The organism is Acinetobacter sp. 1566109, from assembly GCF_000582255.1.
Classification (GTDB): Bacteria; Pseudomonadota; Gammaproteobacteria; order Pseudomonadales; family Moraxellaceae; genus Acinetobacter; species Acinetobacter nosocomialis.
On sequence record NZ_JEYB01000014.1, the window covers coordinates 1 to 81,578 of the forward strand.

85 protein-coding genes, 1 tRNA gene and 1 pseudogene are annotated in these 81,578 nt (G+C 36.6%); 41 read left to right on the forward strand and 46 right to left on the reverse strand.

The window, feature by feature from the left end; all coding sequences use genetic code 11:
• Nucleotides 1-242, forward strand: a 242-nt coding sequence (locus J582_RS12135; protein ID WP_032047935.1) for a LysO family transporter, incomplete at its 5' end; no start/stop codon positions are given.
• On the opposite strand, the gene pyrF is transcribed toward J582_RS12135, so the two are convergent.
• The 28 genes from pyrF to J582_RS12270 form a co-directional block, all read right to left on the reverse strand.
• The gene (gene pyrF / locus J582_RS12140; protein WP_006580789.1) at nt 239-937 is read right to left on the reverse strand and encodes an orotidine-5'-phosphate decarboxylase; all 699 of its coding nucleotides are present in this window, start codon (nt 935-937) and stop codon (nt 239-241) included. The two genes, J582_RS12135 and pyrF, sit on opposite strands and share 4 nt — an antisense overlap.
• 168 nt (nt 938-1,105) lie before the next feature.
• Nucleotides 1,106-1,471: a lipopolysaccharide assembly protein LapA domain-containing protein gene (locus tag J582_RS12145; RefSeq protein ID WP_002049904.1), complete on the reverse strand. Its 366-nt coding sequence runs from the start codon at nt 1,469-1,471 to the stop codon at nt 1,106-1,108.
• 24 nt (nt 1,472-1,495) lie between these two features.
• Nucleotides 1,496-1,798 carry an integration host factor subunit beta gene (locus tag J582_RS12150; RefSeq protein ID WP_002050043.1) on the reverse strand — a complete coding sequence of 101 codons (303 nt, stop codon included), beginning with the start codon at nt 1,796-1,798 and terminating at the stop codon, nt 1,496-1,498.
• A 156-nt stretch (nt 1,799-1,954) separates the two neighbouring features.
• Nucleotides 1,955-3,628, reverse strand: a complete 1,674-nt coding sequence (gene rpsA, locus J582_RS12155; protein WP_002050239.1) for a 30S ribosomal protein S1 — start codon at nt 3,626-3,628, stop codon at nt 1,955-1,957.
• Nucleotides 3,629-3,732: 104 nt separating this feature from the next.
• A complete protein-coding gene (cmk, locus tag J582_RS12160; RefSeq protein ID WP_002049899.1) occupies nt 3,733-4,419 on the reverse strand; it encodes a (d)CMP kinase in 687 nt (228 codons plus the stop codon).
• A gap of 10 nt (nt 4,420-4,429) precedes the next feature.
• Nucleotides 4,430-4,870, reverse strand: a complete 441-nt coding sequence (locus tag J582_RS12165; protein ID WP_032047936.1) for an SRPBCC family protein — start codon at nt 4,868-4,870, stop codon at nt 4,430-4,432.
• A 69-nt stretch (nt 4,871-4,939) separates the two neighbouring features.
• On the reverse strand, nt 4,940-5,443 hold the full coding sequence (tadA, locus tag J582_RS12170; protein WP_032047937.1) for a tRNA adenosine(34) deaminase TadA: 504 nt from the start codon (nt 5,441-5,443) through the stop codon (nt 4,940-4,942).
• A 6-nt stretch (nt 5,444-5,449) separates the two neighbouring features.
• Nucleotides 5,450-6,574: an enoyl-CoA hydratase/isomerase family protein gene (locus J582_RS12175; protein WP_081405531.1), complete on the reverse strand. Its 1,125-nt coding sequence runs from the start codon at nt 6,572-6,574 to the stop codon at nt 5,450-5,452.
• Nucleotides 6,571-7,284 carry a uracil-DNA glycosylase gene (gene ung, locus J582_RS12180; protein ID WP_002049829.1) on the reverse strand — a complete coding sequence of 238 codons (714 nt, stop codon included), beginning with the start codon at nt 7,282-7,284 and terminating at the stop codon, nt 6,571-6,573. The genes J582_RS12175 and ung overlap by 4 nt, the downstream gene beginning before the upstream one ends.
• 50 nt (nt 7,285-7,334) lie before the next feature.
• Entirely contained in the window at nt 7,335-7,931 is a 597-nt protein-coding gene (locus tag J582_RS12185) for a 6-pyruvoyl trahydropterin synthase family protein (RefSeq protein WP_004887474.1), read from the reverse strand.
• Nucleotides 7,932-8,160: 229 nt separating this feature from the next.
• The gene (gspK, locus tag J582_RS12190) at nt 8,161-9,120 is read right to left on the reverse strand and encodes a type II secretion system minor pseudopilin GspK (protein WP_004709110.1); all 960 of its coding nucleotides are present in this window, start codon (nt 9,118-9,120) and stop codon (nt 8,161-8,163) included.
• Complete coding sequence (gene gspJ, locus J582_RS0104620) at nt 9,120-9,989, reverse strand: type II secretion system minor pseudopilin GspJ (protein WP_032047939.1); 870 nt, start codon at nt 9,987-9,989, stop codon at nt 9,120-9,122. Before gspJ ends, gspK begins: the two co-directional genes overlap by 1 nt.
• Nucleotides 9,989-10,369, reverse strand: coding sequence for a type II secretion system minor pseudopilin GspI (gspI, locus tag J582_RS12195; protein WP_016804844.1), 381 nt, complete (start codon nt 10,367-10,369; stop codon nt 9,989-9,991). Before gspI ends, gspJ begins: the two co-directional genes overlap by 1 nt.
• Complete coding sequence (locus J582_RS12200; protein ID WP_050049513.1) at nt 10,359-10,910, reverse strand: type II secretion system protein; 552 nt, start codon at nt 10,908-10,910, stop codon at nt 10,359-10,361. The genes gspI and J582_RS12200 overlap by 11 nt, the downstream gene beginning before the upstream one ends.
• A 9-nt stretch (nt 10,911-10,919) precedes the next feature.
• Complete coding sequence (locus tag J582_RS12205) at nt 10,920-11,528, reverse strand: TetR/AcrR family transcriptional regulator (protein ID WP_000375838.1); 609 nt, start codon at nt 11,526-11,528, stop codon at nt 10,920-10,922.
• A gap of 37 nt (nt 11,529-11,565) precedes the next feature.
• Complete coding sequence (locus tag J582_RS12210) at nt 11,566-12,339, reverse strand: TatD family hydrolase (protein ID WP_004709116.1); 774 nt, start codon at nt 12,337-12,339, stop codon at nt 11,566-11,568.
• 17 nt (nt 12,340-12,356) lie between these two features.
• The gene (locus tag J582_RS12215) at nt 12,357-12,698 is read right to left on the reverse strand and encodes a PilZ domain-containing protein (protein WP_001183024.1); all 342 of its coding nucleotides are present in this window, start codon (nt 12,696-12,698) and stop codon (nt 12,357-12,359) included.
• A 12-nt stretch (nt 12,699-12,710) separates the two neighbouring features.
• Nucleotides 12,711-13,691, reverse strand: a complete 981-nt coding sequence (locus J582_RS12220) for a DNA polymerase III subunit delta' (RefSeq protein ID WP_032047942.1) — start codon at nt 13,689-13,691, stop codon at nt 12,711-12,713.
• 11 nt (nt 13,692-13,702) lie between these two features.
• Nucleotides 13,703-14,464, reverse strand: coding sequence for a 3-deoxy-manno-octulosonate cytidylyltransferase (gene kdsB / locus J582_RS12225; protein ID WP_004887485.1), 762 nt, complete (start codon nt 14,462-14,464; stop codon nt 13,703-13,705).
• Nucleotides 14,465-14,473: 9 nt separating this feature from the next.
• Nucleotides 14,474-15,484 (reverse strand): tetraacyldisaccharide 4'-kinase, encoded by a 1,011-nt coding sequence (lpxK, locus tag J582_RS12230; protein ID WP_032047943.1) that lies wholly within the window; start codon nt 15,482-15,484, stop codon nt 14,474-14,476.
• A 2-nt stretch (nt 15,485-15,486) separates the two neighbouring features.
• A complete protein-coding gene (gene msbA, locus J582_RS12235; RefSeq protein WP_006580783.1) occupies nt 15,487-17,214 on the reverse strand; it encodes a lipid A export permease/ATP-binding protein MsbA in 1,728 nt (575 codons plus the stop codon).
• The gene (locus J582_RS12240; RefSeq protein WP_032047944.1) at nt 17,211-17,639 is read right to left on the reverse strand and encodes an ExbD/TolR family protein; all 429 of its coding nucleotides are present in this window, start codon (nt 17,637-17,639) and stop codon (nt 17,211-17,213) included. Before J582_RS12240 ends, msbA begins: the two co-directional genes overlap by 4 nt.
• A gap of 15 nt (nt 17,640-17,654) precedes the next feature.
• Nucleotides 17,655-18,290 carry a MotA/TolQ/ExbB proton channel family protein gene (locus tag J582_RS12245; RefSeq protein WP_004887494.1) on the reverse strand — a complete coding sequence of 212 codons (636 nt, stop codon included), beginning with the start codon at nt 18,288-18,290 and terminating at the stop codon, nt 17,655-17,657.
• Nucleotides 18,291-18,339: 49 nt separating this feature from the next.
• Complete coding sequence (locus tag J582_RS12250) at nt 18,340-19,227, reverse strand: ParB/RepB/Spo0J family partition protein (protein WP_032011236.1); 888 nt, start codon at nt 19,225-19,227, stop codon at nt 18,340-18,342.
• Complete coding sequence (locus J582_RS12255; RefSeq protein ID WP_032047946.1) at nt 19,224-20,006, reverse strand: ParA family protein; 783 nt, start codon at nt 20,004-20,006, stop codon at nt 19,224-19,226. The genes J582_RS12250 and J582_RS12255 overlap by 4 nt, the downstream gene beginning before the upstream one ends.
• Before the next feature lie 21 nt (nt 20,007-20,027).
• A complete protein-coding gene (rsmG, locus tag J582_RS12260; protein ID WP_002050181.1) occupies nt 20,028-20,660 on the reverse strand; it encodes a 16S rRNA (guanine(527)-N(7))-methyltransferase RsmG in 633 nt (210 codons plus the stop codon).
• Between the two features lie 87 nt (nt 20,661-20,747).
• Entirely contained in the window at nt 20,748-21,437 is a 690-nt protein-coding gene (gene murU / locus J582_RS12265) for an N-acetylmuramate alpha-1-phosphate uridylyltransferase MurU (RefSeq protein ID WP_004709133.1), read from the reverse strand.
• Nucleotides 21,437-22,450 (reverse strand): aminoglycoside phosphotransferase family protein, encoded by a 1,014-nt coding sequence (locus J582_RS12270; RefSeq protein WP_032047948.1) that lies wholly within the window; start codon nt 22,448-22,450, stop codon nt 21,437-21,439. The genes murU and J582_RS12270 overlap by 1 nt, the downstream gene beginning before the upstream one ends.
• Before the next feature lie 120 nt (nt 22,451-22,570).
• Here J582_RS12270 and J582_RS12275 point away from each other — a divergent pair, with 120 nt between their 5' ends.
• Together J582_RS12275 and J582_RS12280 are read left to right on the forward strand one after the other, a co-directional pair.
• The gene (locus J582_RS12275; RefSeq protein WP_032047949.1) at nt 22,571-25,015 is read left to right on the forward strand and encodes an LPS-assembly protein LptD; all 2,445 of its coding nucleotides are present in this window, start codon (nt 22,571-22,573) and stop codon (nt 25,013-25,015) included.
• Nucleotides 25,015-26,325 (forward strand): peptidylprolyl isomerase, encoded by a 1,311-nt coding sequence (locus J582_RS12280; protein ID WP_032047950.1) that lies wholly within the window; start codon nt 25,015-25,017, stop codon nt 26,323-26,325. Before J582_RS12275 ends, J582_RS12280 begins: the two co-directional genes overlap by 1 nt.
• A gap of 119 nt (nt 26,326-26,444) precedes the next feature.
• Here J582_RS12280 and fba read toward each other — a convergent pair whose 3' ends face one another.
• From fba to J582_RS12295, 3 genes are all read right to left on the reverse strand, one after another.
• Complete coding sequence (fba, locus tag J582_RS12285; RefSeq protein WP_002049840.1) at nt 26,445-27,482, reverse strand: class II fructose-bisphosphate aldolase; 1,038 nt, start codon at nt 27,480-27,482, stop codon at nt 26,445-26,447.
• 121 nt (nt 27,483-27,603) lie between these two features.
• Entirely contained in the window at nt 27,604-27,846 is a 243-nt protein-coding gene (locus J582_RS12290) for a hypothetical protein (protein ID WP_032047952.1), read from the reverse strand.
• Between the two features lie 121 nt (nt 27,847-27,967).
• The gene (locus tag J582_RS12295) at nt 27,968-29,155 is read right to left on the reverse strand and encodes a phosphoglycerate kinase (RefSeq protein WP_032047954.1); all 1,188 of its coding nucleotides are present in this window, start codon (nt 29,153-29,155) and stop codon (nt 27,968-27,970) included.
• A gap of 138 nt (nt 29,156-29,293) precedes the next feature.
• On the opposite strand from J582_RS12295, the gene J582_RS12300 reads away from it, so the two are divergent.
• The 14 genes from J582_RS12300 to putP all read left to right on the forward strand — a co-directional run bounded on the left by J582_RS12300 (nt 29,294) and on the right by putP (nt 42,936).
• On the forward strand, nt 29,294-29,677 hold the full coding sequence (locus tag J582_RS12300; protein ID WP_002050020.1) for a DUF2237 family protein: 384 nt from the start codon (nt 29,294-29,296) through the stop codon (nt 29,675-29,677).
• Nucleotides 29,677-30,270 (forward strand): Maf family protein, encoded by a 594-nt coding sequence (locus J582_RS12305; protein ID WP_004709142.1) that lies wholly within the window; start codon nt 29,677-29,679, stop codon nt 30,268-30,270. Before J582_RS12300 ends, J582_RS12305 begins: the two co-directional genes overlap by 1 nt.
• A gap of 30 nt (nt 30,271-30,300) precedes the next feature.
• A complete protein-coding gene (locus tag J582_RS12310; RefSeq protein WP_004709144.1) occupies nt 30,301-31,464 on the forward strand; it encodes a cupin domain-containing protein in 1,164 nt (387 codons plus the stop codon).
• 360 nt (nt 31,465-31,824) lie between these two features.
• The gene (locus J582_RS12315) at nt 31,825-32,391 is read left to right on the forward strand and encodes a TetR/AcrR family transcriptional regulator (protein WP_004709146.1); all 567 of its coding nucleotides are present in this window, start codon (nt 31,825-31,827) and stop codon (nt 32,389-32,391) included.
• Nucleotides 32,392-32,866: 475 nt separating this feature from the next.
• The gene (locus J582_RS12320) at nt 32,867-33,175 is read left to right on the forward strand and encodes an ArsR/SmtB family transcription factor (protein WP_002050127.1); all 309 of its coding nucleotides are present in this window, start codon (nt 32,867-32,869) and stop codon (nt 33,173-33,175) included.
• A 419-nt stretch (nt 33,176-33,594) separates the two neighbouring features.
• Complete coding sequence (gene sstT, locus J582_RS12325; RefSeq protein ID WP_032047956.1) at nt 33,595-34,797, forward strand: serine/threonine transporter SstT; 1,203 nt, start codon at nt 33,595-33,597, stop codon at nt 34,795-34,797.
• A 5-nt stretch (nt 34,798-34,802) separates the two neighbouring features.
• A complete protein-coding gene (locus J582_RS12330) occupies nt 34,803-35,483 on the forward strand; it encodes a YoaK family protein (RefSeq protein ID WP_017398260.1) in 681 nt (226 codons plus the stop codon).
• 3 nt (nt 35,484-35,486) lie between these two features.
• Entirely contained in the window at nt 35,487-36,023 is a 537-nt protein-coding gene (locus tag J582_RS12335) for a DUF2058 domain-containing protein (protein WP_002050144.1), read from the forward strand.
• 373 nt (nt 36,024-36,396) lie between these two features.
• The gene (locus J582_RS12340; RefSeq protein ID WP_032047957.1) at nt 36,397-38,244 is read left to right on the forward strand and encodes an ABC transporter ATP-binding protein; all 1,848 of its coding nucleotides are present in this window, start codon (nt 36,397-36,399) and stop codon (nt 38,242-38,244) included.
• Entirely contained in the window at nt 38,244-38,684 is a 441-nt protein-coding gene (locus tag J582_RS12345) for a MaoC family dehydratase (RefSeq protein ID WP_002050041.1), read from the forward strand. Before J582_RS12340 ends, J582_RS12345 begins: the two co-directional genes overlap by 1 nt.
• Before the next feature lie 108 nt (nt 38,685-38,792).
• Nucleotides 38,793-39,818 carry an AraC family transcriptional regulator gene (locus J582_RS12350; protein ID WP_032047959.1) on the forward strand — a complete coding sequence of 342 codons (1,026 nt, stop codon included), beginning with the start codon at nt 38,793-38,795 and terminating at the stop codon, nt 39,816-39,818.
• A gap of 38 nt (nt 39,819-39,856) precedes the next feature.
• Nucleotides 39,857-40,231, forward strand: coding sequence for a glycine cleavage system protein GcvH (gcvH, locus tag J582_RS12355; protein WP_002049861.1), 375 nt, complete (start codon nt 39,857-39,859; stop codon nt 40,229-40,231).
• Nucleotides 40,232-40,328: 97 nt separating this feature from the next.
• Nucleotides 40,329-41,036, forward strand: a complete 708-nt coding sequence (locus tag J582_RS12360) for an SIR2 family NAD-dependent protein deacylase (protein WP_080631628.1) — start codon at nt 40,329-40,331, stop codon at nt 41,034-41,036.
• A 409-nt stretch (nt 41,037-41,445) separates the two neighbouring features.
• Nucleotides 41,446-42,936, forward strand: coding sequence for a sodium/proline symporter PutP (putP, locus tag J582_RS12365; protein ID WP_004709158.1), 1,491 nt, complete (start codon nt 41,446-41,448; stop codon nt 42,934-42,936).
• A 35-nt stretch (nt 42,937-42,971) separates the two neighbouring features.
• Here the strand turns inward: putP and J582_RS12370 are convergent, their stop codons facing one another.
• Nucleotides 42,972-43,460, reverse strand: coding sequence for an Lrp/AsnC ligand binding domain-containing protein (locus J582_RS12370; RefSeq protein WP_001014235.1), 489 nt, complete (start codon nt 43,458-43,460; stop codon nt 42,972-42,974).
• Between the two features lie 124 nt (nt 43,461-43,584).
• On the opposite strand from J582_RS12370, the gene putA reads away from it, so the two are divergent.
• From putA to J582_RS12390, 4 genes are all read left to right on the forward strand, one after another.
• Nucleotides 43,585-47,337: a trifunctional transcriptional regulator/proline dehydrogenase/L-glutamate gamma-semialdehyde dehydrogenase gene (putA, locus tag J582_RS12375; protein ID WP_032047961.1), complete on the forward strand. Its 3,753-nt coding sequence runs from the start codon at nt 43,585-43,587 to the stop codon at nt 47,335-47,337.
• Between the two features lie 106 nt (nt 47,338-47,443).
• Entirely contained in the window at nt 47,444-47,917 is a 474-nt protein-coding gene (locus J582_RS12380) for a GrpB family protein (protein WP_004709162.1), read from the forward strand.
• Between the two features lie 106 nt (nt 47,918-48,023).
• On the forward strand, nt 48,024-49,109 hold the full coding sequence (gene trmA, locus J582_RS12385; RefSeq protein WP_032047962.1) for a tRNA (uridine(54)-C5)-methyltransferase TrmA: 1,086 nt from the start codon (nt 48,024-48,026) through the stop codon (nt 49,107-49,109).
• A gap of 248 nt (nt 49,110-49,357) precedes the next feature.
• On the forward strand, nt 49,358-49,588 hold the full coding sequence (locus J582_RS12390) for a hypothetical protein (RefSeq protein WP_002050077.1): 231 nt from the start codon (nt 49,358-49,360) through the stop codon (nt 49,586-49,588).
• 35 nt (nt 49,589-49,623) lie between these two features.
• Here J582_RS12390 and J582_RS12395 read toward each other — a convergent pair whose 3' ends face one another.
• A complete protein-coding gene (locus J582_RS12395) occupies nt 49,624-50,370 on the reverse strand; it encodes a phosphodiester glycosidase family protein (RefSeq protein WP_032047963.1) in 747 nt (248 codons plus the stop codon).
• Nucleotides 50,371-50,557: 187 nt separating this feature from the next.
• On the opposite strand from J582_RS12395, the gene J582_RS12400 reads away from it, so the two are divergent.
• Complete coding sequence (locus tag J582_RS12400; RefSeq protein WP_032047964.1) at nt 50,558-51,148, forward strand: lecithin retinol acyltransferase family protein; 591 nt, start codon at nt 50,558-50,560, stop codon at nt 51,146-51,148.
• 45 nt (nt 51,149-51,193) lie between these two features.
• Here the strand turns inward: J582_RS12400 and J582_RS12405 are convergent, their stop codons facing one another.
• Nucleotides 51,194-51,784 (reverse strand): YceI family protein, encoded by a 591-nt coding sequence (locus tag J582_RS12405; protein ID WP_002049792.1) that lies wholly within the window; start codon nt 51,782-51,784, stop codon nt 51,194-51,196.
• A gap of 214 nt (nt 51,785-51,998) precedes the next feature.
• Here J582_RS12405 and J582_RS12410 point away from each other — a divergent pair, with 214 nt between their 5' ends.
• Complete coding sequence (locus tag J582_RS12410) at nt 51,999-52,406, forward strand: OsmC family protein (protein WP_002049929.1); 408 nt, start codon at nt 51,999-52,001, stop codon at nt 52,404-52,406.
• Between the two features lie 57 nt (nt 52,407-52,463).
• Here J582_RS12410 and tkt read toward each other — a convergent pair whose 3' ends face one another.
• Nucleotides 52,464-54,452: a transketolase gene (tkt, locus tag J582_RS12415; RefSeq protein ID WP_002050084.1), complete on the reverse strand. Its 1,989-nt coding sequence runs from the start codon at nt 54,450-54,452 to the stop codon at nt 52,464-52,466.
• A 524-nt stretch (nt 54,453-54,976) separates the two neighbouring features.
• On the opposite strand from tkt, the gene metK reads away from it, so the two are divergent.
• On the forward strand, nt 54,977-56,143 hold the full coding sequence (gene metK / locus J582_RS12420; protein ID WP_002049844.1) for a methionine adenosyltransferase: 1,167 nt from the start codon (nt 54,977-54,979) through the stop codon (nt 56,141-56,143).
• 122 nt (nt 56,144-56,265) lie between these two features.
• Here metK and J582_RS27080 read toward each other — a convergent pair whose 3' ends face one another.
• Nucleotides 56,266-56,514 (reverse strand): hypothetical protein, encoded by a 249-nt coding sequence (locus tag J582_RS27080; protein WP_004702072.1) that lies wholly within the window; start codon nt 56,512-56,514, stop codon nt 56,266-56,268.
• A gap of 258 nt (nt 56,515-56,772) precedes the next feature.
• Between J582_RS27080 and J582_RS0104630 the strand changes: the two genes are divergently transcribed.
• Entirely contained in the window at nt 56,773-56,961 is a 189-nt protein-coding gene (locus J582_RS0104630; RefSeq protein ID WP_016805415.1) for a hypothetical protein, read from the forward strand.
• A gap of 72 nt (nt 56,962-57,033) precedes the next feature.
• On the opposite strand, the gene J582_RS12425 is transcribed toward J582_RS0104630, so the two are convergent.
• The 3 genes from J582_RS12425 to J582_RS12435 all read right to left on the reverse strand — a co-directional run bounded on the left by J582_RS12425 (nt 57,034) and on the right by J582_RS12435 (nt 59,142).
• The gene (locus J582_RS12425) at nt 57,034-57,594 is read right to left on the reverse strand and encodes an FxsA family protein (protein WP_002049974.1); all 561 of its coding nucleotides are present in this window, start codon (nt 57,592-57,594) and stop codon (nt 57,034-57,036) included.
• Between the two features lie 412 nt (nt 57,595-58,006).
• Complete coding sequence (locus tag J582_RS12430) at nt 58,007-58,552, reverse strand: GNAT family N-acetyltransferase (protein WP_032047965.1); 546 nt, start codon at nt 58,550-58,552, stop codon at nt 58,007-58,009.
• A complete protein-coding gene (locus J582_RS12435; protein WP_032047966.1) occupies nt 58,549-59,142 on the reverse strand; it encodes a helix-turn-helix domain-containing protein in 594 nt (197 codons plus the stop codon). Before J582_RS12435 ends, J582_RS12430 begins: the two co-directional genes overlap by 4 nt.
• A gap of 197 nt (nt 59,143-59,339) precedes the next feature.
• On the opposite strand from J582_RS12435, the gene ruvC reads away from it, so the two are divergent.
• Nucleotides 59,340-59,885, forward strand: coding sequence for a crossover junction endodeoxyribonuclease RuvC (ruvC, locus tag J582_RS12440; protein WP_031956053.1), 546 nt, complete (start codon nt 59,340-59,342; stop codon nt 59,883-59,885).
• 4 nt (nt 59,886-59,889) lie between these two features.
• On the opposite strand, the gene J582_RS12445 is transcribed toward ruvC, so the two are convergent.
• Nucleotides 59,890-61,353, reverse strand: coding sequence for a bifunctional ADP-dependent NAD(P)H-hydrate dehydratase/NAD(P)H-hydrate epimerase (locus J582_RS12445; RefSeq protein WP_032047967.1), 1,464 nt, complete (start codon nt 61,351-61,353; stop codon nt 59,890-59,892).
• Between the two features lie 29 nt (nt 61,354-61,382).
• On the opposite strand from J582_RS12445, the gene queG reads away from it, so the two are divergent.
• Together queG and bioB are read left to right on the forward strand one after the other, a co-directional pair.
• Nucleotides 61,383-62,483, forward strand: a complete 1,101-nt coding sequence (queG, locus tag J582_RS12450; protein WP_032047968.1) for a tRNA epoxyqueuosine(34) reductase QueG — start codon at nt 61,383-61,385, stop codon at nt 62,481-62,483.
• A gap of 87 nt (nt 62,484-62,570) precedes the next feature.
• Entirely contained in the window at nt 62,571-63,560 is a 990-nt protein-coding gene (gene bioB / locus J582_RS12455) for a biotin synthase BioB (protein ID WP_002049782.1), read from the forward strand.
• A gap of 46 nt (nt 63,561-63,606) precedes the next feature.
• On the opposite strand, the gene J582_RS12460 is transcribed toward bioB, so the two are convergent.
• Together J582_RS12460 and J582_RS12465 are read right to left on the reverse strand one after the other, a co-directional pair.
• On the reverse strand, nt 63,607-63,819 hold the full coding sequence (locus J582_RS12460; protein ID WP_002050123.1) for a hypothetical protein: 213 nt from the start codon (nt 63,817-63,819) through the stop codon (nt 63,607-63,609).
• A gap of 67 nt (nt 63,820-63,886) precedes the next feature.
• Nucleotides 63,887-64,237, reverse strand: a complete 351-nt coding sequence (locus tag J582_RS12465; RefSeq protein WP_002049957.1) for a hypothetical protein — start codon at nt 64,235-64,237, stop codon at nt 63,887-63,889.
• A 434-nt stretch (nt 64,238-64,671) separates the two neighbouring features.
• Between J582_RS12465 and J582_RS12470 the strand changes: the two genes are divergently transcribed.
• The 7 genes and pseudogenes from J582_RS12470 (at nt 64,672) to J582_RS12495 (ending at nt 72,231) form a co-directional block, all read left to right on the forward strand.
• Nucleotides 64,672-65,208 (forward strand): fimbrial protein, encoded by a 537-nt coding sequence (locus tag J582_RS12470; RefSeq protein WP_032047969.1) that lies wholly within the window; start codon nt 64,672-64,674, stop codon nt 65,206-65,208.
• A 70-nt stretch (nt 65,209-65,278) separates the two neighbouring features.
• Nucleotides 65,279-66,019 carry a molecular chaperone gene (locus J582_RS12475; protein WP_004709188.1) on the forward strand — a complete coding sequence of 247 codons (741 nt, stop codon included), beginning with the start codon at nt 65,279-65,281 and terminating at the stop codon, nt 66,017-66,019.
• 55 nt (nt 66,020-66,074) lie between these two features.
• Complete coding sequence (locus tag J582_RS12480; protein WP_032047970.1) at nt 66,075-68,612, forward strand: fimbria/pilus outer membrane usher protein; 2,538 nt, start codon at nt 66,075-66,077, stop codon at nt 68,610-68,612.
• The gene (locus J582_RS12485) at nt 68,609-69,628 is read left to right on the forward strand and encodes a fimbrial protein (protein ID WP_032047971.1); all 1,020 of its coding nucleotides are present in this window, start codon (nt 68,609-68,611) and stop codon (nt 69,626-69,628) included. The genes J582_RS12480 and J582_RS12485 overlap by 4 nt, the downstream gene beginning before the upstream one ends.
• A gap of 605 nt (nt 69,629-70,233) precedes the next feature.
• A pseudogene (locus tag J582_RS25940) lies at nt 70,234-70,413 on the forward strand (hypothetical protein).
• A gap of 86 nt (nt 70,414-70,499) precedes the next feature.
• Entirely contained in the window at nt 70,500-71,507 is a 1,008-nt protein-coding gene (locus J582_RS12490; RefSeq protein ID WP_032047972.1) for an AraC family transcriptional regulator, read from the forward strand.
• A 97-nt stretch (nt 71,508-71,604) separates the two neighbouring features.
• Nucleotides 71,605-72,231, forward strand: coding sequence for a hypothetical protein (locus tag J582_RS12495; protein WP_022574687.1), 627 nt, complete (start codon nt 71,605-71,607; stop codon nt 72,229-72,231).
• Nucleotides 72,232-72,270: 39 nt separating this feature from the next.
• On the opposite strand, the gene J582_RS12500 is transcribed toward J582_RS12495, so the two are convergent.
• Nucleotides 72,271-73,122, reverse strand: coding sequence for a LysR family transcriptional regulator (locus tag J582_RS12500; RefSeq protein WP_002050142.1), 852 nt, complete (start codon nt 73,120-73,122; stop codon nt 72,271-72,273).
• Between the two features lie 94 nt (nt 73,123-73,216).
• Here J582_RS12500 and J582_RS12505 point away from each other — a divergent pair, with 94 nt between their 5' ends.
• The 3 genes from J582_RS12505 to J582_RS12515 all read left to right on the forward strand — a co-directional run bounded on the left by J582_RS12505 (nt 73,217) and on the right by J582_RS12515 (nt 76,394).
• Nucleotides 73,217-74,149: a DMT family transporter gene (locus tag J582_RS12505; RefSeq protein WP_032047974.1), complete on the forward strand. Its 933-nt coding sequence runs from the start codon at nt 73,217-73,219 to the stop codon at nt 74,147-74,149.
• A gap of 114 nt (nt 74,150-74,263) precedes the next feature.
• On the forward strand, nt 74,264-74,728 hold the full coding sequence (locus J582_RS12510) for a hypothetical protein (RefSeq protein WP_002049801.1): 465 nt from the start codon (nt 74,264-74,266) through the stop codon (nt 74,726-74,728).
• 250 nt (nt 74,729-74,978) lie between these two features.
• Complete coding sequence (locus tag J582_RS12515; RefSeq protein WP_022574689.1) at nt 74,979-76,394, forward strand: purine-cytosine permease family protein; 1,416 nt, start codon at nt 74,979-74,981, stop codon at nt 76,392-76,394.
• A gap of 60 nt (nt 76,395-76,454) precedes the next feature.
• On the opposite strand, the gene J582_RS12520 is transcribed toward J582_RS12515, so the two are convergent.
• Nucleotides 76,455-76,892, reverse strand: coding sequence for a PACE efflux transporter (locus tag J582_RS12520; RefSeq protein WP_032047975.1), 438 nt, complete (start codon nt 76,890-76,892; stop codon nt 76,455-76,457).
• Nucleotides 76,893-76,981: 89 nt separating this feature from the next.
• Between J582_RS12520 and J582_RS12525 the strand changes: the two genes are divergently transcribed.
• Nucleotides 76,982-77,881 (forward strand): LysR family transcriptional regulator, encoded by a 900-nt coding sequence (locus J582_RS12525; RefSeq protein WP_022574690.1) that lies wholly within the window; start codon nt 76,982-76,984, stop codon nt 77,879-77,881.
• Between the two features lie 590 nt (nt 77,882-78,471).
• Here the strand turns inward: J582_RS12525 and J582_RS12530 are convergent.
• A complete protein-coding gene (locus J582_RS12530; protein WP_032047977.1) occupies nt 78,472-79,704 on the reverse strand; it encodes an integrase family protein in 1,233 nt (410 codons plus the stop codon).
• A 160-nt stretch (nt 79,705-79,864) separates the two neighbouring features.
• Between J582_RS12530 and J582_RS12535 the strand changes: the two genes are divergently transcribed.
• A tRNA-Ile gene (locus J582_RS12535) sits at nt 79,865-79,941 on the forward strand.
• A gap of 187 nt (nt 79,942-80,128) precedes the next feature.
• On the opposite strand, the gene J582_RS12540 is transcribed toward J582_RS12535, so the two are convergent.
• Nucleotides 80,129-80,992, reverse strand: a complete 864-nt coding sequence (locus J582_RS12540; protein ID WP_032047978.1) for a hypothetical protein — start codon at nt 80,990-80,992, stop codon at nt 80,129-80,131.
• Between the two features lie 277 nt (nt 80,993-81,269).
• Between J582_RS12540 and J582_RS12545 the strand changes: the two genes are divergently transcribed.
• Nucleotides 81,270-81,578 (forward strand): TetR/AcrR family transcriptional regulator (locus tag J582_RS12545; RefSeq protein WP_032047979.1); only part of this gene is annotated, 309 nt, incomplete at its 3' end.

Sequence of the window (81,578 nt, forward strand, 5' to 3'; positions counted from 1 at the left end):
TAGGTGGAATTGCCTTACTTACAGATCTATTTAGAGAAATAGTTGCAATTTTACTCATGTACACCATGGGATGGCGTTTTCCACGTCCAGCAATTTCAAGCGCTGGTGCTACCTCGATGGATGTAACATTAGCAATGGTAAAACAGTCATGTGGTACGCATTATGTACCACACGCCATGATGAGTGGCTTACTTCTAAGCCTACTCGCTCCACTTTTAATTACTGTGTTTTTAAACTTTTAAGCAATCGAAGCAAGAATTGACTTCAACATTTGAGTTGGGTCTTCTGCTTTAGTAATTGGACGACCAATAACTAAATGGGTAGAGCCATCAAGCATTGCTTGTTTTGGAGTCACAATACGTTTTTGGTCATCTGCATTACTACCTTCTGGACGTATTCCAGGGGTAACTAAAGAGAAATCTTGTCCAATTAATTCACGGAGAATTTTAGCTTCCTGAGCAGAACAAACTACACCATCTAAACCACTCTCTTTAGTCAGTTTAGCTAATCTTTTAACTTGCTCTACAGGTTCAATATCTAAACCAATATCTTTTAAGTCTTCACGACCCATTGAAGTTAAAACTGTTACAGCAATTAACTGAGTTTGATAATTACCAGCCTTTAAACGCTCTACACAGGTTTCCATCATTTTTCGACCACCTGATGCATGTACGTTCACCATCCACACACCTAAGTCTGCCGCAGCACATACAGCTTGAGCAGTTGTATTAGGAATATCATGAAATTTTAAATCTAAGAAAACTTCGAAATTTTCTTCTTGAAGTTTTTTTACAACAGATGGGCCTTCATGAGTAAAAAGCTCTTTACCTACTTTTACGCGGCATAATGTAGGATCAAGTTGTTCAACAATTTTTAAAGCGTCATATTGGCTTTTAGCATCCAACGCAACAATGATACTCAAGAGACTTTCTTCCATCATATAAAATCAGCGCTATTATAATAGACAAGTCAGCTACTAATAAAGAAAACTATGAAGACAAGTTTTTGAATAAAAAAATATTGATTTTAAATTTAATGAATGAGGAGAAATATAGGGAGGAAATACTACTCTCTATAACCAGATAAAGAGTAGTATTACGAATAATTATAAAGGAGTAGAGTTTTTATCTTGAGGATAAACATCTACTACAGTTTTTTCATGTCTTACATTTGCAGCTGCTTCTGCTGCTGCCAATTGAGCACTTTGAATTTGTTCTTTTCTCAAATGGTCAATATCTTTTCTAAGGCGTTTAATTTCCCAACCTTTTTGGAAAACTCGGAAAACTTGTACACCTAATAAAAGTCCAACTACAATTCCAAGCGCCAAGGTAAGCAACAATAATAAACCTAAACGCATTGCAGGAACTTGAGTAAATAATAAATCAACAGGAAGTTCTGTTGGGTTCTGCAAAACAAGTGCTAAAGAATAGCCAAATACAATAATGAGTAATGCAATTAGAATATAACGCATAGGCACCCCACTTATGAGTTTTATTTATTTTCCAGATTCATTCACTGCATCACGGAGTGCTTTACCTGGTTTAAAATGTGGAACAGCCTTCGCTGCAACATCTACTGACTTACCTGTTTTTGGGTTGCGACCAACTCTAGGTTCACGGTGGTGTAAAGCAAAGCTACCAAAACCACGGATTTCAATACGATTGTCAGTCGAAAGAGCTTCGATCATTTGATCAATCATGATTTTAACCGCTTCTTCCACCAATGGTTCAGCCAAGTGTGGATTTTTTAGCGCAATGCGTTCAATCAAATCAGACTTATTAAGAGCTTCAGTAGTCATCTACGACCTCGTTATTTATTACTACTCTAAGTCGTTTGATAATAACCTGTTTAAATACAAAACGGTAGCGCAGTATGTTGAATACTACGCTACCGTTTACAGTAATTTGTATAAAAAGTACAATTTCGTTACATGAAACTGTACTTTGTTAACTTATTACTTCATTTGTGCTTTGATCAAGTCACCAATAGTCTTAGGACCATTTTCTTGAGAAGCTGATGCTGTACGTAAGTTAGCTACTGCTTCTTTCTCTTCAGCTTCGTCTTTCGCTTTGATAGACAAGTTGATAGAGCGAGATTTACGATCAACGTTGATGATTTTAGCTTCAACTTCTTGACCAACTTCTAAGAATTTAGTTGCATCTTCAACGCGGTCACGGTTGATTTCAGAAGCTTTAAGAGTAGCTTCTACTTCGTCAGCTAACTTAACAGTTGCGCCACGAGCATCAACTGCAGTCACAGTACCTTTAACTAAAGCACCACGTTCGTTAGCAGCTAAGAAATCATTGAACGGATCGCTGTTCAATTGCTTGATACCAAGGCTGATACGGTTACCTTCAGCGTCTACAGACAAGATAACTGCTTCAACAGTGTCACCTTTCTTGTAACGACGGATAGCTTCTTCGCCTTGTTCGTTCCAAGAAATATCAGACAAGTGAACTAGACCGTCGATACCGCCATTTAAACCAATGAAGATACCAAAGTCAGTGATAGACTTGATTGTGCCTGAAACTTTTTCGCCTTTCTCATGAGACTTAGCAAACTCTTCCCATGGGTTAGCACGAGTTTGTTTGATACCAAGGCTGATACGACGACGTTCTTCGTCAACTTCAAGAACCATAACATCAACTTCGTCACCGATCTGAACAACTTTAGATGGGTGGATGTTTTTGTTAGTGTGGTCCATTTCAGAAACGTGTACTAAACCTTCAACGCCTTCAGCGATTTCAGCGAAACAACCGTAATCAGTTAAGTTAGTAACACGTGCTTTAACGATAGAACCTTTAGGGTAACGGCTCATGATCGCTAACCATGGATCTTCGCCTAATTGTTTAAGGCCTAAAGATACGCGGTTACGTTCACGGTCAAATTTAAGTACTTTAACAGTAACTTCTTGACCAACTTCAACAACTTCTGAAGGATGCTTGATACGCTTCCAAGCCATATCTGTGATATGAAGAAGACCATCAATACCGCCAAGATCAACGAATGCACCGTAATCAGTAAGGTTCTTGATAGTACCTGTAACTGTTTGACCTTCTTCAAGTTGAGCAAGTAATGCTTCACGGTCAGCAGAAGATTCAGCTTCCATAACAGCACGACGAGATACAACAACGTTGTTACGTTTAGCATCAAGTTTGATTACTTTAAACTCTAACTCTTTACCTTCAAGGTGAGTAGTGTCACGGATAGGACGAGTGTCAACTAATGAACCTGGTAAGAACGCACGAACAGGACCGATGTCAACAGTGAAACCGCCTTTAACTTTACCAGAGATAACACCAGTAACGATTTCGCCATCTTCAAAGATTTTTTCAAGTTTAGTCCAAGTTTCAGCACGTTTAGCTTTTTCACGTGATAAAACTGTTTGACCCATACCGTTGTCAAGAGCTTCAACAACTACGTCAACAGTGTCACCAACCTGAACTTCAAGTTCACGTTGTTCATTTAAAAATTCAGCACGGTCAACAATGCCTTCTGATTTAAGGCCAGTGTCAACAGTAACCCAGTCGCTATCGATGTTTACAACAACACCTTGGATGACTGCACCCTTTTCAACGTTGAGGTTTAATTCACTTTCTTCAAAGAGGGCTGCAAAAGATTCGGTCATGATATACCTGATAAAGTCAGCGGTCTTGGATCAGACAAGGCCGGTTTAGTTAAGTATCAACATAGTCTTTATAGACTGATCAAGCTATGCGTCAACTGATAATCTTAGTTGCTAATAGTACGGCTATTGACATAATCAACCATTAACTTAAATACTTGATCGATCGTTAATTCCGAACTATCAATGATATAAGCATCTGCGGCTGGCTTGAGAGGAGCTACTTCCCGCTCCATATCTCTTTTGTCACGCGCTTGTATATTAGCTAAAATGTCGTTTATTTTAGCATCTAGCCCCATGCCCTGCAACTGTTTTACTCTTCGCTCAGCACGAGACTCTGCCGAAGCTGTCAGGTAAATTTTTGCATTCGCTTCAGGGAAAATTGATGTTGCCATATCTCGGCCATCTGCCACTAAACCTGGAGTTTGCGCAAAGGCTCTTTGACGCTCAAAAAGTGCTTGTCTGAGCTCTGGTATTGCTGCAACTTTAGAAGCATATTCTCCAACTCGCTCTGTACGGATGGTTTGTGATACATCTTCTCCATCAAGGAAAACCAATGTTCCCTCTGCTGAAGTTTCAAACTTGATATTAAGCTGACGAGCATATTTCACACACTCATCTAAATGGCTATCTAATTTTTCTAACAAATCATGTTTATGTAATGACAACCCTAACAAACGATACAAAGCGCCAGAGTCAAGTAAATGAAATTGATAATAAGCAGCAAGTTTTGCCGCTAATGTTCCTTTACCCGAACCACTCGGACCATCAATAGTAATAATTTGAACTGTCATTGAACTCTCACTAAGAAGCAAATGCTTTAGCTAATCTCGAAAAGCCTAGTGTAATCGCTAGTTTTAGCTGTGCAAGAATTAATTTACTTACAACAGGAGCTTTTGCCGTTAATTCGATACGATAAGTAACCAAAGTAATATATGGAGTTATTTCAGAAAACTCGATACGACCTAAATGGTGCTTAACTAAGGGATTATCAATCAATTTATATTCAATACGCTTGTTTTCTTCGAGATGAGTGATTTCTTCTTTAAGCGGTTTAATCGCACCAAACCCCATACGACGAACAGAACCAACCCCATCGGGTCTTTCAGGATCTGCCGAGTCTTTCACACGTACAACTTGTAGTGGAGCAAATGCCTTGTTGTAAGTTGCATGTTTAGAAAGCAGGTTAAATACATCACTAAGAGGAGCATTAAATTCTTTTTGTATAGTAATTACATTACGCATGAAAGTTCCTTATTTAAATAAATCATGTCAATGAAACGGCGCTAGTTTGCCATAACCCTATGACATTTTTTAATCATTTAAGGACGTTTTTTGTTGCTTCTCTTGTTTCTTTTGTTCACGTCTTTGCTTAAAAAAAAGACTTAACTGTTGAGCACATTTTTCATGTAAACATCCATGCTCAAAAGTAAATTTATGGTTGTAATAACCATGTTCTAATAATTGACGTGTACTCACGAGTGAACCAGCTTTAGGCTCTACTGTCCCGAATACAACGTGTTTAATTCTTGCATGTACCAAAGCTCCCACACACATTGTGCATGGCTCAAGCGTAACGTATAAAGTCGCGTCTTCAGGTAAACGATAATTTTTTAATAATTCGCAAGCCGAACGAATAGCTTGAATTTCTGCATGCGCTGTAGGATCAGATAAACCAATTGGAGCATTGAAACCAGCTCCAATTAACTTATTTTGGCTTACAATTACAGCCCCAACAGGAATTTCCCCCTGCTCAGCTGCTAATTCAGCTTGCTCGTAAGCAAGCTGCATCCAATACTCATCACTAAATTTAGACATTATTTATTATGACACTACACCATACTGTCTAAGTAATGCATTCCAGCTATCAATAGTCGTAATTGGTGGGTCATCGGCCAAAATACCTCTTAATGTAAGATCTTCACATGCTTTCCACTCTGGCGATAAATCTTTATCGACTAAACGTGCACGCACACCTTCCACAAAGTCAGGGTGGCGAATTTTCCATTCAGAAATTTGCGCTTCCAAGTCAAAAACTTCGTCCCAAGAATGAACTTGTTTACCCCATTGCCATAACAACCAAGTAATCGCTGCTGTACTTGGCGAACCCTTTTGCAAGTTTTCACTGGCTTGACGCAACCAATCACTGCTTGCATCGCGTAAGCTTACAATCGCCTGATAGTCTTGTTCAAAACTTGAACCACGACAAACGCTATGGATAACGTCTAAAGAATTTTGCAATGGTCCTGCTGCAACCGGACGGTGCAAACTATTTAAAGTATCGTCAATCGCACGGAAATCACCTGCAGGATAGTGAGCCCAATTAATATTCAGTACTTTTTGCAGAACATTATCACGTTGTGCTTCGCAAATATGCGTCGCCCAACCAATGCTGTAGGCACCAGCGGCAGTCATGATAGAACCCGTCAAACCAGTAAATAAACCAATTTGCCCACGGTCAGCAAGGAAACGGCTTGCACCTACATCTGGGTATAAGCCAATATTAATTTCAGGCATTGCCAAACGTGAATATGGTGTAACTAAGCGGAAAGGTGCAGCCATAAACAAGCCTAAACCGCCGCCCATTACATAACCTTCGCCCCATACAACAACTGGTTTTGCATAATTATGCAAAAGTAAATCCAAAGCATATTCTTGCTGGAAAAACTTATTTGCTGTTTCTACTTCTTGATTAATGACCAGCTGACGTAATTTGCTTACATCTCCGCCTGCACAAAAAGCTTTTGGTGTTGTCGAGTCCAACCAAATTGCTTTCACTCGCTCATCATCACGGAAGTCTTCAAATACTCGTAATAAAGCCGTTACGATTGATTCATCTAAAGCATGTAATGATTTAGGGCGATTCAAACGTACTATACGCCAACCATTTTTCGCTTCTTCAACTACCAAATCCGGATGATAGCTATTTACATTGGGAGAGTTCATCATGCGTCCAATTGCCAGTCTATGGGCTCAATGCCATGTTGTTTCAAATATTGATTTGTTTTTGAAAACACTTTGCAACCAAAAAAACCACCACGATTAGCCGCAAGTGGTGATGGATGTGCAGCAGTTAAAACTAAGTGTTTTTCTCTATTTATACGTTGCCCTTTACGTTGTGCATAAGCACCCCATAAAATAAAAACAATGTGCTCGCGTTGTTCATTTAAGACATCAATTACTGCGTCAGTAAACTCTTCCCAACCTTGTTTTTGGTGTGATGTGGGCTGTCCTGCTTCTACAGTAAGTACACTGTTTAATAAAAGTACACCTTGCTCGGCCCATTTGGTTAAATCACCATGACGCGAAATTGGTACACCTAAATCTGTATTTAATTCATGAAAAATATTACGTAAAGATGGAGGTAATGCAACCCCTCTTTGTACAGAGAAACTTAAGCCATTTGCCTGATTCGGTCCATGATATGGATCTTGCCCTAAAATCACGACTTTTACATGATCTAAAGGTGTAATATTTAACGCATTAAAAATTTGTTTACTTGGTGGATATATTGTTTTTTGAGCCTGCTTCTGTTGAAACAGGAAGTCTCGCAAACTATCCATGTAAGGACTCAGCAAAAATGGAGTTAATGATCTTTTCCAGCTTTCTTCTAATTGAACTTTACTGAGTTTGTCTTGCTGTTGCTCAGTTAATTGCATTAATGTCATCCTAGATCAATTTTCATTTCTACAAACAAAAGGACGTTAACTTACACTTCTACTTGTAAGTTAACATATGGATTCTGAAACTTAATCCCTTGTTTTAAATTTTCATACATTTGTGGATCAGTCCATTCAGATTGAACTTGTTCTGAGAAAACAATACCTTCAAGGTTTAGTAGTCCCATTTGTTCATTTTGAATATCTTCAAGAAAACTTTGGGCATACCCTGTATCAGTTTCATGAACAATCACTGAATAAACTTCAACATCACCTTCCCCATTTTGGGTAATGGTTGATTTTAATACTTGCTGAGCTAGATAGAAGAAAATACGAGAAAATTGCTCGGCAGATGGAGACACTGGTAAAGAAATCCAACGTGCACTAAAAGTTTTACAAGCATCGATATATTGTGGATCATCTTTTTCCCAGAAACAAATCGCATGATCAAAACTATCAAAAAGGTCCTTAATCACACCTTTTAATAGTCCAAAATCATATACCATTTGTCCATGATCTAATTTCGAAGCTTTAAGTAATAACTCGACTTTATAACTGTGCCCATGAATCGATCGCTTACAACGATCTGATGTACAGTTACGTACTACATGTGCATTTTCAAACTTAAATAACTTACGAATTAACATGTGCCAAATCGATCATTCCTTCTAAGAACATTATTATAAAGCAAAAGATAAAAACTTCGCACCACTTTTCAAATAGAAACAATTAGCAAAAAGTATGATAAGAGATGTGAAGGAATTTTGAAGATATTGATTTTTACTTTAAATATTGTCTATACAGAAATATGACCTCATCCCTTTTATTAATAAGCTTCAAGTATTACAGAGTTAGGAAAAATATCAATAAATTTATTTAGTTAAATGGAGCCAAACTCCTTGAGTAGACATATACTTGCTTATCTTTTCGCATTAAGGCGCTAGTAAATTGGCGCTTTCTATTGTTTAGAACAACTTCAATTTGAGCTTGAAAGAAGTTAGATTTAACATCAATAAGACCACTTGCCTGCTTTTTCTTTTGACTATCAACCGCTGAAAAAGCACTCAATTGCCACAATTCATCAACATTTTGGAAGAACTTTAAATTTTGCTGTCGCGCCTGTAATTCTTTTTCGATCGCCCCAACATCTAGTTTTTCATCAATACTTGCTAAAACCAATGGTGAAGCAGTATTGATGTTTAATTTCGTATTTTCTGGTAAAGCAGAAATATATGGGGCGATCAAATCATATTTTTTCCCATCAAAGCCTCTAACTAGTTTTAACTCTTCAATACGGTGAAATTTAGTATTCGCAGCCATATAGCTAGGATCTAAGCCTTGATAATAACTACTTTCTGCTCCCATTGGTCCAGCTGGCTCATCATTTGGGTCTTGCCAATCAATCACAGCTTGACTTAGCTCAGCAGGTAAACCTACTCGTACAAGCAAACGTTCAAACCAACTTTTAGCATCTTCATTTACCATACCTTCCCCATTGGTCAAATTATTTAAGTTAAATTTCCCAGACTCATCAAGCAAACGCCCTGAGACAGAACCATCTTCTACCGGGAACGGTGGCATAGGTTGTGCCCATGTCTCTTTTAAATGATCTACTCCACCCGCATTATTTGCATCTTGAATTAATAACTCTGAAAAAAAAGCTTCTGCACTTTTTGCATAGAGCAAAGATTGATTTTGACGCATTAAATAAGCTGTATTTTCCATAGTATTATTTTGATGTTTGGCGATAGAAGCAGCTAAAATTGTAGCCAAGGCAACCATAATAAGTATTGTCAATAAAGCGACACCCTGTTGGTGCTTATAATTTTTAAACATTATGAGCCACCTTGTGGGGAAAGCGATAAATTACTTTGATTTAAGCTATAGATCCATTCATAACTTACTCCTGCTACAGTAAGTTGAATTTTTATTCCTTTCGGTAATTTTTTCAATTCGTTAGGCTTTGTTGGATCAATATTAACCTCAGGCCACTTTGTTATCTCTTGCGGAGTCAAAACCATAATCTGATATTGGTCAACCTGACTTAGCAAGGTACTCGATAAAGGTTGCTCATTATTCGAAGTATTCAAATTTGTATATTTAAGACGATATAATTTTTTTTGGTCTGCATCATAACGATATTCAATTCGTTCAAACGGTGATAAACCTAGTTTTAAAGGATCCGTTACGCCTGCTTTGCTAAAACGCAGAATTTGATTATCAATTTCTAAAGCTGGATGAAGTTGACCACCTTGATTTGCAGATAAAGGAATAATTTGCAGACTATCACGAAGAATTTGTTGATAAGCATCTTGTAACTCAAACAAATGCACTTCATGTTCAGCATTACGGTCACGAACTTTAAGCAAGTAATCGAAAATTTTCCACCCCAATAAAGATAAGACCGCAAAGATAGCAATCGCAACTAACAATTCAACCAACGTAAATCCTGAGCGAGGATTAACAAAGCGAAGCTTTGTCCAAGCGCAAGATGAAGAGCTATGCTCTGAATAGCCAGTCGACACACCACCTGATCGCGCCGCAAGACGAGAAACCATGTTTCGAGTGTGAGGCTCTCTAAAGCGAAGCTTTGTCTGAGCGTAAGACGAAGAGCTATGCCCAGAGTAGTCAGTCGGAATAACACCCGACTGAGCTCTAAGATGAGAAGCAATGCTTTGAATTCGAAAATTCTTATTTTTTATCATTATTTTGCTTTCACTGGATAATTAAAAAAGACCATATGAGTAATACCGTTTTGTACTTTTCCCTTATCCGGATCATATAAGCTAACTTGTACATTAATTTTTTGAACATTAGGGCTAACAGTTGATTCAGCTGATTTATCAATCTGCCAAGTCTCACCTTGAGAAGTTACTTGTTTACTTTGAGTGCCCTGCAACCACTCTTGATTAATTTCCATCATAGCAATTTCATTCATAGCTACAAATTGAGCTTTAGTTCTTAAAATGGCATTAGAAGTAGACTGAGTGTACTGCATTGCCACTTTAGTTAAAGCAACAGCTGCTACTGCAAAGATTGCCAAAGCAACCATAACTTCTAAGAGGGTAAAGCCTTTAGATTTCATTTATTTTACCCAAGTGATCTATTTGTATTTCTGAACCAATCGGTTTTTGCTCTAGATAAAATTGTATTTTAACGGTCTTGGCTTCTCCATTGCCAAACCAGATAAGCTGAGGTGTTTGTCCACCAACCAAATCGGTATTTTTAGCTTTAGAATAATTCTCGCCATCTAAAGGCTGTACTGAAAAAGACACATGCGCAGGAAGTTGTCGTGTTTTAAATTCAGTATATTTCTGCCAGCGATTTTTTAAGTCTTGTACTTGTAAAGTGCTTTGATCGTGATATTCGTATAATTCATAAGAAAATGGTGAGACATCTGTCTCACCATGAGTTTCTAAAGCTAATACACGTGATTGGTCTAGTGATTCTTTATTAATTTTCTGTAAATCGAGTAAAAATAACTCTCTTGCCTGCATTGCCTTTTTTTGGTCTATACCATCGATATTCAATACAACAAGTGAAGTCATAATTGTCATAATCACAATGACTACCATCACCTCTATGAGGGTAAAGCCTTTTTGTGATTGAAATGATTTCAATTTCATATTGACCTATTAAGCGTATTGTTCAACTGCTTGTTTCGGTAAGGCCAACGCCTGATCAATATAAGCTACTCTCAAAGTGTCTCTTGAACCCAAATAACGTTGGTAAAAACTTGAATTCAGAATTGCCGCAGCTCCATGAGTAAGGGACCAAATTGAAGCCAAGTAATCTCGCGTAGTCATATGACTCTGGATTGATTCTAAATAATGATCAGTCATACGAATAATAATACGTAAGCGCTGTTTTCTTACTTGATACAGTTCATTAAAAAGATGATGCACACCTTGTGCTGTAATCGAAAGCTTTTCTTCAATTTGATGGAACAAAACTGTTCGTTCCGGGTGGTGCAAATGATGCAACATAAAGAAAGCTAAATGCTCTGGAAAAGCTTTCTCAGTGTCTTGGACCATTTCGAGTAACATGCGCTCATTACGAATAATCAACAACATGTACAATTCATCTTTGCTTTGAAAATGTTTGTACAAAGTGCCTTTTGCCAAATCAAGCTCAGCAGCCAGCACATCAAGTGTCATTCCGGCTTCGCCATTTTCTAACAACAACTGTTCCGCAACTTGAAATATTAACGCTTCTCTTGCTCGGAACTGAGCTTGACGGTCCATCTTCACGCAATTACTCTCTTTGTATAGTTTCTATAAGTTAAATCGCTTTGAGTAAATTTTCGAAATTTTGCGAGGTGATTCTTGCAATTTCCTCAACCGATTTATCATATACCTCACTAAGTGCTTTCGCTACATAGGGTACGTATTTTGGTTCATTTGTTTTACCACGATATGGCACTGGAGCCAAATAAGGACTATCTGTTTCAATTAAAAGTCGATCTAAAGGCACTTGCTTGGCAACATCTCGTAAATCTTGAGCATTTTTAAATGAAACAATACCTGAAAAAGAAATATAGTACCCGCAATCTAATACAGCTTTTGCTGTTTCCCAGTCTTCAGTAAAACAGTGCAAAATACCATGCGTAGATTGTTCAGCCCGAATAATATCTACCGTATCATGTTTTGCTGAACGCGTATGAACAACTACTGGCTTTCTTACATTTTTAGAAGCTTGAATATGTCGAGCAAAACAAGCCTTTTGCTCATTAATAAAATCAGTGCTATGGTAATAATCTAGGCCTGTCTCACCTAAAGCCCACACTTTTTCTGATTGAGCTAACTCAGTCAGATACTCAGTCGTTGCTCGGGCCATGATATCTACATCCTCACAAGGATGCACACCAACGGTATACCCAACGTCTTCATGACGCTTTGCGATTTCAGCTAAAGCAATATGATCATCAAGGTCAACTGAAATTGCCATAAACTTAGAGACACCTTCTGCTCGTGCAGCAGCAAGGGCAAGATCTAAATCACCATTATAAGGTGTTAAATCTAACATTGTTAAATGACAATGGGTATCAACAAACACTGTTCTTTCCTATCTGCTTACATAGTATAACTTGGACGATCTAAAGACATACTACCAGCTAAAATCCGTTCAGCCTCAGCTTTATAGTAAATGCCTTTATCACCACTTAATTGGATTGCGAAGCCTTGAGGCTTAAAACCACTTTGCTTATGTGAAATCCACACTACTTTACCAGTTAAAGGGATTTTTTGTGATTGTTCTGGTAACGTAGCTAAAATAAAAATTTCTTGCCCCATCTTCACCTTTTGCTTCGATGGCACAAATAAGCCCCCACCTTGTACGTACCCCATATAGCTTGCTTGTAAGGTTGCTCTATCAGGAATATTGACCTGAATAATTCCACCCATTTGTGGTTGCATTATAATTTCCCCTTAAACGTTCATTAATTTTATAAAAAGTTGATCTATGATGAGTTGTGTTTGTACATTTTGTTCAACTAATCTTTTAGATTGCTGCAATTCCTCATAAAGACTGAATAAGCTCTCTAAATTATAGTTTTGCGCCAATTGATCGTACTGTAAATCTATATTTTTCTGTGGTTGATTGAGCTTGACACAAATTAAATCTCCTAACAAGTATTCAAGAAGCATCATAAAATCACTAAAGTTAAGCTCTTTTTGCCATTTAGCCGAATAAAATAAAGGCATGTTTTTTTGATTAACTACCTTAGTCCAGTCTTCTAAAAATGTTTGTCTTTTTGCAAACCAATCACTAGTTGCAATTTCGACTGCTTGCAAAGGCATATCATTAGAAAGACCTAACAATAATTCAGTTGGCACTGACGCAATTTCAGCCAAATGCTCATTTAGATAAGATGTTGCCTGCTCATATGAAATACGGTCTAAAGCAAAATGCTGTAAGCGACTTCGAATGGTAGCTGGCAATTTCAAATAGTGATCAGCCAACAAAATTAAAACAACACGCTCACCGGGTTCTTCTAAAGTTTTTAACAGTGCATTTGATGAAGCAAGATTTAAAGCTTCAGCTGGTTCAATAACAATAACACGCCATCCTTCACCAGTTTGCTGCACAAATGGCAATAGATCTCGAATTTTTTCTATTTTAATTTTTGCATTCTGTTTTTTATTTTCTTCATCAGTCGTGATATGAACATAGTTCGGGTGCGTGTCTGATTTTAACCATTGACAGCTACTACACTCACCACAAGCCCCCTGAGGCTGTTTATTTAAACAAAGGACCCATGCTAAAAAATGCTTGGCAAAAGCATGCTTACCACAACCTTGTTTACCATAAAATAATAAGCCATGCCCAATATTGGGAAAACGTGTTGTTAACGTTTCCCACATTGTCTGTTGCCACGGATAAACCTTAGAAGCTACATTCTGATTCATTAAATTAGTACTTACTCAAAAGACTCAACAGGCAAATTATTTAGACGGTCAAGATCGGCTTGGGTATCAACACCCGGCGGTAAATTTGCTTCTGCTACAGCAATAGCAATACGGTGCCCGTTTTCTAAAACACGTAATTGCTCAAGACTTTCCAACTTTTCAAGTTTACCCATGTCCCATGTAACATATTCTTGTAACAAGTTCACACGATAAGCATATAAACCTAAATGACGAAATGCTTGGGTATGTAAAGTTGGTTCAGCTTGTTTAGCACCATCTCGATCATAAGGAATAGTTGCACGACTAAAATATAAAGCTTCATTTTGATTAGACATAACCACTTTCACAATGCTATCACGCTGAAATTCATCCAATGCATGAATAGGCTCACATAATGTAGACATTGAGCAATTTGGTTTATCAACCAGAAGCTTGGCAACCTGTTGAACAAGTTGAGCTGGTAGTAAAGGCTCGTCACCTTGTACATTTACAATAATGTCATCAGCATTCCATCCTTTAATACGAGCAACTTCGCTTAAACGATCTGTCCCCGATGGATGGTCAGCACTTGTTAAAACCACATCAACACCCTCTGCACGGCATATTTCAGCAATACGCTCGTCGTCAGTTGCTACACATAAATCATCGAAGCCTTCAACTTTCTTTGCCTGATCTACGACACGCAAAATCATAGGACGATCATGAATAAGTAACAATGGCTTACCTGGCAAACGCGAACTTGAGAAGCGTGCTGGAATAACGATGTGTTTCATTTTTTCTTCCTAAGATATTTGAATATCAAGCTTTTGCAATTGCTGATTTAAAACCTGATAGCACTCTGCAGACAAAACTGCTTTAACAGGTACGACCCAAATAGGCCGTTTAAATTCTGGATACTTTTCAAGTAAAGGTAACAACTTAACCGCATCTTTTTCAGTCGTAATGATAGGCTGATCATCATTAAATACAAGGTCATCAATAACGTAATCATGATGATCACGAAAAGCATGCCCTTGAAATTGATTTACACCTAAACCTTTAAGTGTTTGGTAAAAGCGCTGAGGAAAACCAATACCCACTACTGCATGGTAATTATTTTGTGTATTGAATGATAATTCAACTGCTGAAGAAGAGTTCAATAAGTAAGGATGCCCCGCTTCTAGATGCATATGTATTGCTGTTGAAGGGGCAAATGTATGTTCGATTACTGTACCCGTTTTTAAACGTTCAGCAGGTTCACGCAAATAGCCTTCTGGTAATAACTTTCTATTTCCAAGTCCACGATTTTGATCAAGCACAATCCATTCTATTTGACGACCTAAAGCCCAGTGTTGTAATCCATCATCACTAATAATTAAATCTAGTTTTGTGGATGCTAATAATAACTCGATTGCAGCTTGTCTATTCGGTCCTACTGCCATAGGCACACCAGTTGACTGTACAATCAAAGCAGGCTCATCTCCTGCTTCAGCTGCCTGACTGGCCGATGTTACCAACATAGGAAAAGGACCAGCTCCACCATAACCGCGACTAATTACGCCTACTTTTACATTATGCTGTTTTAAGTAATTGACTAGTTCTATTAATAATGGAGTTTTGCCACTACCACCTACTGTAATATTGCCAATTACCATGACTGGTAGAGGTGCACTATAGGTTTTTTTTAAACCTGAATTATAAAAATAACGATTCAATAAAAACCCAGCACGATACAAACATGACAACGGACGCAAAACAATCAACCAACTTGATTGCTTATTCCATGCATTTTGTATCAGCTGGGCCAAAGACATGCTTAGTTGTCCTCAAAATTACGCTGATGTAATTGATAATAAGCACCATGCTTAGCAAGTAATTCTTGATGGGTGCCTTGCTCAACAATTTGTCCACGATCTAATACAACAATACGATCTGCATTTTCAATTGTAGATAAACGATGAGCAATCACAATCGTTGTACGGTCTTGCATCGCCTCATCAAATGCTTGCTGAATAAAATGTTCAGATTCATTATCAAGCGCACTTGTCGCTTCATCTAAAATAAGAATTGGTGCATTTTTCAAAATTGCACGAGCAATTGCTATACGTTGACGTTGACCACCAGATAAGTTTAGACCTTGTGCACCTAAAACAGTATCGTAACCATTTGGTAAGTTCATAATAAAGTCATGGGCGTAAGCAGCTTTTGCGGCTGCGATAACCTCTTCATCACTTGCATTATGTAACTGACCATAAGCGATGTTTTCACGTACAGTCCGGTTAAACAAAACAACTTGCTGATTAACCATTGCAATTTGTGTGCGCAAACTTGAAAGTTCTATATCACGTATTGGTAAGTCATCTAAATAAATTTGACCACTTGAGACTTCTTGAAAACGTACCAACATATTCACTAATGAAGTTTTACCAGCACCCGAGCGCCCTACCAATGCAACTGTCTCACCTGGGCGAATATTTAAAGAAAAGTCTTTAATCGCCTGAGTACCATCAGCATAGTTAAGCACGACATGGTCAAAACGAATTGCACCTTGCAATTGAGGTTTAAGTTGACCGGTATTTTCTTCTTCAGGTAAATCTAATAATTCGAAAACTGAATGTGCTGCCGCTAAACCACGCTGCAACTTTTCATTAATATCAGTTAAGTTTTTAACAGGTTTAGAAAGAAGTCCTGCTGCTGTAATATACGCAACAAACTCACCAGCACTGGTATTTCCTAAAATTTGTGGTCTTAAGGCTAACCATACAATAAGAGCCATTGCACAAGCCATTACAACTTGAACAACAGGACTATTTAGGTTTTGTACAATCACCATTTTTAAACCGCGTTTTAAGTTCTCTTCAGACGACTTATAAAAACGCTCTTGTTCTGAGTCTTCACCAGCGAAACTTTTAACAACTGCATTACCACTAATACTTTCTTGTACGACATGGTTAACATCGCCCATAGTGTCCTGAACTTGCAGTGAAAGTTTACGCATTCTTTTTGATGCTTTGCGCACCAAAACCCCAATAATAGGTAAGAACACCATAATACAAAGGGTCAGACGCCAATTTGTATAAAACAAATAACCTAGCAGCCCCAATGTAATCATACCATCACGAACAATGGTTTTTAATGATTCAGATGAAGCAGCTGTGAGTTGCTCAACGTTATACATAATTTTAGCTGTAATATGTCCCGAAGAGTTATCGAGATAATATTGAGCCGGCAGTCTTAAAAGCTTTGCATAAACTTCTTGGCGAATACTAAAAACTAAACTACGGGAGATAACAGCAGTATAGTAGCCGCCCATAAATAGGCCTAAGCCACGGAAAAATACTAATAAAATGATTAATAAAGGGAACCAATCCAGATCCGCTCTACTCGCATTTTGAATGGCATCAATAATAAATTTAATGAGCTTAGCAACAGAAACCTCTGTTGCTGAGTTCATACCGAATCCGATAAGAACTAATAAGGCCACGCCCCAATAAGGTTTTAAATAGGATATGAGACGCAAATAAACCTTAAAATCTTGATTCACTCAGAAAAACCTCTAGAAGGAACTTTGGTACTAATATTGATGTTAACAAAACCGAGTTGTCCTGCTACATCCATAACACGAATAACATCCTGATGAGACGCTTTTGCATCTGCAGCGATGATAAACATAAAATCACGGCGCTCTTGAGCAATTTGCTTAATTGCAGTGCTCAAATCAGCGACGTCCTTGGTAGACAATGCTTGACCATTGACAGCGTAATGACCGCTAGAGTCTACCACGACTTCAATTTTATGATCGTACTGTTTTGGTGGGACGCCTGGTGCATCTGGTAAAGTTAGATTGATGCGACTTGGCTGATTAAAAGTGGTAGATAACAATAAAAACACCAGAATGAACAATAAACAATCAATCATGGGCGTTAGATTGATATGAATGTCTTCAACTTGAGAACGTTTAAACTTCATATTGCTACCTACCCATCAACCAACACGGCGATGTTCTTGCACAACAGAAGAACGTTTATAAAACAATGATGCATGAAAGAGTGTAGATTGTTGCTCTAACTCCGCAATGTAATTTTGTACCACTCTCTGAAAATAACGATAAGAAATAAGTGCAGGAATTGCAATGAGCATTCCAACCGCTGTCGTGATCAAGGCCTTTGAAATACCAGGAATCATTAAGCTTGGACTACCTGCCGAACCAAAATCAATCACGAGAAAAGACTCAATAATCCCTACAACTGTTCCAAGTAATCCAAGCAAAGGTGCTATAGCACTTAAAGTTCCCAAGAAGTTAATATTTTTTTCTAAATAAGAAATTTCTTGAGAAGCCATTGCTTCCATTTGAGCCCGAGCAAATTGCTCTCCATGCTCCTGATGCTCAAAACCAGCTTTTAGAATATTTCCTAATGCTGTACTTGAGGCATCAGTATCTTGCTCCAAATTTGTGATGATATGAGAAATATCTGCACTACCATCACTCATCAGTGCTTTAGGCAAAACTTGTGAACGTCTCAAACGTATAAAACGTTCAATACTAATAGCGACCGTTAAAATTGAACACAAAATTAAAGGCAGCATTAACCAGCCGCCCGCTTTCACAAGTTCCCACATATTTTCTTCCCCAAGAATATAAATTAGAAATATATGACCTAACTTAGAATTAATCTGGCAAACAAATATTCAAAATACCATCTAACTCATCGAGTGAATGATAATGAATAACAAGTTTCCCTTTACCTTTCTGGTTATGATCAATTTTAACATTAGCACCAAAACGTTCCGATAATTTCTGAGTTAATTGCTCAATGTCTGGTGCAACAGGAGTTTTTTCCTTTTCCTGTTTAGGTTCGTTCCAATCACGTACTAATTGCTCAGTCTGACGAACGGATAATCCCTTTTCAATGACAATTTTAGCTACTTCAAGTTGCTCTTTACCTTTTAAAGTCAAGATGGCACGAGCATGGCCCATATCAAGCTGGCCTTGTTGCATAAATTCTTTAATGTCATCAGCCAAACTTAATAGACGCAACAAGTTACTGACCGTTGTTCTCGCCTTACCTACAGTATCGGCAATTTCCTGATGACTTAAACCAAATTCATCATGAAAACGTTGTAATGCCAAGGCTTGATCAATTGGATTTAAATCTTGACGCTGAATATTCTCAATAAGTGCTAAAGCTATTGCGACCTGATCATTTAAATCACGAACAATTGCTGGAATTTCAGTTAAACCGGCAATTTGTGCTGCACGCCAACGACGCTCACCTGCAATAATTTCGTAAGGATGAGCTTCATCATCTACAGGACGGATAACAATTGGTTGCATTACCCCATGTTTTTCAATAGAGGATGCCAATTCTTGTAATTCATGCTCATGAATAAAACGACGTGGCTGATATTCACCTCGCTTCAACAAATTCACATCAATTTGCTTTAACTGACCATGATCAAGTGCTTGAGCTTCTAATTGTAATTTTTCTTTTTGAATTGAACCAAGTAATGCATCTAAACCACGCCCTTTCGCCAATCCGCGTTTTTTGATGCTCATACTTTACTTCCTTTCTTTACCTTACTTTTCTTTAACATCTCAGCTGCAAGATTTAAGTATGCAACTGCACCCTTTGAACTCTTTTCAAAATAAATCACTGGCAAACCATGCGCTGGCGCTTCAGCCAAACGAACATTACGTGGAATCACAGTGTCATAGAGCTTCTTACCAAAATACTGTTCCAACTCATCTGATACATCGCGAGTTAAGGCATTACGTGCGTCGTACATCGTACGTAAAACACCGATAATTTCTAAATCAGGATTTAATGCTTTTTGAATACGATCGATTGTTTGGGTTAAATCAGCCAAACCTTCCAATGCATAGTACTCACATTGCATAGGAATGATTACACTATCTACGGCAGCCAAGGCATTTACCGTAATTAAACTTAAGCTAGGGGCACAGTCAACAATAATGTAGTCAAAAGAATTTCTAATTTCGTTCAGAGCATTCTTTAAAATGAACTCACGACCTTCTTGTTCGGTAATTGCCAGTTCAACACCTGAAAGCTCACGGTTTGAACCCAAAACTTTATATCCAACCTCTGCCTTTTGAATTGCAGTTTCAATTGGCACTTCACCCAATAACACATCAGTGATTGAGTAAAGTAGATCATTCTTTTGAATACCAGACCCCATCGTAGCATTACCTTGTGAATCTATATCAACAAGTAATACACGTTTTTTCAATACAGCAAGTGATGCTGCAAGATTTACTGCAGTCGTTGTTTTACCAACACCACCTTTTTGGTTTGCAATCGCAATAATTTGAGCCATGGTAACCCTAATACTTTTTATTTAAATTCGTTGAAGTAAAAGTAAATGACGTTGTTCATCAAGTCTTGGTACATGCAGTTCAATCACTTTACATGAAAATTCCTGCTTAAGCTCTTCCATTTCTTCAACTGGAATCAATCCTTTCATCGCAGCAATTATACTATGCTCATGTAAATATGGACGTGCAGCCTCAACAAAATCAGTTAAAGATGCAAATGCACGACTTGTGATCACATCAAATTGACCAAGCTCATCAATTGTATCTTGATTTTCAACACGCGTTTGCACAGCTACTACGTTTTTAAGCTTAAGGTCAGCAATAAACTGTTTCAAAAAACGAATTTTCTTACCATTTGAGTCAAGCAATACACAAGAGCGCTCTGGTTGACATAAAGCAATGATCATGCCTGGCATACCACCACCAGTACCAACATCAAGCAATCGACCTGGTGGTAAATCTTTCAAAATACTTAGGCTATCTAACAAATGCTTCACTAACATCTCTTTCGGATCACGAATCGCTGTTAGATTATAAGCTTTGTTCCAAAGTACCAAAGCATCTTGATACTTTAACAATAATGTCAAAGCTTCATCGCTAAGCGACAAACCTAGTTTTTGACTACCCTGTTGTAACTCTTGAAAAAATGGATGCATAAACAGATAACATCTAAGTAAAATTTAAAACAAAGTATACCCATTTATGCATCGTGGAACACTATTTAACGATTAGGGATTACGCAGTTAATCGTAGAAGCCTTCACGAATTTGCAAATCTAGCTCCATTAAACGTTCAGGCGTTCCCACATCTACCCATGCACCCTTAAGCTTTTCAGCAGATATTCTTTGATTCTGCATCGCTTGCTTCAACAATGGTGCTAACGGACGTTTACCAGGCTCCAATCCATCAAAGAGCTTAGGATTGATAACAGATACCCCACTAAAAGTGAGATTCTCGCCCTTCACATCTTGATCGAATGCAAAAGCACGTCCATCCAATAATGTAAAGTCGCCTTCAGGATGTTGTTTAGGATTATCAACCAAGACAAGATGAGCTAAATCATCATTTAGCTGAATATCGCGTAGCGCTTCAAAACCCATTGTGGTCCATACATCACCATTCACTAGAATAAATGGATCTGTTCCAAGCAGTGGCAAAGCATTAATAATTCCACCAGCTGTTTCCAGCCCTTCTTCTTCTCGCGTCCAACGGATGTCCACACCAAATTGAGAACCATCACCTAAGCTACTGATGAGCTTATCAGCCAACCAGGCAGAATTGATGACTATTTCAGTCACACCAATTTTCTTAAGCTTTTCGATATGCCACACAATAAGTGGCTTACCCCCCACCTCAAGCAGAGGCTTTGGTGTATATAGCGTAAGTGGACGCATACGATTGCCCAAGCCAGCAGCAAGAATCATTGCTTTCATTATGCTGCCACCTCATAGGGGCCATATTTTTCTATAAACTTAGGCATGACTGATTTACGAATAAACGTCATGAAGTCATCAAGCTCATGATAACCACGACTCTCTTCAAGTAAATACCACATGACTCGCGGCAAGTCTTTTAAATATCCAGACTTACCATCTCGCTCAAACAGACGAACAAAAATGCCCAAAATCTTGATATGACGTTGAATTGCCATTAAATCGGCATCACGTTTAAATTGCTCAAAAGTTCGGTTTTGTTTAGCAGATGCTGGTAAAAGCTCATAGAAAACTTTAAACCATTGATAAACACGCTCAGCATTCCACTGTACATATGCATCACGTGTAATCGAGATTAAATCATAAGTGTCGGCACCAATAACCGCATCTTGAAAGTCAATTACCCCCAATTCTTCTTCATTAGTAATTTTCATTAAATTACGACTATGAAAATCACGATGCACAATAACTTGCGGTTGAGCCAATGCAGCATTGGCTAAGAAATCAAATGCATCATCAATAGTTTTCTTTTGCTCAACTGTTGGATGAATCCCAAGTGATGGCAACATCCAATCGGTTAGCAGCTGCATTTCAGACATAAGCTTTTCATAAGAATAAGCTGGGAAATGATCAATACCATTAATTGATTGCAAATGAGTGAGCTGTTTAAAGCTTTGTTCGTAATATTGATCAACTGTTGCATCATTTAATAATGTAGACAACAGTACATCACCAAAATCTTCTAGCAATAGAAAACCTTGTGTTAAATCCTTTGCAACAATCTGAGGCACACGAACCCCATGACCTGCAAAAAACTCGTCAATGGTTACAAACGGAACACAGTCTTCTTTTTCAGGAGGCGCATCCATAAGCATATAAGTTTTATTTTGTAACTGGATGCGAGCATAACGGCGAAAGCTGGCATCCCCTGCTAAATAAGCGATCTGAAATTGATCATTTTCAAGAACAGATGTAAGCCATGTATGTATCAATTGTTCACGTTGTGTATTCATTTGCAATAAAATCTAAAACAAGCTGAGATTTTTGAAGGGTTAAGTGTAGCCACTTATAAACTTTTTCTCTATGATGCGACAATAATTAATTGTGAATTAGCATACTTGGTTAATGAGACAATGAAGCATCAGTTTAAATTTAATCCTTTAGCGACCGCTATTTTTACGCTCTTATGTGGCTCCATACAATCAAGTTATGCTGAGTCAGCTGGTGTTGTCTCCAACATAGACAATAATCAACTTAAGGCGAGTATTAAGGAAGCCTATCCTGGGCAGGAATTCTTTCAACAATATTATGTTGATAAATCTGCACCTGAAGCGCAGTTGCGCAATAATAAATATTTGAGTTCGGCATTTTGCCAAGGAACTTGGATTACACCGATTAATCCTGAAACTAAAGCATTAGATGCAGACAAGGCTACATCGGTTGTAACGGCGGATTATGGTCATTACAACCCTGCTGGCGATTCTGAGCTAGAAGGAAACGTAGTAATAGATCAAGAAGGTCGTACTGTACGTGCCGATAAAGTTACCATCGATAAAACTCAAACATTTGCTCATGCACAAGGTCGAGTGCAGTTAGCCCAAGGCGGCTTACTCTCTCAAAGTGATGAAATTAATTACAATTTAAAGACTCAAACTGGTGATTTAAATAATAGTTTTTATATTTCTGAACAGCAGCATGCACATGGTCACGCTGGAAAAATCGAAAGAACCTCTCCAAATGTAATGGTTCTTAACGATGCAAGCTATACCACTTGTCCACCAGGCCAAAAACCTGCTTGGAAAATTCAGGCTAATAAAATTGAGCTAAATCAGGGAACTGGTCGAGGCATCACTCGTAATGCAAAAATCTATGTTAAAGATGTACCAGTTATAGCAGTCCCATACTTTAACTTCCCAATTGATGACCGTCGAACTACGGGTATTCTTAACCCACAGTTTGGTTTTTCAGGTTTCTCAAATAGTGGTGGTGGCGGTGAACTTTCTGTTCCAATTTATTTAAATCTTGCGCCTAATTATGATGCAACGATTACTCCACGATATCTATCAGAACGTGGGGCCATGCTCAAAGGTGAATTTCGCTATTTAACGGATGGCTTCGGTGCAGGTGTAATATCAGGCGGCATTCTTCCATCTGATAAAGAATATAACGATAAAGACCGTAAAGATTTTAATTTCCTTCACAACTGGAATATTAACGATCAATGGTCGACTAATCTTGAATATCGTTATGCATCGGATAAAGATTATTTTGCGGATTTAGATCACAGTCCAAATACTAAAACCGATGTAAATCTACGAAGAGCTTGGGAACTGAACTATCAACATGGTATTCCGGGTTTAAAAGCTCAGCTTAAAGTTGAAGACTTCCAAACGCTAGATCCTTCAGTTAAGGATGTAAACAAACCTTATGCACGTTTACCACAGTTCTTATTAAATTATGTCACTGGTAACCCACAAGGATTGCAATACGAATTTAATAACGATACAGCATACTTTAAAAAATCAATTAATGACGGTTCTGCTCAGGAAAGTAGCGGCACCCGTATTTATAACCAGTTCGCAACACGTTATAACTATCGAACACCGGCAGTCTTTGTTATTCCTGAAGTTTCTGTACGCTCTATCCAAACATTCTATGATAAAGATACTCAGTTAAATAACCCTGGTGGCTCTGAAAATAAATCAGTCGTTGTACCTCAGTTTACTTTGGATAGTGGTTTAACTTTTGAACGCGAAGGTAAATACCTACAAACGATCACCCCTCGTGCATTTTATGCGTATGCGCCTTACAAGAACCAGGACGGTTATCCAAACTTTGACTCAACTTCAGCATCGGTTAATTACGATCAACTCTTTAACCCATACCGCTTTTATGGGCATGACCGCCTTGAAGACAACAATTTTTTATCACTAGGTGTAAGTTATAGTCTTTTTGACACGGTAGGTTTAGAACGTTTGCGTGCCAGTGTAGGACAAAGTTATTACTTTGAAGATCGACGCGTTACTCTAAACGAACCAGATGAGATTGATACCGAACGTAATACTGGTCCTGTCGTTAGCTTAACAAGCCAACTTAACCAGAACTTTACGATTGCAGCCAATTCGGCATGGATGTCAAATGGTGATAATGCCCAGAGAGACTTCCAAGTTTACTATACAGGCGATAAAGGCAACCTATATAACTTAGGTTACTTCTATCGCAAAGACATTGTTGGTCGTCAACACACTTACGATCAAGTTGTTGCATCGTTTATACAACCAATTAAAGACAACTGGCGTATTATGGGTCTTGTTCAATATGACATGGACAATGATGTGGCTCGTGAGCTGTTATTAGGTGTTAACTATGAATCATGTTGCTGGGGTATCTCAGTCTACGGTCGTTCTTACTATAACGACCTAGATGATCCAAAATCTCCTAATGTTAACGAGAAACGCGCGATTATGGCTGAAGTCACACTTAAAGGTTTAGGTGGTTTAAATAACAAACTTGCATCTATACTTGAAAATCGCGTTTTAGGTTTTAACAAAATTAATCAATCTTGGACACAACGTTAATGAAGGCAAAGCATCTTAAACAGTTTTTTAAAGCAACAACCCTTGCTGTATTAATATCTTCATCAATGCATAGTTTTGCCCAACCCACTGATGAAGTTGTGGCAATTGTGGACAATAGCGTAATTTTAAAAAGTGACCTTGAACAAGGAATGGCAGAAGCTACTCACGAGTTACAGGCACAAAAAAAAGAAGTACCACCTCAACAATACTTACAATTTCAAGTTTTAGACCAACTCATCTTGCGTCAAGCTCAACTTGAACAAGTAAAACGTTATGGTATTAAACCTGATGAGAAAAGCCTAAACGAGGCAGTACTTAAAGTAGCGAGTCAATCTGGCAGTAAAAGTTTAGAAGCATTTCAACAAAAATTAGATGCGATTGCTCCAGGAACGTATGAAAATTTACGTGGCCGTATTGCTGAAGATTTAGCAATTAATCGTCTACGCCAACAGCAAGTGATGTCACGTATTAAGATTAGCGACCAAGATGTTGACAATTTCTTAAAATCACCACAGGGTCAAGCTGCTCTCGGCAATCAGGCACATGTGATCCATATGCGAATTTCTGGAGACAATCCTCAAGAAGTTCAAAGTATAGCTAAAGAAGTTCGCTCAAAGTTGGCTCAAAGCAATGATTTAAATGCTCTCAAAAAACTTTCAACTGCGACAGTAAAAGTTGAAGGTGCAGACATGGGATTCCGTCCCCTTTCTGATATTCCGGCTGAACTCGCTGCCCGTATTACTCCCCTACAAGATGGTCAAACCACTGATCTAATTTCTGTACGAGATGGTGTACATGTTCTAAAACTCTTAGAACGCAAGCAAAATGAACAAAAAGCCTTAGTACCACAGTATCAAACACGCCATATTCTTATTCAGCCTTCCGAGGTAGTAAGTCCTGAAAATGCAAAACAAATCATTGATAGCATTTACAAGCGATTGAAGGTAGGTGAAGATTTTGCCACTCTTGCGGCAACTTATTCAAACGATACAGGTTCCGCGCGTGACGGTGGTAGTTTAGGCTGGGTTAATCCAGGAATGATGGTACCTGAGTTTGATAAAAAAATGCAGGAAATTCCTGTAGGTCAAATTAGTGAACCTTTCCAAACTCAATTTGGCTGGCATATTCTACAAGTGACAGACAAACGCGAAAAAGATATGACTCACGAATATCAAGAACGTATGGCACGTCAAATTTTAGGTGAACGTCAATTCAATACTGAAATTGATAGCTGGTTACGTGAAGTACGTGCAAATGCTTATGTAGAGATTAAAGATCCAAGTCTCGACAAAAAGAATCTGCAAAAGTAAGTTAATTTTTATTTAATTAAAACCTGTGTTTATCACAGGTTTTTTTATGGATAAGATTTAGATAATAAAAAACCGGTTATATAAATAACCGGTTTCCATAAATCAAACCCTATCGGGAATTATTTATAACGATCTACCATTTTCTCTAATGAAATTGGACGGATCTTGTCAGCATTACCTGCTGTACCAAAGGCTTCATAACGATCGATACAAATTTGTTTCATTGAATCGACAGTTTTAGCGAAGTACTTGCGTGGATCAAATTCAGCTGGATTCTCTGCCATGAAACGACGAATTGCACCTGTTGAAGCTAAGCGTAAGTCAGTATCAATATTGATTTTACGTACACCGTGTTTAATTGCTTCTACAAGCTGCTCAACCGGCACACCATAAGTCTCGCCGATATTGCCGCCAAACTCATTAATTACTTTTAACCATTCTTGTGGTACAGAGCTTGAACCGTGCATTACAAGATGAGTATTTGGCAACGCCGCATGAATTTCTTTAATGCGATCAATTGCTAGAATGTCACCTGTAGGTGGACGTGTAAATTTATAAGCACCATGTGAAGTACCTACAGCAATTGCTAAGGCATCAACATTTGTGTCAGCAACGAATTGCTTCGCTTCATCAACAGAAGTTAAAAGTTGAGAATGATCGAGTACACCTTCTGCACCAACACCATCCTCTTCTCCAGCCATACCTGTCTCAAGGCTACCTAAGCAACCGATTTCGCCTTCAACAGACACGCCACAAGCATGAGCCATTGCTACGACTTGACGAGTTACATCTACGTTGTAATCGTAAGTTGTAGGGGTTTTACCATCAGCACCTAATGAACCATCCATCATTACTGAGCTAAAACCAAGTTGAATAGAGCGTTGGCATACATCAGGGCTAGTACCATGGTCTTGGTGCATTACCACTGGAATGTGCGGCCACTCTTCGATTGCAGCCAAAATAAGATGGCGTAAGAATGGAGCGCCTGCATATTTGCGAGCTCCAGCTGATGCCTGAACAATTACAGGTGAATTGGTTGCATCTGCGGCAAGCATAATTGCACGCATTTGTTCTAAGTTATTTACGTTAAATGCTGGTACGCCGTAGTTATGTTCCGCAGCGTGATCCAAGAGCTGGCGCATTGAAATGAGTGCCATAATATCCTCCCAGGTAGTGCGGCTTATTCTACCTTGTCATTTATTTCAATTCAGCAACAAATCACAGTATTTCAAAAAAAATCCCTGCATTTGCAGGGACTTTTTAACAAAAAACAACAAATTAATGAGTTTCTGAAGCAGCCGACTTGCTAGACGCACTACCTTCAACCACATCTGTATTCTTTTCATCTAAAACTGGCTTATCAAGCGAATCAATTGTAGCTTGCTGTTCAGGAGTTACTTTATCAGAAACTCCTGTAGATGCTGCATCTTGTCCTGCTTTAGAAGACTCTTCTTTTTTCGCACAAGCAGTCAACATCACTGGAACAATTAATAAAGCAGCTAAGGTAAGTTTTAAATTCATCACTATTTTCCACAATTGGTGATTTAGTGCTCATTATTTTATTTCAGTAATATGACAATTTAATGACTTATCAATGAAAAAGGGGTTGAACCCAACCCCTTCTTATTTTTACATATATGTATTATGCACGTTCTAATAAAACAGCCACTGCTGGCAAAGTTTTACCTTCAACAAATTCAAGGAACGCACCACCACCAGTTGAAATATAACCAATTTGGTCAGCAACATTATATTTATCAATCGCAGCTAAAGTATCACCGCCACCAGCGATCGAGAATGCATCAGATTGAGCAACTGCAAGAGAAAGTGCCTTAGTACCTTCACCAAATTGATCAACTTCAAACACACCAACGGGACCATTCCAAAGAATCGTTTTTGATGTTGTTAAAATATTTGCAAATGCTTTAGCTGTTTCAGGACCAACATCTAAAATCATATCGTTTGCAGTTACATCCTCAACTTTTTTAACAACTGCTTGTGCAGCCGCCAAAGAACCCAAGAAATCTTCAAAGTTAATTTGAGATGCATCCGCTACAACAACATCTGTAGGAAGTGGAACGCTTACTTTAGCAGCAATTTGTTTTGCTGTTTCTACCAAGTCAGCTTCGTATAGAGATTTTCCAACGTTGTAACCAGCGGCCGCCAAGAAAGTATTTGCGATACCACCACCAACAATAAGTTGATCACAAATAGTAGACAATGAGTTTAAAACATCAAGTTTTGTTGAAACTTTAGAGCCAGCAACAATAGCAACCATTGGTTTTTCAGGTGTTTGCATTGCACGGCCAAGCGCATCTAATTCAGCAGCCAATAAAGGACCAGCAGCTGCAACTGGAGCAAAACGTGCTACGCCCTCAGTAGAAGCTTCTGCACGGTGAGCAGTACCGAATGCATCCATCACAAATACATCACATAAAGCAGCATACTTTTGTGCAAGCTCAGGATTATTTTTCTTTTCACCAGCGTTAAAACGAACATTTTCAAGCAAAACAACTTGTCCAGCCTGAACTTTTACACCATCAAGATAATCAGTAAATAATTTAACTTCTTGGCCTAATGCTTCAGTTAAATATGCTGCAACTGGTGCAAGTGATTGTTCAGGCTTTGGTTCACCTTCAACAGGACGACCTAAATGCGAAAATACCATTACAGCAGCGCCTTTTTCTAAAGCAGCTTTTATTGTTGGAAGTGCTGCACGTAAACGAGCATCGCTGGTAATCACACCATTTTTAACAGGAACGTTTAAATCTTCACGAATAAGTACACGTTTACCTGCTAAGTTAAGGTCAGTCATGCGCTGAAAATTCATGTAAAGCTCTCTTTATGATTTTAAAAACGCGCCAATTTTAAATGATTACATCAAAAAAGGTTAGTTTTTTTGCATAAAAGCTGTAGAAAGCCAAAGTTTTGATTATGATAGAGGTAGTAATTTAATATTTCATCGATTATGTCTATTCATCCCGATCCACAAATCAATCGTTTAAATGTTTTAGGTGAGCCTTTAGCGAGCTGTTGTTTTGATCCTATTACCGGATATTTTCGAAATGGTTTTTGCCATACGGCAGTAACAGATCTTGGGCAACACACTGTATGCGCTCAAATGACGTCTGACTTTTTAAATTTTTCGCAAAAAGTTGGCAACGATCTCATTACTCCTTTACCTGAAGCTGGCTTCCCTGGTCTACAGCCAGGTGACTTCTGGTGTATTTGTGTAACTCGTTGGGTAGAAGCATATCAAGCTGGTCAAGCTCCACCTGTCAAACTTCATGCCTGCCATCAAGCAGTATTAAGTTATGTCCCATTAGATGTATTAATGGAATACGCAGTGTAATGAAACACCCCCAAATTATTTTGGCATCGAGTAGTCAAACGCGTAAGGATTTGATGAATCGTTTGGGCATCGAATATATCTGTATTAGTCCAGATATTGATGAAAGTTCTCGTGGCGAGACTCATGCTGATGATTTAGCTAAAAGACTGGCTTTTACTAAAGCTCAGGTTATTGCTCAGAAAAATCCGGAAGCAATTGTAATTGGATCAGATCAGGTTGCATGGCGAGAACATGCACCTCATGATTTTATTGGCAAACCATTGACTATTGAAAATGCTAAAGCTCAGTTAAAAGCAAACTCAGCCAGAACAGTCTTTTTTAGTACAGCCTTAAGTGTTCAATGTCTTGAAAAAAACTTTGAACACACTCTAGTTGAACATTATCAAGTTAAATTTCGCAATTTAAGCGACTCAGAAATTGAAAGATATATCGATTTAGATCAGCCCCTTCATTGTGCTGGAAGCTTTAAGTGTGAAAGTCTTGGCATTAGTTTATTTGAGAAAATGATAGGCCAAGATCAAACCACCCTAATGGGCTTACCCATGATTCAGCTTTGTCAGATTTTAAGACAGCTTGAACTTCAAATTCCTTAATATTTATTAGTTTATTTATAGGTTATCTCCATGACAGAACCTTTAACCGTTTTAGGCGGCATTACTGCTGAACAGTTTTTATCAGAATACTGGCAGAAAAAACCATTACTTGTGCGTAACGCCATGCCTGAAATCATTGGCGTGTTAGAGCCAAATGATGTGAAAGAATTCGCTTTAGAAGATCATGTTAGCGCACGTCTTATTCGTCAAAAAGACAAAAATCCAAATGAGTGGCACGTAAAGTCTTCTCCTCTAACTAAAGGTGACTTTCAAAAATTACCAAAGCTATGGACACTGTTAGTACAAGCAGTTGATCATTACTCATTCGATTTAGCGGAATTATGGAAGAAATTTCCTTTTATTCCTCAATGGCGTCGTGATGACATTATGGTTTCTTATGCACCTAAAGGTGGCTCAGTTGGAAAACATTTTGACTTTTATGATGTATTTCTTGTTCAAGGACATGGTCACCGTCGTTGGCAATTAGGCCAAATGTGTGATGCAACCACTGAATTTGTTCCAAATCAACCATTAAAATTATTGCCAGACATAGATGTTCATTTTGACGAAGTTTTAGCTCCTGGTGACTTATTATATGTTCCACCTGGCTTAGCACATTATGGTGTTGCTGAAGATGATTGCTTAACTTTCTCGTTTGGTTTCCGTATGCCTAATATTTCAGGCATGATTGACAGAATTAGTGACCAATTTGCTACCGATGAATTGCTACAGAACCCAGTCATAGATATTGCCCGAAAGAGTATTTCTCAAGTTGGTGAAATTAATACAGAAGAATTAGCATATTTAAGAGGATTGGTTTTAGCTCAATTGCAAAATTCATCAGTACTTGATGCTGCCATCATGGCATATATGACTGAACCTAAATATCCAGATAATATTCCTGAACCAGACGAGATAGAAGTTGAAGACCTCAATGCTATTTTGACAGAAGGTTATGAATTATTGCTAGAACCAGCCTCTCGCCTACTTTATACAGAACAAAATGGAGTTTTAAAGTTTTGGGGCAATGGAGAAGATTTAACGATAGTGGAATCTTTTGCCACTCAACTCAAAACAATAGCAGATGGAGAAAGTATTCCATTTAATAACCAGCTAAGCAATGTAGAGATTTTAGAAAACATTGTTCAATTATTGAATGATTCAATTCTTATGTTATTGCCACCGGCAGAATAATATTGACTAAATAGGTTAAAAGGAGAAAATTCTAAAATTTCTCCTTTTTTCTTTTATAAATACATGTTTAAATATACCAATCTATAAATCTATTTTGCGGTTACATTTCTATGGTTTAAAATTATTTTCTAAATTAAAAAATTATCTAGTAAATACGTCTAATTAAGACATAGAAATTTTTTCAGCAAATATAAAATATATACCTAGAGCATTATGCTTTGCCCTTCTATTGTTTTTAAAAAACCTATTTTTTTCTATCAATAACAATCAATACAATGTAAAATTGTGCGTTCTTGCTTTTTATTTATACACTCGACCATTTAGGCTAAGAGCAAATTTTTTGTGTGAGGCTACTAAAATATGTCAAAAAAAGATGACATTATTACCACTGCATTAAGACTTTTTAACTCATATAGTTATAACTCTATAGGGGTTGATCGTATCATCAGTGAGTCTGGTGTAGCAAAAATGACATTTTACAAATACTTCCCTTCCAAAGAGAAACTAATTGAAGAGTGTTTATTACTAAGAAACTCACTTTTACAAAATTCTCTTACTGCTGCTATATCTAAACAAGACGAAAATGATCCATTAGCCCGTATTAAGGCAATCTTTTTATGGTATGCAGATTGGTTTAATAGCGAAGATTTTAATGGCTGTATGTTTCAAAAAGCCTTAGAAGAAGTATTAAAGCAATACCCTTCAACTCACCAACCTGCGACTTTATACAAAATATGGTTGACTCAGTTAATGCAGGATCTTCTTGTTCAACATGAAATTGAGGAATCTCGTCCTTTAGCATTACTGTTAGTCAATATTTTAGAAGGTATGACCATTCAAGCTCAGGTTGAGCACGGCTCAGTAAAAATTAATGACTACTGGAAACGTGTAGAGAAGCTTATTGAGTTTGAAAAAGTTGCACAGTAAAAAATAAAGCGTGATATTATTCTTCTTATATTGTTGAATCTTCTTCTTATTCATCACGCTGCGTCTGAAAGTCATTCTAGCCTAGAGTTAGACGTTTTTTTTGGACTATCATCCCAAACTAGAATATACAGACCTGTCTGTACAGAATCAATTATATTTTTAAAAAGTAAAAACTCAATCTTTTTTTATTACCCTTTCATAGATAAATCAGAATTAACTATAGATAAAACTTAAAATAAGATTTTTTTCCTTTGACTTTGTTTCATTTATACTTAACAATTACGCTTCTCACACAATGCAACACTTTTGACACAAAACAACTACAAATTATTGTTATACTTTAATAATGTTATATATTTATCAATTACACTTATAAACCTTTTCAACAAAAACAATTGGATTGATTAGTTTTGCTACATTCATTTTCTTAAGATCAATCTATACTATGCCGGCCATATTGATATAGGTATAAAGTATGAAAGATGGACTCCAAATTGAAGAAATGAAAAATGCGGCTGATTCAGTCGTAGGCACATTAAAGTCTTTAGCTAACCCTGACCGTTTATTAATTTTATGTCACTTAGCTCATGAGGAGTTAAATGTCTCTCAAATCGAAGAGAAAACCCAAATTACCCAACCCACTCTTTCACAACAATTGATGATGTTACGTAAAAGTGATGTCGTTTCAACACGTCGTGATGGCAAACAAATTTTCTATTCTATAAAGGATGACAAGATGCACTCAATTTTGAATACGCTTTATCAGTTATACTGTATAGAATAACTGCGCTGAATTTATAAAATTATAATAATATTAATGTATTCCTGAAATATGCGATTTTTCAACTTGGTAGCTGGTAATAAACCGAGCAAAGAGGATTGAAAATTCGCGTAGTTTTTCAAGTATCTAAAGCTATTGAAAACAACAATACACTCTCTTATTTCTTTCTGTCTCTCCCTCCACTATTTTTCAATAGGTTTTTAGACCCCACAGTTAATTTTTTATTGACTGTTATATAAGCAGAATATCTTTTTAATTAATTTAATAATTTAATTTTACTATTTTAAAAACAAATACTTAATATTACCTTTTTTTATTAATCTAATTACTAGATATAAAAAAGCTTAAGATTCACATCACTTAAGTATAAAATACTCCGCTTGTTCAACCTTTAGCCATGAATAGGTTAATAAGGCCTTTATATGCTTGAATTCTTTTCTCGATTAAGCTTAGTCACCAAAATTATTATCGCCATTATTTTAGGAATAGGTGTTGCACTATTATTTCCAACCGTTACACCTTACTTAAGCTTGTTTGGTGAGCTGTTCATTAAAGCATTGAAATCGGTTGCTCCTATTTTAGTTTTCGTACTGGTTCTCTCATCTATTGCTAACTTTCAGGTTGGCCATAGTGCAAATTTACGACCAGTCTTACTATTATATGTAGTGGGTATGCTATTAGCTGCGTTTAGTGCCGTTGTTGCGAGCTTGTCTTTTCCAAGTACTCTTTATCTTAATACTGTTTCACATAACAACCTACAAGCGCCTGGTAGCCTCGCTGATATATTAAAAAATTTGCTTTTAAGTTTTATTGCAAACCCTGTTCAAGCAATTAGTGAAGCGAACTTTATTGGCATTCTGGCATGGGCAATTGGTCTAGGTTTGGCAATGCGTCATAGTTCAGATACGACTAAACAAGTGATGCATGATATTTCACATGCTGTGAGTGCGATTATTCACAAAGTCATCGCATTTGCACCTGTAGGCATTTTCGGTTTAGTTGCAGTAACCTTTGCCGATGCTGGTTTAGCAACGCTTGAAAGTTATGCGCAATTATTAGCTGTTCTATTAGGAACAATGCTTTTTGTTGCTCTTGTAGTTAACCCAATTTTGGTAGGTTTAACAATTCGTGGCAATCCATACCCACTTGTTTTTAAATGCTTAAAAGAAAGTGGTATTACTGCATTCTTCACACGCAGCTCAGCAGCTAACATCCCAGTTAACCTTGATTTAGCTGAACGTTTAGGTGTTAATCCATCTACTGCAAGTGTTTCTATTCCTTTAGGTGCTACAGTTAATATGGCTGGAGCAGCTGTTACAATCACTGTGCTTACTTTAGCAACTGTGCATACATTGGGGATTCATGTTGATTTGGCAACTATGATTATTTTGTCAGTAGTCGCTACAGTTTCAGCATGTGGTGCGTCTGGTGTTGCCGGTGGTTCTTTACTTTTAATTCCAGTCGCTTGTAGTTTATTTGGTATTTCATCAGAAATTGCGATGCAAGTTGTTGCAGTTGGTATGATTATTAGTGTATTACAAGATTCAACCGAAACAGCTCTTAACTCATCAACTGATGTTTTATTTACTGCCGCTGTTGATATTCGCTCAAGACAAAACTCTTAGAGAACATGCCATTTCAACGTTTACCAAACTGGTTCCAAATTGGCGCCTTTTTACTGGCAATGAATGCCGGAATGATTAATGTATTAGGGTTAATCACCCTTTTACATCAATCGGTGTCGCATATGACAGGTAATGTCAGTATGTTAGCGATGAGTTTGGTAAACTGGCAGTTTGATCACGTCATATATTTGGTACTTGTTATACTATGTTATGTATGTGGATCATTTTATAGTGGTTTTATTTTAGGTAATAGCCATTTCAAATTAGGCCGTCGATATGGCCTCCCTTTAAGCTTAGTTGCCCTCTTTATTTTTCTTTGCTGGTTATTACTGCCTTATTTTCCCAAATATGGATTATTATGGGCTTGTGTCGCTATGGGTTTACAAAATGCCATGGTCAGCCATTATAAAGGGACCATTATTAGGACAACTCACTTATCGGGTGTCTTAACAGATCTTGGCCTTGCACTTGGTTACATAGCACGAGGTTTAAAAGTAGAAAACCGTCGTATTATTTTACATCTACTTATTTTTTCAGGTTTTCTTATTGGTGGTATAATTGCTGCTTCAGTTCACCCCTATTTAAAATTGCAATCATTTTTGCTACCAGCAATTTTAAGCTTAACACTCAGTATTTCGTATTGGGCTGTTTATTTTCATCGTTCTTCCTCTTCAGATTCGGATTAAGTCATGGTTAAAAATGCCTTACAAGCTCAGTTACTCAAAGCAGGTTTAGTTGACAATAAAAAAGCAAAAAAACTCACCAAACAAGCTCAGCATGAGCAGCGTACTGGTCAAAGCAATGAAGCAGAAATCAAAGCAAATATTGAAAAAGCTCAACAAGAAAAATTAGCAAAAGACCAAGCTTTAAATCTAGAAAAACAGCAACAACTTGAAGAAAAAGCATTAAAAGCTTCTATTATTCAAATGATTAAACAACACAAAATTGTAGATTTTGCTGGAGATGTGGCTTATCAATTTATTGATGAAAATAAAATTAAAAAGGTATATCTATCTCAACAAGTCTACAATGCCCTTGTTACAGGTAGTTTAGTAATTGCTAAAGATCAAGATCAATACGCTTATCTTCCAAAAGCTTTGGCCGAAAAAATTGATCAAAAAATGCAAGGCTTTATTTTAATTAATAATGCAGAGAAAAATGAACAAACTACTGACGAAGAAGATCCGTATGCAGCATATGTTATTCCAGATGACTTAATGTGGTAATTATTATGAGCCTTTATCAATTTTTAGATAAAGGCTCATGCTGCTTAGGCTAAATATCAGTATTTTATCATTTATTAAAAAAAATTATAAAAATTACATTCACATCAAATTCATTCACCACTTCATCTATTATTATCGATATAATGAATAAAACATTTTTTGTCTTTACCATGCCTTTTAGGCTTTTCCCGTTTCCAAATTTATATCTTGACTAAATCTTGTCAGTTTTAGTTAAAGATATACAACATAAACTTTGATGTGTATCCACACACTCAACAGATCAACATCTATATCGAGTTTGATCTAACTGACTTTATTGCAAATTAAATTGCGAAATTTTAATAAAGTAGCTGATGTATAAAGGTAGTCATTCATGCTGAAGTGGTTTGAAAAACTTGTAGATCCTTATCCAACCAAAGGCCTGGATGAGCCCTTACCAACTCTCTTTTTCCGATTTGTTTGGCAAGCTACTGAAGGTGTTCGTCCGTACTTATTATTACTCATTATATGTACAGCGGGTGCAGCCAGCTTTGAAGCTCTACTCTTTTCAAAAATTGGTCAACTTGTAGACTGGCTGAGTAACAGTCAACCAGAAAGCTTTTTAAGCCAACATGCTTCAAATATACTTATTCTTATTAGCGTTTTATTTGCTAATATTTTATTTGTTAATATTCAATCTATTATAAAACACCAAATTTTATATAGTACTTTTCCAATGCGCTTACGCTGGCGCTTCCACAACCTTTTATTAAAGCAAAGTCTAGACTTTTTCCATAATGATTTTGCCGGTCGCCTTTCAGCAAAAGTCATGCAAACAGCACTAGCTATCCGTGAATTTTGGATTATTTTGGGCGATATGTTGGCTTATGTCAGCATTTATTTTATTACCGTTAGTATCGTTCTTGGTGCAATTTCACCAACTTTACTCATTCCACTTATGGTTTGGTTGGGTTTATTCTTATTAAGCGCTTGGTTCTTTATTCCCCGTTTAAGCAAAGTATCACAGCAACAAGCTGATGCTCGTGCAGTAATGACTGGACGTGTAACAGATGCCTACACAAATATTCAAACGGTTAAATTATTTGCCCATGCTGGTCGTGAGAGCCAGTATGCAAAAGCTTCAATGAAAGAGTTTATGACAACTGTCTATGCACAAATGCGATTAGGTACTCTTTTTGAAGTCAGCATTAATTTACTTTCTGCTGTTTTATTTGTAGGCGTGATTGGAACAGCAGTCTGGCTATGGACACAAGGCCTAGCAGCACTAGGTGTAATTGCAGCAACGACCGCCATGATTTTAAAGCTTAATAGCATGGCTGAGTTTATGATGTGGCATATGTCAGCCTTATTTGAAAATGTGGGTACCATTCAAGATGGTATGCAAACTCTTGGTAAGAAAATCAATATTCAAGACAAACCAGATGCAAAACCACTTACAGTAAAGCAAGGTGAAATCGTATTTAAAGATGTTACCTTTGCCTATAACAATAAAAATGTCATCGATCACTTTAATTTACACATTAAAGCGGGCGAAAAGATTGGTATCGTTGGCCGTTCAGGTGCAGGAAAATCCACTCTCATCCAATTACTTTTACACTTCTACCATCTTAAAGAAGGTGCAATTTTAATTGATGGGCAAAATATTGAAGATGTTACACAAGATAGTTTGAGAGCGAATATTGCTTTAGTTACTCAAGATACTTCTCTACTCCATCGTTCAGTTGCTGAAAATATTAAATATGGTCGTCCGGATGCAACCGATCTGGACATGCAAAGTGCAGTGCATAAGGCAAAAGCAGCTGAATTTATTCCTCAACTTGTCGACTTAAAAGGCCGTTCTGGCTATGAAGCACAGGTTGGTGAGCGTGGTGTTAAACTTTCAGGCGGTCAGAGACAACGTATCGCTATTGCACGTGTCTTCTTAAAAGATGCACCAATTTTAATATTAGATGAAGCAACAAGTGCATTAGACTCGGAAGTTGAGGCAGCTATTCAGTCTAGTTTAAATGACCTGATGGTAGATAAAACAGTTATTGCAATTGCTCACCGTTTGTCTACCATTGCTCAAATGGACCGTTTAATTGTTCTTGATGAAGGTAGAATTGCAGAGCAAGGTACCCATGAAGAATTAATTGCTAAAAATGGTATATATGCACAATTATGGAAACGCCAAACTGGTGGCTTTCTTATTGAGCAAAAAGTAGTACAGGGTCAGGATTAATGCTTTATTTAGAAGATTTAAAAATTGGTGATCGTTTTATCAGTCGTGAATATGAAATTACACTAGATGAGATTAAACAATTTGCAAGCCACTACGACCCTCAGCCTTTCCATACAGATGAAGAATTAGCTAAAGAAGATCCAATCTTTAAAGGTATTGCTGCCAGTGGATGGCATACCTCGGCAATTACTATGCGCTTATGGACAGAATGTATGCCTATTCATGGGGGGCTCGTGGGTTCAGAGTCTAGTTTACGTTGGCCTCGCCCGACTCGACCTGGTGACCGTATACATGTTGAAGCTGAGATTTCAGCAATTACACCATCCAAAACAAAATTAGATCGTGGTATTGTAAGCTACGTTACGCAAGCTTTAAATCAACATGGAGATGTTTTACTTATTTCAACGACAAAAATCGTTGTCTTTAAAAAGAATATTTAACGAATCCTTGATATGATTGTCTAACAGTTTTTATAAACTCAAATTATATTTCATGACAAGATGTGTAAGAAATGCACGTAGAAAATTGATGAGAGCAACGGAACGCATATGAAAATTACCTCAGCTCGTCAAGATCAAGGTATTCCAGGAGTCTATGGCTTATTGCTATTAGATGTTGTTTCACGTTGGGGATACAACGATGAGACATTATTTGCCCCTTTTCATCTTACAAGTGAACAATTGGCTGACCCTGAATATCGTATTTCAACACCTGTAGCAAATGAACTGGTTAAACATGCCTTAAATCTCACTGGAGAAAGTACATTGGGTTACCATATTGGCACCCAAATGCGTATTTCAATTCATGGATTTATTGGCTACGCAATAATGACAGCAAAAGATATTACTGAAGCAATTGCTCTCGCTGCTCGTTTTATCCAGTTACGCTTACCTTTTTTACAACTCTATTTTTCTACGTTTGGCCCAAAAGCCACATTACAACAACAATGTGATATTGAGTTAGAACCACTTCGCACCGAAATTGTTTTAGGCTTAACCATTGGCATCATGACAATGGCAAAAGCCATGACAGGTATTGAAGATTTAGCGGGCGATGTCGACCTAGATTTTCCAGAACCAGCAGGCTTTGATAAATATAAGAGCAAACTAAGCAGTACTATTCGGTTTAATCAGCCTCATTTAATTTCTAGTTTTGATAAAAAATATTTAGGTCTTAAATTAATTAATTCAGATCCAATCGCCAGTCAAATTGCTATTAACCAATGTGAGGCTGAACTCTCTGCTTTAGGTGAACGCCGCCGTTTAGCAATGCGTGTACGTGATATTTTAAGTAATTCGGAACAACATTACTTAAGCATAGAAAATGTAGCAGAATACTTACACATGTCAGATCGCACATTAAAGCGACAGTTGGCAGCGGAAGGAACTTCATTTTCAACATTAGTAGATGAAGTCCGCTATCGTCATGCGACTTCTTTACTTTCACGTACAGATTATAGTCTTGAACAAATTGCGGATGAACTAGGTTATTCCGATGTCGCAAATTTCAGCCGAGCATTTAAACGCTGGAGTGGTCGTAGTCCTAGTAACTGGCGCAAAGACCCCTATTTATAATGTTATTAAAATATTGGACACAAGCTTAAGGAGATGTCATGAATCACCCTTCAGAATTGAAGTATGCACGTACACATGAGTGGGTAAAAATTGAAGGTGATCTTGTTATTACTGGGATTACCGACCATGCACAAGATGAGCTTGGAGACTTGGTCTATGTTGAAACTCCAGAAGTGGGCAGCCAAGTAACAGCTGGCGAACAAGCTGGAGTAGTTGAATCAGTTAAAACTGCTTCTGACATCCACGCTCCTGTTTCTGGTACAGTAGTGGAAGTAAATACAAACCTTGAAGATGATCCGGATTTTGTAAATGAAGATCCATACGGGAAAGGCTGGATTTATAAAATTAAGCCAGACAACATGGCAGACGTTGAAAAACTTTTAACAAATGAAGAATATGAAGCTGGCTTATAAAATTTAGCATTGCTTTCAATATTTGATAAAAACCAGTTTACTTTTAAACTGGTTTTTTTATATATGTATAAAATAGTTATAAAACTGGATGCGTAGGATCAATAACATGACAAGACTTGTTGTATTTTCTGGTGCAGGTATGAGTGCAGAAAGTGGAATTAGTACTTTTCGTGACAGTAATGGCCTATGGGAAAATTATGATATACAGCAAGTTGCTACTCCGGAAGCTTGGGATAAAGACCCTGCGTTAGTTCAACGGTTTTATAACGAACGCCGTAAAAATATTTTAGAAGCTCAGCCAAATGAAGCTCATCAATATATTGCTAAATTACAAAACCATTTCGATGTACAAGTCATTACACAAAATATTGATGATTTACATGAGCGTGCTGGTAGCCAGAATGTGTTGCATCTACATGGTAATATTCGATTAGCGAAAAGCTCTGGACCAAATGCCCAATATACAAATGAATTTTATGAAATTAATGGTTGGAAATTAGATCTAGAGCATGACCTTTGTCCAAATGGCTATCCACTTCGCCCTCATGTGGTTTGGTTTGGTGAAGCAGTTCCAGCATTTGAAGAAGCCATAAAGCAAGTGCATGAAGCAGATATTTTCATTGTTATTGGTTCAACCTTAAGTGTTTACCCTGTTGCTGCTTTAGTTCATGAAATTCCTAACTACACTGAAGCCTACTATATAGATCCCCAAGCAGATCATTCTCGTGTTCCATCTCAATATAAACTATTAAATATGACAGCCACAGAAGGTATGAAAGAGCTATTTCATCAATTGACGAGCTAATATTTCTTTCATTTTTATTGCAAATTTCACCTCTAAAGTTGTCTCTTCACATGAAATTGATGCGAAAACACTCAACTCATGTCAAATTTTTTCTTGAGACATATATTGTCATTGCTAATTTTGTAACCAAACATGCTGATCTATTTTCTAAATTTACTATTTTTATAATTTTCTAAACAATAAATGAATTATTTATACTACATAAACTATTGATTAAATTTAGTTTAATTTTAATTGTAATTAAAATTACATTTGTTTACATAAAAATATACAAAACACATCATAAAGATAACAGAGCAAAAAATTTCTTTTGTGGTTGAATCTCAACCTCTTGAAATGCCGTACAAGAAAACAGCGACCTGGATTAGGTTACAATCACGGATTATGGATATAAGGACACACATCCATTATGAGTTATTTTGATCCCACCCTCATCATGTTTATGGTGTACATCGTAGCAATGGTACTTATCGGCTTATTTGCCTACCGTGCTACAAGCGACTTCTCTGATTATATTCTTGGTGGTCGTAGTTTAGGCAGTTTCGTTACTGCATTATCCGCAGGCGCATCAGACATGAGTGGTTGGTTACTCATGGGCTTACCAGGAGCGATTTATCTTTCTGGTTTATCTGAAGCGTGGATTGCAATTGGTCTAATTATCGGTGCTTGGCTTAACTGGTTACTGGTTGCTGGTCGATTACGCGTTCATACTGAAATCCAAAATAATGCACTCACTCTGCCCGACTATTTTACAAGTCGATTTGATGACAAGAAAAAGATTCTTCGTATTTTCTCTGCCGTTATTATCTTGGTTTTCTTCGCAATTTACTGTGCCTCAGGTATGGTAGCTGGCGCTCGTTTATTTGAAAATTTATTTGGTATGTCATATACCACTGCAATCTGGTTAAGCGCTATTGCAACAATCAGTTATGTTTGTATTGGTGGATTTTTGGCAATTAGCTGGACTGATACTTTCCAAGCTGGCTTAATGATTTTTGCCCTTTTGCTCACCCCAATCGTAACTTACCTTGCAATTGGCGACACAACTCAGTTTGTAACGCTTATTGAAACTGCTCGACCACATGCATTTAACATTGTTTCAGATTTAAGTGTGGTGGCCGTTTTATCTTCAATGGCTTGGGGTTTAGGCTATTTTGGCCAACCGCATATTCTTGTACGTTTCATGGCTGCTGACTCTGTAAAATCAATTCCTGCTGCGCGCCGTATTGGCATGACTTGGATGATTTTATGTTTAGTTGGTGCAGTCGGTGCCGGTTTCTTTGGTATTGCGTATTTCCAGCAACATCCTGAACTTGCAGGTGTTGTAAGTAAAAACCCTGAAACTGTATTTATGGAATTGACTAAAATTTTATTCAATCCATGGATTGTCGGTATCATCCTAGCTGCTATTTTAGCTGCGGTTATGAGTACATTAAGCTGTCAACTGTTGGTATGTTCAAGTGCGCTAACTGAAGATTTGTACAAAGGCTTCATCCGTAAAAATGCTTCTCAAAAAGAGCTTGTATGGGTTGGCCGTATCATGGTACTTGCAATTGCTGTGCTGGCAATTGTGCTTGCTGGTAACCCTGACAGTAAAGTTCTTGGTCTTGTTGCTTATGCTTGGGCTGGTTTTGGTGCCGCATTTGGACCACTCATCATCTTGTCATTGTTCTGGAAACGTATGACTTTAGAAGGTGCTTTAGCAGGTATGATCGTAGGTGCAGTTGTTGTAATTGGTTGGAAAAATCTTTTCGCAAGCACTGGTGTTTACGAAATTATTCCTGGCTTTATCTGTGCATTTATCAGCATCATCGTAGTGAGCTTGATTAGCAAAACTCCAAATACTGATGTAACTGATCGCTTCGAACAAGCTGATAAACTCTATAAAGAAAGTGTATAAAAATGAATAAAATAAAAAGGGGCTCTGGCCCCTTTTTATTTATTTTTAGTTTTGATTTTAATTTTTGAACTATCTTTTACAACTTGCATCACAGGGTAGCTACGCGTTTCTTTCACACCTGGTAATTGCCATAGTACCTGTCCAGCAATACGTCTAAACTCTTCCATACTGCCACTTCGTAATTTAATTAAAAAATCAAATCCGCCACTAACCATATGGCATTCAACGATCTCTGGATAATGCACTACTGCGTCAATAAACTCATCTAAAACATTGGGTGTTGTTTTATCGAGTAACACTTCAACAAAAACCAAAAAATTTGCATTTAACTTAACTGGATTTAATTTAGCTTCATAACCCAAGATAAATTCATCCTTCGTCAGCTTCTGCACCCGGGCCATAACCGCAGTTGGAGATAGGTTTACAAGCTCAGCCAATCTACTGTTAGAAATACGCCCATCTGTTTGAAGAATATCCAAAATTTTTAAATCTGTACGATCAAGGCTTAATAAGGGGCCATTCATCTGAATTTTCCTCTAAAAAATGGGCAAAATATAGTGAGTTATTCGGTGTTTCTTCTGTAATGATAAATTATCTAAACCTCTCTACTCAAGATGAGTTTACGAGAGCTGGTTGGCGGAAATAGATATGAACACAATGGATACTTTTCATCAAATGGATAAATCTCACCAAGGCTATATCACCGAATTCAACGATAAAAGTGAGTTTGAACAACGCATTAATACAGCTTGGCGTCGTGCCGAACCTGAAGCTGTAGAAGAGCTATTACAAGCTGCTGCGGTATCTGATGATTTAGATCATAAAATTTATGATCTTGCATTTAACCTTGCCCATAATTTACGTGAACGTAAGACCTCTTCGGGTAAAGCGGGTATTGTTCAAGGGTTATTACAAGAGTTCTCTCTGTCTTCACAAGAAGGCGTGGCTTTGATGTGTCTTGCTGAAGCTTTGCTTCGTATACCAGACACAGCAACACGTGATTTGCTCATTCGCGATAAAATCAATCAAGGTAACTGGAAAGAACACGTTGGCCAAAGTAGCTTAATGTTTGTAAATGCTGCAGCATGGGGCCTCATGTTAACCGGTAAGCTTATGGAGACACCAAAGCAAACCAGTCTTTCAAGTGTACTTACTGGCCTTTTAGCCCGTAGTGGTCGTGGCATTATTCGTAAAGCAGTTGATGTAGCAATGCGTATGATGGGTGAACAGTTTGTAACTGGTGAAACCATCGAAGAAGCTGTCGACCACGCAAAAGTACTTGAAGATAAAGGTTTCCGCTATTCTTATGACATGTTAGGTGAAGCTGCCTTAACCAAACATGATGCTGAACGCTACTTTAACGATTACACACAAGCCATTCATGCAATTGGTAAAGCGTCTAATGGTAAAGGCGTTTATGATGGCCCTGGTATCTCAATTAAGCTTTCTGCTTTACATCCACGTTACCAACGTGCGCAAATTGAACGTGTTCACAAAGAACTCTACGGCAAAGTATTTGAGCTCGCTCGTTTAGCTAAACAGTACAACATTGGTTTAAATATCGATGCAGAAGAATCTGAACGTTTAGAAATTTCTCTTGAGTTACTTGAGCGTCTTTGTTTTGAGCCAGAACTTGAGAACTGGAAAGGTATTGGATTCGTTATTCAAGCTTACCAAAAACGCTGTTTCTTCGTAGTTGATTATATTATTGATCTTGCTAAACGCAGCCAAAAGCGTCTCATGATTCGCCTTGTAAAAGGTGCATATTGGGATAGCGAAATCAAGAAAGCGCAAATCGAAGGTATGGATGACTACCCTGTCTTCACACGTAAAGTGCATACAGATCTGTCTTATATTGCTTGTGCTAAAAAATTACTTGCAGCGCCTGAGTTCATCTATCCACAATTTGCGACTCACAATGCTCAAACACTAGCAACAATTTATCATTTAGCTGATCCAAGCAAGTATTATGCTGGTCAATATGAATTCCAATGCTTACATGGCATGGGTGAACCACTTTATGAACAAGTTGTTGGTCCACGTGAACAAAATAAATTAGGCGTGCCATGCCGTATTTATGCTCCGGTTGGTAACCACGAAACATTGTTAGCTTATTTAGTCCGTCGTTTACTTGAAAATGGTGCGAATACTTCATTTGTTAACCGTATTGCCGATAAAACACTTAAAGTTGAAGATCTTATCCAGTCTCCAATTTATGATATTCGTAATGCAGCTAAGCTTGAAGGTTCAGTTGGTTTAAAACATCCATCAATTCCACTACCTTTAGATATGTACGGAACGCTTCGTAAAAACTCTAAAGGTTATGACTTAGCAAATGACACCCCACTTGCAGCTTTAGATAGCACAGCTCAACAGTTACGTAACCGTATTTGGCAGAGCCATCCATTATTAGGAAATAGCGATTTATCGAAACAAGGTCATTCTATTGCAATTACAAACCCAGCACAAAATGATGAAATTGTTGGTTATGTACAAGAAGCTGATCTTAATGATGTAGAAATTGCACTTAATGCAGCTGAACAAATACAAATTGAGTGGGCAAATACACCTAAAGATCAACGCGCTCAATATTTAAAACGTGCAGCTGACCTTATGGAAAGCCGTATCCAAGAGTTAATGGTATTACTTTGCCGTGAAAGTGGTAAAACTTATGCGAATGCCATTGCAGAAGTTCGTGAGGCTGTAGATTTCTTACGTTACTATGCAACTCAGGTTGAAAATCTTCCTAACAATACAACCATTCAGCCACTTGGTACTGTACTTTGTATTAGCCCTTGGAACTTCCCTCTTGCGATTTTCTCTGGTCAAATTGCTGCAGCACTAGTTAGTGGTAACTGCGTTATTGCAAAACCTGCCGAGCAAACACCTTTAATCGCAGCTCAAGCAGTGCAAATTTTATGGGAAGCGGGTATTCCACATGGTGCTGTACAGTTATTACCAGGTCGTGGTGAAACAGTAGGTGCTCAGCTTAGCCAAGATCGACGCATTGATGGCATCATGTTTACCGGTTCAACTGAGGTTGCAAAAATTTTGCAGAAGACAGTTGCAAAACGTTTAGCTGCTAATGGTCAATCTATTCCTCTCATTGCAGAAACTGGTGGCCAGAATGCAATGATTGTGGACTCATCTGCATTAACTGAACAAGTTGTACTTGATGTTGTAAGTTCTGCATTTGATAGCGCAGGTCAACGTTGCTCTGCTTTACGTATTTTATGTGTACAAGAAGATAGTGCTGCAACCGTTATTAAAATGCTTAAAGGTGCAATGCAACAGTTAATTGTAGGCAACCCTGCTATTTTAAAAACTGACATTGGTCCAGTTATTGATGACGAAGCAAAACAGACGATTGACCAGCACATCCAAAAAATGAAGTCTAAGGGCTATCCAGTACATCAATTGATGTTTGGAGCGACAAGCCAAACTGAATTAGATAAAGGAACTTTTGTTGTACCAACAGCAATTGAGTTACCTAACCTCGATGACTTACAGCGTGAGGTTTTTGGTCCGGTTTTACATATCATTACCTATAAGTATGGTGAGCTTGAACAACTCATCTCACGCATTAATGCTAAAGGTTATGGCTTAACAATGGGTCTACATACTCGTATTGATGAAACCATCCAAACCGTAATTCAACATGCTGAAGTTGGTAACCTTTATATCAACCGTAATATTGTTGGGGCCGTTGTTGGCGTTCAACCATTCGGTGGTGAAGGTTTATCTGGTACAGGTCCTAAAGCGGGTGGCCCTCTTTACATGTATCGCTTAATGCAGGATTGTTCAAATAAAGTATTAGCAACTCCATTTGCGGTAAAAAATGAGCAAACCATTTTTGAAGGCTTTAACCGTGAGGTTTATCAAAGCTTACAAAACTGGGCGAAACAACATTTACCACAAGCAAGTCGTGAAATTGAACCATTTGGTGTAGGCAAGTTTTATGAGTTACAAGGCCCTACTGGGGAAAGTAACCAATATATTATTTTGCCGCGTCACCGTGTGCTTTCAATTGCCGACAATGAACAAAATCAATTACATCAATTGCTCGCAATTTTTGCAGTGGGTAGCCAAGCTGCTGTAATGCCAAATAGTCCATTGTTGGCAAAACATAAACAAACGTTGCCAAAAGATGTTCTTGATGCGATTACTACAGTTAAAAACATCACATCAGATAATTTTGATGCTGTTTTACACCATGGTAGTCGTGAAGAGGTTCTTTCTTTACAGCAAGAAATTGCTAGCCGCTCTGGCGCAATTGTTGGCATTACACATGTTGAATCAAACGAGTCGGTTACACTTGAACGTTTAGTGATTGAACGTGCAATTAGTGTGAATACAGCTGCTGCTGGTGGCAATGCAAGCTTAATGACTATGTCTGACTAACACATAAATTTATCTAAAAAGCCCAAATTTCAGTATTTGGGCTTTTTTGTTTAATCGAGTAATCTCTTTTTAAATATATAAATGTTATCGATTAGCGAATTTCATAATGATCTTTTTAGAACCAGAACAATATCAACAAAATTGTGTTCATCTTTTCAACTCATATAAAAAGAATATCTCCTCCCTTTTACCATTTGCCAAAATTGAACATATTGGTTCGTCTGCAATCCCAAATGCGATTTCAAAAGGTGATTTAGACATTTATATTGAAGTGATGTCTGATCAATTTGAATTCGCAATAGAACAATTAAAAACACTTAATTTTATAGAAAAACAAAATACCCTTAGGACACATGAGCTTTGCATGCTTGAATCAATGAACGATGATGAAGTTGCATTTCAAATTGTAGTAGCCGATTCAGTATTTACGTTTTTCTTAACATTTAGAAATAAGCTTATAGATTCACCGCTGTTGGTGCATGAATATAATCAATTAAAATTACAGTGTAGCCATTTAGATCCCGATCAATATAGAGCAATAAAATCAGATTTTATTAACCGCGTCTTAAATCATCTCTAATTTAAGTACCCTATTTCTTTATGAATATCTGACTAAAATTGGCTCCTGCAAGCTCGATTTTTTTGATACCATTCACTATTTGATTCTGTCTAAATTTTCTTTGTCTATGACCTCTTCTTATCGTCAACAACTTCAAGCTAAAATTGATCGCATTACTACTCAATTTTCTGAATTTACACCGCCTACATTAGAAGTGTTTGAATCACCTGAACAACATTTCCGTATGCGTGCTGAATTTCGGATCTGGCATACAGAAAATGATATGTTCTATGCCATGTTTGAACGCAATGATGAAGACAAGCAAAAAACAGTTGTCCGCATAGATGATTTTCCTATTGCAGACAAAAGCATTAACGATTTAATGCCTCGCCTTTTAGCAGAACTCAAAGCTGAGCCTTTACTTTCACAGCGTTTATTTGAAGTTGATTTTCTCGCAACACTTAGTGGAGAAATGCTAGTTACCCTGATTTATCACCGTAAGCTTAATCAGGAGTGGGAACAAGCAGCTAAAGCACTTGCTGAAAAACTAAATATTAAAATTATGGGCCGTAGCCGAGGTCAGAAAGTTGTTATTGGCGATGACTTTGTTGTAGAAGAATTTGAACTTTTAAACCGTACATTCAAATACAAACAAATTGAAAGCAGTTTTACTCAGCCGAATGCTCAAGTTTGCAAAAAAATGCTGCAATGGGCATGTGATGCAGCCGAGGGTTCGAAAAAGTATTTACTAGAACTTTATTGTGGTAACGGTAACTTTACCCTTCCATTATCACTAAAATTCGAATGCGTACTTGCTACCGAACTTGCTAAATCATCAGTTTATGCGGCTCAATGGAATATTGAACAAAACCAGATCGATAATATTCAGGTAGCACGCCTATCAGCTGAAGAGTTTACTCAAGCTTATCAAGGTGAGCGTGAGTTCCGTCGTCTGCAAGAAGCAAATATTGATATTCGAAGTTATAACTTTGATACCGTATTTGTAGACCCTCCGCGTGCAGGAATTGATGATGAAACTTTAAAACTTTTACAAGGTTTTGAGCGTATCATCTACATTTCATGTAATCCCGACACTTTATATGAAAATTTAAAAACGCTGACAAAAACTCATCGAGTGACTAAGTTTGCTTTATTTGATCAGTTCCCTTATACACATCATGTTGAGTCAGGTGTATTACTTGAGAAGATTTAAACAAAATTTTTCAATGTAACACTATTTTATAAGGAGATTAAATATCTCCTTATTTTTCAACACCTTTTAATTAAGTATTTAAATTTAAAAAAAATATCAAGTCATCTATTCGTCATAATTTCGTTTAACTCAACCATTACTATCGAAAATTCTCTAGTTCAACTGGTGGATTTATCACTTATAGAGACTTGTATTTTAATTTAATTTGGCTATATTTCGATCTATGTTAGGTTGTATATGAAGGCTCTATGAGTTTTTGGCAAAAGCTGTTCTTAGCAGATCAACAGCATAACGAGCATAAGAATCAAACTGCTTGTGTTGAAAATGACTGCTCATGTAAAACTAATGAACAACTTCTAAGTGCGCTTGCACAAGCAACAGATGAAGATGTCATTATGGGAATAAAAAAAGTTCTTATTTCCCGTGGGTATAGCCGTAAAGAGTTAAATGAACTCATTCAAAAACCATCTATTCATTAATTATAAAGCCAGTCATGTCCTGGCTTTTTTGTATTTTATTTGACTTCACAATTTGTGTGGCTGACTAAACCAATAATAGGTCCCATATAAAATTTTCTATCATTACGGTTATTCTTAGGCAAATACAAACTAGAGATAGAACCGTCAAGGTACAGAGCTTGCTCGACTTCAAGATTTTTTTGGAAGAACTGAGCAAAACTATAGAAATTCACTCTATTTTTAGATATCACAAAATACAATTTATTATTTTTTATACCTACCCCATTACGTATTTTCTTTGAATCGCTATTTGCTAGAAATAAGGGATTTATTTTGCCATTAATCAGCAACATAGGGCCAGATTGAGTTGCATATTCGGGTTGAAAAGCTTTTGCTTTATATTGTTCAGTTGTCAGTATAATAGCTTGTTTGTCATTCCATGCTAGAACTCCATTAGGCTGCAAAAAGAAGTTACCCCATCCATTATCTTCATTTAAAGGTTGGCTCTCTCGCCCATTTTCAATATATAGCCCAACTGGAGAGAAGCCAGAATGAAACATACCTGCATTCATTGCAAAAGTAAGCTGTTCGCATGATTTGAGTTGGCCTTGAATATTGTCGAAGCTTTTATAATATTGACTCGTTTTTGGATTTTGCAAAAATAAGCGCAATTGATTTAAATTTGAAATTTCAATGACTTCAAATTGATCATCGGTAGCATTTTGCATTTGGCTATACTCTTCTGCTAAAGCAGATTGCCCAAAGACCATAAAATTAATAATACACAGCATGAGTATTTTCATTAATGGCAAACCTCATATGTCATTTTCTGTTCATAGCAATACTTTATTAAATAAAATGCTTTGATGTGATATATACCCGAAAGGCGCTTATTCCACCTAAACAATACACTAGAGCACAACTATATTCGTTATAATAGTGAACAGCTTTTAATAAAAGTGATCAAAACTTTATTGGATCAGCGTGAAAATGCAACAAACAAATAAACGCTACCCTTTAGGGGCTCATCTTATTGTAAAACATCTCGGCTATAGCCATCATGGTATTTACTCTGGGAGAGGTCGAGTTATTCATTATTCAGGCCTAGCACATTTCATCAAAAAACGACCCATTGAAATTACTTCATTAGATGCCTTTTCTCATGGCAAAAAAATTCATGTGCGTTCTTATGATGCGCCACGCTACAAAGGAAAAGTGGTTGTTCGACGTATGCGCTCACGCATGCACGAAAACCATTATCATTTGATCATTAATAATTGTGAACATTTATGCAGTTGGGCCATCACTGGTATTGAAACTAGTACTCAAGTTGAGCGTATGATGCATCGCTTAACCACCATTGGTTACGTAAGTTCGATCATGAGTTATATGAATGGCATGATGCTGACCGTAGCAACCACCTGCTTTGCTCTTGTTCTTTATATTAAAAAGAAATTACGTGATCAGGCAAAAATGAAAGTGCCAACTTATCAATTTTTAAGAGAAAAAGCCGAAAAAAGAAATGTAGATCCTTCTCAACCCTTAGTTTTTATAGAACCCGATAAAAAAGAACCAATCTAATTAAAAAAGTCCTCATCATTGAGGACTTTTTAGAAAACTTACAACTTATTTTTTAGCTGCACTAGCTGCCGTTGCTTCAGTCGTAATGTTTACAGTGATTTTATCACCTACATTAGGCACATAGTTGCCTAGACCGAAATCAGAACGATTGAATGAAGTTGTCGCATTGAAACCAATCGCTGGAACTTTTGCCATTGGGTGTTCACCCTGTTTGTTTAAAACAGCATCAAGTACAACTGGCTTAGTGACACCTTTAACAGTTAGGTCACCAGTAATTTTGAAGTGTTTTTTATCTTTAGTTTCTACTTTCGTACTTTTGAAAGTGATATTTGGATATTTAGCTGCATTAAACCAAGCTTCTTGTTGGAATTCTTTATCTAAAGCAGGCACGTTTGTATTTACACTGCTTAAAGGAATTGTCACATTTACAGAAGAATTTGCTGGTTTAGCATTATCAACTTTAATTACACCTTGGATGTCCGAGAAGTTAGCGCTTGGGGTTGAAAAACCAAAGTGATTCCATGAGAAAACAGTCGCTGTATGTGTTGGGTCAATTTTATAATCCACTGGTGCAGCTAAAGTAACTGTACTTGCCAACGCTGCTGCTAAACCGAAGCTTAATGTTTTAAGATGCATTTTTCGTATCCTTTATTGATATAGTCGTTAGTGTATACATCAAGTAATTTAATTCACTATTCTTTATAAAACGATATGTTTCATCCATGCAACAATAAAAGCGTTACAGTTGTTATTCAAAACCCATATTATAAAGTATAGATATTTTTCTATCCGAAACCTTCAGATTTATTGGTTTTTACTTCGATTTTATTGATAAATAACAAGGTAAAACATGGCTAACACTGTTCAAGCCCAAAGCACTTCTACTCCGTACCGAGTAACACTTACCGATCCGTCAGGTCATCAATGGTTTGCAGACGAACCAACTGATAAAGGTGGACAAGATACAGCTCCAAATCCAGTTCAGCTTTTACTATCAGCTTTAGGCGCGTGCACTACAATTACACTAGAAATGTATGCAAATCACAAAGGAATTAAGCTTGAGCATGTACAAGTCGATTTAGCTTTAAATCCAAATGGTGATCCGGAAGCTGGTCAAAATAACATTGAACGTAAAATTACGCTAAAGGGTGAATTTACTGAAGATCAACATAAACGACTTTTAAAAGTTGCTGAAAGCTGCCCAATTCATAAGCTTTTAACTTCTAATATTTCAATTCAAACTGAGCTTAATATTTAAAAAATTTATAAAAAAAGCGCCCCAATCAGAGCGCTTTTTTTATACTACTTAATTAGATTAAGCAGTCAATTCTTTTACTGCAGCTACTACAGCTTCAGTTGTAATACCAAAGAATTGGAACAAGTCTTTCGCTGGTGCTGACTCACCATAAGTTGACATACCAATTACTTTGCCATCAAGACCAACAAACTTCCACCAGTAGTCAACATGAGCTGCTTCAACCGCAACACGTGCACGGATATGAGCTGGCAATACAGCTTCACGGTATGCAGCATCTTGTTTCATGAACTCTTCAGCACATGGCATTGAAACAACTCGAACACCTTCAAGCTGAGCATAAGCTTCCATTGCTAAAGAAACTTCAGAACCAGTAGCAATAATAATTGCTTTCAACTCGCCTTTCTCTTGAGCAAGAACATAACCACCTTTTGCTGCATTCTGAATTTGTTCTTCAGTACGCGTTTGGAATGGCAAGTTTTGACGAGAGAAAATAAGTGCTGTAGGGCCATCTTTACGCTCTAAAGCAGATTTCCATGCAATTGCTGTTTCAACAGTATCAGCAGGACGCCAAGTATTTAAGTTTGGTGTACCACGTAAAGAAGCAATTTGTTCAATTGGTTGGTGTGTTGGACCATCTTCACCTAAACCAATTGAGTCATGTGTATAAACATGAATTACACGTTGTTTCATCAATGCAGACATACGCACTGCGTTACGTGCATATTCCATAAACATTAAGAATGTTGCCACGTAAGGAATGAAACCGCCATGTAATGCAACACCATTTGCAATTGCAGTCATACCAAACTCACGTACACCATAGTAAACGTAGTTACCCGCTGGGTTTTCTTGAACACCTTGGCAACCTTTCCAAAGTGTTAAGTTAGAACCAGCCAAGTCCGCAGAACCACCTAATAATTCAGGTAATAAAGGACCAAATGCTTGTAATGTGTTTTGACTTGCTTTACGAGTTGCTACAGTTTCAGCTTTAGCATTTGTCTCACGAATAAACGCATCTGCTTGAGCTGAAAACTCTGCTGGTAAATCACCGTTAATACGACGAAGTAACTCAGCTGCTTCTGTAGGATATTTTGCTTGGTATTGAGCAAATACTTCATTCCAAGCTGCTTCAGCTTCATTACCTTTTGCTTTAGCATCCCATGCAGCATATACATCAGCAGGAATAACAAATGCTTCTTCAGTCCAACCTAAAGCTTCACGAGTTAAGGTAATTTCATCTTTACCTAATGGCGCACCGTGACAATCTTCTTTGCCTTGTTTGTTTGGAGAACCTAAACCAATAATTGTTTTACAAATAATAATCGTTGGTTTTTGAGTTTCAGCTTTAGCTTCAACTGTTGCTTGACGAATAGCATCAGCATCATGGCCATCTACACGAAGAACTTGCCAGCCATAAGCTTTAAAACGCTCTTCAGTATCATCACTAAACCAGCCTTCTACTTCACCATCAATCGAAATGCCGTTGTCATCATAATAAGCAATCAATTTACCAAGCTGTAAAGTACCTGCCAATGAACATACTTCGTGAGAAATACCTTCCATCAAACAGCCGTCACCCAAGAAACAATAAGTGAAGTGATCAACTACTTTTAAATCATCTTTATTGAATTGAGCAGCTAAAGTTTTTTCAGCCAATGCAAAACCAACGGCGTTTGCAATACCTTGACCTAAAGGACCAGTCGTTGTTTCAATCCCTGGTGCATAACCATATTCAGGGTGACCAGGAGTTTTTGAATGCAATTGACGGAATTGTTTTAAATCTTCAATTGAAAGATCATAACCTGTTAAATGAAGCAAAGCATATTGCAACATTGAACCATGACCATTTGACAAAACAAAACGGTCACGGTTTGCCCATTGTGGATTAGTTGGGTTGTGATTTAAAAACTCGCGCCAGACGACATCAGCAATATCTGCCATCCCCATTGGAGCACCTGGATGCCCTGAGTTTGCCTGTTGCACAGCATCCATTGCCAATACACGAATTGCGTTTGCAATACGACGTTCGTTTAAAGGGGTCGTCATAGATCAGAATCCAATTTTAATAGATTGATGAAAAGAAGATGATGAATAACCATTCAATGCCGCTATATTGTCTTAAAAAAACGCCTAGGGGTAAACCCCAACACGGTATATTTCTTTATTTTTAACCTTTTCTTGGTTACTCAAAAAACATTTAGATTCTTAAGCTGTGTAAAACAATACTATTTACGGGTACTTCTATCCTCAACAATTGTAGAGATATCCCGCTTTGATCAACATATAAAGTTATATTTATTCTCTTTAATTATAGTCTTTCGCTTCATAGTCTAAAATTTTTGGTTAATATTTAACAAAATCAAATGTTTAAAATTTAGACATTTTTTTAAATTTTTTATATAAAAATAATTAATTTTCATCTAGCTATATCAATTTCCCTGATACACTTATCAATTAAAACATAGTAGAAATGAAAGAAATTCATGCTTTTTAGTCAGTATGAACTGGTCCTCAAGCTCAAGTCGATGTAACATATTATGTCTTTTTGAAATAACCAAGATAGGACTTTCATGCGCGAGTACGCTGTTTTTACCTCGGAATCTGTAAGCGAAGGTCATCCCGATAAAATGGCCGACCAAATTAGCGACGCTATTTTGGATGCAATCTTAAAAGAAGACCCATACGCACGTGTTGCTTGTGAAACACTGGTAAAAACAGGCGCTGTTGTACTTGCAGGTGAAATCACAACAACTGCGAATATTGATGTAGAAGCTGTAGTTCGCCAAACTGTTAACGGTATCGGTTATCACCATTCAGATCTAGGCTTTGATGGATCAACTTGTGCCGTAATCAACATGATTGGTAAACAATCACCTGAGATTGCACAAGGTGTGGATCGCCAAAAACCTGAAGATCAAGGTGCTGGTGACCAAGGTTTAATGTTTGGTTATGCAAGTCGTGAAACTGATGTGCTTATGCCAGCTCCTATTTCTTATGCTCACCGTTTAATGGAGCGTCAAGCTGAGCTTCGTCGTTCAGGTGCATTACCATGGTTACGTCCTGATGCAAAAAGTCAGGTTACTTTTGCGTATGAAAATGGCAAGCCTGTACGTTTAGACGCAGTAGTACTTTCTACTCAACATGATCCTGAAATTACTCAAACTCAGCTTAAAGAAGCTGTAATTGAAGAAATTATCAAACCGATCATCCCTGCTGAAATGTTCCATGCAGCCACTAAATTCCATATTAACCCGACTGGTATGTTTGTTATCGGTGGCCCTGTAGGCGACTGTGGTTTAACAGGTCGTAAAATCATTGTTGATACTTATGGTGGTATGGCTCGTCACGGCGGGGGTGCATTCTCTGGTAAAGATCCATCTAAAGTAGACCGTTCAGCTGCATACGCTGGTCGTTATGTTGCTAAAAATATTGTTGCGGCTGGACTTGCTGACAAATGTGAAATTCAGGTGAGTTATGCAATTGGTGTTGCAGAACCAACTTCTATTTCAATCAATACTTTTGGTACTGCAAAAGTTTCTGATGAGTTAATTATCCAATTAGTACGTGAGCATTTTGATTTACGTCCATTTGGTATTACTCGTATGCTTAACTTGATTCAACCAATGTATAAACAGACAGCTGCTTACGGTCATTTTGGTCGTGAAGGTTCAGATTCTGCATTCACATGGGAAAAAACTGACAAAGTTGAAGTACTTAAAGATGCGGCGGGCCTTTAAGCCCTATATATTAAAAGCCCGCTTAATGCGGGCTTTTTTTATTATTTTTTATATTTTGTTAAAATTAAGCAATAAACTTTCCAACACACATTATTTAAAAGTATGTAGCAAATTAAGCACTACTACTGTTTCGTAGTTTTATCACCTTCATTTAGTACATCTAATAAAGTCGATTGAGTAGGTGTATCCTGATGATTTTGAATATAAATATGGACAACTTTGAATACAACAACTACTGCCAAACAAGCCATCACACAAAACATCCATAACCCATAAGGACTACGAATATGATGTGAACCACAATATGGACATGATTTGTCAGTTGATGCCACAACTTTGTCACAACACGCACAATGATATTGATATAGCATAGGTAACCCTCCTTCCCTCACTTCAACCGTTGTTGTTTTAATAGGTTTGCTACAATTTTTAATTTATACATCCTTTATATTTATCCTATGTGAAATGAAAAGAGAATTCAATCTGAATGAACAATGCGTTCATTTTTAAAAAATTTAGTTTATACAAGGAGATAAATTAAATATTATTTTTTCTGTACTATTTTTCTTATTTTGATATTTTGCTGAATTTGTTAAAATACATGAATAATTCATTTTCTAGGCCAATCCATGTCACACACCCAGCTCATTAATAAAGGTGGCTTTCGTGAAAGAGCCAATAGAAGCCGGAAGTATCAACAATCTGAAAACAAGCAGACAGCTCTACCTTCAAATAAGTATCAACCTCAGACGAAGTCAGAAGAAAATCCAACTGTAATAGCTCAAGATGGAATAGATAATGCTGATTGTTCAAATTAATAATCGATAGAATATTAAAAAAGGCCTAATCATTTAAGATTTAGGCCTTTTATTTTTTATATAAGGAATTAATCAATCCTTATTTTTATGTTCAATTTTCTTATGGTCTGGGGTAACTTCTCTCGCTTCGCCATCGATAATGCTGGAGTCACCACGGTATTGATTGCCACCTTGTGAGTTCTGCATATCCTGCATTTGACGCATTAAATCAGCAAATGGGTTTTGACCAGCACCTGCTCCGCCCATGCCACCCATCATTTTTTCCATCATTGCTTGCTGACGCTTTGCAAGTGTTCTCATTGCGATATTACGAAACGCAGTTTGCACGCCTGGAATTAGAATTAAAAGCGCTAACACATCAGATACCAGACCAGGCACCATCAATAAAAAACCTGCAAAAGCATATGCTAGTTTTTTAGTTACTGTCGGATCACTGCCTAATTGCCCGGTCATCTGCATTTGTTGTAATTGCGGCATAATACCAGCCGTACTTTTGCGAATAAGCGTAAGACCAATAAAGAAAGCAATAATGAACCAGAAAAACACATACCATCCACTGATGAACTGTGCTACGCCAATCCATACGGCAATTTCAACAATCGCGCCCAGAACCACAATAAGAAGTAAATTCATGTAAAACTTTATCTATCTCAAAAAGAAAATTCATAGCAGTTTTAGCTATCTAATCCATGAACCATTTTCAGTTGAAAATACGGATTAAAGAGCTTGTAGTGAAGCTTAGGCAATGTTTTCTTTTAACCTAAAAACATGGCTAAACCCAAATGCTGCAATACTATCAATAAGACTGATTTAAATTAATAAAATAGCCATACTTTATTATTAATGAGTGCTATAACAACTTTATCAAGTGTTTTTTCTACAAGATTGCAATTTTTTCATAAATTGAGCTCTTTTATTATATGAAATAAGTGTTTTTACATGAAAAGAGATTAGAACTATTAGGTATTTTATAAATCCATGCTATGACTCAGTTCAAATTTTCTTACTTTGAACTGAGCCGTTGTCTACCCAAAAATTCAATAATTTACCCATCCACTGGTTCAAATGGTGTATTTAAAATTAGCTGATAAAATGCAGCATCTAACCATTGTCCAAATTTAAAGCCTACCTGTTTAAAAGTACCTGCATGTGTGAAACCGAGTTTTTCGTGGAGCCCAATACTGGCTTGATTTGTCGCATCAATACAACCAATCAATACATGAATCTGAGCCTCTTGAGCCCGCTGAATTAACGCTTGCATTAAAACTTTACTTAAACCACAGCCCCGATGTTCATGATGAATATAGATACTATGCTCAACCGTATACTTATAAGCCGGAAAAGCTCTGAAAGCTCCCCAACTAGCAAATCCTAATAACTTACCTGACTCATCTACAGCCCCGATTACAGGAAAACTATTTCCGGTTTTTAACGAAAACCAAGTTTTCATTGAATCAAGCGAACGCGGTACATAGTCATACAATGCTGTAGAATTAACAATTGCCTCATTTAAAATCTCTAATATAGCTGCCGCATGTTCTGCTTCATTACAATCAATTAAACGAAAATTAGAATCGAGGGAATAGTTCATGAAGATTCCTTAAGAGCAGACACGAGTTGATTAGAGACGACTAAAATATAGCGAGCGACTTGTGATGAATTATTGCTATATATGACAGGTTGATCTAATTGCATAGCTAAGCAATCCCCTTCGCCCAATGCATAAGAGTTTTTGCCCAGTTGAATATCAATTTGCCCTTCAACTACCCAAAGTTGCTGTTGTACTACTTTAGAGCTTTCACTAATTTCATACGTAATTCGAGCATGAGGAGGGAATTCAATTTCAACAATTTGAAATGGTAGTTTTAAATTTGGTGGTGAGACAGTACGGCGAATATATCCAGTTTCCGGATCTTTCCATTCTGATTGTTGAGTACGCCGAACCATAGGTTGAGGTGATTGATTGTTTTGTGGAATATCAAATAGCTGAGTCAAAGGCACACCTAAACCATTTGCCAGCTTTTCAAGGACAACAGCTGTAGGACTCGCCTCACCTCTTTCAATTAATGAAATTGCAGAACGACTTACCTGACATCGAGTTGCAAGAACATCTAAGGTATATCCACGGGCTAGACGCAATTCACGTACTTGCTGCGCAATGCGTATATTTATATCTTCCATCTGCCGACAGACTTTAATTCCAAAATTATAGATAAGTATTCCACTAAAATAGAATTACATCAAATGATTTTAGAAAATATAATTTGGTTCAATAAAACCGAAAAATAACCATTCATCACAGCATTCTTTAAATTACTCATGCAGAACCGTTTTGGCTATGTAACAATACCCACTGAACTATTTATATAAGTCTTCACATGGCATTGATTATTGGTATTGACCCGGGTTCACGCTTAACAGGTTACGGAATCATTGAAAAAGATGGTAGTAAACTACGTTTTGTCGATGCTGGTACAATCCGAACAGAAACTCAAGAAATGCCAGAGCGCTTAAAGCGTATTTTCGCTGGCGTTGAGCGAATTGTGAAATTTCATGGCCCAACTGAAGCTGCGGTTGAACAAGTTTTTATGGCACAAAATCCGGACTCTGCTTTAAAACTAGGGCAAGCCCGAGGAGCTGCAATAGCCGCCTTAGTTAATTTAGATTTACAAGTTGCAGAATATACAGCCCGTCAAATAAAACAATCCGTAGTGGGTTATGGTGCTGCCGATAAAGAGCAAGTACAAATGATGGTCATGCGTTTACTCAACCTAACTATTAACCCTCAAGCCGATGCAGCCGATGCCCTTGCTGCTGCGATTTGCCATGCCCATGCTTCAGGAAGTATGAGTAAACTTTCTGTCTTGAATGCTTTAGGTGGTATGGCACGTGGACGCAGCCGTTCGAGTAGCCGTAGACGTTAAAGCTTTATTGATTATTTACTACTCGAGTAATTGCCTGATTCATTTCATAAGCTTGTAAACCACGTATTCCGTTTTTTGCCAGTTGGTCCCCTGCCTGAGCATGAAGAGTTACAATCTCATGTAATGCAATACCTTTGTGGAACTGGGCTTTTAAGCTTGCGATCATACCCGCTAATATGTCTCCCATGCCGCCAGTTCCCATACCAGCATTACCTTGGGTACAAATATATAACTTATTCTCTAAAATTAAGCTGCCCGCACCTTTCAGCACCCATTGAGCCGCATATTTTTGTTGCAACGCATAAATAGCAGCAATTCGGTCATTTTCAATTTTCGCTGTAGAACAATCCAATAAAGTAGCGGCTTCTCCGGGATGTGGAGTTGCATAAATATGTGCACCCAATTTTTTAGGTTGTTTGGCAAGAAACCATAGTGCATCTGCATCTAATACAACTTCCAAATGTGAGTCATGATTTAAATAATCGAACCACTGTTGATAGATTTGCTGTGCCCATTCATCACGCCCTAAGCCCATGCCAAAACATACTGCATCAACCTGAGATAAAATCTCTTTAATACTGTTTTCATCGAAATTATTAATGTCACGAAGCATAATATTAGGAGCTCTCGACAAAATAGCCTGATGATGGTTTCGGTGACAAACTACCGTAACTTTGCCTGCTCCTGCATGAAAGGCAGCTTCAGCAGCCATAATAACAGCCCCGCCCATTTGCTCATGACCACCTATCACCAAAACATGTCCATAACTTCCCTTATGACCAAAAGCCAAACGTTTAGGAAGTCTGATATGTGTTGGCGTCAAGTAAGCAAGAGGTTTCAGGTCTTGGTCTACTGGAATTAAATTAATTAAATGAATTTGCCCCGCATACTCTTTACCTTGGCCTGTAAATAATCCTGCTTTAAGCCCTAAAACAGTAAATGTATGATCAACCCTTACAGCACAAGGTAAGACTCGTCCTGTATTTGCATGTAAGCCACTTGGTATATCAATTGAAATTTTTAACCCAGCTTGCTCGTTAAACTGTTGAATAGAATGTTGCCAATAATCATTTAACTCTCGATTTAAACCAATCCCAAATAACGCATCAATATGACAATCAAATGTTCTGTGTACCTCAAAACCTTGATGTATTTGGACATGATTTGCCTTAGCAAAATGGGCAGCATGGTGTAAATCGGCTGACTCGCCCAATTCGGCCGCAAATATTTCAACATATAACCCTGCTTCCTTGAGATAACTTGCTATAAAGTAGCCATCACCAGCGTTATTACCTTGTCCACACCAAACAGCAATATTCTTAATATTTTGTTTTTGAAAAAGTACAATGAGTTGTTGAGTGATTGACCAAGCTGCTTGTTGCATTAAGCCTAATGATGAGTTTTGCGCAGCAAACCAACGTTGCTCCCATGCCTGGATATCTTGGCTATGGTAAACTACTGCCTGCATATTCTTATCCTCTTGCATTTTTCGGTTTTATGACATCTTCCAACACATCACGCATTGCAGTGCAACAAATTGATCCACATGAATTAAAAGCATGGATCAAAGCTCAAGCATTAGACTTGGGTTTTGCTGATTGTGTCATTGCAAAACCAGATGCTCAAGAGCAAATGCCACGTTTTTTAGAGTACCTTGAACGTGGTTATCATGCAGATATGACATACCTAGAAGAAAATTTGGAAAAGCGGGCTAATCCGACTCTATTAGTTCCCGGCACAAAAAGTATTATTTGCGTGCGTATGAATTATTTGGTGGAATCACCAAAGCCAAGATATGTACCTTTTGAACCCAACTCTGCGATTATCGCCCGTTATGCTCGTGGTCGTGATTACCATAAGGTGATGCGAGGCAGATTAAAAACATTAGCTACACGTATCCGTGAAAAAGTGGGAGATTTTGAATCTCGCCCTTTTGCAGACTCCGCGCCTATATTTGAGAAATCATTAGCTGAAAGTGCTGGAATGGGCTGGACAGGTAAACATACTTTGCTCATTCATAAAAAGTCAGGTTCTTTCTTTGTTTTAGGTGAACTATTTACATCACTCGACTTACCTTTTGATGAACCTGCAACATCTCACTGTGGTTCGTGTAGTGCGTGTATTGATATTTGCCCGACTCAAGCGATTGTCGAACCTTATATGTTAGATGCTAGACGCTGTATTGCTTATTTAACAATCGAATATAAGGGAATTATTGATGAAGAATTACGTGCAGGTATTGGTAACCGAATATTTGGTTGTGATGACTGTCAATTAATTTGCCCGTGGAATAGCTTTGCTAAGACAGCTTCTATTACTGACTTTAACCCTAGACATGGTTTAGATAATATTAGTCTGCTTGATATCTGGCAGTGGGATGAAGCTACTTTTTTAGCCAATACAGAAGGTAGTCCAATACGACGCACAGGTTATCAGTCATTTAAGCGCAATATTGCTATCGGTTTAGGCAATGCACCGTACTCAAAAGAAATTGTAGATCAGCTACACAAAGGCAAAAATTTACATGACGAAATCGTCAATGTGCATATTGATTGGGCAATTGAGCAGCAACTTAATCAACTTCAGCTATCAAATTAAAAAAATGATGTTTTTTGCCCTATAGCTTTAATACGAATTCTGTATGATTATGTACAGTGAATTAATGCCATCATCATGGATATGACAATGACTCTACGTAATGATTGGACTCGTGAAGAAATCCAAGCTCTATATGAACAACCTTTTTTGGATTTAGTTTTTAAGGCTCAGCAAGTACACCGTGAGCACTTCACTGCCAATACAATTCAGGTCAGCACCCTTTTATCGATTAAAACGGGTAAATGTCCTGAAGATTGCAAATATTGCTCTCAATCTGCACATTACGATTCAAAATTAGAAGCAGAAAAACGTATTGCTGTTGAAAAAGTAATTAGCGAAGCAAAAGCTGCAAAAGATTCAGGTTCATCTCGTTTTTGTATGGGTGCTGCTTGGCGTAACCCACATGAACGCGATATGCCATATGTTTTAGAAATGGTACGTGAAGTTAAAGCATTAGGTATGGAAACCTGTATGACATTAGGTATGCTTAACCAATCACAAGCAGAACGCCTAAAAGACGCTGGTTTAGATTATTACAACCATAACCTAGATACTTCTCGTGAGTACTATTCTCACATTATTAGCACACGTACTTTTGATGACCGTTTGAATACTTTGGATTATGTACGCCAAGCAGGTATGAAAGTATGTAGTGGTGGTATTGTTGGTTTGGGTGAAAGCCGTGAAGATCGAATCGGTTTATTACACGAGTTAGCAACCTTACCTATTCACCCAGAATCTGTGCCAATTAACATGCTTGTACCAATTGAAGGTACACCTCTAGCTGATGTTGAAAAACTAGATGTTATTGAATGGATCCGCACCATTGCGGTAGCACGTATTGTTATGCCGCATAGTTATATTCGTTTATCTGCTGGTCGTGAATCTTTAAGTGATTCAGATCAAGCTTTAGCATTTATGGCAGGTGCGAACTCACTGTTTTCGGGTGATAAATTGCTTACCACTCCAAATGCAGGTGAAGGTAAAGACCAAGCATTATTTAACAAACTTGGTTTAACTGCTGAAAAGCCAAAGCCAACTGTTTCTGATTTATCAGTAGATGCAATGAGTGCTTAACAGCACCAAGAATAAAAAAGCCCTGATCATTCAGGGCTTTTTTCATTCATACAGAAGTTACTAATATTCCATAAGTAGCATTCAGGAAAGTTCCAACTCGAATAATATCCCTACCTGCTGCATGTGTAACCGATAATTCTTGGCTCAATACATCAAACTGAAAAGATTCAAAAACATCTTGATGGTTTAAAAGCCATAGAATGGTATCTGAAATATTTTCATCTGCGATATAAGTCAAAGCTTTATAGTCTTTGCTCATGAATAACTCAAATAAAAAAAACCAAGCAAATTTTATCTGAGATATTCAAAGCTTAAAAGAAATTTCCTTAGGCCGCTTTAGGGTTCACTAATGAGTGACCTGACAATAAGCTATTTAACGCTTTAGGTGAAAACTCTAAAGAAAGTACATGGCTCTTTAAATTAATCGAGTGTCTACTAATCAATGGCAAAAGCCCTTCTTCAGTTTCTAAAACATACTCATCAACAATATTCAAAATACCTTCCAAATTCGTTGTGCTAGATGCTAAGTCATGACTAAAGACGTCATAAATTGTTTGTAAGTTAAACGTCGTGTTCTGTTCTGTAGGATGTTTAAGTAAATAGTCCTTTAAGAATAAGACTAATTTATGAGCAAAGAAAAAATAATTCGGTTTATAACTGTATTTCATGCTGTTCATGGAAACAAACTCCAGAAGATCTTTTATTGAATCACAACTAAAACACTAGGAATTAAACCTTAAAAAATTCTTAAAAAAATAATTATGTTTATATAAGATACACAAAATAAATTTATTAATAAAAACAACAAGTTAATCAAAAAATATATACATATTTCATAAAGAAAAACTTAACTCAATTAAATTCAATAACTTAAATTAAACTTATTATCAATTTATTTTAAATAAAATAAATTTATTATATTTTACCATATGGTATAAATTAAAATTATAAATCAATTATTCTTTAAAAAATAACCAAACAAAATACATAAAAATATAATGTAATTCTTGTTTTTTAATTTAAAGGTGCTATATTTCCATCGCGTTACTTGATCAGAATAAAAGCACTGAAAAGTAATTAATCTATATTTATAGGATATTTCGGGGAATTCATGAAAAAATTTATTTTTATAGCGGCAGCTTCACTTTTTAATATTACAACAGCACAAGCAGCTGATGGTACGATTACTATTAATGGCCTAGTAACTGATAATACTTGTACGATTGATACAGGTGATAAAAACCTTACAGTGAATTTACCAACAGTATCATCTCAATCTTTAAAAAATGTAGGGGATGTTGCTGGTCGTACACCTTTTCAAATTAATCTAACAAATTGTGCTTCTGCTGGAAAAGTTGCGACTTATTTTGAACCAGGAGCAACGGTTGATTTTAATACTGGACGTTTATTAAACCAAGCCACTTCTGGTGCAGCTGCTAATGTCAATATTCAACTATTAGGAAGCAATAACGCAGTAATTCCTGTACTTGCTAAAGGGGCTTCCGGTGCACAAGATAACTCTCAATGGGTAAATGTTTCTGCTGGTGGTAATGCGGATCTTAATTATTATGCTGAATATTATGCGACTGGTGTATCTACTGCGGGTAATGTAACTTCGCAAGTAAAATACACGATTATTTATCAATAATTTAAAGCCAGCTTCTATTATTAAATAGAAGCTCTATTTCATCTATTATTTATTATTGAGAATATGACTCATGCTTTTTCGTGGTCGTAAATTTTTTTGGGGAATGGCTTGCCTTCAAGCAGTACTTGCTAGTATAGGACATGCTGAAATAATACTGCATGGTACACGCGTAATATATCCATCGGATGCTCGAGAAGTCAGCTTACAACTAAGCAACAATGGTACAACACCCTCACTTGTTCAAGCTTGGATTGATGATGGAAATTCAAAATCGACTCCCGATGAGTCGAATGTACCCTTTATTATTACACCTCCTATTTCAAGAGTCGAACCCACTAAAGGCCAAACCTTACGAATTACTGCACTACCAAGTGCTTCTCAATTAAATCAAAATAAAGAAAGTATTTTTTGGCTTAACGTATTAGATATTCCACCAAAACCAGAAGGGAAAAAACAAGTAAATAATGAACCACTACCTAATAATTTTCTTCAATTAGCGATTCGATCACGAATTAAATTCTTTTATCGGCCAGCAAATTTAAAAGAAAATATTGATACATTTAGTGAAAAAATTCAGTGGGTAAAAAATGGGGAAACATTGCTTATTAAGAACCCTACTCCCTTCTACATTACAATGAGTTCAATTTTTCAAGAAGTAAATCATCAAAAAATAGATTTATTAAAACAAGGTTTAATGCTTTCTCCTTTTTCAGAAGACCAGATAAAACTTAAAAATAGCAATATAACGAATATGAGCTTTGTTTATATAAATGATTACGGCGGGCGAATTGAACAAACAATAAAGTTCTAAGCTTATTTACCTTTTTTGAAATTTAAACACCTATTTATGAATAGGCACAAAGACTATGTCAGAATGGTTCATACCCAGTACATGCTTTAAAAAGCGCACTAGTTATTATCTAGTATTAAGTATAGCGATTAATGTGCCATTAACTGTATATGCATCAGACAATATGAGTGGGAAAAATATACTAAAAGCTGACTTTGATACTAACTTTTTAGTAGGAAATGCACAGAAAATTGACATTGGTCGATTTAAATACGGCAACCCTATTTTACCTGGTGAATATAGTCTGGATGTATATATTAATGGCCAATGGCTAGGTAAACGAAAGTTTCTTTTTAAAACTACAAATTCGAATGAAAATGCAAAAACCTGTTTTACAGCAGATATGCTTTTAGAATATGGCGTTAAAACAGAAATTATTCATCGGGAAGCCAATAATTTACCTACCTGTAATGATCTAGAAAAATGGGTTAATGATGCTTTTTATCAATTTGATACCTCGCGTCTGAGACTTGATATTTCGATCCCTCAGGTTGCTTTGCAAAAAAATGCTCAAGGATACGTCGACCCACGTTTATGGGATCGGGGTATAAACGCTGCTTTTTTTGCATACAATGCTTCTGCATATCGTATTGTAAGTAATGACCATGAAACAAATCATGCTTTTATGGGTACAAACGTCGGGATAAATCTCTATGACTGGCAATTACGCCATAGTGGGCAATGGAAATGGCAAGATCATAACGAAATTCCAAAAAAGTCTTCTTTCTATACATCAAACAATACATATGCCCAAAAAGCATTTCCTAAGTTTAATAGTGTCGTTACTTTAGGTGATTACTTTACCAATAGTAATTTTTTTGATGCCTTACCTTATCGCGGAATTAACGTAGCAAGTGATGATCGCATGCTGCCTAACAGCATGCTTGGATATGCGCCACAAATTCGGGGTTATGCAAAGACTAATGCAAAAGTTGAAGTGCGCCAACAGGGAAATTTAATTTATCAAACTACTGTTACTCCTGGAAGTTTTGAAATTAATGATCTTTATCCGACAGGTTTTGGTGGTGAACTACAAGTTTCTATATACGAGACGAATGGAGAGATTCAAAAGTTCTCTATTCCCTATGCTTCTGTAGTAGAGATGCTTCGCCCAAAGATGAGTCGTTATTCTTTTACTCTAGGACAATTTAGAGATGCTAATATCAATTTAAATCCATGGCTAGTACAAGGTAAATATCAACGAGGCATTAATAACTATTTAACAAGTTATACTGGGTTTCAGGCAACCGAACACTACCAGTCTTTTCTGATAGGTAGCGCATTTGCAACTCCAATTGGTGCTATTGCAGTTGATGCAACTCAATCGAAAGCTAATTTTGATCAAAAACCAACACTAAAAGGGCAAAGTTACCGTTTAAGTTATAATCGACTATTTACGCCAACGAATACAAATTTAACTTTAGCAACCTACAGATACTCGACCGAAAATTATTTGAAATTAAGAGATTCAATTTTAATTCAAGATTTACAACAACGAAATATTGATAGTTTTTCTGTAGGAAAACAAAAAAGTGAATTTCAGATCACATTAAATCAAAGTCTTCCAAATCAATGGGGCAATTTTTATTTAGTGGGTTCATGGATTAATTACTGGAATCAGCCTAATCGCAATCAACAATTTCAATTTGGTTATAGTAATCAATTTAAAGATTTGACTTACAGCATTTCTGCAATTACTCATGAGCTTGATCTCGAAGATCAACAGACTAGTCACGAAACGCAGTATTTATTGTCTTTGTCTTTTCCACTCAAATTTAAGAAAAACACAATTAATTTTAATAGCTCTATTTCTGAAGATAGCAAAACTGTAGGTATGAGTGGTTATATCGGAAACCGCTTTGATTATGGCACGTCCGTTTCATACCTAGATCAAGGACAAAGCAGTGTAAATATTAATGGTACCTACCGTAGTAATTACACAACTATAGGTGCGTCATTTAGCCAATCCGATGCATATCAGCAGGAAATGATCAATTTAAATGGAAGTGTGGTTGCTCATTCTCAAGGGCTTTTATTTGGACCAGATCAAGTGCAAACCATGGTATTGGTCTATGCCCCCGAAGCCACAGGTGCCCGAGTCGGCAATACATCTGGACTAAACATTAATAAACATGGGTATGCTGTAATCCCTTATGTTACGCCCTATCGCTTAAATGACATTAGCCTTGACCCTCAAGGGATGCCATCAAATGTTGAACTTTCAGAAACAAGTCACCGTATTGCACCTTATGCAGGATCAATAACCAGAGTCAATTTCTCCACAAAAACGGGCTATGCACTTTTTATTAGTACTCAAACTCCTAATGGTGGTCACCTACCATTTGCTGCACAAGTGTTTAACCAGAATAACGAAGTAGTTGGAATGGTAGCCCAAGGTAGTCGTATTTATTTACGTACGCCCCTGTCTCATGATCATCTTTATGTGAAGTGGGGAGAAAGTAATACCGAAGAATGTCAACTTGAATATGACATTCAATCAAAAATCTCACAGGAAAAACAATCAATTATTATGACAGAGGCAATCTGCAAATGAAAAAAATACTGATTCAGAGTGGTTTATTAATCACTAATTTCTTTATTTACAACCAAGCAAATGCAAACTGTACTTTAAGTAAAGGTTTTACTACAGTTGATATTCCAATAACGATTGGCACCATTGTGGTTCGTCCAAATGATCCTGTAGGCACAGTTTTACAAAAGAATACTTTTACCATTTCACCCAATAATTCTACTGCAACGTGTAAACGCCCTGGTGACCAAATTATAGCGGCTCTACCTCTAAATTATCCAATTAGTCCAATAGGCAATAATGTTTACGCCACAAATATACCGGGTATAGGTATTCGAATTTACCGTGAGGCAACTGACTCTTCAAACTCTTCTGGTTATTACCCTTATAAGCTTACATTGACACCTCATACAGCATATACACTTTCGCCAGGCTATATTGTTTTGGAAGTGATTAAAACTGCTACCACTACTGGTTCTGGTGCATTAGTGGCTGGCCGTTATAGTACTTACTATGTAACAGGTCAACAAAATCGCCCCTTCTTAACGACTACAGTATTAGGTAGTTCACCTATTCTCATTGCATCATCATCTTGTGAAATTCAAAATGGCGTAGATACGGTTATTGAACTTCCGACTGTGACAAAATCAGGCTTTCGAGCTATCGGAACAACTCAAGGTGAGAAAAACTTTAACCTATCCATTCTTTGTAATGGTGGCGAGAATAACTCCGGTATACCTACAAGTAACACATTGAGTTTAAGCTTTGACTACAATTCCGATGCTGCAAACAGTCAGGTTATTAGTAATAGTGCTGCTGAATCAACTAAAGCGAACGGTGTTGGTGTAGAACTTCTATGGAATATGAATGGTACAAATAGTACGATTCAAAAAGGAAATAAACTAGGTATTGGTACTATAGGCTCCAACCAAACAGTTCAATATGATGTGCCATTAACTGCACGTTACTACCAAACTGCTGCCAATGTAACGGCGGGAGAAGTCAAAGCTAATGCCACCGTCACGATTCAATATGATTAGAGGCAATTTCATTCTTTCTGACTACTGAATCTTAAGAAGAGGTAGTTAGATACGTTGAAGAATAAAGTTATTTGACTAATTTTTAACTAATACTAAAAGAATCATTTTTTGATATAAATTATTTTTTAAATTTTACTAACAAATAAATTAAAAAAATGCTCATAAGCGAATAAAGCCAATGAGCATTAGTGATAACCACTTAACCTGAAATACAAATTGTGGGAAATAGATCACAATTTGCATGACTATAATTTCAAAATTTAGCTTAAATATCAAGTCTTTTTTTTAACAAAAGTTTGATAAAACTATTTAACCAGTTAATTTTAAACAAAAATTAATTAAAAATAAAATTTAGAATCCCTATTCTACAGACTTTCTAAAGAATTATCATTCGATTAATTAAGAAAATATGAATTTTATAGAGATTAATGTGCAGTAAAATTAAAAAGTCGTTTAGGTAGAATGTTTGAGTTAAAGCCCTAACTTCAAATTATGTAATTCTCTGAACTATAAAGCTTTACATAACCTATAAGAAAAAAAACATAAACAAATCGGGAAATATTCTTCAATTACAGCCTAAATCCCAGTTTTTATTACAAAACAGCATGCTTATTTTTTGGAAAATCTTTTGTATTTTATTATTAAGTTTAGGGGCTTTCGGAGTTGGTTTAGGTATTAGTCATTGAGATTTTTTCTTATTTTTTATTGGGATACTTTTTCTATTGTGTTTTTTTCTAGCCTTAAAGCAAGCGCGAGAAGATGCAGGGATTTTCCCAGATGAATAAACACTTTATTTAATCAATAATCTAGCAACAAAAACAAAAGAATGATTGAATATCTCAACCTAAATCTCAAGGATTAGCATTAAAGTATGTCTAAAAAGTCTTCGGATGCAGGCATCTTTTTATGGATGACATATCAAACCATGCAAAATATGGGGTTAGATGCTGCTTCAATTTTTGCTAGCGTTAATTTGCCCAATCAACCTCCTGATAAAAATATCCGACGTGATAATTCAACTCAAAATCGTTTTTGGACTGCAGCAGAAAAAATTAGCAACGATACAGATATTGGTTTACACGTAGGACACCAAATGCCTGCCTTTAGAGGATTAGTAATTGAATATCTATTCTTAAGTAGTCCTACATTTGGAGATGGCTTAAAAAGAGCATTAAAATATCAAGCCTTACTTACAGATGTTTTCAAACTCTCATTAACTGTTAAGGAAGATAAAGCAATTTTATCGGGCTTCGAACATCCTGTAAGACATTATTTAGAAGCTGCGATTGGAATTTTTATTAATTTCTTTGAGTATATAACTCATAATAATTTTAAACCCACAGAAATTCATCTGACTTACACAAAAGGCGCCTCAACTGAAAATTATGAAAAGACTTGGAAATGCCCAGTAATTTTAGGAAAACCCACTGGAGCTATCATTTTTCCTACTGCTTTATTAAAACAATCTTCACCTGCTGCTGAACCAGAATTATTGAAAGTTCATGAAAATATCGCAGAACAACAATTAGCTAATTTAGAAAAACATCAACTTATTTATACAATTGAACGTTTACTAAGTAATGGGCTTCTTGAGTCAGGTAAATTTGATCAAAAATATATTGCTGAACAGTTGAATCGGAATCCCCGCACCCTTCGAGCTGATTTACAGGCATTAAATACCAATTATGAACAAATTTTAAATCACTATAGAGAAAAGTTAGCTAGAAAATTACTTGCTCATACTCAAGAAAGTATTGATCAGATTGTTTATCTTACTGGGTTTTCTGAGCCTTCAGCATTTACTAGAGCTTTTAAACGTTGGACAGGCGAAACGCCTAGTGCTTATCGTCAACGTAAACAAAATAAATTCGAGAATTGATTTTTGAGGCAAAACGTTCACTGCCTGTTAAGTCAAAAGCAAATCTATTACTTCTTTTACAATGAGACAAATCAGGTTTAAGAAGTGATTATTTACTATGCTCGGCTTCCCAGTAGGTGTTTTTGTCGCAAATGGTTTGGAATGGTATTTTCATAAAGTATGGTTACATGAATTCCCAACGAAACATCGCAATAGCCCTTTTTTCACTCATATTGCTCATCATAAGCGTGCTCGCTTAAATCATTTTCATGATGAGGGATATGCACAATCAATGTTCAAAAATGCAGAAATTTATAATGAAAAAACTGCATTAATTGGTTTAGCTGGTGCAGCCACTATCTTTTTACCTGTAGCTCCTTTTTTTACTGCCGGATTATATTACGGGATATGGAACTACTGGCGAATACATGCTAAATCACATTTAGACCCCGAGTATGCTAAAAACCGTATACCGTGGCATTATGATCATCATATGACCAGCAATCAAAATGCTAACTGGTGTGTTACCCGGCCTTGGTTCGATTATATTATGGGAACTCGAGTCACGACGGAAGTCTCTAAAACCGAGACCAATCCTTTAGGAATGAAATTACCAGAATGGATTGAAAAGCCTGTAAATAAGGCTGCACATAAATTACTGAGTAAATCTTTTGCTAAAATTGATTTAAATTCACGTAAAGATCAGTCCGATTTAAATAAAGGAATAGAAGTTGCTTTAATATAATCGATTTAAAGATGCTGCTAAAAACCAGCAGCATCTGTCTTAAACTCTAAATGGTTCAAAACAATTCAAAAGAAAATCCATCACTACTCTTACCACGGGACTACTTCTTAGATCTTCATGGATGACCAACCAAATTTCAGCGCTCATCGGGTCATTATCTGGTAATTTTATCAAATTGCCTTGTTGGCCTAAAAAGTCAGGTAGTACAGCTAAACCTACTCCCCCACATGCAGCTCTCCATTGCAACTCAGGATGATTAGTAACCATGAGCGGGTCTTTATTATTCAATTTTTCTTTTAATTTTTGTTGTTTCTGTCCATGTACACCACCGACCTCCACACTAATCCACTCATAATTTTCTTGATTCGTTGAAGCCAAATAACTTGGAGTAGCATATATTCCAAAAGGGATTTCTCCGACTTTACGAGCAACTAAATATTCATCTTTAGGTCGCCCAAATCTTACGGCAATGTCAGCCTCTCTATGCTGCAAAGATACATAATGAACATCTCCAAGTACTCGTAGTTTTAATTGTGGATAATGACGATAAAACTTTCCGAGATGAGGCATGATTAGATGAGCAGCGGTTAACGGAGGCATACTAATAGAAACAGTCCCCGTAACCTCCTGCTGTCCAGCCAGAGCAAGCCTCTCAATAGAAAACGTCTCTTCCATCATACGTGCCACTACTTGGGCAAGCTGCTCGCCTTCAGATGTTAAAACGTAAGTGCGGGGTCTACGATCAACTAATTTTAATTTTAAGCTCTGTTCTAACTGAGCAATTCTTCTTGCAACAGTGGCATGGTCAACCCTTAACTTTCTTGCCGCAGCTGAAAGTGATTTTTCTTCAGAAAAAACTGAAAAATAATGTAAATTTTCCCAATCTATCATTGTGCAAATTTTCACATTAGAGATGAATTAATATGGAATTGTACACCTTTAAGTGATTACTCAGAATAGAGACATTCTTTTTCGGAGCCCTATCATGAATAAAACGGTGGTTTATGCCTACACAGGTGTTGTAATAACGATGCTTTTTTGGGGCTCAGCATTTAATGCGATGTCTTATATTATCCAATCGATGCCTCCTCTTTCGGCAGCAGCTGAGCGTTTTACGCTTGCAAGCCTTGCTCTATTTACTATTTTTGCGGCCATGGGAAAATTACGTTGGGCTACTTTTCAGCAGAATTTATTTATCTATCTTATTATTGGAATTATAGGGATTGCTGGTTTTAATATAGGTTGTTTCTATGGCTTGCAAACAACATCAGCAGTCAATGGTGCCTTAATCATGGCAACCACACCATTGATCACTCTACTGCTAGCAATTTTACTTGATGGAGAAAAATTAACACTTCCTAAATTTATCGGAGTTGTATTTGGTTTAAGTGGTGTGCTTTTCGTTATTAGCCATGGGCATATTTCCACGTTAATTCATTTAAAAATAGCAATTGGTGACTTTTATATCTTACTTGGTGGTATCAGTTTTTGTTTAGCCAATGTGTTATCACGCCGGTATGTAAAAAATGCTACGCCTCTAGAAACTACAACGTTCTCTATGCTGTTCGGTGCTTTGACTCTAATCATATTAAGTCTAATTTTCGAGCACCCATTTAAAGCAGTTGTTATGGCGCCTATTACTGCACACTTCGCTATGGGATACGTCATTATTTGCTCTACTATGATTGCTTATTTATTTTGGTTTAATGGCATTCAAAAACTAGGCGCAGGTAGAGCATCAATCTTTTTTAACTTTGTTCCAGTTTTTAGTATGTTAGTTGCAATGTTAGCTGGTCAAACACTTAATATCTGGCAAATTATAGGGACTGCTTTAGTTATGCTAGGCGTGCTAAGTAGTAGCGGCTTTATTCAAATTAAACGCCGTCCTGCACTTATAACCAAGCCTTGTACTAAATAGTGATCACACAAATTCATCTTAATTATTGCGTTGTAACAAACAATGTATGTTTCTTTAAAACTTAACAAATGGCTGCCATATATAGTTTTAAAAACACAACAAGGAGAAATTAAGATGAATTTGGATTTTACAACAATCGAAAAACAGGCCCAATTGCTCAAAGAAGAGCAAGAGAAATTAGAACAGAAAGATCATGATTTTCAGTTAGCTTTAGACAAGCACCGAGAAGCATTAAAAGACTTATTTAAAGAACTGTTTCACGATCGAGAAATTAAAACAGAAAAAGGAGGTCAATTTTGTGTCATATTTGGTGATTTTAAAATTTCTTTATTAATTGAAACAGCCAAATTTGAAAATGGTGTGCCCGTTAAATTAAACTCTGTGAACCCAATTATCGTTAAATTTAAGAAAGATAAACCAGTTGCCAAAGCTCAATTTTCCGATGCGACGCAATATCTAGATAGTGCATTTCAAACACCGCATTATCAGTACTACTATAAGCACGATGATAAAACCCAATTAGTTCAATTTTCGGAGTTACCCGTATTTTTTCAAGCCATTCTTGATGCTGAAGTCTAATTATCTGCCCTCATTAGAGGGCTTTTTTTATAGATTTTATTTACCACTCACTTTCTCATCTTTATAAAAACACTCACCTCACCAGTCTACTGTTCTCACCACATCTAAATTTATGAGTACAAAAAATTAAAGCAATGATTTACCGAAACCATTGCTTCTTTTTGAAATAGCTTGTATATACATGTTTATATTTGTTTGTACAAAATGGATTCTAATAAAAGAAAAGCTCTTAAAGGATAAGGAGAGTGTTATGGACTCATCAACTGGAACATCGAAAAGTGGGTTTGTTGAAAACCGAAGTATTGACTTTATTCCTGAAAATGAAAGGCATGGCAGTATATTCGCCCAATTTACACTTTGGTTTGGTGCCAATTTACAGATTACAGCTATTGTCACGGGTGCATTAGCTGTCGTATTAGGTGGTGATGTATTTTGGTCAATCATTGGCTTATTTATTGGACAATGCTTTGGTGCTGCTGTCATGGCTTTGCATGCAGCTCAGGGACCCAAACTTGGCCTTCCCCAAATGATTTCCAGTCGGGTTCAATTTGGAGTGTATGGTGCATGTATTCCCATTATTCTGGTTTGCCTGATGTATATTGGCTTTACCGCAACTGGTGAAGTACTCGCTGGTAAAGCAATTGCACACCTTGCACAAGTCAGTAATACAACAGGTATTTTAATCTATGCTTGTTTTATTATTTTATTTGCAACTATTGGCTATCGCTTAATTCACTGGGTAGGAAAAGTCGCAAGTGTCATAGGTTTAATAGCTTTTATTATTATCCTTACTCAAATTTTAGCTCTCTCGAATATTTCAGAATTGCTTGCTGTACGCCATTTTAGCTGGCCATCTTTTTTATTGGCAGTTTCTCTTTCTGCTTCTTGGCAAATTTCATTCGGACCTTATGTAGCAGATTATTCTCGTTATTTACCTACAAAGACCTCTTCAAATCGGGTGTTTTGGGCAGTTGGCCTTGGGTCTTTAGTCGGCTCACAAATTTCTATGACACTTGGTGTATTGATTGCTCAAGTATCAAATGGTGGTTTTGTCGGTAATGAAGTTCAGTATGTTGTAGGTATGAACCCAATCGCTCTTGTGATTACTTTCTTATATTTTAGTATTGCATTTGGAAAGGTCACTTTATCCACACTCAATGCTTATGGCAGTTTTATGTGTATAGCGACCATTTGGAACAGCTTTAAACCAACTGGACAGATTTCAAAACTGACCCGACTTGTTATTGTTCTTGCAATGGTTCTGATCTCGACATTTATTGCAGTTGTAGGTGAACACACCTTCTTAAGTGCATTCAAAGCTTTTATTTTATTTCTTCTGACATTTTTCATTCCTTGGAGTGCAATTAATTTAGTTGATTATTATTTTATTTCTAAAGAAGAATGTGATGTAGACGCACTATATGATCCAAATGGTAGATATGGGCGCTGGAACACCATTGGTATAGCTTGTTATTTTATTGGCATATTACTTCAACTGCCCTTTATCGATAGCAAATTTTACAAAGGCCAAATTGCCGAAATGTTAGGTGGAATTGATTTATCCTGGTTAGTTGGATTGTTATCGACTGCACTTTTATATTATATGCTGGCAAAAAGAGCCCAAACAAAGATTTCAAAAAATCTTGAGCTTGAACAAATCAAATAGTTTTGCAAGAGATATCAAAGTTAACTCAACAATACTTTGATATCTCTTTAAAATTTTCTTCTATTCTTGAACAGTATTTACCTGTGCAGAAGCAGGTAATCCGAATAATTTATCGAATGTCCAGTTAAATATAAATGTATAAATTGGAATGATAATAATAAAGACAACATCTAACCAAAATGCCGCAACAAGAGAAATATCCATCCACCATGCAATCAGCGGAATTAAGAACATCACTAAAGTGATTTGAAAACCGATCGCATGCGCGATTCTACGTTTAACAGTGCGTGACTTATTCTCTTGTCGTGCTTCCCATTTTTCGTAAAGAATGTTGTAAATAAAATTCCATGTTACCGCAATTGTCGTAATCATGACTGAGAGCGGTCCCGTGTGCTCTACACTATCTCCGGCCAAAAGAGCTAAACCTACTGATGAAATCACCATTCCAATAATTTCATATGAGGACACATAAACAATACGACGCTTTAAACCTTGCATAACCAATCATCTTTTCTTACTTCTTTTTATTTTAGTTTCAGTTAAAATCACATATAAAGTTAACAGCTTTCAGTTTCACTGATATCAAAATGAATTTTAATAGCGAAAATATAGAGCTTTTCTTAACTGTACTAGATACTGGTTCTTTCTCGGCAGCGGCACGTAAGTTAAATCGAGTACCCTCAGCTGTGAGCATGGCTGTTGCCAATATTGAGGCAGAACTTGGTTACCTTTTGTTTGAACGTACTCACCGTAAAGTCATTCCTACTTCAGCGGCTTTAGCATTAGAGCCCCAAGCACGTATTATTGCTGAGCAGCTTAGGTTATTAAGTACCCATGCCTATGAGCTTTCGCTAGGACTTGAAAGTAAATTAAAAATTGGTGTTGTTTCAGATGCAAATACCAATTTACTTTTTAAAGCGATAAAAAAACTGGCTGATAAATTTCCCTTACTTAATGTAGAGATTATTACAGCCCCCCAAGACGATATTCTAAATTTGCTCTATACAGAAAATATTAACCTTTGTCTGGCAGGTTCTGATCTCAATATAAAAATGCGTGAAAGCTTACAATTAGTGATGAATGAAACTCTAGTTGCCACAATTTCTGTTCACCATCCACTTTTAAAACAAAATGATAAGTTAATCTCTATTGAAGAATTAATTAATGTTCGACAAATTGTAGTTGCAAGTAGTGAATTAAACATACAGGATTCACGTTCAATTGTTGGAGCAATGTACTGGAAAACCAATAGTTTACAGACCGCGATTAATATGGTTGAGGCTGGTTTAGGATGGGGAAATTTTCCTTTATCTTTGGTAAAAGAAAAAATTGAACAAGGACATTTAGTTCAACTAGATTTTAAAAATACAAAAAATCATTTACCACTATCTATTTATCTCATCTGGCTCCTAGATAAACCATTATCAAAAGCAGCAAGAGAACTTGTTCAAATGATTCAAGCAAATTTATCTCATGCTGCTTATTAAAAACCGCCCTATAGGCGGTTTTTAGTGCTTATTTAGATTTATCAGCTTCAGCTTTATCATTTTTATGCTTATAACAATAGCCAAACATTGCACCTGCGCTGAAGAAAAACATTGCTTTTAACATGATGACACTCCTATGCCTCGTTTAGTGAAAATTAAACTTAGCATTTAGGTGTGTTTCACTTTGACTACTATTTAAATCAGTTTTGTTCATAATGAAAATTTACGTGTCAATCTTTTTCAATTTATTAAAAAACACAAAAAAACTATTTATTTGATTCTATTAGATTAATTTTTTAAGAGATTTAGGTTTTAGTTATCCTTTAAAAACAAAGCAAAAAGCCTATTCATAGCGAATAGGCTTCTTACTGTATTTCAGGACTAAGCAATAATAATAATTATCAAAAATACTCCACTACTGTATAAATTCCAAGTGTTTTAGTCAAGTATAAAATTCATCAATTACAAATAGTTGTAGGAAGTGTGAAAGAATATTCATTCTGTGTTTTGCTGATAAAACTTACTGTAAAGTTATACTAATTTTAGAACCGGTCGTAGTCTTATTTTTTAATTTGCGAACTTCAAAATTCTTATAGATTGATAGTAATAGATTTAATAAATTTATCTCTATATGAACCCAGAATAACTTGTTCTATTCTATTCATTCTATTACGCATATCTTGAAAGTAAACCACATTGTAAGATTCTAATATTTTCTCTTTCTCGTCTGCCTTTCTAATAAATAGTGGTTTATCACTTAAGTTATCTTCAAAAAATTTAAATGTTCTCCGTAAATCTTGAAAAGTAAAAGAGATATTACACTGCCCTTCTATTTTTTTTCGGAATTTTGAAATATTAACAATATGGCCAGTTTTAGACTTCACAGATGGGAACACCCATTCTTCATTAATTTTCATTTTACGATTTTTCATTAGATGCCAAAGGAAATCACCCATATAAAGTTTATAGCGCTCATTATTATAAGTATTTATAAAAGAAAGACTTCCTTCATCTAAGTCTAGATCTTCCCAACGTAAGCTTTCACACTCATTTCTAAAAAGTCCTGTTAAAACAAGTGTTAATAAAAAGTCCTTATTTGTTTCATTTTCTTGGCCCCGACCTTCATATTCAATAATTGCGTGTACCCATTTTTCTAAATTTTCTCTATGAATGTAGTTACTTCGACTTGAAACTGCTCGCCAACGTTGTTTTGAATTTAAAAAATTAACTGGGTTCATCGCAGATATGATGAGTTCTTTACTTCTGTCTTGATAATACTTAACCGAAAAACGATAAATAGCTCGAAGTACTCGCATAGATAAGTTCGCTTTGGCATAACTAATTTTAGATAATTGAATATACTTATCTTCAACCATCTGTTCAGTAATATCAGTAAGTTTAAGCTCCCTCCAATCCATTAAGTATTTTTCTATGACATCTCTATAATCAACTAGTGTTCTGTCTTTTAGTTTGTGTTGATTGATATATGCTTGAAAAGCTTCATCGAGACTAGGCTGGTTAATTTTCTTATCTAAATTATTTTTTAATATTTTATTATTTTCGCTAATTAAATAATTGTTTTCAGTTAAATCTTTTAACTTCTGCTGAGCAAGTATACGAGCTTCTTCAAGAGTAATTTTTTCGTAATCTCCTAATTTACAACGTATTGCTCTACCTTTTACTTTCTTTTCTACAATATAGGTTTTATATGAATTATTTACACGAATAGCAAAACCAATAATCTCACTGTCTCTATAAATTGCTGGAATGAGTTTAAGTTGATCGATAAATGACTTAGTTAGCTTTACTCGTGAAGTGCTCATAAGCTAGAATCCCTAGCGCTTGTGATAATTAACAATATCGCAAAATATTTTTCAGGTCTACTGCACACCTACTTTTGAAAAATACTTGTGTTTAATAAAAAAATTGATTAGTATTGCAGGCACTGAAAAGCCTTGAGATTAAAAGCTTTTCTTATTTATAGGGCCTATAGCTCAGTTGGTTAGAGCAGCGGACTCATAATCCGTTGGTCCACAGTTCAAGTCTGTGTGGGCCCACCAAATACAAACCCCAAAAACTATAAGTTTTTGGGGTTCTTTAATTTTAGACATACAGTCCAATATCACTACATTATTCAAAAATTGTTCGATTAAACTTAAAAAAATCTTTTCCTATTTCCATATTTTTAAACATTCCTTTTAATATTTTGATTATTATTAATTATTAACTTAATTATTTGATCTATTTTTAGGCTAAATTTTGTTGAGGCATTGATTTCGAGTTTTCCATTTGAACATCCCAAAACTTTTTCCATAAATCACAGTATTCGAGACATAAATTTTCTAAACGAATATAGTCTTCTTCTGTACAAGCTTGCCTCAAAATAAACCAAAGGTCTTCTTCATGGTCATCATCTGCTGCCTCAGCAGTTTTGTCTTCAGAGACGCCATGAACATGGTAATATCCACCCCCCTCAACCTCTATACCAACAGCACTTGTTGCTCTACGTAAAGGTGGACTATATAAAATAACTTCTTCTTCAGCTACTGCCAATAAAGCTGAAACAGCTTTATAGTCGTTATAAGAGTTTTCTAAAAATTCTCTTACTTGATGTGCAATGCTGGTCGGTTTATAACTTCGGCGCTCTTCCTCTGTTACGCCAAAATCATTAAGCACATCTTCGAATAAAGGATAATGGGCATATTCAGGGTTTCCCTGATAGTAACCATCTCGATCGGCTCCAGGACGGAATCCAAACTCATCAAATATATTCAGGCTTAAAAGAAAACGCGGGAACATTTTTGCCCCTGCATGCAATCTAGGCTCTAACTGCTTAGTTTGATACTGAGCCATTAATAAAGCATCTGTAAATGTTTGTACGATTGCATGTCGATACTCTAAATGAATACGCTTTAAATTTTCTTTATTAATTTCTCCGTTATTTAAAGTTTCAATTGCAGGATGATGAGATACAGGATGCTGCGCAATCTTCGCTCTTAATTGAGTTAAAAAGTTAAGATTTTTATCCCAAAGTTCAGCTGAAATGCTTTGTTTCATCCCTGCGAGTGCCTTTTTCCTAGGATTATTAAAGTTCTCAAATTTTTTAGGCATAATACACTCTCGTTAAACTTATTAAAGTTTTTTGGTTTTCCATATTTTATTTTAAAAACAAAGAGTTATACCAAAAATAAAACTCCTTTTATCAAAAATCCATATTAGAATTAAAATCATACGAAATCAAATAGAATATTTAAAAAAAGTTAAAAATAATGCCTATTATTTTTATAATATTAACTTGAATCAAATTATGTTTTTGATTATGATCAAATTGATTAAAAATTTAAAATCTATGTAAAGTAATAATTAGTTTTAACTAAATGGAATAGTAATGTCAAAAAAAGAAGATATTATAAATACTGCTTTGGATCTTTTTAACCAAATTGGTTATAACGCTACAGGCGTAGATAAAATTATTGCTGAATCGAATGTAGCCAAGATGACTTTCTATAAATACTTTCCCTCTAAAGAAAGTTTAATTATGGAGTGTCTGCATCATCGAAATATTAATATACAAAATTCAATTTATGAAAAATTAAATTTACATCCAGATGCTGAGCCGCTTGAAAGAATACATCTTATTTTTAACTGGTATATTGACTGGATTAATAGCGAAAACTTTAACGGTTGCTTGTTTAAG

Coding starts and splice junctions, on each gene's coding strand:
- J582_RS12280 (WP_032047950.1), top strand. CDS start 25,015: ATGAAGGCAAAGCATCTTAAACAGTTTTTTAAAGCAACAACCCTTGCT.
- J582_RS12345 (WP_002050041.1), top strand. CDS start 38,244: ATGCTTTATTTAGAAGATTTAAAAATTGGTGATCGTTTTATCAGTCGT.
- J582_RS12465 (WP_002049957.1), bottom strand. CDS start 64,237: ATGAACAGCATGAAATACAGTTATAAACCGAATTATTTTTTCTTTGCT.
- J582_RS12255 (WP_032047946.1), bottom strand. CDS start 20,006: ATGGCTCAAATTATTGCGATTGCAAACCAAAAAGGTGGTGTTGGTAAA.
- J582_RS12495 (WP_022574687.1), top strand. CDS start 71,605: ATGCTCGGCTTCCCAGTAGGTGTTTTTGTCGCAAATGGTTTGGAATGG.
- J582_RS12540 (WP_032047978.1), bottom strand. CDS start 80,992: ATGCCTAAAAAATTTGAGAACTTTAATAATCCTAGGAAAAAGGCACTC.
- putA (WP_032047961.1), top strand. CDS start 43,585: ATGAACACAATGGATACTTTTCATCAAATGGATAAATCTCACCAAGGC.
- J582_RS12330 (WP_017398260.1), top strand. CDS start 34,803: ATGCCATTTCAACGTTTACCAAACTGGTTCCAAATTGGCGCCTTTTTA.
- J582_RS12405 (WP_002049792.1), bottom strand. CDS start 51,784: ATGCATCTTAAAACATTAAGCTTCGGTTTAGCAGCAGCGTTGGCAAGT.
- J582_RS12215 (WP_001183024.1), bottom strand. CDS start 12,698: ATGCAACCACAAATGGGTGGAATTATTCAGGTCAATATTCCTGATAGA.
- J582_RS12510 (WP_002049801.1), top strand. CDS start 74,264: ATGAATTTGGATTTTACAACAATCGAAAAACAGGCCCAATTGCTCAAA.
- J582_RS12275 (WP_032047949.1), top strand. CDS start 22,571: ATGAAGCATCAGTTTAAATTTAATCCTTTAGCGACCGCTATTTTTACG.
- J582_RS12445 (WP_032047967.1), bottom strand. CDS start 61,353: ATGCAGGCAGTAGTTTACCATAGCCAAGATATCCAGGCATGGGAGCAA.
- J582_RS12530 (WP_032047977.1), bottom strand. CDS start 79,704: ATGAGCACTTCACGAGTAAAGCTAACTAAGTCATTTATCGATCAACTT.
- J582_RS12290 (WP_032047952.1), bottom strand. CDS start 27,846: ATGAATTTAAAACTTACCTTAGCTGCTTTATTAATTGTTCCAGTGATG.
- J582_RS12400 (WP_032047964.1), top strand. CDS start 50,558: ATGCAACAAACAAATAAACGCTACCCTTTAGGGGCTCATCTTATTGTA.
- J582_RS12240 (WP_032047944.1), bottom strand. CDS start 17,639: ATGAAGTTTAAACGTTCTCAAGTTGAAGACATTCATATCAATCTAACG.
- ung (WP_002049829.1), bottom strand. CDS start 7,284: ATGCAATTAACTGAGCAACAGCAAGACAAACTCAGTAAAGTTCAATTA.
- J582_RS12340 (WP_032047957.1), top strand. CDS start 36,397: ATGCTGAAGTGGTTTGAAAAACTTGTAGATCCTTATCCAACCAAAGGC.
- J582_RS12220 (WP_032047942.1), bottom strand. CDS start 13,691: ATGAATCAGAATGTAGCTTCTAAGGTTTATCCGTGGCAACAGACAATG.
- murU (WP_004709133.1), bottom strand. CDS start 21,437: ATGAAAGCAATGATTCTTGCTGCTGGCTTGGGCAATCGTATGCGTCCA.
- J582_RS12145 (WP_002049904.1), bottom strand. CDS start 1,471: ATGCGTTATATTCTAATTGCATTACTCATTATTGTATTTGGCTATTCT.
- J582_RS12470 (WP_032047969.1), top strand. CDS start 64,672: ATGAAAAAATTTATTTTTATAGCGGCAGCTTCACTTTTTAATATTACA.
- cmk (WP_002049899.1), bottom strand. CDS start 4,419: ATGACAGTTCAAATTATTACTATTGATGGTCCGAGTGGTTCGGGTAAA.
- queG (WP_032047968.1), top strand. CDS start 61,383: ATGACATCTTCCAACACATCACGCATTGCAGTGCAACAAATTGATCCA.
- J582_RS12205 (WP_000375838.1), bottom strand. CDS start 11,528: ATGGACCGTCAAGCTCAGTTCCGAGCAAGAGAAGCGTTAATATTTCAA.
- ruvC (WP_031956053.1), top strand. CDS start 59,340: ATGGCATTGATTATTGGTATTGACCCGGGTTCACGCTTAACAGGTTAC.
- tadA (WP_032047937.1), bottom strand. CDS start 5,443: ATGTCTAAATTTAGTGATGAGTATTGGATGCAGCTTGCTTACGAGCAA.
- J582_RS12475 (WP_004709188.1), top strand. CDS start 65,279: ATGCTTTTTCGTGGTCGTAAATTTTTTTGGGGAATGGCTTGCCTTCAA.
- J582_RS12380 (WP_004709162.1), top strand. CDS start 47,444: ATGATCTTTTTAGAACCAGAACAATATCAACAAAATTGTGTTCATCTT.
- gspJ (WP_032047939.1), bottom strand. CDS start 9,989: ATGATAAAAAATAAGAATTTTCGAATTCAAAGCATTGCTTCTCATCTT.
- J582_RS12460 (WP_002050123.1), bottom strand. CDS start 63,819: ATGAGCAAAGACTATAAAGCTTTGACTTATATCGCAGATGAAAATATT.
- gcvH (WP_002049861.1), top strand. CDS start 39,857: ATGAATCACCCTTCAGAATTGAAGTATGCACGTACACATGAGTGGGTA.
- J582_RS12430 (WP_032047965.1), bottom strand. CDS start 58,552: ATGAACTATTCCCTCGATTCTAATTTTCGTTTAATTGATTGTAATGAA.
- J582_RS12435 (WP_032047966.1), bottom strand. CDS start 59,142: ATGGAAGATATAAATATACGCATTGCGCAGCAAGTACGTGAATTGCGT.
- rpsA (WP_002050239.1), bottom strand. CDS start 3,628: ATGACCGAATCTTTTGCAGCCCTCTTTGAAGAAAGTGAATTAAACCTC.
- J582_RS12410 (WP_002049929.1), top strand. CDS start 51,999: ATGGCTAACACTGTTCAAGCCCAAAGCACTTCTACTCCGTACCGAGTA.
- J582_RS12525 (WP_022574690.1), top strand. CDS start 76,982: ATGAATTTTAATAGCGAAAATATAGAGCTTTTCTTAACTGTACTAGAT.
- J582_RS12315 (WP_004709146.1), top strand. CDS start 31,825: ATGTCAAAAAAAGATGACATTATTACCACTGCATTAAGACTTTTTAAC.
- rsmG (WP_002050181.1), bottom strand. CDS start 20,660: ATGCATCCATTTTTTCAAGAGTTACAACAGGGTAGTCAAAAACTAGGT.
- J582_RS12500 (WP_002050142.1), bottom strand. CDS start 73,122: ATGATAGATTGGGAAAATTTACATTATTTTTCAGTTTTTTCTGAAGAA.
- gspI (WP_016804844.1), bottom strand. CDS start 10,369: ATGAAATCTAAAGGCTTTACCCTCTTAGAAGTTATGGTTGCTTTGGCA.
- J582_RS12185 (WP_004887474.1), bottom strand. CDS start 7,931: ATGTTAATTCGTAAGTTATTTAAGTTTGAAAATGCACATGTAGTACGT.
- J582_RS12485 (WP_032047971.1), top strand. CDS start 68,609: ATGAAAAAAATACTGATTCAGAGTGGTTTATTAATCACTAATTTCTTT.
- J582_RS12165 (WP_032047936.1), bottom strand. CDS start 4,870: ATGCGTAATGTAATTACTATACAAAAAGAATTTAATGCTCCTCTTAGT.
- tkt (WP_002050084.1), bottom strand. CDS start 54,452: ATGACGACCCCTTTAAACGAACGTCGTATTGCAAACGCAATTCGTGTA.
- J582_RS12395 (WP_032047963.1), bottom strand. CDS start 50,370: ATGAAAATACTCATGCTGTGTATTATTAATTTTATGGTCTTTGGGCAA.
- J582_RS12300 (WP_002050020.1), top strand. CDS start 29,294: ATGTCTATTCATCCCGATCCACAAATCAATCGTTTAAATGTTTTAGGT.
- J582_RS12370 (WP_001014235.1), bottom strand. CDS start 43,460: ATGAATGGCCCCTTATTAAGCCTTGATCGTACAGATTTAAAAATTTTG.
- J582_RS12425 (WP_002049974.1), bottom strand. CDS start 57,594: ATGAATTTACTTCTTATTGTGGTTCTGGGCGCGATTGTTGAAATTGCC.
- J582_RS12250 (WP_032011236.1), bottom strand. CDS start 19,227: ATGAGCATCAAAAAACGCGGATTGGCGAAAGGGCGTGGTTTAGATGCA.
- fba (WP_002049840.1), bottom strand. CDS start 27,482: ATGGCACTCATTTCAATGCGCCAGCTCTTGGATCACGCTGCGGAACAT.
- J582_RS12320 (WP_002050127.1), top strand. CDS start 32,867: ATGAAAGATGGACTCCAAATTGAAGAAATGAAAAATGCGGCTGATTCA.
- metK (WP_002049844.1), top strand. CDS start 54,977: ATGCGCGAGTACGCTGTTTTTACCTCGGAATCTGTAAGCGAAGGTCAT.
- sstT (WP_032047956.1), top strand. CDS start 33,595: ATGCTTGAATTCTTTTCTCGATTAAGCTTAGTCACCAAAATTATTATC.
- J582_RS12520 (WP_032047975.1), bottom strand. CDS start 76,892: ATGCAAGGTTTAAAGCGTCGTATTGTTTATGTGTCCTCATATGAAATT.
- J582_RS12305 (WP_004709142.1), top strand. CDS start 29,677: ATGAAACACCCCCAAATTATTTTGGCATCGAGTAGTCAAACGCGTAAG.
- J582_RS12480 (WP_032047970.1), top strand. CDS start 66,075: ATGTCAGAATGGTTCATACCCAGTACATGCTTTAAAAAGCGCACTAGT.
- trmA (WP_032047962.1), top strand. CDS start 48,024: ATGACCTCTTCTTATCGTCAACAACTTCAAGCTAAAATTGATCGCATT.
- gspK (WP_004709110.1), bottom strand. CDS start 9,120: ATGTTTAAAAATTATAAGCACCAACAGGGTGTCGCTTTATTGACAATA.
- J582_RS12295 (WP_032047954.1), bottom strand. CDS start 29,155: ATGAATTTTCAGCGCATGACTGACCTTAACTTAGCAGGTAAACGTGTA.
- lpxK (WP_032047943.1), bottom strand. CDS start 15,484: ATGTCTTTGGCCCAGCTGATACAAAATGCATGGAATAAGCAATCAAGT.
- putP (WP_004709158.1), top strand. CDS start 41,446: ATGAGTTATTTTGATCCCACCCTCATCATGTTTATGGTGTACATCGTA.
- J582_RS0104630 (WP_016805415.1), top strand. CDS start 56,773: ATGTCACACACCCAGCTCATTAATAAAGGTGGCTTTCGTGAAAGAGCC.
- J582_RS12175 (WP_081405531.1), bottom strand. CDS start 6,574: ATGATGAACTCTCCCAATGTAAATAGCTATCATCCGGATTTGGTAGTT.
- J582_RS12390 (WP_002050077.1), top strand. CDS start 49,358: ATGAGTTTTTGGCAAAAGCTGTTCTTAGCAGATCAACAGCATAACGAG.
- J582_RS12310 (WP_004709144.1), top strand. CDS start 30,301: ATGACAGAACCTTTAACCGTTTTAGGCGGCATTACTGCTGAACAGTTT.
- J582_RS12200 (WP_050049513.1), bottom strand. CDS start 10,910: ATGAAATTGAAATCATTTCAATCACAAAAAGGCTTTACCCTCATAGAG.
- pyrF (WP_006580789.1), bottom strand. CDS start 937: ATGGAAGAAAGTCTCTTGAGTATCATTGTTGCGTTGGATGCTAAAAGC.
- kdsB (WP_004887485.1), bottom strand. CDS start 14,464: ATGAAACACATCGTTATTCCAGCACGCTTCTCAAGTTCGCGTTTGCCA.
- J582_RS12270 (WP_032047948.1), bottom strand. CDS start 22,450: ATGAATACACAACGTGAACAATTGATACATACATGGCTTACATCTGTT.
- J582_RS12490 (WP_032047972.1), top strand. CDS start 70,500: ATGTCTAAAAAGTCTTCGGATGCAGGCATCTTTTTATGGATGACATAT.
- J582_RS12515 (WP_022574689.1), top strand. CDS start 74,979: ATGGACTCATCAACTGGAACATCGAAAAGTGGGTTTGTTGAAAACCGA.
- J582_RS27080 (WP_004702072.1), bottom strand. CDS start 56,514: ATGCTATATCAATATCATTGTGCGTGTTGTGACAAAGTTGTGGCATCA.
- J582_RS12505 (WP_032047974.1), top strand. CDS start 73,217: ATGAATAAAACGGTGGTTTATGCCTACACAGGTGTTGTAATAACGATG.
- bioB (WP_002049782.1), top strand. CDS start 62,571: ATGACTCTACGTAATGATTGGACTCGTGAAGAAATCCAAGCTCTATAT.
- J582_RS12335 (WP_002050144.1), top strand. CDS start 35,487: ATGGTTAAAAATGCCTTACAAGCTCAGTTACTCAAAGCAGGTTTAGTT.
- J582_RS12350 (WP_032047959.1), top strand. CDS start 38,793: ATGAAAATTACCTCAGCTCGTCAAGATCAAGGTATTCCAGGAGTCTAT.
- J582_RS12150 (WP_002050043.1), bottom strand. CDS start 1,798: ATGACTACTGAAGCTCTTAATAAGTCTGATTTGATTGAACGCATTGCG.
- J582_RS12245 (WP_004887494.1), bottom strand. CDS start 18,290: ATGTGGGAACTTGTGAAAGCGGGCGGCTGGTTAATGCTGCCTTTAATT.